This window comes from Streptomyces sp. NBC_01089 (assembly GCF_045162975.1).
In the GTDB taxonomy this organism is placed as follows: domain Bacteria; phylum Actinomycetota; class Actinomycetes; order Streptomycetales; family Streptomycetaceae; genus Streptomyces.
In genome coordinates this window covers 5,990,144-6,102,507 of record NZ_CP108660.1, presented here as the reverse complement: position 1 = coordinate 6,102,507, position 112,364 = coordinate 5,990,144, and the positions used below count along the sequence as shown (strand labels likewise).

The 112,364-nt window shown below is 71.4% G+C and carries 104 protein-coding genes, 1 tRNA gene, 2 pseudogenes and 1 riboswitch (2 of these 108 running past the window's edge); of the genes and pseudogenes, 58 read left to right on the top strand and 49 right to left on the bottom strand.

The features are described 5' to 3' along the window. Positions 1-582: the beginning of a lipid-transfer protein gene (locus tag OG510_RS27425; RefSeq protein WP_406140307.1), read on the bottom strand. It extends 609 nt beyond the left edge of the window; 582 of the gene's 1,191 nt are visible here — the first part of the coding sequence; the start codon lies at positions 580-582; its stop codon lies off the left edge, out of view. A 256-nt stretch (positions 583-838) separates the two neighbouring features. Then, positions 839-3,115 carry an acyl-CoA dehydrogenase gene (locus OG510_RS27420; protein WP_406140305.1) on the bottom strand — a complete coding sequence of 759 codons (2,277 nt, stop codon included), beginning with the start codon at positions 3,113-3,115 and terminating at the stop codon, positions 839-841. Positions 3,116-3,277: 162 nt separating this feature from the next. Here OG510_RS27420 and OG510_RS27415 point away from each other — a divergent pair. From OG510_RS27415 to OG510_RS27395, 5 genes and pseudogenes are all read left to right on the top strand, one after another. Beyond that, positions 3,278-5,088, top strand: a pseudogene (locus tag OG510_RS27415) (MFS transporter). A 221-nt stretch (positions 5,089-5,309) separates the two neighbouring features. Then, positions 5,310-5,954, top strand: coding sequence for a class I SAM-dependent methyltransferase (locus OG510_RS27410; RefSeq protein WP_406140303.1), 645 nt, complete (start codon positions 5,310-5,312; stop codon positions 5,952-5,954). A 61-nt stretch (positions 5,955-6,015) separates the two neighbouring features. Next, positions 6,016-6,960 carry an N-acetylmuramoyl-L-alanine amidase gene (locus OG510_RS27405; RefSeq protein ID WP_406140301.1) on the top strand — a complete coding sequence of 315 codons (945 nt, stop codon included), beginning with the start codon at positions 6,016-6,018 and terminating at the stop codon, positions 6,958-6,960. Between the two features lie 111 nt (positions 6,961-7,071). Next, positions 7,072-7,941, top strand: a complete 870-nt coding sequence (locus tag OG510_RS27400; protein ID WP_406140299.1) for a hypothetical protein — start codon at positions 7,072-7,074, stop codon at positions 7,939-7,941. A 155-nt stretch (positions 7,942-8,096) separates the two neighbouring features. Then, on the top strand, positions 8,097-9,107 hold the full coding sequence (locus OG510_RS27395; RefSeq protein WP_406140297.1) for an LLM class F420-dependent oxidoreductase: 1,011 nt from the start codon (positions 8,097-8,099) through the stop codon (positions 9,105-9,107). Between the two features lie 79 nt (positions 9,108-9,186). On the opposite strand, the gene OG510_RS27390 is transcribed toward OG510_RS27395, so the two are convergent. The 5 genes from OG510_RS27390 to OG510_RS27370 form a co-directional block, all read right to left on the bottom strand. Continuing rightward, the gene (locus OG510_RS27390; protein WP_406140295.1) at positions 9,187-9,963 is read right to left on the bottom strand and encodes a maleylpyruvate isomerase family mycothiol-dependent enzyme; all 777 of its coding nucleotides are present in this window, start codon (positions 9,961-9,963) and stop codon (positions 9,187-9,189) included. Between the two features lie 45 nt (positions 9,964-10,008). Beyond that, entirely contained in the window at positions 10,009-10,566 is a 558-nt protein-coding gene (locus tag OG510_RS27385) for a hypothetical protein (RefSeq protein ID WP_406140293.1), read from the bottom strand. 192 nt (positions 10,567-10,758) lie between these two features. Continuing rightward, a complete protein-coding gene (locus tag OG510_RS27380) occupies positions 10,759-11,838 on the bottom strand; it encodes a prenyltransferase (protein WP_406140291.1) in 1,080 nt (359 codons plus the stop codon). Further along, the gene (locus OG510_RS27375) at positions 11,835-12,566 is read right to left on the bottom strand and encodes a class I SAM-dependent methyltransferase (protein ID WP_164265932.1); all 732 of its coding nucleotides are present in this window, start codon (positions 12,564-12,566) and stop codon (positions 11,835-11,837) included. The genes OG510_RS27380 and OG510_RS27375 overlap by 4 nt, the downstream gene beginning before the upstream one ends. A 69-nt stretch (positions 12,567-12,635) precedes the next feature. After that, a complete protein-coding gene (locus OG510_RS27370; protein WP_164265931.1) occupies positions 12,636-13,958 on the bottom strand; it encodes a glycosyltransferase family 4 protein in 1,323 nt (440 codons plus the stop codon). 210 nt (positions 13,959-14,168) lie between these two features. On the opposite strand from OG510_RS27370, the gene OG510_RS27365 reads away from it, so the two are divergent. Beyond that, positions 14,169-14,777, top strand: coding sequence for a TetR family transcriptional regulator (locus tag OG510_RS27365; protein ID WP_406140290.1), 609 nt, complete (start codon positions 14,169-14,171; stop codon positions 14,775-14,777). A gap of 40 nt (positions 14,778-14,817) precedes the next feature. Here the strand turns inward: OG510_RS27365 and OG510_RS27360 are convergent, their stop codons facing one another. After that, entirely contained in the window at positions 14,818-15,051 is a 234-nt protein-coding gene (locus OG510_RS27360) for a ferredoxin (protein WP_406140289.1), read from the bottom strand. Continuing rightward, positions 15,051-16,526: an aldehyde dehydrogenase gene (locus tag OG510_RS27355; protein WP_406140288.1), complete on the bottom strand. Its 1,476-nt coding sequence runs from the start codon at positions 16,524-16,526 to the stop codon at positions 15,051-15,053. The genes OG510_RS27360 and OG510_RS27355 overlap by 1 nt, the downstream gene beginning before the upstream one ends. 199 nt (positions 16,527-16,725) lie before the next feature. Here OG510_RS27355 and OG510_RS27350 point away from each other — a divergent pair, with 199 nt between their 5' ends. The 8 genes from OG510_RS27350 to OG510_RS27315 all read left to right on the top strand — a co-directional run bounded on the left by OG510_RS27350 (position 16,726) and on the right by OG510_RS27315 (position 25,624). Next, on the top strand, positions 16,726-17,799 hold the full coding sequence (locus OG510_RS27350) for an MBL fold metallo-hydrolase (RefSeq protein ID WP_406140286.1): 1,074 nt from the start codon (positions 16,726-16,728) through the stop codon (positions 17,797-17,799). Positions 17,800-17,994: 195 nt separating this feature from the next. Next, on the top strand, positions 17,995-18,255 hold the full coding sequence (locus tag OG510_RS27345) for a hypothetical protein (RefSeq protein WP_164265926.1): 261 nt from the start codon (positions 17,995-17,997) through the stop codon (positions 18,253-18,255). An 11-nt stretch (positions 18,256-18,266) separates the two neighbouring features. Then, positions 18,267-19,451 (top strand): flotillin family protein, encoded by a 1,185-nt coding sequence (locus OG510_RS27340; RefSeq protein ID WP_164265925.1) that lies wholly within the window; start codon positions 18,267-18,269, stop codon positions 19,449-19,451. Positions 19,452-19,595: 144 nt separating this feature from the next. Then, a riboswitch (cobalamin riboswitch) is annotated at positions 19,596-19,770 on the top strand. A gap of 112 nt (positions 19,771-19,882) precedes the next feature. Beyond that, positions 19,883-21,088, top strand: a complete 1,206-nt coding sequence (locus tag OG510_RS27335; RefSeq protein WP_406140284.1) for a prenyltransferase/squalene oxidase repeat-containing protein — start codon at positions 19,883-19,885, stop codon at positions 21,086-21,088. Between the two features lie 11 nt (positions 21,089-21,099). Next, positions 21,100-21,879 (top strand): SCO2322 family protein, encoded by a 780-nt coding sequence (locus tag OG510_RS27330; RefSeq protein ID WP_406142586.1) that lies wholly within the window; start codon positions 21,100-21,102, stop codon positions 21,877-21,879. Continuing rightward, positions 21,876-23,063, top strand: coding sequence for an energy-coupling factor transporter transmembrane component T (locus OG510_RS27325; protein WP_406140283.1), 1,188 nt, complete (start codon positions 21,876-21,878; stop codon positions 23,061-23,063). The genes OG510_RS27330 and OG510_RS27325 overlap by 4 nt, the downstream gene beginning before the upstream one ends. Next, positions 23,064-24,665 (top strand): ABC transporter ATP-binding protein, encoded by a 1,602-nt coding sequence (locus OG510_RS27320; protein WP_406140282.1) that lies wholly within the window; start codon positions 23,064-23,066, stop codon positions 24,663-24,665. Further along, entirely contained in the window at positions 24,629-25,624 is a 996-nt protein-coding gene (locus OG510_RS27315; protein ID WP_406142585.1) for an ECF transporter S component, read from the top strand. The genes OG510_RS27320 and OG510_RS27315 overlap by 37 nt, the downstream gene beginning before the upstream one ends. Here the strand turns inward: OG510_RS27315 and OG510_RS27310 are convergent. Further along, positions 25,608-26,777, bottom strand: coding sequence for a steroid 3-ketoacyl-CoA thiolase (locus OG510_RS27310; RefSeq protein ID WP_164266419.1), 1,170 nt, complete (start codon positions 26,775-26,777; stop codon positions 25,608-25,610). The genes OG510_RS27315 and OG510_RS27310 overlap by 17 nt on opposite strands. A gap of 292 nt (positions 26,778-27,069) precedes the next feature. Between OG510_RS27310 and OG510_RS27305 the strand changes: the two genes are divergently transcribed. Beyond that, complete coding sequence (locus tag OG510_RS27305; RefSeq protein ID WP_406140280.1) at positions 27,070-28,314, top strand: cytochrome P450; 1,245 nt, start codon at positions 27,070-27,072, stop codon at positions 28,312-28,314. Between the two features lie 51 nt (positions 28,315-28,365). Here the strand turns inward: OG510_RS27305 and OG510_RS27300 are convergent, their stop codons facing one another. Next, a complete protein-coding gene (locus OG510_RS27300) occupies positions 28,366-30,423 on the bottom strand; it encodes a bifunctional glycosyltransferase 87/phosphatase PAP2 family protein (protein ID WP_406142583.1) in 2,058 nt (685 codons plus the stop codon). Between the two features lie 548 nt (positions 30,424-30,971). Here OG510_RS27300 and OG510_RS27295 point away from each other — a divergent pair. Next, positions 30,972-32,054 carry a DUF2330 domain-containing protein gene (locus OG510_RS27295; RefSeq protein ID WP_406140279.1) on the top strand — a complete coding sequence of 361 codons (1,083 nt, stop codon included), beginning with the start codon at positions 30,972-30,974 and terminating at the stop codon, positions 32,052-32,054. 145 nt (positions 32,055-32,199) lie between these two features. Next, a complete protein-coding gene (locus OG510_RS27290; RefSeq protein WP_406140278.1) occupies positions 32,200-32,526 on the top strand; it encodes an antibiotic biosynthesis monooxygenase family protein in 327 nt (108 codons plus the stop codon). 13 nt (positions 32,527-32,539) lie between these two features. Here the strand turns inward: OG510_RS27290 and OG510_RS27285 are convergent, their stop codons facing one another. Both OG510_RS27285 and OG510_RS27280 read right to left on the bottom strand, forming a co-directional pair. After that, positions 32,540-33,196, bottom strand: coding sequence for a hypothetical protein (locus OG510_RS27285; RefSeq protein ID WP_406140277.1), 657 nt, complete (start codon positions 33,194-33,196; stop codon positions 32,540-32,542). After that, positions 33,196-33,774, bottom strand: a complete 579-nt coding sequence (locus OG510_RS27280; RefSeq protein ID WP_406140276.1) for a hypothetical protein — start codon at positions 33,772-33,774, stop codon at positions 33,196-33,198. Before OG510_RS27280 ends, OG510_RS27285 begins: the two co-directional genes overlap by 1 nt. A gap of 96 nt (positions 33,775-33,870) precedes the next feature. Between OG510_RS27280 and OG510_RS27275 the strand changes: the two genes are divergently transcribed. Then, positions 33,871-34,356, top strand: a complete 486-nt coding sequence (locus OG510_RS27275) for a GNAT family N-acetyltransferase (RefSeq protein ID WP_406140275.1) — start codon at positions 33,871-33,873, stop codon at positions 34,354-34,356. 43 nt (positions 34,357-34,399) lie between these two features. Here the strand turns inward: OG510_RS27275 and OG510_RS27270 are convergent, their stop codons facing one another. Next, positions 34,400-36,439 carry a DHA2 family efflux MFS transporter permease subunit gene (locus OG510_RS27270; RefSeq protein ID WP_406140274.1) on the bottom strand — a complete coding sequence of 680 codons (2,040 nt, stop codon included), beginning with the start codon at positions 36,437-36,439 and terminating at the stop codon, positions 34,400-34,402. Between OG510_RS27270 and OG510_RS27265 the strand changes: the two genes are divergently transcribed. Together OG510_RS27265 and OG510_RS27260 are read left to right on the top strand one after the other, a co-directional pair. After that, positions 36,438-37,511, top strand: coding sequence for a peptidoglycan-binding protein (locus OG510_RS27265; protein WP_406140272.1), 1,074 nt, complete (start codon positions 36,438-36,440; stop codon positions 37,509-37,511). The genes OG510_RS27270 and OG510_RS27265 overlap by 2 nt on opposite strands. Before the next feature lie 155 nt (positions 37,512-37,666). Continuing rightward, a complete protein-coding gene (locus tag OG510_RS27260; RefSeq protein WP_406140271.1) occupies positions 37,667-38,320 on the top strand; it encodes an HAD-IA family hydrolase in 654 nt (217 codons plus the stop codon). Positions 38,321-38,380: 60 nt separating this feature from the next. Here the strand turns inward: OG510_RS27260 and OG510_RS27255 are convergent, their stop codons facing one another. Then, positions 38,381-38,962, bottom strand: a complete 582-nt coding sequence (locus OG510_RS27255; protein WP_164264873.1) for a TMEM165/GDT1 family protein — start codon at positions 38,960-38,962, stop codon at positions 38,381-38,383. Between the two features lie 634 nt (positions 38,963-39,596). Between OG510_RS27255 and OG510_RS27250 the strand changes: the two genes are divergently transcribed. From OG510_RS27250 to OG510_RS27240, 3 genes are all read left to right on the top strand, one after another. Then, entirely contained in the window at positions 39,597-40,247 is a 651-nt protein-coding gene (locus OG510_RS27250) for an HNH endonuclease family protein (RefSeq protein WP_406140269.1), read from the top strand. Between the two features lie 89 nt (positions 40,248-40,336). Continuing rightward, positions 40,337-42,115: an alkaline phosphatase D family protein gene (locus OG510_RS27245; RefSeq protein WP_406140267.1), complete on the top strand. Its 1,779-nt coding sequence runs from the start codon at positions 40,337-40,339 to the stop codon at positions 42,113-42,115. 186 nt (positions 42,116-42,301) lie between these two features. Further along, positions 42,302-42,769, top strand: a complete 468-nt coding sequence (locus tag OG510_RS27240) for a DoxX family protein (protein WP_406140265.1) — start codon at positions 42,302-42,304, stop codon at positions 42,767-42,769. Between the two features lie 81 nt (positions 42,770-42,850). On the opposite strand, the gene OG510_RS27235 is transcribed toward OG510_RS27240, so the two are convergent. Then, on the bottom strand, positions 42,851-43,573 hold the full coding sequence (locus tag OG510_RS27235) for a superoxide dismutase family protein (protein WP_406140264.1): 723 nt from the start codon (positions 43,571-43,573) through the stop codon (positions 42,851-42,853). 165 nt (positions 43,574-43,738) lie between these two features. Between OG510_RS27235 and OG510_RS27230 the strand changes: the two genes are divergently transcribed. Then, positions 43,739-44,368, top strand: coding sequence for a DedA family protein (locus OG510_RS27230; RefSeq protein WP_406140262.1), 630 nt, complete (start codon positions 43,739-43,741; stop codon positions 44,366-44,368). A 4-nt stretch (positions 44,369-44,372) separates the two neighbouring features. Here the strand turns inward: OG510_RS27230 and OG510_RS27225 are convergent, their stop codons facing one another. From OG510_RS27225 to OG510_RS27215, 3 genes are all read right to left on the bottom strand, one after another. After that, a complete protein-coding gene (locus OG510_RS27225; RefSeq protein ID WP_406140260.1) occupies positions 44,373-44,603 on the bottom strand; it encodes a DUF2277 domain-containing protein in 231 nt (76 codons plus the stop codon). 36 nt (positions 44,604-44,639) lie between these two features. Further along, positions 44,640-46,283 carry a DUF1254 domain-containing protein gene (locus tag OG510_RS27220; RefSeq protein ID WP_406140259.1) on the bottom strand — a complete coding sequence of 548 codons (1,644 nt, stop codon included), beginning with the start codon at positions 46,281-46,283 and terminating at the stop codon, positions 44,640-44,642. Between the two features lie 273 nt (positions 46,284-46,556). Beyond that, a complete protein-coding gene (locus OG510_RS27215) occupies positions 46,557-48,479 on the bottom strand; it encodes an NAD-binding protein (protein WP_406142581.1) in 1,923 nt (640 codons plus the stop codon). Between the two features lie 410 nt (positions 48,480-48,889). Here OG510_RS27215 and OG510_RS27210 point away from each other — a divergent pair, with 410 nt between their 5' ends. The 3 genes from OG510_RS27210 to OG510_RS27200 all read left to right on the top strand — a co-directional run bounded on the left by OG510_RS27210 (position 48,890) and on the right by OG510_RS27200 (position 52,253). After that, on the top strand, positions 48,890-49,981 hold the full coding sequence (locus OG510_RS27210; protein ID WP_406140257.1) for a PP2C family protein-serine/threonine phosphatase: 1,092 nt from the start codon (positions 48,890-48,892) through the stop codon (positions 49,979-49,981). A 118-nt stretch (positions 49,982-50,099) separates the two neighbouring features. Then, positions 50,100-51,239: a HoxN/HupN/NixA family nickel/cobalt transporter gene (locus OG510_RS27205; RefSeq protein ID WP_406140256.1), complete on the top strand. Its 1,140-nt coding sequence runs from the start codon at positions 50,100-50,102 to the stop codon at positions 51,237-51,239. Positions 51,240-51,476: 237 nt separating this feature from the next. Beyond that, the gene (locus tag OG510_RS27200) at positions 51,477-52,253 is read left to right on the top strand and encodes an alpha/beta hydrolase (RefSeq protein ID WP_406140254.1); all 777 of its coding nucleotides are present in this window, start codon (positions 51,477-51,479) and stop codon (positions 52,251-52,253) included. Positions 52,254-52,334: 81 nt separating this feature from the next. Here the strand turns inward: OG510_RS27200 and OG510_RS27195 are convergent, their stop codons facing one another. After that, positions 52,335-53,015 (bottom strand): histone deacetylase, encoded by a 681-nt coding sequence (locus OG510_RS27195; RefSeq protein ID WP_406140252.1) that lies wholly within the window; start codon positions 53,013-53,015, stop codon positions 52,335-52,337. Between the two features lie 138 nt (positions 53,016-53,153). Further along, positions 53,154-54,086, bottom strand: a complete 933-nt coding sequence (locus OG510_RS27190; protein ID WP_406142580.1) for an MBL fold metallo-hydrolase — start codon at positions 54,084-54,086, stop codon at positions 53,154-53,156. A 228-nt stretch (positions 54,087-54,314) separates the two neighbouring features. Here OG510_RS27190 and OG510_RS27185 point away from each other — a divergent pair, with 228 nt between their 5' ends. From OG510_RS27185 to OG510_RS27175, 3 genes are all read left to right on the top strand, one after another. Further along, positions 54,315-54,521, top strand: a complete 207-nt coding sequence (locus tag OG510_RS27185; protein WP_406140250.1) for a hypothetical protein — start codon at positions 54,315-54,317, stop codon at positions 54,519-54,521. Continuing rightward, positions 54,508-55,917 (top strand): amidase, encoded by a 1,410-nt coding sequence (locus tag OG510_RS27180; RefSeq protein WP_406140248.1) that lies wholly within the window; start codon positions 54,508-54,510, stop codon positions 55,915-55,917. The genes OG510_RS27185 and OG510_RS27180 overlap by 14 nt, the downstream gene beginning before the upstream one ends. Before the next feature lie 227 nt (positions 55,918-56,144). Beyond that, positions 56,145-56,720, top strand: coding sequence for a TetR/AcrR family transcriptional regulator (locus tag OG510_RS27175; RefSeq protein ID WP_406140246.1), 576 nt, complete (start codon positions 56,145-56,147; stop codon positions 56,718-56,720). 116 nt (positions 56,721-56,836) lie between these two features. Here the strand turns inward: OG510_RS27175 and OG510_RS27170 are convergent, their stop codons facing one another. Further along, the gene (locus tag OG510_RS27170; RefSeq protein WP_406140245.1) at positions 56,837-57,460 is read right to left on the bottom strand and encodes a TetR/AcrR family transcriptional regulator; all 624 of its coding nucleotides are present in this window, start codon (positions 57,458-57,460) and stop codon (positions 56,837-56,839) included. Positions 57,461-57,584: 124 nt separating this feature from the next. On the opposite strand from OG510_RS27170, the gene OG510_RS27165 reads away from it, so the two are divergent. Continuing rightward, positions 57,585-59,036: an amidase gene (locus OG510_RS27165; protein ID WP_406140243.1), complete on the top strand. Its 1,452-nt coding sequence runs from the start codon at positions 57,585-57,587 to the stop codon at positions 59,034-59,036. Positions 59,037-59,065: 29 nt separating this feature from the next. On the opposite strand, the gene OG510_RS27160 is transcribed toward OG510_RS27165, so the two are convergent. After that, a tRNA-Val gene (locus OG510_RS27160) sits at positions 59,066-59,137 on the bottom strand. A 216-nt stretch (positions 59,138-59,353) separates the two neighbouring features. Between OG510_RS27160 and OG510_RS27155 the strand changes: the two genes are divergently transcribed. The 5 genes from OG510_RS27155 to OG510_RS27135 all read left to right on the top strand — a co-directional run bounded on the left by OG510_RS27155 (position 59,354) and on the right by OG510_RS27135 (position 63,787). Then, a complete protein-coding gene (locus OG510_RS27155; RefSeq protein WP_406140241.1) occupies positions 59,354-60,127 on the top strand; it encodes a DUF4097 family beta strand repeat-containing protein in 774 nt (257 codons plus the stop codon). Positions 60,128-60,198: 71 nt separating this feature from the next. Further along, complete coding sequence (locus tag OG510_RS27150; RefSeq protein ID WP_406140239.1) at positions 60,199-61,554, top strand: hypothetical protein; 1,356 nt, start codon at positions 60,199-60,201, stop codon at positions 61,552-61,554. Positions 61,555-61,697: 143 nt separating this feature from the next. Further along, a complete protein-coding gene (locus OG510_RS27145; RefSeq protein WP_406142578.1) occupies positions 61,698-62,357 on the top strand; it encodes a bifunctional 4-hydroxy-2-oxoglutarate aldolase/2-dehydro-3-deoxy-phosphogluconate aldolase in 660 nt (219 codons plus the stop codon). After that, positions 62,354-63,403 carry a sugar kinase gene (locus OG510_RS27140; protein WP_406140237.1) on the top strand — a complete coding sequence of 350 codons (1,050 nt, stop codon included), beginning with the start codon at positions 62,354-62,356 and terminating at the stop codon, positions 63,401-63,403. The genes OG510_RS27145 and OG510_RS27140 overlap by 4 nt, the downstream gene beginning before the upstream one ends. A gap of 168 nt (positions 63,404-63,571) precedes the next feature. Then, entirely contained in the window at positions 63,572-63,787 is a 216-nt protein-coding gene (locus OG510_RS27135; protein ID WP_406140236.1) for a zinc ribbon domain-containing protein, read from the top strand. Positions 63,788-63,925: 138 nt separating this feature from the next. Here OG510_RS27135 and OG510_RS27130 read toward each other — a convergent pair whose 3' ends face one another. The 3 genes from OG510_RS27130 to OG510_RS27120 are packed head-to-tail and all read right to left on the bottom strand — an operon-like array spanning position 63,926 to position 68,528. Continuing rightward, positions 63,926-64,753: an HAD family hydrolase gene (locus OG510_RS27130; protein ID WP_406140235.1), complete on the bottom strand. Its 828-nt coding sequence runs from the start codon at positions 64,751-64,753 to the stop codon at positions 63,926-63,928. Next, a complete protein-coding gene (locus OG510_RS27125) occupies positions 64,750-67,344 on the bottom strand; it encodes a phosphoribosyltransferase (RefSeq protein WP_406140234.1) in 2,595 nt (864 codons plus the stop codon). Before OG510_RS27125 ends, OG510_RS27130 begins: the two co-directional genes overlap by 4 nt. Beyond that, complete coding sequence (locus OG510_RS27120) at positions 67,344-68,528, bottom strand: HpcH/HpaI aldolase/citrate lyase family protein (RefSeq protein ID WP_164267577.1); 1,185 nt, start codon at positions 68,526-68,528, stop codon at positions 67,344-67,346. Before OG510_RS27120 ends, OG510_RS27125 begins: the two co-directional genes overlap by 1 nt. Before the next feature lie 388 nt (positions 68,529-68,916). On the opposite strand from OG510_RS27120, the gene OG510_RS27115 reads away from it, so the two are divergent. Then, entirely contained in the window at positions 68,917-69,783 is an 867-nt protein-coding gene (locus OG510_RS27115; RefSeq protein WP_406142577.1) for a TerD family protein, read from the top strand. Between the two features lie 127 nt (positions 69,784-69,910). Here OG510_RS27115 and OG510_RS27110 read toward each other — a convergent pair whose 3' ends face one another. The 6 genes from OG510_RS27110 to OG510_RS27085 form a co-directional block, all read right to left on the bottom strand. Continuing rightward, positions 69,911-70,648 carry a Tellurium resistance gene (locus tag OG510_RS27110; protein ID WP_406140232.1) on the bottom strand — a complete coding sequence of 246 codons (738 nt, stop codon included), beginning with the start codon at positions 70,646-70,648 and terminating at the stop codon, positions 69,911-69,913. A 144-nt stretch (positions 70,649-70,792) separates the two neighbouring features. Then, positions 70,793-71,935, bottom strand: coding sequence for a DUF475 domain-containing protein (locus OG510_RS27105; RefSeq protein WP_406140231.1), 1,143 nt, complete (start codon positions 71,933-71,935; stop codon positions 70,793-70,795). Between the two features lie 151 nt (positions 71,936-72,086). Next, on the bottom strand, positions 72,087-72,662 hold the full coding sequence (locus OG510_RS27100; RefSeq protein ID WP_164260519.1) for a TerD family protein: 576 nt from the start codon (positions 72,660-72,662) through the stop codon (positions 72,087-72,089). A gap of 97 nt (positions 72,663-72,759) precedes the next feature. After that, complete coding sequence (locus OG510_RS27095) at positions 72,760-73,335, bottom strand: TerD family protein (RefSeq protein ID WP_164260517.1); 576 nt, start codon at positions 73,333-73,335, stop codon at positions 72,760-72,762. Positions 73,336-73,459: 124 nt separating this feature from the next. Continuing rightward, complete coding sequence (locus OG510_RS27090) at positions 73,460-73,918, bottom strand: peroxiredoxin (protein ID WP_406140228.1); 459 nt, start codon at positions 73,916-73,918, stop codon at positions 73,460-73,462. A gap of 237 nt (positions 73,919-74,155) precedes the next feature. Next, a complete protein-coding gene (locus OG510_RS27085) occupies positions 74,156-74,596 on the bottom strand; it encodes a DUF3052 domain-containing protein (protein ID WP_164260513.1) in 441 nt (146 codons plus the stop codon). Positions 74,597-75,030: 434 nt separating this feature from the next. On the opposite strand from OG510_RS27085, the gene aceE reads away from it, so the two are divergent. Continuing rightward, positions 75,031-77,778, top strand: coding sequence for a pyruvate dehydrogenase (acetyl-transferring), homodimeric type (aceE, locus tag OG510_RS27080; protein WP_406140227.1), 2,748 nt, complete (start codon positions 75,031-75,033; stop codon positions 77,776-77,778). A gap of 72 nt (positions 77,779-77,850) precedes the next feature. On the opposite strand, the gene OG510_RS27075 is transcribed toward aceE, so the two are convergent. Both OG510_RS27075 and OG510_RS27070 read right to left on the bottom strand, forming a co-directional pair. Beyond that, positions 77,851-78,294, bottom strand: a complete 444-nt coding sequence (locus OG510_RS27075) for a peptidase inhibitor family I36 protein (RefSeq protein ID WP_406140225.1) — start codon at positions 78,292-78,294, stop codon at positions 77,851-77,853. Between the two features lie 180 nt (positions 78,295-78,474). After that, on the bottom strand, positions 78,475-80,073 hold the full coding sequence (locus tag OG510_RS27070; RefSeq protein WP_406140223.1) for a DHA2 family efflux MFS transporter permease subunit: 1,599 nt from the start codon (positions 80,071-80,073) through the stop codon (positions 78,475-78,477). Positions 80,074-80,328: 255 nt separating this feature from the next. Here OG510_RS27070 and OG510_RS27065 point away from each other — a divergent pair, with 255 nt between their 5' ends. The 3 genes from OG510_RS27065 (at position 80,329) to OG510_RS27055 (ending at position 83,227) form a co-directional block, all read left to right on the top strand. Beyond that, complete coding sequence (locus OG510_RS27065) at positions 80,329-81,003, top strand: TetR/AcrR family transcriptional regulator (RefSeq protein ID WP_406142575.1); 675 nt, start codon at positions 80,329-80,331, stop codon at positions 81,001-81,003. 85 nt (positions 81,004-81,088) lie between these two features. Continuing rightward, a complete protein-coding gene (locus tag OG510_RS27060; protein ID WP_406140221.1) occupies positions 81,089-82,276 on the top strand; it encodes an alpha/beta hydrolase in 1,188 nt (395 codons plus the stop codon). 99 nt (positions 82,277-82,375) lie between these two features. Further along, positions 82,376-83,227, top strand: coding sequence for a DUF4429 domain-containing protein (locus OG510_RS27055; RefSeq protein ID WP_406140219.1), 852 nt, complete (start codon positions 82,376-82,378; stop codon positions 83,225-83,227). A gap of 74 nt (positions 83,228-83,301) precedes the next feature. On the opposite strand, the gene OG510_RS27050 is transcribed toward OG510_RS27055, so the two are convergent. Together OG510_RS27050 and OG510_RS27045 are read right to left on the bottom strand one after the other, a co-directional pair. Next, positions 83,302-84,321, bottom strand: a complete 1,020-nt coding sequence (locus OG510_RS27050) for an aldo/keto reductase (protein WP_406140217.1) — start codon at positions 84,319-84,321, stop codon at positions 83,302-83,304. A 5-nt stretch (positions 84,322-84,326) separates the two neighbouring features. Beyond that, positions 84,327-84,788, bottom strand: a complete 462-nt coding sequence (locus OG510_RS27045) for a MerR family transcriptional regulator (RefSeq protein ID WP_406140215.1) — start codon at positions 84,786-84,788, stop codon at positions 84,327-84,329. A gap of 114 nt (positions 84,789-84,902) precedes the next feature. Here OG510_RS27045 and OG510_RS27040 point away from each other — a divergent pair, with 114 nt between their 5' ends. Together OG510_RS27040 and OG510_RS27035 are read left to right on the top strand one after the other, a co-directional pair. After that, on the top strand, positions 84,903-85,370 hold the full coding sequence (locus OG510_RS27040; protein WP_406140213.1) for a GNAT family N-acetyltransferase: 468 nt from the start codon (positions 84,903-84,905) through the stop codon (positions 85,368-85,370). Positions 85,371-85,385: 15 nt separating this feature from the next. Next, positions 85,386-86,201, top strand: coding sequence for a serine hydrolase domain-containing protein (locus OG510_RS27035; protein ID WP_406140211.1), 816 nt, complete (start codon positions 85,386-85,388; stop codon positions 86,199-86,201). Here the strand turns inward: OG510_RS27035 and OG510_RS27030 are convergent. Continuing rightward, positions 86,167-87,117: a carboxylesterase family protein gene (locus OG510_RS27030; protein ID WP_406140209.1), complete on the bottom strand. Its 951-nt coding sequence runs from the start codon at positions 87,115-87,117 to the stop codon at positions 86,167-86,169. The genes OG510_RS27035 and OG510_RS27030 overlap by 35 nt on opposite strands. A gap of 28 nt (positions 87,118-87,145) precedes the next feature. Between OG510_RS27030 and OG510_RS27025 the strand changes: the two are divergent. Together OG510_RS27025 and OG510_RS27020 are read left to right on the top strand one after the other, a co-directional pair. Then, positions 87,146-87,397, top strand: a pseudogene (locus tag OG510_RS27025) (Scr1 family TA system antitoxin-like transcriptional regulator); the annotation flags it as partial. After that, positions 87,357-87,623 carry a DUF397 domain-containing protein gene (locus OG510_RS27020; protein ID WP_406140207.1) on the top strand — a complete coding sequence of 89 codons (267 nt, stop codon included), beginning with the start codon at positions 87,357-87,359 and terminating at the stop codon, positions 87,621-87,623. The pseudogene OG510_RS27025 and the gene OG510_RS27020, both read left to right, overlap by 41 nt. A gap of 7 nt (positions 87,624-87,630) precedes the next feature. On the opposite strand, the gene OG510_RS27015 is transcribed toward OG510_RS27020, so the two are convergent. The 3 genes from OG510_RS27015 to OG510_RS27005 form a co-directional block, all read right to left on the bottom strand. Next, positions 87,631-88,218 (bottom strand): TetR/AcrR family transcriptional regulator, encoded by a 588-nt coding sequence (locus OG510_RS27015; RefSeq protein WP_406140205.1) that lies wholly within the window; start codon positions 88,216-88,218, stop codon positions 87,631-87,633. A gap of 33 nt (positions 88,219-88,251) precedes the next feature. Next, positions 88,252-89,523: an MFS transporter gene (locus OG510_RS27010; protein ID WP_406140203.1), complete on the bottom strand. Its 1,272-nt coding sequence runs from the start codon at positions 89,521-89,523 to the stop codon at positions 88,252-88,254. Between the two features lie 116 nt (positions 89,524-89,639). After that, positions 89,640-90,284 (bottom strand): FMN-dependent NADH-azoreductase, encoded by a 645-nt coding sequence (locus tag OG510_RS27005; RefSeq protein WP_406140202.1) that lies wholly within the window; start codon positions 90,282-90,284, stop codon positions 89,640-89,642. A 191-nt stretch (positions 90,285-90,475) separates the two neighbouring features. Between OG510_RS27005 and OG510_RS27000 the strand changes: the two genes are divergently transcribed. Further along, a complete protein-coding gene (locus OG510_RS27000) occupies positions 90,476-90,907 on the top strand; it encodes a winged helix-turn-helix transcriptional regulator (RefSeq protein WP_406140201.1) in 432 nt (143 codons plus the stop codon). Between the two features lie 71 nt (positions 90,908-90,978). Here the strand turns inward: OG510_RS27000 and OG510_RS26995 are convergent, their stop codons facing one another. Next, complete coding sequence (locus tag OG510_RS26995; RefSeq protein ID WP_406142573.1) at positions 90,979-91,635, bottom strand: pirin family protein; 657 nt, start codon at positions 91,633-91,635, stop codon at positions 90,979-90,981. A gap of 62 nt (positions 91,636-91,697) precedes the next feature. Between OG510_RS26995 and OG510_RS26990 the strand changes: the two genes are divergently transcribed. The 5 genes from OG510_RS26990 to fabF all read left to right on the top strand — a co-directional run bounded on the left by OG510_RS26990 (position 91,698) and on the right by fabF (position 96,632). Next, on the top strand, positions 91,698-92,897 hold the full coding sequence (locus tag OG510_RS26990; RefSeq protein ID WP_164260477.1) for a helix-turn-helix domain-containing protein: 1,200 nt from the start codon (positions 91,698-91,700) through the stop codon (positions 92,895-92,897). An 89-nt stretch (positions 92,898-92,986) separates the two neighbouring features. Beyond that, a complete protein-coding gene (locus tag OG510_RS26985) occupies positions 92,987-93,925 on the top strand; it encodes an ACP S-malonyltransferase (RefSeq protein ID WP_406140199.1) in 939 nt (312 codons plus the stop codon). A gap of 15 nt (positions 93,926-93,940) precedes the next feature. Next, positions 93,941-94,945, top strand: a complete 1,005-nt coding sequence (locus tag OG510_RS26980; RefSeq protein ID WP_406140197.1) for a ketoacyl-ACP synthase III — start codon at positions 93,941-93,943, stop codon at positions 94,943-94,945. A gap of 100 nt (positions 94,946-95,045) precedes the next feature. After that, on the top strand, positions 95,046-95,294 hold the full coding sequence (locus OG510_RS26975) for an acyl carrier protein (RefSeq protein ID WP_406140196.1): 249 nt from the start codon (positions 95,046-95,048) through the stop codon (positions 95,292-95,294). Positions 95,295-95,369: 75 nt separating this feature from the next. Further along, on the top strand, positions 95,370-96,632 hold the full coding sequence (gene fabF / locus OG510_RS26970) for a beta-ketoacyl-ACP synthase II (protein ID WP_406140195.1): 1,263 nt from the start codon (positions 95,370-95,372) through the stop codon (positions 96,630-96,632). A 119-nt stretch (positions 96,633-96,751) separates the two neighbouring features. Here the strand turns inward: fabF and OG510_RS26965 are convergent, their stop codons facing one another. Together OG510_RS26965 and OG510_RS26960 are read right to left on the bottom strand one after the other, a co-directional pair. Then, a complete protein-coding gene (locus tag OG510_RS26965) occupies positions 96,752-97,627 on the bottom strand; it encodes an NAD(P)-dependent oxidoreductase (protein WP_406140193.1) in 876 nt (291 codons plus the stop codon). A gap of 19 nt (positions 97,628-97,646) precedes the next feature. Further along, positions 97,647-98,141 (bottom strand): DUF3145 domain-containing protein, encoded by a 495-nt coding sequence (locus tag OG510_RS26960; protein WP_164260465.1) that lies wholly within the window; start codon positions 98,139-98,141, stop codon positions 97,647-97,649. 288 nt (positions 98,142-98,429) lie between these two features. Between OG510_RS26960 and OG510_RS26955 the strand changes: the two genes are divergently transcribed. Continuing rightward, positions 98,430-99,335, top strand: coding sequence for an SGNH/GDSL hydrolase family protein (locus tag OG510_RS26955; protein ID WP_406140192.1), 906 nt, complete (start codon positions 98,430-98,432; stop codon positions 99,333-99,335). Between the two features lie 9 nt (positions 99,336-99,344). After that, positions 99,345-100,328 carry an aldose epimerase family protein gene (locus OG510_RS26950; RefSeq protein WP_406140190.1) on the top strand — a complete coding sequence of 328 codons (984 nt, stop codon included), beginning with the start codon at positions 99,345-99,347 and terminating at the stop codon, positions 100,326-100,328. A 125-nt stretch (positions 100,329-100,453) separates the two neighbouring features. Here the strand turns inward: OG510_RS26950 and OG510_RS26945 are convergent, their stop codons facing one another. Continuing rightward, positions 100,454-102,907, bottom strand: a complete 2,454-nt coding sequence (locus tag OG510_RS26945) for a glycoside hydrolase family 3 protein (protein WP_406140189.1) — start codon at positions 102,905-102,907, stop codon at positions 100,454-100,456. Between the two features lie 159 nt (positions 102,908-103,066). Here OG510_RS26945 and OG510_RS26940 point away from each other — a divergent pair, with 159 nt between their 5' ends. Beyond that, complete coding sequence (locus tag OG510_RS26940; protein WP_406140188.1) at positions 103,067-103,642, top strand: TetR/AcrR family transcriptional regulator; 576 nt, start codon at positions 103,067-103,069, stop codon at positions 103,640-103,642. Between the two features lie 24 nt (positions 103,643-103,666). Here the strand turns inward: OG510_RS26940 and OG510_RS26935 are convergent, their stop codons facing one another. The 3 genes from OG510_RS26935 to OG510_RS26925 all read right to left on the bottom strand — a co-directional run bounded on the left by OG510_RS26935 (position 103,667) and on the right by OG510_RS26925 (position 106,313). Then, positions 103,667-104,581: an EI24 domain-containing protein gene (locus OG510_RS26935; protein ID WP_406140187.1), complete on the bottom strand. Its 915-nt coding sequence runs from the start codon at positions 104,579-104,581 to the stop codon at positions 103,667-103,669. Positions 104,582-104,800: 219 nt separating this feature from the next. Then, positions 104,801-105,229 (bottom strand): organic hydroperoxide resistance protein, encoded by a 429-nt coding sequence (locus OG510_RS26930; protein WP_406140186.1) that lies wholly within the window; start codon positions 105,227-105,229, stop codon positions 104,801-104,803. Positions 105,230-105,293: 64 nt separating this feature from the next. Further along, a complete protein-coding gene (locus OG510_RS26925) occupies positions 105,294-106,313 on the bottom strand; it encodes an NADP-dependent oxidoreductase (RefSeq protein ID WP_406140185.1) in 1,020 nt (339 codons plus the stop codon). Between the two features lie 123 nt (positions 106,314-106,436). Here OG510_RS26925 and OG510_RS26920 point away from each other — a divergent pair, with 123 nt between their 5' ends. The 4 genes from OG510_RS26920 (at position 106,437) to OG510_RS26905 (ending at position 110,217) form a co-directional block, all read left to right on the top strand. Continuing rightward, on the top strand, positions 106,437-106,868 hold the full coding sequence (locus OG510_RS26920; RefSeq protein WP_406140184.1) for a MarR family winged helix-turn-helix transcriptional regulator: 432 nt from the start codon (positions 106,437-106,439) through the stop codon (positions 106,866-106,868). 55 nt (positions 106,869-106,923) lie between these two features. Continuing rightward, positions 106,924-107,502, top strand: coding sequence for a hypothetical protein (locus OG510_RS26915; RefSeq protein WP_406140183.1), 579 nt, complete (start codon positions 106,924-106,926; stop codon positions 107,500-107,502). Between the two features lie 200 nt (positions 107,503-107,702). Next, positions 107,703-108,740 carry a rod shape-determining protein gene (locus OG510_RS26910; RefSeq protein ID WP_406140181.1) on the top strand — a complete coding sequence of 346 codons (1,038 nt, stop codon included), beginning with the start codon at positions 107,703-107,705 and terminating at the stop codon, positions 108,738-108,740. A 70-nt stretch (positions 108,741-108,810) separates the two neighbouring features. Continuing rightward, on the top strand, positions 108,811-110,217 hold the full coding sequence (locus tag OG510_RS26905) for a GAF domain-containing protein (protein WP_406140180.1): 1,407 nt from the start codon (positions 108,811-108,813) through the stop codon (positions 110,215-110,217). Positions 110,218-110,252: 35 nt separating this feature from the next. Here the strand turns inward: OG510_RS26905 and OG510_RS26900 are convergent, their stop codons facing one another. Together OG510_RS26900 and OG510_RS26895 are read right to left on the bottom strand one after the other, a co-directional pair. Beyond that, positions 110,253-111,521, bottom strand: coding sequence for an MFS transporter (locus OG510_RS26900; RefSeq protein WP_406140178.1), 1,269 nt, complete (start codon positions 111,519-111,521; stop codon positions 110,253-110,255). Positions 111,522-111,589: 68 nt separating this feature from the next. Next, positions 111,590-112,364 carry the 3' portion of a hypothetical protein gene (locus tag OG510_RS26895; protein WP_406140177.1) on the bottom strand. Its footprint extends 554 nt past the window's final position, so 775 of the gene's 1,329 nt are visible here — the last part of the coding sequence; its start codon lies beyond the right edge, outside the window; it ends in the stop codon at positions 111,590-111,592.

Below are 112,364 nucleotides of genomic sequence, written 5' to 3'. Positions count from 1 at the left end.
GTAGACGTCCTGGAACTGGGCGCGCGGGTTGTCCGCCGAGTGCCGGTGGTTCTTGGCGCCGACAGCGGCCAGCTGGGCGGCGGTCGTCCCGTACCGCTCCATGTGTTCCCGGGCGGCGTTGCCGAAGATCTGGGCGGTGGGCGGCGACATCTCGAAGCCGTGTCCCGCGGCCATGATCCCGTAGTGCCTGGCCACCGGCGACGTCTTGAAGTCCCCGCTGTCGGCGCCGCCGCCGAGCGCGCCGCGCTGCATCTTCTCGAAGCCGAGCGCGAGCACACAGTCGGCGATACCGCCCTCCACGAACTGCCGCGCCATCATCAGCGCCGTGGACCCGGTGGCGCAGTTGTTGTTGACGTTGTAGACGGGTATCCCGGTGAGCCCCAGCTCGTAGGCCGCGCGCTGGCCGGCCGTGGACGCCTGGAAGCAGTAGCCGACGGGCAGCTGCTGCACCTGCTCATAGGCGACGCCGGCGTCGGCGAGCGCCTGGGTGCCTGCCTCCTTCGCCATGTCCCAGTACTGCCAGTCACGGCTCTCCGGCTTCTCGAACTTGGTCATCCCGACGCCGACGATGTACGCCTTCATGGTCCTGTCCCGCCTCCCGGGCCCGCTGCCCCGGTCACGCGCCCGGCTGCACCGCCGGGCGCCCTGTGTCCGGTCTCGCGCCCCACACTCTCGAATCTGACACTCCGTCAGTTAAATGCATAGTGGCAGCGGGAAGCGGTCAGCGGAAGGCCGCGGGTCCGGGGGTCGGGATCCGGGGTCCGGCCAAAACGCCCGCAAAAGGGGCCATGACGTGATCCTGGCGGAGTGAAGGCCCCTTCGGGGTGACCCAGTTGGCTCACGGGTCACGTGGCAGGCCGAGCAGCCGTTCGGCGACGACATTGAGCTGTACCTGTGTGGTCCCGCCCGCGATGGTCAGACAGCGTGACATCAGGAAGCCGTGCACGGCCCGCTCCCCCACGCCCTCGCGGACCGCACCCGCCGGGCCGAGCAGTTCGAGCGCAAGCTCGGCGACCTTCTGCTGGTGCGGGGTCTGCACCAGCTTCCGTACGGAGGCGCCCGCGCCCGGTTCGAGACCGGAGACCTGCTGGAGCGTGGTGCGCAGCCCGATGCAGGCCAGGGCGTGCGCCTCGGCGGCGAGCGCGCCGATCCGGGCCCGCTGGGCGCCGTCGAGGCCGTCCGACCGGGCGATGAGCGCTTCGAGTCCGGTGGGGAAGGTCAACTGGTCGGCCATGTGGACGCGTTCGTTGCCGAGGGTGTTGCGGGCCACCCGCCAGCCGTCGTCGACCGCGCCGAGCACCGCGTCGTCGGACAGCAGCACATCGTCGAAGTACACCTCGTTGAAGAGCGAGTCGCCGGTGATCTCCTTGAGCGGCCTGATGTCGATCCCTGAGGTCCGCTTCATGTCCACCAGGAAGTAGGTGAGCCCCTGGTGCCGGGGCGCCTCCTGGTTCGTACGGGCGAGCAGGATCCCGTAGTCGGCCCACTGCGCGGCCGACGTCCAGAGTTTCTGGCCGTTGACCAGCCAGCCCCCGTCGACCCGGTCCGCGCGGGTGCGCAGCGACGCGAGGTCGGATCCGGCCCCCGGCTCCGAGAAGAGCTGGCACCAGAGCACGTCGCCGCGGAGCGTCGGGGCCAGATACCGGGCGCGCTGCTCGTCCGTCCCGTACGTGAGCAGCGAGGGCACCACCCACGTGGCGATCCCGAGGTCACTGATCCGCACCCCGGCGGCGGCCATCTCCTGCTGTACGGCGAGCTGTTGGACCGGTCCGGCGCCCAGGCCGTACGGCTCCGCCAGGTGCGGCGCGGCGTATCCGGTGGGGGCGAGGACACGGCGGGCCTCGGCCGGTTCGAGGCCACGGGCGGCCGCGATCGCCTCGCGGGCCTTCTCCCGGTACGGGGCGGCCTCGGCGGGCAGCTCCAGGCGCAGTTCCCGGCGCGCACCGGAGGCGGCGAGCCGCACGGCCCGCGCGCGGTGGGTGTCGCCGGGGCCGAGCAGCTGCCGGGCGACGACGGCGCGGCGCAGATGGAGATGGGCGTCGTGCTCCCAGGTGAAGCCGGTGCCGCCGAGGATCTGGATGCAGTCCTTGGCGCAGCTGTGGGCGGCGTCCAGCGCGGTGGCCGCGGCGAGGGACGCGACCAGCCCGCGTGCGGCCGCCGGGCCGCCGGTCACACCTTCGCCTGCCTCTGCCCCTGCCCCTGCCGCGCCACCGCCCGTACCCGCCGGGCCCGCGTCCTCCCCGGCGGCCCGTGCCGCGTCCCAGGTCAGCGCCCTGGCCTGCTCGACCCGCAGCAGCATGTCGGCACAGAGGTGCTTGACGGCCTGGAACTGGCCGATGGGCCGCCCGAACTGCTCGCGCACCTTGGCGTGTTCGGTGGCGGTGTGCAGCGCCCAGGCCGCCGTCCCGCAGGCGTCGGCGGCGAACAGGACCGCCGCCAGATCGGTGACGAGTCCGGGATCGAGCGTCAGCAGCCGGTCCTCGGGGATGTCCGCCCGCAGCCGCACCTCGGCGGTCGGCCGGGTCGGGTCCACGCTCTGCTGGGCGCGCACATCGAGCCCCGCGGCGTCCACGGCGGCCCAGCGCCCCTCGTGCCGGAGCAGGATCAGACCGGCCTCAGCGCCGCCGAGTACCGGATCGCCCGCTTCACCCAGGGCCACCGCGCCGGTCCCGCGCCCGTCCGCGAGGGGCGCTGCGAGGTCGGGGCGCCCGGCCCGGTGCAGCACGGCGGAGGCCAGCACGGTCGGGAGATACGGGCCGGGGAGCGCCGCACGGGCCGCCTCCTCCAGGATGACGGCCTGCTCCAGGAGGCCGCCGCCACCCCCTCCGTACTCCTCGGGGAGGTGCGCGCCCAGCAGCCCCTGCGCGGCGAGCGCCGCCCAGTGTGCGGGCAGCGCACCCCTGCCACCAGCGCCGGCCCCGCCGCCTTCACCACGCCCGCCGCCCTGGCCGCCTCCGCCGCTCCCACCCGGCTCGCAGCCCCCACGCCACTCGCCGCCTCCGGCCGGTGGTGCGTCGAGCAGTTCGCGGGCCTTCCCCGGTGGCGCCTCGCGCGCCAGCAGCCCGCGGACGGCGTCGGCCAACTCCCTCTGCTCCTGCGTGATTCCGATGCCCATGCGCAGCGAGACTAGAACACGTTACATTCTGACGGAAGGTCAGATACGGAGGTGAGGCCGGGTGATACAGATCACGCGGCACTTATATGGCCTTTACCGGAATACCCCGCGCCCTCCGGAAGCTTTCACGATGCAACCACTTACGCCCCGGAGGCTTCCCGCATGACACAGGCCGCTCCCTTGCTGCCCGAGACAATCGCCGAGGAACCGCGCCCGCCACGCGGCAGGGGCGGCATCGTCCCCGTACTCGCCTTCGCAGGCATCGTCGTGGCCGTCATGCAGACGCTGCTCGTCCCGGTCATCAAGGACCTGCCGACGCTGCTGAGCACCGCCCCGTCGAACGCCACCTGGGTCATGACCGCCACGCTGCTCGCGGGCGCGATAGCCACCCGATCATGGGACGGCTCGGCGACCTCTACGGCAAGCGGCGGATGCTGCTCGCCAGCCTCTCCGTCATGGTGATCGGCTCGCTGATCTGCGGCTTCACCGACAACTTGCTGATCATGATCGTCGGCCGCGCGCTCCAGGGCTTCGCCATGGGCGCCATCCCGCTCGGCATCGGCATCATGCGCGACGAGCTGCCGCGCGAGAAGCTCGGCTCGGCCATGGCCCTGATGAGCTCCTCCATCGGCGTCGGCGGCGGACTCGCCCTGCCGGCCGCCGCCCTGGTGGCCCAGCACGCCGACTGGCACGCCCTGTTCTTCGGCGCCGCCGGGCTCGGCGTCGTCTCGATGGCCCTCACCCTCATCTTCGTACCGGAGTCGTCGACCCGCGCCCGCGGCAGCTTCGACACCATCGGCGCGCTCGGCCTCTCGGCCGGTCTGGTCTGTCTGCTGCTGCCGATCACCAAGGGCTCCGACTGGGGCTGGACTTCGGGCACCACGCTCGGGCTCTTCGCCGGGGCGGTCGCCATCCTGCTGCTGTGGGGCCTGATGGAGCTGCGGATCGCGGCCCCTCTGGTCGACCTGCGCACCACGGCCCGCCGTGAGGTGCTGCTCACCAACCTGGCGTCGATCATGGTCGGTGTCGCCTTCTACGCCATCTCGCTGGTCCTGCCGCAGCTGCTCCAGCTGCCGAAGGCGACCGGTTACGGCCTCGGGCAGTCGATGGTGGTCGCGGGCCTGTGCGTGGCGCCGCTCGGCCTCACGATGATGCTGACCGCGCCGGTCTACGCCAGGATCGCCGCGAAGTACGGCCCCAAGATCTCGCTGATGATCGGCATGCTGATCATCGCGGTCGGTTACGGGGCGGGGCTCGCCCTGATGAGCGCGCCCTGGCAGACCATCATCATCTCGGTCGTCGTCGGCGCCGGTATCGGTCTCGCCTACTCCTCGCTCCCCGCGCTGATCATCGGCGCGGTCGACCCCTCCGAGACCGGCGCGGCCAACGGCCTGAACACACTGATGCGCTCCATCGGCACCTCGGTGTCGAGTGCGGTGATCGGCATGGTGCTCGCGCACTCGTCGGTCGCGATGGGCCCGGTGTCCGTACCGAGCATGAACGGCTTCCGTACCTCGTTCATGATCGCCACGGGCGCGGTCGTCATCGGCCTGGTCTTCGCGGTGTTCCTGCCCTCGCGCAAGCGCATGGCAGCGCCCGCGCAGCCCGTCGCCACGAGCGAGGGCATCACGGCGCCGGTCGCCGAGGCCACGGAGGCCGCGGAGACCCTCACCGGCGGCGGGGACCGTGTCTTCCGCGGGTTCCGCGGCCAGGTGCTCGACGCCGAAGGCACCGCGGTGCCGCGCGCCACGGTCACACTGATCGACCACCGCGGCCGGCAGTCGGGGATCGTGGTCGCGGACGGTACGGGCGCCTTCGCGCTCGCCGCACGGTCGGCCGGTACGTACATCCTCGCCGCCACGGCGCCCGGCCTGCCGCCGCTCGCCACCCATGTCGCGTACACGAGCGTGGACGAACAGGTGACGGTGGACCTGAGGCTGGGGGCGGACGTACGGGAGAACGCGACCCGGTAGCCGGACCGGCCGGTCCGGGGGTCCCGCGCGGGGCCCCCGGACCGCCGCACTAGCATGACCCGGCCCGGTCAGACCGCTGCCCGGTTCCGACCAGGCCGCTGCCCCATCCGGTCCGACCGGTCTCGTCCCGCCCCGCCCGTAAAACAGACCGATCCCGTCTCGCCCCGCCCCGCAATACAGACCGATCCCGTCTTGTCCCGTCCCGTAGCAGGAGGATCCCCATGGCCGCCGCCCCCACGCCAGCGACCCTGGCCGCGTTCGAGGCCGCCAAGGGATTCATGCCCGCGGACGAAGGGCTCGCGCTGTACGAGGCGGCCGCGCAGGCCGCCGGTCTCGGCCTCCCGCTCCTGGAGGTCGGCACCTACTGCGGCCGCTCCACCCTCCTCATCGCCGACGCCGCGCGCGCGGCCGGGGTCACCGCGATCACCGTCGACCACCACCGCGGCAGCGAGGAGCAGCAGCCCGGCTGGGAGTACCACGACCCCTCCGTCGTGGACCCGGAGGTCGGCCTCATGGACACCCTCCCCACCTTCAGGCGCACCCTGCACAAGGCCGGTCTCGAAGACCATGTGATCGCGATGGTCGGCCGGTCCCCGCAGGTCGCCCGGGCCTGGGGCGGACCGCTCGGCCTGGTGTTCATCGACGGCGGCCACACCGACGAGCACGCGAGCGGCGACTACGAGGGCTGGGCCCCGCACCTCGCGGACGGCGGGCTGCTGCTCGTCCACGACGTCTTCCCCGACCCGGCCGACGGCGGCCAGGCCCCGTACCGCGTCTACCTCAGGGCTCTCGCGTCCGGCGCCTTCACCGAGATCTCCGTGACCGGCTCGCTCCGCGTCCTGCGGCGCACCGGCACAGGCATCTGAGCCCCGCCGGCACCTGACGGCGGCCCCACCCCCAGGTGCCGTGCCGGTCTAAGCTCGCTCCGTGCTGTACGACGACGATGACGACCACCGCCCCGCCCTCTCCCGCCGCCTCCGTACGCCCGGGGTGATCACGGTCGCCGCCCTGGTGCCCGCCTGTCTGGCGGGCTGGCTGATCTGGCACGCCGTGGGCGGTCCCGACGACAGCGTGTCGGCGAAGAACCCGGCCCCGGCGCCCACCGGGGGCAGCACCCCCGGCGCCGCTCCCACGCACACCCCGACCGGGACGACCGGCGACGACAAGCCCGGCCGCGGTGAAGCGGCCGGTCACGGACCGCTCGCGGGAAAAGTCGTGGTGATCGACCCCGGGCACAACCCGAACAATTACCGTCACCCGACCGAAATCAACCGCCGGGTGAATATCGGTAAGGGCACAACAGAGTGCGACACCACCGGCACTTCGACCAATAACGGTTATGCCGAGGCCCGCTTCACGCTCGATGTCTCGCACCGGCTGCGTTCGCTGCTCGAAAAGCAGGGGGCGAAGGTCGAGCTCACCCAGAACGACGACCACAGTTTCGGCCCCTGCGTCACCGAACGGGCCGCCGCCGGCAATAAAGCGAAAGCGGACGCGGCCGTATCGGTGCACGCCGACGGCTCGTCCGTCGGCCACCGCGGCTTCCATGTGATCCTTCCCGCCCTGGTCAAAGCGGGTGCGGCCAACACCGCGGACATCGTGGCCCCGTCGCGCGACCTCGGCACCAGGATCGCCGGAACGTTTGTCCGGGATACCGGAACCGCGCCTTCCAACTACATCGACGGCGGTACGGGGTTGGACACCAGGAGCGATCTCGGCGGCCTCAATCTCTCAACTGTGCCCAAAGTGTTCATCGAATGCGGCAATATGCGTGACCCCAAGGACGCCGCTCTGCTCACCAGCGCGAGCTGGCGCCAGAAGGCCGCACAGGGGATCGCGGACGGCATCAGCGGCTTTCTCCACGCGGAGTGACGAGACCCGACACACGACCCGCAGGGGCAGACGATAGATTCACCCCTACGATGGGGAGCCGCCCCCGAGCTCCACGCCGCCCCGACGAGCCGACCTACTAAGGATTCTTACGTGAACATCCGCTCCCTCACACGAGGCGACGGCGTGGTGATCGGAGCAGCGGTGGTGCTGTTCATCGCCTCGTTCCTCGATCTCACCTCTTACGGCAATCAGTGCAGCGGTTCGTACTGCGCCAACCTGGACAACCCCAGCGCCTGGGACTCACTGGGCACGCTGATGGGCATCTACCTGGCCGGCGTCATCGGGGCCGCCCTGATCACCGTGGCCCGCGCCCTGCCGCAGCCGCGCAAGGTCGTCGGCCTCGACATGGCCCAGTTCGGTGTCGCGTTCACCGTCTTCGCCGCGTGGACGGCCTTCTGGACCCTGATCGACGCGTCGAACCGGGGGGCCGGTCTGATCCTCGGGTTCATCGCGGCGCTGGTGCTCGCGGGCGGAGCTGTCGCGGGGCCGCTCGTGCCCGCGCTCAAGGGCCCGCTGCTGAGCGCCCCGAAGCCTGCGGCCATGACGCCGTCCCCGTACGGCGTGCAGGCGGCCGGTGCGCCCGGCCAGGGCTACGGGTACCCGGGTGCGCAGGCCCAGCACCCCTACGGCGCCCAGCCGCAGCCGGGGCAGGCGCAGCCCGCGGCGTTCGGAGGCCAGGCCGGGCACCCCGGTCAGCCGCAGGACACCCAGCAGCCCGCCCCCACCCAGCAGTCCCAGCCGGCGGCAGCCGCCCCCGCGGGGGAGTTCGCGCCGTTCTGGTTCGCGGTTCCGGTGGCCCGTCCGCTGTACGCGGAGGACGGTTCGCCGTCCCCCATCGCCGAACTGGCCCCGGGGACCTGGTACCTCGCGGTCGAGCAGCGCGGCCCCGGTCTGATCGCACAGACGCAGGACGGCCGGCGCGGTGTGCTCCAGGACACCACCGGTATCCAGCGCGGCTGAAGCCCCGCGCTCGCGGCCTGCCCTCGGGGCAGGCCGGGTCGAACCCCGGCCCTGACGTGCGACTCCTCACGGCCCCCGCCCCTTCCGGGCGGGGGCCGTTGCGCCTAAAGTCGCCTGGCGACTCGTCAGATACCGTGCGACCGGAAGGCTTCACGATGCGGCTAGGACTCGCCCTCGGCTACTGGGGCCGTGGCCCGACACCCGGCCATCTCGAACTGGCCCAGGAGGCCGAGCGCCTCGGCTACACGTCGGTGTGGACCTCCGAGGCGTGGGGCTCCGACGCCTTCACCCCGCTCACCTGGATCGCGGCGCACACCTCCCGTATCCGGCTGGGTACGGCGATCGCGCAGATGGCGGCCCGTACCCCCACCGCCACCGCGATGCACGCCCTCACCCTGGACCACCTCTCCGGCGGCCGGATGATGCTGGGCCTGGGACTTTCGGGCCCCCAGGTGGTGGAGGGCTGGTACGGAAGGCCCTTCCCCCGCAGCCCGCTCACCGCGACCCGGGAGTACGTCGACGTCATCCGCCAGGTCCTGAGGAGGGAGGCGCCGGTCGAGCTGGACGGCCGCTTCCACCAGCATCCGTACCGGGGCGCGGACGCCACCGGAATCGGCAAGCCGCTCAAGCCGATCACCCATCCGCTGCGGGCCCAACTGCCCATCCTGCTGGGGGCGGAGGGGCCGAAGAACATCGCCCAGACCACCCGGATCGCGGACGGCTGGCTCCCCCTGTACTGGTCACCGACCCGCTCCGACGTCTACGACGCGTCGCTCACCGGGCTCCCCGACGACTTCATGATCGCGCCGCTGGCCCGTGCGCAGGTCTGCGACGACGTGGCGGACGGCCTGCTCCCGGTGAAGGCCATGCTGGGCTTCTACATCGGCGGCATGGGGCACGCGGCCCGCAACTTCCACGCGGACCTGATGGCGCGGATGGGCTTCGAGGCCGAGTCGCACCGGATCCAGGAGCTGTTCCTCGCGGGCCGCAAGGAGGAGGCGGTGCTGGCCGTCCCGGACGCGTTCGCCGACGAGATCTCGCTGGTGGGACCGCGCCAACGGATCAAGGAGCGGCTGGAGTTGTGGCGCAAGGGCCCGGTGACCGACCTGCTGGTGGCAGCCCCGGACACCACCACCCTGCGGGTGCTGGCCGAGCTGAACACCTGAGCCCCACCGCCGTCCGACCACGCCCCACCGCGCCCTGCTGTCCCGCCCGCCCGGAGCGGGACAGCAGGGCGGACACGGCCTAGAACGAGGCCCGCTCCAGCCAGAAGTCCAGCAGCTCCCGGTCCCCCAGGACCTCCACCCGGTCGCTCGTCGCGGGCAGCCGCCGGTAGAAGACCTGGAGCACATCCACCAGCGGCCCCCGGAGCGCCACCGTCGCCTTCTCGTGCCCCCGGCGCCAGCTGAACCCGTCGTCGCCGAACTCGATCAGCCACTCCGCGTCGGCCGCGTCCGTGGCATGCAGATGGATCGACCGGCCCGCGCCCCGCAGATCGGCCACGTCCTTGTCGCCCGACGCCTGGGCGAAGGCCAGGATCTCCAGCCACTCGTCGATGGTGTCGGCGGCGACCTCCGGCTCCACCTCGAACGGCACACCCGCCGTCAGCGCCGCGTCCGCCCGGTGCACGGCCGTCTCATGGACCATCCTGCGCGCCCAGAACCCGGCGCGCCGGTCGGCCGCCCATGTCCAGACCGCGGCGTCAGGGCCGGCCTCCCGCAGGGTCGCCGCGAGGCGCGCGGCGCCCGCTTCCAGCCAGGTGTCCAGAGCCGCGGGAGCGTCGTCGGGCGCACCCTCGCTGTCCGGCACCTGGTCGGGCGGAACGGCCTCCGTCGCCTTCGTCCGTACGATCGCCTCGGCCCAGCGGTGCGCGCGGCCCACATGGCGGGCCAGCTCGCCCAGGCTCCAGTCGGGGCAGGTCAACACCGTCGCCGTCAGGTCGGCTCCGGTCAGCGCCGACCTCAACAGGCCGGTCTGCCGCAGCAGTTCGTCGCAGTAACGGTCATGTCCCAGTAGCGTCATAGCCCTACCCTAGGATCCCGACCTGATCAGCCCGGCTGATTCAGGTCAGCCACCGGACAGCTGGCCGCCGGACGGAACCTTGTTCTTGACCTCGGCGCCCGCGCTCTTCCCCGCGTCCTTCACCGAATTGATCACGGAGTCGAAGCTTCCCGCCGCGCCGCCGTCCCCCTTGCGCAGCTTGCCTGGCAGGCTCTTCAGTGACGCGACACCGGCGGTGAGCGGCGCCACCGCCTTGGCCAGCAGCGGGTCGCCCTTGGCGTTCTTCAGAGCGGCCTTCAGCCTGTTGTACGCGAAGGTGCCGGCCAGCCCCGCCTTGATCAGCGTGAAGGTCCGGTGGTCCGCGCCCTTCTTGAACTTGCCCTTCTTGTACGGCTTCACGATCCACTGGTAGGTCGCACCGGCCGCGAGCCCCGCGTTGGCCACGAAGCGCGTCTTGGCCAGCTTCTGCTTCTCGGCGGTGCTGGTCGGTGAAGCGGATGCGGCCGGAGCGGCCGATGTGGTGTGCCTGGCGGTGTCGCTGCCGCAGGCGGTGCCGCCTGCCAGCAGCGCGCCGGACAGGACCACGGCGACTGCGGAGCGGCGGAGCGGGGCCGATGTGACCACGGCGGACCTCCGGGGACCGGGAGCGGATGGGGCGCACGGGGACGCGGACTGTGTACGCCGTACAGCCGCAGCGTCACCCGGACGCGCGGGCACCGCGACCCGGGGCGGTCCGTACGGGTTCCCCGCCCGGCCGCCACGTACGGATCTCCCGTACGGATTCACGCGGCGGTGCGCCCGGCCCCGGGCGCACCGTCAGCGGCAGCAGTCGGGTTCGAGCCCGGACGGCAGCCGCTCCGCGCCGAAGACCGCGGTCGTCGCCTCGTCCCCGCCGAGCGCGGCCACCGCGAGCAGCAGCGACCCCGCGGTCCAGCTGGTGCGCTCCAGCGGCCACAGCGCCCGGTCGTCGAACACATAGCCCGTCCAGTACATGCCGTCGTCCGCCCGCAGGTGTCCGATCGACTGGAGGATCTCCAGGGCCCGGTCCGACTCCCCCATCACCCAGAGCGTCAGGGCGAGTTCACAGCTCTCGCCGCCGGTCACCCAGTTGTTGGGGAGCACACAGCGCACCCCGAGGCCGGGTACGACGAAACGGTCCCACTCCGCGTCGATCCGCTCCTTCGCCGCGGCTCCGCCGACCGCGCCGCCGAGCACCGGGTAGTACCAGTCCATCGAGTAGCGGCTCTTGTCCAGGAAGCGCTCGGGGTGGCTGCGGATCGCGTGCCCCAGCGCCCCGGTCGCCAACTCCCAGTCGGGCTGCGGCTCCTCGCGCTCCTCGGCGAGCGCGAGCGCACAGCGCAGTGCCTGGTAGACCGATGAGGAACCGGTCAGCAGCGCGTCCTCGACCGCCGCCCCGCCCTCGTCCGCCGGCTCCCTCTTCCAGCCGATCTCGCCGCCCGGCTGCTGGAGCTGGAGCACGAACTCGACCGCCGCGTACACGACGGGCCACATCCGGTCGGCGAACGTGTCGTCGCCGGTGGCCAGATAGTGGTGCCAGACGCCGACGGCGACATAGGCACAGAAGTTGGTCTCCCGGCCCCGGTCGGTGATCCGTGCCGGGTCGCCGTCCTGGTAGGCGGCGTACCAGGAGCCGTCCGCGTTCTGGTGCCTGGCGAGCCAGTCGTACGCCCGCTCGGCGGCCTCGTGCTCGCCCGCGGCGTCCAGTGCCATGGCGGCCTCGGTGTGGTCCCAGGGGTCCAGGTGGTGCCCGCGGAACCACGGGATCGCGCCGTCCTCGCGCTGGACGGCGAGGATCCCGGCGACCGTGCGGGCGGCCTGCTCGGCGGTGAGGACTCCGGGCAGGACGAGATGTTCCGTACGGCCCGGTGAGGTCACGCGCCCACCCGCGGGGTGTGCGGCTTGGTCGCGTACGCCACGAAGCTCTTGCCGACGACCGGGTTGAGCGCGCGCTCGGCGAGCCGGGTGGCCAGCGGCTTCTTCATGATGTCCCAGACCAGCAGCTGGTGGTAGGCGCGGACCGGCAGCGCCTTGTCGTTGTCGACGCCGAACGCGCACTTGAGCCACCAGTACGGGGCGTGCAGCGCGTGCGCGTGGTGGCTGCCGTACGGCCGCAGCCCCGCCTCACGGATCTTGCCGAGCAGTTCGTCCGCCTTGTAGATGCGGATGTGGCCGCCCTCGACCTCGTGGTAGGCGTCGGAGAGCGCCCAGCAGACCTTCTCGGGTCCGTACCTGGGCACGGTGATCGCGATCCGGCCGCCGGGCTTGAGTACCCGGACCATCTCGGCGAGCACGCCCTTGTCGTCCGGGATGTGCTCCATGACCTCGGAGATGATCACGACGTCGAACGAGGCGTCGGGGAACGGCAGGTTGAGCGCGTCGCCCTCCATGGCGGTGGCGGTGGCACCGGCCGGTGCCTCGCCCTCCTCCTTCATGGCGGCGAACCACTTGGCGACCTCGCGGATCTCCTCGCCGTTCTGGTCGAGCGCCACGACCTGCGCGCCGCGCCGGTAGCACTCGAAGGCATGCCGGCCCGCGCCGCAGCCGAGGTCGAGCACACGGTCGCCCGGGGCGAGCGGGAAGCGGGAGAAGTCCACGGTCAGCACGGGGGTCTGCCTTCTTCGCTAGGAGGATGGGAGGGGGTGGCCCGAGGGCCACTGGGGGCCCTCGGGGGCCTAGGCCGACACGGACGGGGTGCCGGGGCGGCGGGCCGCGATGGCTTCGCGGTAGCGCTCGGCGGTGCCGATGGCGGCCTGCTTCCAGGTGAAGCGGGCCAGGACACGCTCCCGCCCGGCCGTGCCGAGGCGGGTGCGGAGTACGGGGTCGGCGAGCAGCCGGGACAGGGCGCAGGACAGCGCGCCCGCGTCGCCAGGCGGCACCGCGAGGCAGGTCTCGCCGTCGGCGCCGGTCACTTCGGGGATGGCCCCGCCGGTCGTCGCGACCAGCGGGGTGCCGGTGGCCATCGCCTCGGCAGCCGGCAGTGAGAAACCTTCGTAGAGCGAGGGCACACAGGCGATCTGCGCGCCACGCACCAGGTCGACCAGTTCCTGGTCGCTGATGCCCTTGACGAACCGGACCGCGCCGTCGAGTCCGTACCGCTCGATGGCCTGCGCGACCGGCCCGTCCTCGGCACGCCTGCCGACGACGACGAGGTGGGCGGCCGGGTGCTCGGTACGGAGCTTGGCGAGCGCCTCGACCAGGTGGACGAGGCCCTTGAGCGGTACGTCGGCGCTCGATGTCGTCACGATCCGGCCGGGCACCTCGGCCACGGCCGGGTCGGGCGACCAGAGTTCGGTGTCGGCGCCGATGTGCACGACGTGGATACGGTCCCGGCGCACCCCGAGGTCCTCGATGATCTCCTGCTGCGAGGAGCCGGAGACGGTCAGGACGGACGGCAGCCTGCGGGCGACCCGCTTCTGCATCCGGGTGAAGCCGTACCAGCGGCGTACGGAGGCGCGGCGGCGCCAGCCGTCGGCGGCCGCCAGATCGAGCCGCCGGTCGACGGTGATGGGGTGGTGGACGGTGGTGACCAGAGGGGCGCCGAGGTCGCCGAGCAGCCCGTACCCGAGGGTCTGGTTGTCGTGGATGACGTCGAACTCGCCGCGCCTGGCGAGGAGATGGCGCCGGGCGCGCAGCGAGAAGGTCAGCGGCTCGGGGAAGCCGCCGGTCCACATCGTGCCCACCTCGACGGCGTCGATCCAGTCGCGGTACTCGTCGCGTCCCGGGGTACGGAAGGGGTCGGGGCTGCGGTACAGGTCGAGGCTGGGCAGCTCGGTGAGCGGTACGCCCTCGTCCAGCACCGGGAAGGGCTGGGCGCCGATCACCTCGACGCTGTGGCCGAGCCGGGCCAGCTCCCGTGAGAGGTGCCGGGCGTAGACGCCCTGGCCTCCGCAGAAAGGATTGCCCTTGTACGTGAGGAACGCGATGCGCAGTGGACCCTGGGCGCCGGCGGCGGATCCGCCGGCGAGGGGGCCCGCTTCTATGGCCTCAGCTGTCACACTCGGCCCCCTTCTCGCAGCAGTCCCGGCGGAGCGTAGTCGCTCACGCTAATCTAGAACAAGTTCTTGCAAGCCTGGGGCCCGAGGGGGCGCCCCCGGAAGAACTCGGCCAGACTTGATCGTTCAATGAGCTTCGAATCTACCGGCAGGTAGCTCCGTCGTAACAGCCGGATCGGGTGATTCGCGCCACGGCGGGATCGGATGGGACAGATGACTGTGGAAGCCAAGCCTGCGTCGCCGGCCCTGACGGAACGGCAGGAGGCGCGCCGCCGCCGGATTCTGCACGCGAGCGCCCAGCTGGCCAGCCGCGGCGGCTTCGACGCGGTGCAGATGCGTGAGGTCGCCGAGTCCTCGTCGGTGGCGCTCGGCACGCTCTACCGGTACTTCCCGTCGAAGGTCCATCTGCTGGTCGCCACCATGCAGGACCAGCTCCAGCATCTGCACACCGCCCTCCGCAAGCGGCCGCCCGCGGGCGACACCCCCGCCGAGCGGGTCGCCTCGACCCTGATGGGCGCCTTCCGCGCGCTCCAGCGCGAACCGCATCTGGCGGACGCGATGGTGCGCGCGCTGACCTTCGCCGACCGGAGCGTCAGCCCGGAGGTGGACACCGTCTCCCGGCTGACGACGGCGATCATCCTGGACGCGATGGGCCTGGAGCGCCCGACCCCCGAACAGCTCTCGGCGGTCCGGGTCATCGAGCACACCTGGCACTCCGCGCTGATCACCTGGCTGTCCGGGCGGGCCTCGATCGCCCAGGTGAAGATCGACATCGAGACGGTCTGCCGGCTGATCGACCTGACCCGCCCGGACGGCGACTGACCCCGCCCGGCGGGCGACGACGCGACTTTGCGGACACCCCCTAGTCGTCCGGCGGGAAGACCGTCTCGCCGCTCTCCAGGAGAGTGATCACGATGGCCTCGACCGGGCAGCCCTCCGCCGCGGCCAGCACCTTCTCGTTGGCGTCGGTCTCCGGTGTCTTCGGGTGCGACTGGCGCGCCGAGTCGAGCGCGAAGCCGTCCGGCGCGTGGTTCACACACATCCCGGAGCCGATGCAGACGGACCGGTCGACCTCCACGTGCCAGCGGTCCCCCATTACTCCGCCCCGCCCGCCGCCGGTTCGTACCCGGCGGGGAGGTGGATCATCTTGTGCTCGAAGTACTCGCCGTACCCCTCGGGCCCGAACTCCCTTCCCACACCGGAGTTCTTGTAGCCGCCGAACGGCCCGAGCATGTCCAGGCTGAACGTGTTCACGCTGTACGTGCCCGTCCTGACCCGGCGCGCGATCTCGATGCCGTGCTCGACGTCGGCCGTCCAGACACTGCCGCTGAGGCCGTAGTCGGAGTCGTTGGCGATCTTCACGGCCTCCTCCTCGTCGCCGTAGGGCAGCAGGCAGATCACCGGGCCGAAGATCTCCTCGCGGGCGATCCGCATCGAGTTGTCGACGTCCCCGAAGAGCGTCGGCTCGACGTACCAGCCGCTCCCGGGGGACGCCGGACGGCCGCCGCCGGTGAGGATCTTGGCGCCCTCCTCCTGGCCGGTGCGGATGTAGTCGAGGGAGCGCTGCTGCTGGCGGCGCGCCACCAGCGGGCCGACCTCGGTCTCCGGGTCCATCGGGTCGCCGACCTTGAGCGCGCCCGCGGCGGCGGCGAACGCCTCGGCGATCTCGTCGTACCTGCTGCGCGGGACCAGGATCCGGGTCTGGGCGACACACGCCTGCCCGTTGATCATCCAGGCGAACGGCACGATGCCCGCGACCGCCGCCTCCAGATCGGCGTCGGGCAGGATGATCGCCGCGGACTTGCCGCCCAGCTCCAGGGTGACGCGGGTGAGGTTGCGGGCGGCGACCTCCATCACGCGCTTGCCCGCCGCGACCGATCCGGTGAACGACACCTTGTCGACACCGGGGTGCCCGACCAGGTACTCGCTGACCTCGCGGTCGGCCGGGAGGATCGACAGCACGCCCTTCGGCAGTCCGGCCTCACTGACGATGTCGGCGAGCACATAGGCGTCCAGCGGGGTCTCCGGCGAGACCTTCAGGATCGCCGGGCAGCCCGCGAGCAGCGCGGGGGCGAGCTTGGCGGCGGCCGTGAACTGCGGGACGTTCCACGGCACGACCGCGGCCACCACCCCGACCGGCTCACGGCGTACGAGCAGCTTGCCGAGGGCGCCGTCGCGGTGCTCCTCGTACGGGAAGGCGCGGGCGGTCGTGATCGCCGCGTCCCACACCATCATCGCGGCGAGCGCCTGGACCATGGTGCTGGAGGTGTACGGGGTGCCGTTCTGCGCGCTGATGACCCGGGCGATCTCCTCGTACCGCACGGCGAAGGCGTCCTTGATCCGGGTGATCACCTCGATCCGCTCGTCCAGTGACATCCGGGGCCAGGGGCCCTCGTCGAACGCCTGCCGCGCCACGGCGACAGCGCGGTCCACATCGGCCTCGGAGGCGTGCGGCACGCGTCCGATGACCTGCTCGGTGTGGGGCGAGACGACTTCGATGACGTCGGTGCCGAGTGGTTCCGCCCACTCCCCGCCGATGAAGAGCTGCCGGTGTTCCACGAGCTCGGTCATGACTGACTGCCTCCCGGGGGAAACTTTCTGACGCTGTATCAGAAACTGATACCAGTTCCACTTCGCATCCGGAACCCCCGGAGGGCGCCCGGACCGACCGGATCCCACCCGGTGGGACCCGCCACCCCATTGGAACCCGTTCTAGTTATAGTGAGCCGGGCGGGCAACCGCAGGGACCCCGGAGAGAGTTGAGGACGCCATGGCGCAGGTGACCGAGCACGGCGGAGGCGTCTGGTCCATCGAGGTCCCGATCCCCGACAACCCGCTGGGCCACACCCTGGTCCATGTCGTCGAGACGGACAGCGGCCCCGTACTGATCGACACCGGCTGGGACGACCCCACGTCCTGGGACGCGCTGACCGCGGGCCTCGCGGAGCTCTCCCTCGGCATCACGGACATCCACGGCGTGCTCATCACCCACCACCACCCCGACCACCACGGCCTCTCCGGCCAGGTGCGCGAGGAGTCCGGGGCCTGGCTCGCGATGCACGCGGCCGACACCGAGGTCGTCAAGCGCACCCGCGGCGCCGAACCGGCCGTCTGGCTGGAGTACCTCACCCGCAAACTCGCCGCCGCCGGAGCACCCGACGAGCACATCGAACCGCTCCGCCGGGCCCGCGCATCCGGCGGCACACGGACGCTGCCGGGGCTGCGGGCCGCCGTTCCCGACCGCGAGATCGTCCCCGGTGACCTGCTGCCGCTGCCCGGCCGCAGGCTGCGCGCCATCTGGACGCCCGGCCACACCCCGGGCCATGTCTGCCTCCATCTGGACGAGGAGCACCCGGCGAACCGGCCGGGCAACGGCCGGCTGTTCTCCGGTGACCATCTGCTGCCGGGCATCACCCCGCACATCGGCCTCTACGAGGACCCCGACGACGCCACGGTCACCGATCCGCCCCCACTCTCGACTCCGCTCGAGCGGGGGGACCCCCTTGGCGACTACCTGGCCTCCCTGGAGCGGATCGGCCGGCTGGCGCCCGCCGAGGTGCTCCCCGCCCACCAGCACGCGTTCACCGACGCGGCCGGCCGGGTAAGGGAGTTGCTCGCCCACCACGAGGACCGCCTCCGGGATCTGCAGGCCCTGCTCGCCCAGCCGCTCACCGCCTGGCAGATCGCCGAGCGGATGGAGTGGAACCGCCCCTGGGAGCAGATCCCGCACGGCTCGCGCAACATCGCGGTCTCCGAGGCCGAGGCCCATGTGCGCAGGCTGGTCAAACTGGGGCACGCGGAAGCCCTCACCGACAACGACCCCGTCACCTATATAGCGGTATAGCCGGGAAAGTCACCCCGGTCCTGTCCCGTACCGGCGGGAGACGGCCGGTGGTCCCCCGGGATACGTCCGTCCGGCCGCCCCCGTACCGCTCCCCCGCCGGCGCCGAACTCAGGACCAGCGGAGGATAGTCCGCTGGTCGGAGTAGCGTTAGGGTCATGCATTCAGTACCGCACATCACGAGGGGGGCGGCCGCCGATGGCGCCGGACGAGGCTGTGATCGGCTGCACGGGGAAGCTGATCCTGGCCACGCGCGGATCTGCCGGCCCCGGTGAGGTCCTGGTCCAGGTCAGAGGTGGCTGGGAAGCCTTTCTCGCCTGGTCCCAGGAGCCTTTGTCGTACGGGGCGACAGTGCTCGTGATCGAATCCCGCGGTACTCGCCAGGTCGACGTCATCGAGTGGGCCGATCCCGTGGATCCGCTGGATGCGCTGACCCTCGACCCCGGCGACAGCGACTAAGGAGACCAAGGATGTTGGGTTATCGCGTTCCGGCGCCGGACGAGGCCATGCTCATCTCAGGAGGCAGGCGTGGTCTGGGCGGTGCGCCCTTCAGGGTCGTGACCGGGCACGGCAAGTTCGTGCTGCCGGTCTTCCGCAAGACCCGCTTCCTGACGCTGGCGATGTGCGAGGCGGAGGTCGCCGAGACCTGTGTGACCCGGCAGGGCATCGTGCTGACCGTGCGGGCCGTCATCGCCTTCAAGGTCGGCAACGACACCGAGAGCATCGTCAACGCCGGCCAGCGCTTCCTCTCCGACCAGGACCAGATGTCGGTGCTGACCGGCCGGATCTTCTCCGGCCATCTGCGGTCGATCATCGGGTCGATGACCGTCGAGGAGATCGTCACCGAGCGGCAGAAGCTCGCCACCGAGGTGCTGGAGACCTCCAAGACGGAGATGGCCAAGATCGGTCTGATCGTGGACTCGCTCCAGATCCAGTCGATCGACGACGGCGAGACGGGCTACATCGCCGCGATGTCCGCCCCGCACACGGCGGCCATCCAGCGACAGGCGCAGATCGCGCAGGCGCAGGCCACGCAGCAGTCGGTGGAGGCGCAGCAGGAGGCCAACCGTAACCAGGCCGAGTACCAGCGGCAGACCGCCGTCGTACAGGCGCAGTACTCGGCGGAGGTGGACCGGGCGCAGGCGGAGGCCGCCCAGGCCGGTCCGCTCGCCCAGGCGCACGCGCAGCAGGAGGTGCTCGCGGCCCAGACCGAACTGGCCGAGCGCGCCGCCCAGTTGCGCCAGCAGCAGCTGGTCGCCGAGATCGTGAAGCCCGCCGAGGCGGACGCCGAGCGCATCAGGGTGCTGGCCGTGGCCGAGGCCGAGCGGATGAAGATCCAGGCCGCGGCAGCCGCCTCGTACGACCGGGTGGCGCTCGACCGGATGCTGATCGACCAGCTCCCGCAGATCGTCAAGGAGGCCGCTTCCGGTCTCGCGGGTGCCAATGTCAACGTGCTCAACGGCGCGGACGGCCTGGGCGAGATCGCGGCCGGTCTGGTGGGCCAGGGTCTGACGATCCTCGACTCGGTACGGAAGAACCTCGGCGCGCAGGACGACGACGCCCACCAGGGCGGCCGGGGCGCGGAGATCCAGCGCTACCTCGGCGGGAAGTCCGGCAACGACAACGGCGACAACGGGCCGGTCGACATCAAGTAGGGCTGTGCAGGACCGATGAAAGCCGTTTCGGCCCCCGGGCCGTTACGGGGCGGCAACGGACGGCGGCGCACCGGATCCAGCGGTGCGCCGCCGTCCGTTGCCGTTCAGGCAGAGGCACCCGTGCCCCGCCCCCGGGGCCGTGACCGGCACGCCGGTACAGTAGGAAGGTCGTCATCACACCCGCACAGGGGGAAGCCGGTGCAAATCCGGCGCTGACCCCTTCCCCAAGCTCTCGGCTTCGCTCGACCAGGGGATGCCCCATCCGTAAACCGTCGATTTGCGGCGGTGAGCCGGACCGCCCTGTACGGAAGTGACCGGCTCGCGCCACCGGAGCCTCCGGTGGCCGGCACCGTCGAGGTATACGGAGCCGGAGCCCCGGTGCCTGAGTGGGCCCGAGTCCCGGCTTCCCCGCAGGAGAGGCCCCGCCCGCCATGACCCTTCGCCGCAGCGCCACCGCGCTGGCCGCATCCGCCGTACTCTGCGCGGCCGCTGCACCGACGGCCTTCGCCGGCTCCCCGTCGCCGTCGGCCCCGGCGTCCCCGGTGCTCCCCTCCGGTCTGTACGGCAAGACCGACCCCAAGTACGACGGCGTCTGGCGCCAGTCCCTCGCGCTGATCGCGCAGGACGCCACCGGGGTGCGCCCCGCCACGAAGGCCGTCGACTGGCTGACCGGCCAGCAGTGCGCCGACGGCGCCTTCACCTCCTTCCGCGCCGACGTGACGAAGCCGTGCGGCCCGAAGGAGCTCCTGGACACCAACGCCACCGCGGCAGCCGTCCAGGCCCTGGACGCGCTCGGCGGGCACGACGCCGCCGTGAAGAAGGGCGCCGCCTGGCTGAAGTCCGTGGCGGGCAAGGACGGCGGCTGGAGCTACAACCCGGGCGGCGTCAGCGACGCGAACTCCACATCGGTGGTGATCGGCGCGCTCGCCGCGGCCGGTGAGCCCACGGCCAAGGCCAAGAAGGTGCTGGTCTCGCTCGCGATCCCGTGCGACGCCAAGGAGGGCGGCGGCGGCTTCGCGTACCAGCCGGACAAGAAGACGGGGAAGCTGTACGCGAACGCCGACGCGACGGGCGCGGCCGTGCTGGGCACCCTGGGCGCCGGTCTGGCACCGCGCCCCGGCGGCAAGGACGTCAGCGGCACGGGCTGTCTGAACGCCTCGACGCCCGCCCAGACCGCGCACAACGGCGCCACCTATCTCGCCGGTGCGACCGCGGGGAAGGCGTATCTGAAGTCGGCGATGCCGGGCGCCGAGGACCAGCCCGACTACGGCAACACCGCCGACGCGGTGACCGCGCTCGGCGCCGACGGGCTGATCGCCCAGGCCAGGCAGCCGCTCGCCTGGCTGGAACAGCACGCTGCCGGATGGGCGCGGCAGAGCGGTCCCGCCGCGTACGCCCAGCTGATCTTCGCGGCCCGCGCGAACGGGATCGACCCGCACGACTTCGGCGGCGCCGACCTGGTCAAGCAGCTCAACGCGACCGGTCCGGCCCCCGCTTCGTCGGAGCGGGCCGCCGACGCGAAGAAGGACAGCGACCGCTCGGGCGTCAGCGTCTGGTGGATCGTCGGCGTCGGCCTGGTCGCCGGAATCGGCATCGGCTTCCTGCTCAGCATGCGCGGCAGGAAGCGACAGGTCTGATGCGCCGCCCGATGCCCCATGCGGTACGCCGCCCGATACGTCGTCCGACGCGCCGCCCGACACTCCGTAAGCACCACCGCGTGCGGACAGGTTCCGTCCGGCTGACCGCCCTGGCGGTCGCGGTGGGCGCGGCGCTCACCGCGCTCACGGCGTTCGGGGCGGCTCCCGCGCAGGCCGCCGGGTACCGGTACTGGTCGTTCTGGGACCGCTCGGGCAGCGGCTGGCAGTACGCGACCGAGGGGCCGTCGACGGCCAGGCCCGCCGACGGGGACGTCCAGGGTTTCCGGTTCGCGGTCAGCGCGGACTCCCAGGACGCGAGCAAGCCGCGCGTCCCGGCGCGGGGCGGACCCCTCACCTTCGACGGTATCTGCGGGAAGACCCCGGCCGAGGGCGGCTCCAAGCGGGTCGCGCTGGTCATCGACTTCGGCACGGCGGCCGACGCGCCGGGCGGCGAGAGGCCGCCGGCCGAGCGCACCGTGTGCGCGCGGGTCGGCGGGGACGCGACCAGCGCCGAGGCGCTCGCCGCCGTCGCCAAGCCGCTGCGTTACAACAGCGACGCGCTGCTCTGCTCGATCGCCGGCTACCCCAGGACCGGCTGCGGCGAGCAGGTGGCACAGAAACAGCCGGGCGGGAAGAACGACAAGCCGGCCGGCAGCGCCGCGCAGAGCACCAGCGGCGACAGCGGTGACAGCGGTGGCCCGTCCGCCGGGCTCGTCGGCGGGATCGCCGCGGTGGTCGTGCTCGGCGCGGCCGGTGTGTGGCAGGCGCGCCGCAGGCGCAACAGCGGATGACCGTGTCACTCCGCGCCCCCGCCGTGGGCCGCAGCAACGCCCTGCACGCGGGGGCCTGGTGGCTGTGGGCCCTCGGTCTGGCCACCGCGGCTTCCCGTACGACCAACCCGCTGCTGCTCGGCCTGCTGGTGGGGGTGGCGGGCTATGTGGTGGCGGCCCGGCGCACGGACGCGCCCTGGGCCCGCTCGTACGGCACGTTCGTACGGCTCGGGCTGTTCGTCATCGGTATCCGGCTGGTGTTCTCGGTGGTCCTCGGCTCACCGGTCCCCGGCTCGCACACGCTCTTCACCCTGCCCGGGCTCCCGCTGCCGCACTGGGCGCAGGGGGTACGGATCGGCGGCCGGGTGACGGCGGAGCAGCTGGTCTTCGCGCTGTACGACGGCGCGAAGCTGGCCACGCTGCTGATCTGTGTGGGCGCGGCGAACGCCCTCGCCAATCCGGCCCGGCTCCTCAAGTCCCTGCCGGGCGCCCTGTACGAGGTCGGGGTGGCGGTCGTCGTCGCGATGACCTTCGCGCCGAACATGGTCGCCGATGTGGTGCGGCTGCGGACCGCGCGGCGGCTGCGCGGCCGTCCCACGGGCGGGGTGAGGGCGGTCCTGCAGATCGGGCTGCCGGTCCTGGAGGGCGCGCTGGAGCGGTCGGTCGCCGTCGCGGCGTCGATGGACGCCCGCGGATACGGCAGGACGGCGCAGGTGCCGCGTGCGGTCCGGCACACCACGACCGCGCTGACGCTCGGCGGGCTGCTCGGGGTCTGTGCGGGGACGTACGGTCTGCTGGCCGCCGAGGGTGCCTCGTACGGTCTGCCGGTGCTCGGGGTGGGGCTGCTGGCCGCGCTGGCCGGGCTCAGGCTGGGCGGCCGCAGGTCCGTGCGGACGCGCTACCGGCCGGATGTGTGGGGCCCGCGCGCCTGGCTGGTCGCGGGCTCGGGGGTCGCGGTGGCCGCGCTGATGATCTGGGCGGGCGGCCGGGACACGGCGGCCCTGCACCCGGGTGTGGTCCCGCTGGTGGCGCCGGTGCTGCCGCTGTGGCCGGCGGGCGCGGTGCTGATCGGTCTCGTCCCCGCGTTCGTGGCCCCGGTACCGAAGGCTGCCGTACCGCGGGCCCCCGTTGCGGAAGCCCGCGTACCGCAAGGCTCAGTGGCGAAAGGCCCCGTACCGAAGAGAAAGAAAGAGGAGAGGGCGTAAGTGATCCGGTTCGAGCAGGTGTCGGTCACGTACGCCGATGCGCGGGAGCCCGCCGTGCGAGGGGTCGATCTGACCGTGCCCGAAGGGGAGCTGGTGCTGCTCGTCGGCCCCTCGGGCGTCGGCAAGTCGACGCTGCTCGGCGCGGTGTCCGGGCTGGTGCCGCACTTCACCGGCGGGGTGCTGCGCGGCCGGGTCACCGTCGACGGCCGGGACACCCGTACCCACAAACCACGCGAACTCGCCGATCTGGTCGGGACGGTCGGCCAGGATCCGCTCGCCCACTTCGTGACGGACACCGTCGAGGACGAGCTGGCGTACGGCATGGAGTCGCTGGGCGTCGCCCCTGACGTGATGCGCAGGCGGGTGGAGGAGACCCTCGACCTGCTGGGCCTCACCGAGCTGCGCGACCGCCCGATCGCGACGCTCTCCGGCGGTCAGCAGCAGCGGGTCGCGATCGGCTCCGTGCTGACCCCGCACCCCAAGGTGCTGGTCCTCGACGAGCCGACGTCCGCGCTCGACCCGGCGGCGGCCGAGGAGGTGCTGGCCGTCCTGCAGCGGCTGGTGCACGACCTGGGCACGACGGTGCTGATGGCCGAACACCGGCTGGAGCGGGTGGTGCAGTACGCGGACCAGGTGATCCTGCTGCCCGGCCCCGGCGAGGCTCCGGTGCTCGGCACACCCGCCGATGTGATGGCGGTGTCCCCCGTCTTCCCGCCGGTCGTCGCGCTGGGCAGGCTGGCGGGCTGGGATCCGCTGCCGCTGTCCGTACGGGACGCCAGGCGGCGGGCCGCCGCGCTCCGCGAGCGGCTGGCCGGCCTGGCCCGCACGGACCCGGCCGCTCCGCCGCCCGCCGAACCGGTCGCCGCGGCCGAGCGGCTGGGCCTGCGGCGCGGGCGGATCGAGGCGCTGCGGCAGGTCTCCCTCTCGGTGCGGCCCGGCGAGACGGTCGCGCTGATGGGCCGCAACGGCGCGGGCAAGTCCACCCTGCTCGGCACGTTCGTCGGCATGCACGAGCCGTCGTCGGGGTCGGTCCTGGTCGGCGGGAGGACCCCGCACCGGACGCCGCCGCGCGAGATGATCCGCCGGGTGGGGCTCGTACCGCAGGAGCCGCGCGATCTGCTGTACGCGGACACGGTGGCCGCCGAGTGCGCGGCGGCCGACGCGGACGCGGGCGCCGCCCCCGGCAGCTGCCGGGCCCTGGTCTCCGAACTGCTCCCGGGCGTCCCGGACTCCACCCATCCCCGTGATCTCTCCGAAGGCCAGCGGCTGGCGCTGGCCCTGGCGATCGTCCTGACCGGCCGTCCCCCGCTGCTGCTGCTCGACGAGCCGACGCGCGGCCTGGACTACGCGGCGAAGGCCCGGCTGGTCGGGGTGTTGCGGGCGCTGGCGAGTGAGGGGCACGCCATCGTGCTGGCCACCCATGACGTGGAGCTGGCCGCCGAACTCGCCCACCGGGTCGTCATCCTGGCCGACGGCGAGGTCGTCGCGGACGGGCCGACCCCGGAGGTCGTGGTCTCGTCGCCGTCCTTCGCACCGCAGGTCGCGAAGATCCTCGCGCCGCAGGACTGGCTGACGGTGACCCAGGTACGGGAGGCGCTGTGAGGGCCATCGGTCTCGGGCCGCGTTCGGTCGCCGCGCTCGTCCTGATCACGGTGATCGGGGTGTTCGCCTTCGGCTGGCCGCTGCTCGCCGACTCCGCGTCCGGGCTCGCGCACTCGCAGGACGCGCCGTGGCTGTTCGCCGCGCTGCTTCCGCTGCTTGTGGCCGTCGTGGTGGCGACCATCGCCGACGCCGGTCTCGACGCGAAGGCGGTGGCGATGCTCGGTGTGCTGGCGGCGGTCGGCGCCGCGCTGCGACCGCTCGGCGCGGGCACGGCGGGACTTGAGCCGATGTTCTTCCTGATGGTGCTGAGCGGGCGGGTGCTCGGCCCCGGATTCGGCTTCGTGCTCGGCTCGGTCACGATGTTCGCCTCCGCGCTGCTGACCGGCGGGGTCGGGCCGTGGATGCCCTTCCAGATGCTGGCGATGGGCTGGTTCACGATGGGCGCCGGGCTGCTGCCGGGTGCCCGGCGGCTGCGCGGGCGGGCCGAGTTGCTGATGCTCGCGGGATACGGGTGCCTGGCGGCGTTCGCGTACGGCACGGTCATGAATCTGCAGGGCTGGACGTATATCGGCGGGCTCTCGTCCGGGATCTCCTTCCACCCCGGTGCCGCGGTCGGGGCGAATCTGGCGCGCTTCTTCGCGTACTGCGCGGCCACGTCGCTCGGCTGGGACCTGGGGCGGGCGGCCGTCACCGTCGTACTGACCCTGGTGGTCGGCTCGACCGTCCTGAAGGCACTGCGCAGGGCGACCCGGCGCGCGGCCTTCGACGCGGAGGCGGCGTTCGCCCCGGAGACGGGCGTCGCTCTGAAGACAGGCTCCGCCCCGGAGACGGGCTCCGGCCCGAAGGCAGGCGTCGCCCCGGAGACAGGCTCCGCCCCGGAGACGGGCTCCGACGCCGGGCAGGACCGGTCCGGTCCCGCCCGCCCCGGATCCATCGCAGGTTCTACAGCCGCTGAATGATGGTGCCGGTGGCCAGCGCGCCGCCCGCGCACATGGTGATCAGCGCGAACTCCTTGTCCCTGCGCTCCAGCTCGTGCAGCGCGGTGGTGATCAGCCGGGCGCCGGTCGCCCCCACCGGGTGCCCGAGCGCGATCGCTCCGCCGTTCACATTGACCTTCTCCAGGTCCTGCTCGAAGACCTTGGCCCAGCTGAGCACCACCGAGGCGAACGCCTCGTTGATCTCGACGATGTCGATGTCCTTGAGCGACATCCCCGCCTTGCCGAGCACCGCACGCGTCGCGTCCACCGGCCCGTCCAGATGGAAGTGCGGGTCCGAACCCACCAGCGCCTGGGCGACGATCCGCGCCCGCGGCCTGAGTTTGAGGGCCCGTGCCATCCGCTTGGACGCCCACATGATCGCGCAGGCCCCGTCGGATATCTGCGAGGAGTTCCCGGCGGTGTGCACGGCGACCGGCATCACCGGCTTGAGCCCGGCGAGCCCCTCCATGGTGGTGTCACGCAGCCCCTCGTCCCGGTCGACCAGGCGCCACATGCCCTGCCCCGCGGCCTGTTCGTCCTCGGTGGTGGGGACCTGGACGGCGAACGTCTCCCGTTTGAAGCGCTCCTCGGCCCAGGCGGCGGCGGCACGCTCCTGCGAGATCAGGCCGAGCGAGTCGACGTTCTCGCGGGTCAGCCCGCGGTGCCGGGCGATCCGCTCGGCGGCCTCGAACTGGTTCGGCAGGTCGACGTTCCACTCGTCGGGGAACGGCTTGCCAGGGCCGTGCTTGGAGCCGCTGCCCAGCGGCACCCGTGACATCGCCTCGACACCGCAGCTGATGCCGACGTCCACGACCCCGCCCGCGATCATGTTGGCCACCATGTGGCTGGCCTGCTGCGATGACCCGCACTGACAGTCCACGGTGGTCGCAGCGGTCTCGTACGGCAGCCCCATCGCCAGCCACGCGCTGCGCGCCGGGTTCATGGACTGCTCGCCCGCGTGGGTGACCGTACCGCCGACGATCTGCTCGACGCAGTCGGCGTGGATGGCGGTGCGGCCCAGGAGTTCACGGTAGGTCTCGCCCAGCAGATAGGCGGGATGGAGATTGGCGAGGGCGCCTCCGCGCCTGCCGATGGGGGTACGTACGGCTTCGACGATGACGGGTTCCGCGGCCATGAGCTCGTCCTCTCCTCCACGTCCGCTGAGGCGTCCCGGCGCCCGCGCGGAAGAACTGATACGCGTTCTAGTTCTCTGTGCAGTCTTATGAGTGCTACCCCCGGTACGCAAGGCCCTTGCACGGGTATTGCGCCGCCGCACGCCCCCTTGGCGCGCAACAACTCCGTCCGGAACCCTTGCTCCTTGTAGAACTCGTTACTATCTTCGGACCACTTCTGATGGGTCGTCAGACGGTCAGCGGCCGGACACAGCCAGAGCGCACAGTCAGCCAGACCTGGAGTTGGAGGAGCCGATGCACTGCCCCCATCTGCCCGAAGGATTCGACTTCACGGATCCGGATCTGCTCCAAGACCGGGTCCCACACCCCGAGTTCGCCCAGCTCCGGCAGACCGCACCGGTCTGGTGGTGCACCCAGCCGGCCGGAATCGCGGGCTTCGGCGACGAGGGGTACTGGGCCGTCACCCGGCACGCGGACGTCAAGTACGTCTCCACGCACCCGGAGCTGTTCTCGTCGAACACCAACACCGCGGTCATCAGGTTCAACGAGTCGATCAGCCGCGACCAGATCGACGTACAGCGGCTGATCATGCTGAACATGGACCCGCCCGAGCACACCCGGGTCCGCCAGATCGTCCAGCGCGGCTTCACCCCGCGGGCCATCCGCTCCCTGGAGGACGCGCTGCGCCACCGCGCCCGCTCGATCGTCGAGACCGCCCTGGCGGGCGCGGCGGACGACGGCTCCTTCGACTTCGTGACCAACATCGCGGTGGAGCTGCCGCTCCAGGCCATCGCCGAGCTGATCGGCGTACCGCAGCAGGACCGCTCGAAGATCTTCGACTGGTCCAACAAGATGGCGGCGTACGACGACCCCGAGTACGCGATCACGGAGGAGGTCGGCACCGAGGCGGCCATGGAGATCGTCTCGTACGCGATGAATCTCGCGGCGGAGCGCAAGGAGTGCCCGGCCAAGGACATCGTGTCCACGCTGGTCGCGGCGGAGGGCGAGGGGAACCTGTCGTCCGACGAGTTCGGCTTCTTCGTCATCCTGCTCGCCGTGGCGGGCAACGAGACCACCCGCAACGCGATCAGCCACGGCATGCACGCCTTCCTCACGCACCCCGAACAGTGGGAGCGCTACAAGACGGACCGGCCCGAGACGACGGCCGAGGAGATCGTGCGCTGGGCCACCCCGGTGGTCTCCTTCCAGCGCACGGCGACCCAGGACCTGGAGCTGGGCGGACAGCAGATCAAGGCCGGCGAACGGGTCGGCATCTTCTACTCGTCGGCCAACAACGACCCCGAGGTCTTCGAGAACCCGGAACAGTTCGACATCACCCGCGACCCCAACCCCCACCTCGGCTTCGGCGGCGGCGGCCCGCACTTCTGCCTGGGCAAGTCCCTGGCCGTACTGGAGATCAACCTGATCTTCAACGCGATAGCGGACGTACTGCCCGACCTGAAACTGACGGGCGACCCACGACGGCTCCGCTCGGCCTGGCTGAACGGCATCAAGGAACTCCAGGTGAACCGGGGGTGACCGGGGCGGTCCCGGCCCCGCACATGGGCCGGGACCCGCGCGGCGGGCCCGTCAGCCGGCCCCGGCCGCCTCGGGTGCCTGCTGTTCCGGCTCCTGCTCCTGTTTCTGCTGTTCCTGCTGTTCCTGCTGTTCCTGGTCCGGTGACAGCGGTTTCTGTCGCTGCGCCGGATCGGGCTGCCTTGCCGCGTCGGGGGCCAGCAGGGTGCGCGGGCCCGCCAGCAGGTAGGTGAGGCCGAAGCCGAGTGCCACCACCGTCGCGCCGCCGATCGCGTCCAGCACCCAGTGGTTGGCGGTGGCGATGATCGCGCTGACCGTGAAGATCGGGTGCAGCAGCGCGACCGCCTTCATCCAGCGCTTCGGGACCAGGACCGCGACCGTGACCCCGCACCACAGTGCCCAGCCGAAGTGCAGCGAGGGCATCGCCGCGTACTGGTTGGTCATCGCGGTCATCGCGCCGTAGTCCGGGTGCGCCAGGTCCTGAGCCCCGTGGACCGAGTCGATGAAGCCCAGGCCGGGCATCAGCCGGGGCGGGGCCAGCGGGAAGAAGTAGAAGCCGACCAGGCCGAGGAGGGTCGCGAAGGAGAGCGACGTACGCGCCCAGCGGTAGTCGCTGGGGCGGCGCACGTACAGCACGGCGAGGATCGCCAGCGGCACCACGAAGTGGAACGACTCGTAGTAGAAGTTGAAGAACGATTCGAGCCAGTGGACCTTCACCACCGCGTGGTTGACCCAGTGCTCGATGTTGATGTGCAGGGCCTTCTCGATCGAGACGACCGTACGGCCGTGCGCCTCGGCGGTGGAGCGGCCGCCGGTCGCGGCGGCCCGGATGTGCGAGTACACCGAGTAGCCGACGCGGATCGCGAGGAGTTCGAGCAGCAGGTTGGGGCGGGTCAGCACCCGCCGCCAGAACGGCAGCAGCGGCACCCGGCTCCAGCGGGCCGGGACCGGCGTGGCGTACACGGTGGGCTCCGCCGCGTCCCAGCCGGGCGCGGTGCGGCCCATGAAGGGCACCGCGCAGGCGGCGGCGATGGCGGTCAGCAGCACCACGTTGTCCCGCACCGGGTACAGCGCCGCCATGTTGGGCAGCAGCATGGTGCCGGGCAGCGTGCTCACCAGGACGACCACGGCGGGCCAGACCATCCGGTCGGCGACGCGCCGGCCGACCCGGCCGACGACCGCGAGCAGCACCCACAGCAGCTGGTGCTGCCAGGCGGTCGGCGAGACCGCGACCGCGGCGCAGCCCGTCACCGCGACGGCGAGCAGCAGCTGTCCGTCCTTCGCGTACCGCGCGGCGCGGCGCAGCGCGAGGACCGAGACCGCCACGGCGAGGACCAGGAAGACCACGATCTCCAGCGGCCCGTGCAGCCCGAAGCGCAGCAGCGCGCCGTGCATGGACTGGTTGGCGAGCCCGTCCGGGTGCGAGCCGAGACCGGCGCCCGCCACGTGGTGGATCCAGTACGTCCAGGAGTCACGCGCCATCAGGGCCCAGGCGAGCGCGGTGCAGACGGCGAAGGCAGCGGTGGCGGAGAGCGCGGCGCGTCTGCGGCCGGTCAGCCAGAGCAGCGGCACGAAGAGCAGCACGGTGGGCTGGAGCGCGGCCCCGAGCCCGATGAGCACTCCTGACCCGCGCTGGTCCCGTACGGCGAAGCACCCCAGCAGGACGAGGAGCACCGGGATGATGCTGGTCTGGCCGAGGTGGAAGGCGTTGCGCACCGGCAGCGACAGCATCAGCAGGCTGATGGCGACGGGGGCGGCGATCAGCCTCGTACGCCGGGAGACCTCGCCCGGCAGCGCGCGTGCGGCGACCAGGCCGAGGACGGCGACGAGCAGCAGCGAACCGAAGGTCCAGGCGACGCCGAGGCTCTGCTCGGCGGAGCGGGTGAGCGGTTTCAGCACGAGACCGGAGAACGGGGTTCCGGTGAACTTCCCGGTCGCGTAGAGCGGGCCGCCGATGTGCAGCACACCGTCGGCGCCCGTCCAGGTCTCCAGGTCGGTGAGGCGTCTGCTGGGCGGCAACCGCAGTATGGCGGCCACCTGCCGGACCGCCAGTGCGGCGACGACCAGCCAGAGCAGCGCTCGTGCCCGCTCGATTCCCGCTCCTGCGCCCACCGCAGTCCGCGCCCCGCTGTGCCCCTCGTTCGCCACGCCGCGCCGGCCCTCCGCCCGTCCTCGTAACCGGAGATACCCGGTCCCTGTGTCCGATAGGTGTCTGATAGCTCTGCCAGAGACTCGCACTGCCCCGTAGGAGGGACGCAGGCAACCCCTGGTTCACCTGACCATCCGCCGACAGCCCTGGCCGTGCCGTCCTGGCCGGGCCATTCAAGCACTGCCCGCAGCGAGCCGCAGGCCGCTCCGGTCCGTGGGACCCCTGCGTGGCCGATACCGCACGGCGGATCCGGGGCGCCGGACCGCCTGCGGAGTTGTCCGGAACCGGCCCCCTTCGTACGCCGTCTGTGCTCGTGTCGGACAGTGAAACGGAACTGAACAGCACGGCACATGTCGGTGACGGGGAGAGGCCACGGGGGATGCGGGTTCACGGGAGACGGATACCGGTACGGGCAGGGCGGCCGCCGATTCGGGGAACACGACTGCGAGGGCCGCGGCTGCGGGGGACGCGGCTGCGGGGGACGCGGCTGCGGAGCAGAACACTTCTTGTGGTGTTCGCACTGCTGGCGGTGCAGTTGGGTTCCCTGGTGGCACCGGCGTACGCCTGCGGATGCGGTGCGCTGGTGCACGACCCGTCATCCCGGCTGAATGTGGACCGGGAGACGTCGGCGGTGCGCTGGGACGGGCACAGTGAGCAGATCATGATGAGCCTGACGGTCGCGGGGAACGCGAAGCAGGCAGCCTGGATCATGCCGGTGCCCCACCGGGCCACGGTCACGCTCGGCGACAACGCGCTCTTCGACGCGCTGGATTCGGTCACGGCCCCGGTGCACCGCACCCGCCACCATTTCTGGCCGCACAGTGACGACTGGCCGTTCCGTTCCGGGTCGGGGAACGACGGCGCCTCCGCCGTCCCGCCCCGCGCGAGCGCTCCCGCCGTCGGTGTCGTCGGCCGGCAGCGGCTGGGGCCCTTCGACGTGGCCCGGCTGACGGCCACCGACCCCGGGGCCCTGGACAGCTGGCTCCGGCAGAACGGCTTCCGGCTGCCCGACGGGATGACGAACGACCTCAAGCCGTACGTCGACCGGAAATGGGAGTACGTGGCGGTGCGGCTGGCCCCCGACCGCAAGGGCGGCACGCTCGCGGGCATCCTCGACCCGCTGAAGCTGACCTTCGCCAGCGACCGGCTGGTCTATCCGATGCGGCTGTCCCGGCGTGCGCAGAACCCGCAGACCCTGGGCCTGTACGTGCTGGCCGCGCACCGGATGGAGCCGCGGAACAGCATCGGAGGGCTGCCGCCCGACGTGACGTACGCCGGGAAAATCCCGGCGGGGGGTGCGCTGGGCCGCTTCGCGGACGGGGAACCGTATCTGACCGCGCTGGAGCAGAGCTTCCCCGTGCCGTCCCGGATCAACGGGGACCACGAGCTGCGGCCTGCCGCGTCCGACCGGCCCTACCAGCGGGTGATCTACGAGGAGAAGTTGCTGACCGCGGGCGGGATCCCGGTCTGGCTGCTGACCGTGGGCGGGGTGCTGGTGGTGCTCGTGGTGGCCGCCCTGCTGCTGGTGCTGGCCCGGCGCCGCCGCCCGGTCGTGCCTCCGCCGCCGGTGCACGCGCCGCCGCCGCTCTCCTGATCCACGCTGCTGACCCCCTCTCCCGATTCGGGCTGGTGCTGATCCGCCGCCGCTGCTACGGATTCAGCGTGGCCAGGGGGTTACCCGGCCCGACGGCCCGACCCGCCCCGCACGGGCGGGTATCGGGTACGGCAGGATGGGCGATATGAGCATCGTGAAGATCAATGTCCTGACTGTGCCCGACGAGCAGCGCGAGGTACTGGAGAAGCGGTTCGCCTCCCGCGCGGGATCCGTGGAGAACTCCGACGGCTTCGAGTGGTTCGAGCTGCTGCGCCCGGTCGAGGGGACCGACCAGTACCTCGTCTACACCCGCTGGGCCACCGAGGCCGACTTCGAGAAGTGGATGGCGACGTCCATGCGCGGCGCCCACGCGGGCGGCGGCGAGGGCGGCGAGCGTCCCAGGCCCGCCGCCTCCGGCTCGACCCTGTGGTCCTTCGAGGTCGTCCAGCAGGCCGCCCCGAAGAACGGCTGACCGGAGCTGCCGCTCAGAGCTTCAGCAGGCGCTCCGTCACCTCGCGGTAGGTGCGGAGCGCGAGCCGCAGTTCCTCGGTGGCGGGCGTCCCGTCCTTGCCGTGCCAGGACGTCCGCAGGCTGTCGGACTGCTCGGTGAGGAGGGCGGTCACCCTCGTCACCGTCTCGTCGAGGACCCGGTCGGCCTGCTCGACCGCTTTCCTCGGCGCGTCGACGAAGCCGCTGACGGCTCCGTGCAGCCGCCGCTCCAGCTTCTCGCGCTCGTCGGCGGAGATGAGTTGGCCGGCGGGCCCGGACAGGGGGCCGGTGCCGGACGGTCCGGCGTCCGACGGGCCGGTGGCGTGGCCCGAGGCGTGCGCGGCCGTCACATGCCGGCCCGCCTCCTCGGTCTCGAAACCGCTCCCCCGCACATCCGCCGCGGGCTCCACGCCCGCCTCGGCGACGGAGTCCGGCACCGGCGCGGCCTCGTGCCCGCCGGCCGTACCCGCTTCGAAGCCGTCGCCCCTTACGTCCGGGACCCGTACATCCGGGACCTGTACATCCGGGACCTGTACATCCGGGACCCGCGCACCGGATCCGTGCGCAGCCGAGCCACGCTCTTCCGACCGCTCCTGCTGCTCCGACCGCTCGGGCCGTTCCTGACGCTCCGGTCGTTCCTGTTCGTACGCCATTACGCGCTCCCTCCCCGGACCCGCTCGGCCCCGCGGTCCGGATCGTGTTCCCGGGTGGCCACCAGCTCACCGAAGAGGCCGCGCGCTTCGAGCAGTGCGGCCCTGAGGTCCTCGGTGCCCGCGCCGTCCGCCACCGAACTGTGCAGCGTGCGGTAGCCGTTCACCTGGTGCGGGTGGTGCACCGACAGCGCGTCGACGTGGTTCTCCCGGTCCTCGGGAGCCGGGAATCCGCGCTCCTGCGCGAGTGCGCCGACGAGCCGTTCGGCCTCGGCGGCCGCCTGCCGCGGTGAGTCGACGAACTGCTCCTGGAGCCCGGTCCACCGGGACACGAACCGCTCCCGTGTCTCGGGGGTCAGCGGACGCTTCTCCATCGGGCCGTGCCGCTTCACCCGCTCACCGAGCTCCGCCTCCGCGGCTCCGGCATTGCCGTCATGGCGTGCCAGCACCCGGTCGTACTCGGGGCCGAAGCGGCGTCTCAGGCTGCCGCGGCGTGTCCCCCTGCCGGGCCCGAAGTACAGAAAAGCGGCGACAACAGCGACGAACACCACGATCACCGCGACGATCAGGACGATGGGCATGACGATGACTGCCTTCCTTCTCGCGAACGGACCGTTATTCGTACGCCGTTCGAGTGTCCCGGAATTCGGGTGCCAAACGACGGTGCCGCGGCCACAATGCCTCCGGTGACCTGGATCGTGGCCCCCGAGCCCTTCGACACCCCTGACGCGTACGCGCTGCGCCGCTCCTACTACGGCGAGGTGGCGGGCCGTTACTGGCGGCGGCCGGCCACCGAGCAGGAGATCGACGAGGGGCTGGCCGACGACGGCGTCGAGCAACTGGCCTTCCCCACCGGGGAGTTCCTGGTCGGGCGGCACGAGGGCAAGCCCGCGTCCTGTGGCGGGGTGCTGCTGCTCGACCCGGCGACCGCCGAGCTCACCCGGGTGTACACCCGCCCCGGACTGCGCGGCACCGGCGGCGGCTCGGTCCTGCTCGCCGCGCTGGAGGACGCGGCCCGGCGGCTGGGGGCGACCAGGATGGTGCTGAACACCCGGCTGGATCTCGTCGAGGCGCGCGGGCTGTACGTACGCCGGGGCTACCGGGAGATACCGGCGTACACGACCGGCCCGTACATGGAAATCTGGTACGGGAAGGACCTGTAGGCGCACGGGCACGGGCACGGGAAGAGCCTGTAAAGGCCGGGGCTCACACCGGCCGCTGCTCGTGTTCGCGCGGCCATTCGGCGTCCGAGCCGCACAGCTCACCGTTCAGCTCCTCCACCAGGACGACCAGATCGGTGGGCCGTTCGGGGCCCCACCAGTCGCCGAGCAGTTCGGCGAGGGAGTCCTCGCGGGCCTTGGCGAGCCGCGCCGCGACGTTCACACCCGGGTCGGTCAGCGCGAGCTGCACCCCTTCGCGTACGGCGAGGCCACGCTCCTCCGCCTGCCGGGCCGCTTCCGTGATGGCCCGCAGCGGAACCGGCGCGGTCTCGGCCAGCTGGGCCGGTTCGACCAGGCCGTGGCGTTTGATGCGCAGCAGCAGCCAGCTCGTGGCGGGGAGCAGGTCGTAGCCCGCCTTCGCGGTGATCGTCTCGTAGATCTCGCGCCGCCCCTCCCTGCTGCCGAGCACCGAGAGGGCCCGCATCACCTCGTCGTACGACGACCGCTGGACCGGGTTGGAGGCGAGCGTCTCGGTGACCTCCGGGGTGGTGACCGAGCCGCGCAGCTTGTCCTCCTTGAGGAACCAGGCGACGACGAAGGCGAGCAGCACCACGGGCACCGCGTACAGGAACACGTCGGTGATGGACGAGGCGTACGCGTGCAGCACGCGCGGGCGCAGCTGCGGCGGGAGGGCCGCGATGGCACGCGGGTCGGCCTGCAGGCTGCCCGCGCTCACCCCGGGCGGGAGCGGCCGGCCGGCCAGGGCGTCGCTGAGTTTGCCGTGCAGCCGGGTGGTGAAGATGGTGCCGAAGATAGCCACGCCGAAGGACGCCCCGATGGAGCGGAAGAAGGTCGCGCCCGAGGTGGCGACGCCGAGGTCCTGGTAGCTCACGGCGTTCTGCACGACGAGGACCAGGACCTGCATGACCAGGCCGAGCCCCAGGCCGAACACGAAGAAGCTGATACTCATCGACCAGGTCGAACTGTGCTCGGTCAGCCGGTGCAGCAGCGCGAGCCCGATCGCGGTGATGCCCGTCCCTGCGATCGGGAAGACCTTCCAGCGGCCGGTGCGGCTGACGATCTGGCCGGACGCGGTCGAGGAGAGCAGCAGGCCGAACACCATCGGGAGCATGTGCACGCCGGACATGGTCGGTGAGACGCCCTGGACGACCTGGAGGAAGGTCGGCAGATAGGTCATCGCGCCGAACATCGAGAAGCCGACGATGAAGCTGATGAGCGAGCAGAGCACGAAGGTCCTGATGCGGAAGAGCTTCAGGGGCAGTACGGGCTCGGCGGCGCCCCGTTCGACGTACACGAACAGGGCGAGCAGTACGACGGCCAGCACCGCGAGGCCGATGACCGGTGCCGATGCCCAGGCCCAGGTGGAGCCGCCGAGCGAGGCGACGAGCACCAGACAGGTGGCGACGGACGCGATGAGGAACGTACCGAGGTAGTCGATGGTGTGCTTCGTCGAGCGGACCGGGATGTGCAGCACGGCGGCGATGACACCGAGCGCGATCACGCCGATGGGGAGGTTGATGTAGAACACCCAGCGCCAGGTGAGGTGTTCGGTGAAGAGCCCGCCGAGCAGCGGGCCCAGCACACTCGTCGCGCCGAAGACGGCACCGAACAGTCCCTGGTACTTGCCGCGTTCGCGGGGCGGGACGATGTCGCCGACGATCGCCATCGACAGCACCATCAGACCGCCGCCGCCGAGGCCCTGGAGTGCGCGGAAGCCGATGAGCTGCGGCATGTTCTGCGCGACACCGCACAGCGCGGAGCCGATCAGGAAGATGACGATGGCCGTCTGGAAGAGCTTCTTGCGGCCGTACTGGTCACCGAGCTTGCCCCAGAGCGGTGTGGCGGCGGTCGAGGCCAGCATGTACGCCGTGACCACCCAGGACAGATGCTCCATGCCGCCGAGGTCGCTGACGATCGTGGGGAGCGCGGTCGAGACGATCGTCTGGTCGAGGGCGGCGAGGAGCATTCCGAGCAGCAGGGCGCCGATCGCCACGAGGACGGACCGCTGGGGTTGCCCGTCGGCCGCCACCGGCGCTGCCGGGGGTGCCGGGGTTTCCTGAGCCATGTCTCCCATCCTGGTGCTGCGGCATAATCGCCGCGAGTTCAAGGGGCGCGAGTTCAAGGGCGCGAGTCAAAGGCGCGAGTTCAAGGGGGTGGCCACAGTGAGCCATGAGGATTTCGATCCGCTGCGTGTACGGCCCTATGTACGGCTGCCTGATCCGCCACCGGATCCGCTGGACGACGTGGTGGGGGCCGCGTACCCGACAGCGCCGGCCGCCGCCGTGCGGGTGACGGGCGCGGGCGCGGGTGCGGGCGCGGTGGAGCCGGGGGCGGTTGGGGAGCAGCCGGGGCGGGGGCCGGCCGGGCAGCAGCCGGAGCCGGAGCCGGAGCCGGTGAGAACGGGGCCGGTGGAAACAGCGCCGGTGGAAACAGGGCCGGTGGAAACAGCGCCGTCACCGTTGGACCCAGTTGGGGAGCCCGAGCCGTCCGCGCGGCGGCGAAGACCCTTCACCGTGATCGCCGGTGGGGTGGCCGCGGTGGCGGTGCTGGGCGGCGCGGCGTTCGCGGCCGGGCTGTTCTCGCCCGACGGCCCCGCGGAGGACCAGGCCCTGCCCGACGTGATGACGAGCGCCCCCGACACCCCGGTCCAGCCGCCCCCGCCCTCCACGTCCGCCTCCGTATCCGCGTCCCCCTCAGGGACGGCGGACTCCCGCCCCACCGCGCCGTCCAGCGCGGCGGGACAGCCGAAGCCGTCCACCCCCACCGGCACACGGTCCGGACAGCCGTCCGCCGGTACCGGGGCGGCCACCGCTTCGGCGCCGGACGCCCCGGCCGCGCAGCCTTCGCAGGCCCCTCCCCCGGCGCCCAGCGGCACCCCCGACGCGGGTCAGCACCACCCCGCCGCACCGTCGGCCGCCGTACTGCGCCAGGGCGACAGCGGCCCCGGGGTCGTGGAGCTCCAGCAGCGGCTGGCGCAGCTCACCCTCTACCGCGGTCGGGCCGACGGCCGGTACGACGGCGACGTCGCGGACGCGGTGCGTACCTTCCAGTCCTGGATGGGCGTCGAAGGCGATCCGCCGGGCGTCTACGGGGCGCCCACCCGGCGCGCCCTGGAGTCGATGACCAGGCAGCCGTAGGCCATTGCGCGGAACCCGCGGGAAGGTGTGACCAGGACGGCTGGCGCGGAGCCCCCTTTGTTTTGTACCCTGACGAAACAAAGTGGTTCCGCCCGTACTCCCTGACCGGCGGGCGGGGCCGCCTTGTCTCTGCTCCCGCACCTCTGGAGTCCCTGATGACCGTCCTGCCCGCACGCGCCCTGCTCCTCGACATGGACGGGACACTGGTGAACTCGGACGCCGTGGTCGAGCGCATCTGGCACCGCTGGGCCGTCGAGCACGGCCTGGACCCGCACGAGTCGCTCAAGGTGGTGCACGGCCGTCAGGGGTACGCGACGATGGCCATCCTGCTGCCGGACCGCCCCGTCGAGGAGAACTACGCGGACAACCGCGCGATGCTCGCCCTGGAGACCGCCGACACCGAGGGCGTCGTCCCGGTCCCCGGCGCACCGGCTTTCATGGCCTCGCTGGCCACCCTGCCGCACGCACTGGTGACCTCGGCCGACGCGGGGCTCGCACGGGCCCGGATGACGGCCGCCGGTCTGCCGATGCCCGGGGTCCGGATCACCGCGGAGAGCGTCGGCGCCAGCAAGCCGGACCCGCAGGGCTTCCTCAAGGGCGCGGCCGAGCTGGGCTTCAGCCCGGACGAGTGCATCGTCTTCGAGGACTCGGAGGCGGGGATCGCCGCGGGCCTGGCGGCGGGCATGCGCGTGGTGGGCGTGGGCCCGCGCGCGGCGGCCCACCGGCCGACCGTGCAGGTGGCCGACCTGACGCGGATCCGCGTCGAGGGTACGGATGACGGCGCCCTGCTGGTCCACGTCACGGCCTGACCCCCACGGAAGACCTGGGGGCTGTTCGGCGGACCAGGAACAGCCCGCCAGCCGCGGGCCTCAGCCCGCGATCGCCTCGTACAGGCTGAATCCCGCGAGCACCAGCATCAGCGCGGCGGCGATCTTCGTGATCAGCCTCAGCGGCACATGCTTCATCAGCTTGCGGCCACCGAGGATCCCCAGGCCGCCCACCGCCCAGAGCGCCAGCACCGCGCCGATCCCGACCGAGACCGGGCTGTCGTAACGGGCCGCGAGGTTGGCCGTCATGATCTGGGTCAGGTCACCGAACTCGGCGACGAGAATCAGCATGAACCCGGCCCCTGCCACCTTCCAGAAGGACTGGTCGGCGGGGGCCTTCACCTCTTCCTCCTCCTCGTCCTTCTTGAAGAGGAGCATCGCCGCACCCGCGAGGAAGAGCGCACCGACGATCGCCTGCAGCAGCCGGTGCGGGATCAGGGTCAGCACGCTGCCCGCGGCGATGGCGAGCGCGACATGGACGGCGAAGGCCGCCGCGACCCCCACGAAGACGTACGAGGCCCGGTAGCGGGTACCCAGCATCAGGCCGGCGAGAGCGGTCTTGTCGGGGAGCTCGGCGAGAAAGACCACGCCGAAGGTGATCGCCAGGATCGTAAAGCTGATCACGGGTTGTTTCCTCAATCGGTTCGGGCTGACCGCACCGGGAGGACCTGACTCGAAGAGAAAAGGGGTCGCTTCGGCACGGCAGCGTCAACTGGACACTGCTGCCGAAGGTCTCGCTGGCGGGTCTCCAAGAAGATCCGCCTCCGGGCGCCGGCCGAACCGAGGTTCAGCAGTATGTCGACGTTCCGGCGAAGAGCTACTCCCCTTCTGCTCCGTACACGATACAGAATCCCCGGACTCCCCCGCCCCACCCGCACCAGCAGCCACACATTTCCGACAAAAGCCTGACCGAGTGACGACACGACCAAAAGTGCGACAACCGGCACAGAGGTCGCCCCACATACCCCGGCAGCACGGAAGGCCCCGGCGCCGCCGGATCCGGCGAGAGCACCCACCGGGGGCCGCGACCAGCGGAAGCACCCCGGGCACGGCCCCCGAGGACGGCGCGGACAGCGGCGACAGGCGGCAACCGCACAGCTGTGCGGGGAATCTGTCGAAGCGTCAAACATCGGCAGCCCTCTTGATGTGACGTGCCCATGTCGCCAGGCTGTTACCCGGCGCCCACCTCACGGCAATCCGGCGCCGCCACGATGGCCGAGCCGCATCGGCAAAGCCCCTCCACCCCACGGGAGTTCGCATGTCAGGTGTCTCAGGTGTCTACGCGCGTCGAATAGCGGTACTCACCGCGACCGCGGGAATCACCCTCGCCGGTCTCGTCACCGCCCCCTCCGCCCAGGCCGCCCTGCCCACCCCGGTGAGCGCGGCCACCGCCCGGACGTACCTCAGCTCCCTCACCGTCGCCGCCGAAGGCTCGTCCAGCGGCTACAGCCGGGACAAGTTCCCCCACTGGATCACCCAGTCCGGCACCTGCGACACCCGCGAAGTGGTGCTCAAGCGCGACGGCACGAATGTCGTCCAGAGCTCCACCTGCGCCGCCACCAGCGGCAGTTGGTACTCCGAGTACGACGGCGCGACCTGGACCGCGTCGTCCGACGTGGACATCGACCACATGGTCCCGCTCGCCGAGGCGTGGCGCTCGGGCGCCAGCAGCTGGACCACCGCGCAGCGGCAGGCGTACGCCAACGACCTGACCAGGCCGCAGCTCATCGCGGTGACGGACAACGTCAACCAGTCCAAGGGCGACAAGGACCCGGCCGAGTGGCTGCCGCCGCGCGCCGCCTACAAGTGCACCTATGTCCGTGCCTGGGTGGAGGTGAAGCACTACTACAAGCTCACGGTCGACTCGGCGGAGAAGACGGCACTCCAGGGAGTACTGAACGGCTGCTGAGCGGTTACTGAGCAGCTCCCCCCGGGAACCCGGCCCTGACCCTCCGTCGTTCCGTTCCGTACGGTACGGGGCGACGGAGGAGGACATTCATGGCCGGGCTGCGCCTGGGACCACTGCTGAGGTATGTCGACTGGGACCGTGGGGAGTCGGCGACCATCTGGGTCGAGGCCGACCGGCCCTGCACGGTCGAGGTCCGGTGCCCGGACGGCGCGGGCGGTGAGGCCCGCACGTTCCGCATAGCCGGGCATCACTACGCGCTCGTCCCGGTGACCGGACTCGTACCGGGAACGGAGACGCCGTACGGGATACGGGTGGACGGCGAAGAGGTGTGGCCGCCGCCCGACTCACCCTTCCCGCCGAGCACCATCCGCACCCCGGACCCCGGTACGGAGTCCGACGACGACCCCCGTACGGGATCCGGCGGCGGCCCCGGCGCCGGATCCGGGCATCCGGCGGGCGCCCCCGGGCTGCGGGTCTCCTTCGGGTCCTGCCGCTGGGCCGCCCCCGCCCAGGGCGAGGCCGACCCGGTGGGCCCCGACGCGCTGGACACGCTCGCGGCCTCGCTGGCCGCCGGCCCTCCTGCCGAACGGCCCGACATCCTGCTGCTGTTGGGCGACCAGGTGTACGCGGACGAGGTCTCGGCCGACACCAGGGACTGGCTGGCCGCCCGCCGCGATCTGCGCGAGCCACCGGGTGCCGAGGTCGCGGACTACGAGGAGTACACCCGCCTCTACTACGAGTCCTGGCTCGACCCCGAGGTGCGCTGGCTGCTCTCCACCGTGCCCAGCTGCATGATTTTCGACGATCACGACGTCATCGACGACTGGAACACCAGCGCGGCCTGGCAGCAGGAGATCCGCGCCACGGACTGGTGGCAGGAACGGATCCTCAGCGGACTGATGTCGTACTGGGTCCACCAGCACCTCGGCAACCTCTCCCCCGCCGAGCTGGCGGCCGACCAGCTGTACGCGGCGGTGTGCACGGCACCGGACGGCACCGAGGCGCTCCGGAAGTTCGCCGCGGAGGCCGACGCCGACCCCGCCTTCACCCGCTGGAGCTACCGGCGCGACTTCGGCCGCACCCGGCTGCTGATGGTCGACTCACGCGCCGCCCGGGTCCTGGACGAACAACATCGCGCCATGGTCGGCCCCGAGGAAACCCAGTGGCTGCGCGCCCAGTTGGCCGAAGGTCCGGGGTCCTTCGACCACCTCCTCATCGGGACGTCGCTGCCCTGGCTGCTGCCGCCGCTGATACACGACGCGGAGAGCTGGGACGCGGCGCTCTGCGCGGGGGTACGCGGTGCGCGGTGGGCACGGTTCGGCGAGAAGCTGCGCAGGACGGCGGACCTGGAGCACTGGGCCGCGTTCCCGGACTCCTTCGACGAGCTGACCCGACTGATCGCCGAAACGGGGACGGGCGAGGGGGCACCCGCGACGATCTGTGTGCTCTCGGGCGACGTCCACCACGCGTACGTCGCCGAGCCGCACTGGCCGTCCCGGTCGGCGGGGAAACCGGCGCCTGACTCCCTGGTCGTGCAGCTGACCTGCTCACCGGTGCACAACAGCATTCCCGCGTACGTCCGTTTCGGCTTCAGGTTCGGCTGGAGCCGCACGGGCCGGCTGCTCGGCCGGGCCCTGCGGAGGCACGGGCGGCTGGCGGATCCGCCGGTCGGCTGGCGCAGGGGCCGCGACGGCAGCGGCGGTCCGTGGTTCGGGAACCAGTTGATGACCCTCGATCTGCTGGGCCGCTCCTCCCGGCTGCGGCTGACACAGGCGCGCGGCGACGGGAAGGGGAGCGGGAACCGGAACGAGAGCGGGAAGGGCAGCCGGCTGGAGACCGTACTGGACCGCGAACTGACCCGGGACTGAGCCGAACCGGCCACGGCCAGGACACAAGGAGACAAGGAGACAAGGAGGGGATGAGTGGAGGGGGGAAGGGCCGAGGAGCCGGGCGGGGCACGGGAAACCTGACCGAATGTTGAACTTGCAAGTTCTAGTCAGGCATACCTAATCTAAGGCTGCTCCGGTCTCCCCCACCGAAGGAGTTCCCCCGTCATGCCTTCAGCGATATCCACGGCAGTGTCCTCGGCCGGCCGGCAGGCCGACCTGGCCCGCCCGTACGCCCTGGCTCTTTTCCGCGCCGTCGTCGGCCTGCTCTTCGCCTGCCACGGCGCCGCTTCTCTCTTCGGTGTGCTCGGCGGAGCGCCGGGCGGCGGCACGGTGTCGGCGGGCAGCTGGCCCGACGGATACGCGTCCGTCATCGAACTCGTCGGCGGCGTACTGGTGCTGACGGGGCTGCTGACGCGCCCGGCCGCGTTCGTCGCGTCGGGTTCGATGGCCTTCGCGTACTTCCATGTGCACCAGTCGCACGCCCTGTGGCCGATCCAGAACGGCGGCGAGCCCTCGGTGATGTTCTGCTGGGCCTTCCTGCTGCTCGTGTTCACCGGCCCGGGCGCACTCGCGCTCGGCCCGGTGCTCGTCCCACGGCGGCGCGCCGCCGAACCGGCCCCGGTGGTGGCCTGACCCGTACGGCCGAGCCCCGCCGGGCCCGATCCCGACGATCCGGTCTGATCGGGCCCGGTCCGGCCCGACCCGGACGATGGCCTACGCGGCGGGGCCGGTCGGCGCGAACAGCACCGTGTAGCACGCGACGGGGTCCGCCGTGCCGCCCCGCGCCCCGTCGATCACCACCGAACGGGCGCCGCCGGGCCGGAAGTTCCAGCCGCGCCGCGCGGTCACGGTGGCCGCACCCCCCGTATCAGTGGTGAAATCCAGCCGCATCTCGTCGTCGGGGCCCGCCTTCCGGCCGTCCGTGCTCCGCAGATAACGGGGGCCGGCCTCGCCGGGGGTACTGCCACAGGGCCCCGTGTGCACCCGCATCCCGAAGGCGTGCCCGGGCTTGAGCCCCGCGAGCCGGGCCGTCACACGGGTGCCCGAGGGGGCCGTGGTCTGCTCGACCTCGATCCTGGAGGCCGCGGGCACCAGCTTCATGTCGTACGTCACGGCGGACGACGGGAGGAAGGCGGTGGGCGGCGAGAACTGGGCGTGGACGCGCTGCCAGTACCCGCCCGCAGGCGCGTTGCCGGCATCCTTGTTTCCCACGACCGCGCTCCCCGCAGGCGCGCTCCCCGCGACCGCGCTCCCCGCCGCAGGCGCGTTCCCGGCGTCCGCGTTCCCCGCGGGGGCCGCCCCGCCGCCCGTCAGCATCGCCAGTGCCGCCGCTCCGGCCAGTACCCCTGCCACGACCATCGTCCGCTCCTCGCTCGTCCGCCCGGCTGCTCGTCCGCCGCCGCTCCACGCCGTACGGCCCCAGCCTGAGCGCACCATGGCCAAACCCCTGCACTGGAGCAGTCATCCGGGTGAACGGGACCTTTCGAACATCACCGGCCCCGGCGGATGGGCGCCGGATCTCCACGCGTACGCTGTATGGCTGTACAGCCGCACCTGCCGCTCCCCTGCGACGCCGCGGCGCCATCACGAACGGGGAGTCCGGTGTTCGAGAGTGTGCGGTCGCTGACCGACAGTCCATGGATCTATGCCGTGGTCGCGCTCTCCGTCGTCCTCGATGTCTTCGTGCCGCTGCTCCCCAGCGGAGTCCTGGTGATCACGGCGGCCACCGGCGCCGCCGCCGGTTCGACCACCGTCGCCGGAGAAGTCCCGCACAACGTCCCGGACCTGCTGATCCTCACCGCCTGCGCCGCCGTCGCCTCGGTGGTGGGTGACCTGGTCGCCTACCGGCTGGCCTGGCGCGGCGGCGAACGGCTCGACCGGGCCATCGCCCGCTCCCGTCGGCTCACCAGCGCGCAGGAACGCCTCGGCACGGCGCTGGCGCGGGGCGGCGGTCTGCTCGTCGTGATAGCGCGCTTCGCACCGGCCGGCCGCTCGGTCGTCTCGCTGGGCGCGGGCGCCGCGCACCGCAGGGCGAAGGAGTTCCTGCCCTGGTCGGCGCTTGCGGGCGTGGCCTGGGCCGGTTACAGCGTGGGGCTCGGCTACTTCGGCGGCCAGTGGCTGGGCACGAGCTGGCTGGGCACGGCGGTCTCGCTCTTCGCGCTGTTCGGCGCGGGCACGGTGGCCGCGCTGCTGATACGGCGCCCGGCACCTGCCACGGCCACGGCCTCCTGACCGCTCACCCGGCCCCGCGCGCCCCGGCCCCTCGGACCTCCAGGTCGGCGAGGAGTTCCCGCGTTGCCCGGGCGACCTCGTCGACGGCCCGGTCGAACACCACGCGGTTGTGCGCGGCGGGGGCCCGGAAGCCGGAGACCTTCCGTACGTACTGAAGCGCTGCGGCCCTGATGTCCTCGTCGGTCGCTTCCCCGGCGAGTACGGGCGGACGGAGAGTCTTGATACTGCGGCACATACATCCAGTCTGCCGCGGTCAGGACAGCCCCGGACCTCAGCCGGTCTCCGGCTCCCGTTTCGGGGTGATGGGCGGGATCCGGTAGCTCCCGTCCAGGACGGACTGCTCCGGCGTGTAGAGACGGAGCATCGGCCGGAAGTCGCCCTGCGGCGCGGGCAGCCAGTTGGCCGCCTCCGCCGGGTCGGCCGGCCGGTCCTTCTGGATGTGCAGCGTCAGCGACCCGTCGTCGCCGTACACCAGGCCCGGCGTGCGGTCGCCGATGGAGTAGCGGTCGGCGGGGTTGGCGACGAGGAAGTAGTCCGGGGAGTCGTACATGGTCACGGACCAGAACGACCGCACGGGCAGCGGGCTGTCGAAGCGCAGGGTGTACTTCCTCGATCCGTTCAGCCAGTGGCCGTCCGCGTCCTCGAAGGTGTGTGCGTACACCGCTTCGTAGCCGTGGTTGCCCCACAGACCGACCCGCGCGGCCACCGCCCTGGTCAGATACGAGGACGTCCGGTCGGCGATGCGCCACTCCGGGGAGTCACGGGTGCCCACCCCGAACCAGTCGAGGTTGTAGTCGAAGAGGTGCGGGTTCATCTCCCAGGCCCCGGGGGCGCGTACGCCGTCCACCCCGGAGTGGCCGGCCTTCTCGACCCGCGCCGCTCCGCGCTTCAGCCCTTCGGTCAGCGCGTGGACGAGTTCCGGGGCCGCGTGGCGGTACGGCGACGGCCCCTCCTCCAGGAGTTGCAGCGGCTGGAACCTGTCCTGGTAGGCGCGGTCGTCGGCCGCCGGCGGAAAGGCCGCCATCCAGACCCGCAGCTTCTCGAAGAAGTGCAGCGGTTCGGGCACATCCGGGTCGGCCGTGGGCAGCCAGTTGTGGTGCATGACGGCTTCGAGGACCTTGAGCGTGAGCCGCCGCTGGAGCCCGTGCACCCGCGGCAGGTCGGCGGGGCCGTCGCAGGCGAAACGGCCGGCGATGGAGGCGACCGTCGTCGGCGCGTCGATCACCCCGGTCATCCCCTCGGGGGTCTCACCGGCCCAACCGGGCGGCACGATCAGCCACTTGGTCTCACCGGTGCCGGTCGCCCGGCGGCCGACGTACGCGAAGTTGTTGCTCCACGCGTCGATGAACTGCAGTACGTAGTACGCGCCGAGCGTGTCCGGTACGTGCAGCAGCAGCGGGCCGCCGGAGAGATCGAGCTGCGCGATCGAGTACACGGTGTCGTTGTTCACCGACACGAAGTGCGCGTCGGGGGTGGCGAGCCGTGCGGCGTGCGCGAACTCGTTGAAGGAGGCGGACGGCAGCGAACCGAACCCCTCGTGGAGGGCGGCCTGGACCATCGACAGGTCGAAGACCAGCGGATAGCCGTAGATGTACGCCTCGGCTGCCAGCTCCGTGAGATCGGAGGGGGCGGGGGGTACGGGAGGGCCCGGCGGTACGGAAGGGCCGGGAGGCGCCGGATCCGCCGGGGTGGAACCGGTGCCGCGGGCTTCCGCCGAGGTGGATCCGGTGCCCGGGGACTGCGCGGGCGTGGGTCCGGTGCCGGGGGGCTGCGCGGGCGTGGGTCCGGTGCCCGGGGACTGCGCGGGCGTGGGTCCGGTGCCGGGGGGCTGCGCGGGCGTGGGTCCGGTGCCCGGGGACTGCGCGGGCGTGGGTCCGGTCGGGGGCGCGTCGGGGCCGTCGTCCTGGTCGGTCACTTCGGACTCCTCTCGGCCGCGCGCACGCGCGGGGGCGCGGAGGCGGCTGCGGGAACACTCGGATCCCCGCGCCCGCCACAGTCCGGTGAGGTGTTCCGGCCCTGGTGGCGCCGGTGCCGCTGCCCTCCCGGTGACAGCTCCGAGCCTCTGCGAGCGACCCCGGGGCAACCACCGGAGCGCCGCCATCCGGGTGACCCGCTCCCGCTCTCCCCTTCCCTCCTCTCCCCTCTCTCCTCTCCTCTCCTCTCCTCTCGGCTACGGCTACGGCTACGGCTACGGCTCCGCCGGGACCCGGGGCTGCTGCCGCCCCAGCAGGTCGGCCAGGCCCTGCCGGGTCCCCGCGATGACGACCCGGTCTTCGGGGCGCAGGACGTAGCTCTGCGGCAGGTTCCAGACCAGCTCGGCCTTGCGTGCCTCGCCGTCGCCGTCGCCGTACGAGGAGCGTGGCGCGGACAGATCGGGGCGGCGCTCGTCCGGGTCCGCGAGGTCGAGCGCGAGGATGCGCCAGGCGCCCTCCCGGAACACCTGGCCGAGGGTGCGGCCCTCCAGCAGGGGGTGGCCCGCGACGTCCACCGCCGCGAACAGCAGCACCCGGCGCTCGACCGGCATGGCGCCGAGGATCTGGCGGCCCATCATCGCCGCGGCGAAGGCGGGCGCGGCCAGCGTGGACACGCTCCGGCTCCGGGTGACCGCCTGTGGGTGGGCGGCTCGCAGCGTACGGAAGACGGCGGAGGCGAACGCGTCGTCGAAGAGCCTCATGCTCACCCGGAGGTGGGGCTTCACTGTGCGGGCGTAGAGCGCCGCCTCCAGGTTGGTGATGTCGGCGCTGGTGAGCGCGAGGAGAGCGCGGGCGCGCTGGATCTTGGCGGCCTCCAGCACGCCTTCCGTGGTCACGTCGCCGATCACGATCGGCACCCGCAGCCGCCGCGCCAGGGCGATCCCGCGCGCCTCCGGGTCGGCCTCCACGCAGACCACCGGGATGTCCAGCTCCCGCAGCCGGGCCAGCACCCGTGAGCCGACCTTGCCGAGCCCGAGCAGCACGACGTGCCCGGAGAGCCCGCGCGGCGGACGGCGCAGCGCGGCGGCGGTGCGGAACGTACCGAGCCCTTCGAGTACGGCGGCGACCAGCACCGGAAGCAGCAGCAGTCCGGTGAGTCCGGACAGCATCTGGATCACCTGGCGGCTGGTGGGCTCGCCGATCGCGGGGTCGCCGATCGCGAAGATGTCGAGGATGGTCAGATACGCGGCGTGCACCGGAGGATCGCCGGTGGTCAGCCAGGAGGCGACGGCCAGGCCGAGCACCGAGGCGAAGATCCCGAAGAGGGACCAGCGCAGCCGCCGTGAGAAGACCTGGGCGAGGGGTGCGCCGCGGCCGGCCAGCCTGCTCGGGGAGAGGTCGGGGCCCCGGTAGGAGACCGCTTCCAGGACGACCGTGCCCCGCCCGGACGCCGCCCGGACGGACGCCTCGTCCGGGAGCAGCTGGGGGCCCGCCTCGCCGCTGCTGTCCGAACCGTCGGCTCCTCCCGGGTCGCCCGTGGTCGACGAGAGCAGCGCCAGGGTGCACAGTCCGGGATCGCCGGCCGCGCCGGGCCGGAGGGCGGGCGGCCGCTCCACGGCGCGCAGCAGCAGCCCGTCGGCCTGGACGACCTTGCTCGTACCGGCGACGACGGTCGCGGCGAGCGCGGGGGCCGCGGTGTCGGCGTCCGAGAGCACGGTCGTGGAGGCGTCGACCTCGTTCCGGTCCATGTCCGGCGCGCTGACCGCGGCGGCCTGGTCGAGCAGCTCCTCCAGGTGCTGGCCGAGTTTGCGGTTGTAGAGCCGGATGACCAGCCGCAGCCTGGGGTTGAGCCGCCGGGCGGCGAGCGCGGCCCGGATGTTCACCTCGTCGTCCTGGTGGACGAGCGCCAGCGCGGACGCCTCCTCGACCCCGGCCCGCAGCAGTACGTCGTCGTCCGGGGCCGGCGCTTCGATGAGCCTGTCGGCCACCGGGTCGCGGTCGCCGGACGAGGGTCCCGTGACGACGCGCGACATCCGCCCGAAGAGCGCGGATGCCCGCCCGACCGGGGTGAGCTGGGTGTTGTCGGGGACGCCCGCCGCACCGGCGGGCGGTACGACGAGGGTCACGGTCTCCCGGTACACACCGCGCAGTTCGACGGCGAGACGGTGGGCCAGGCCGTCGTCACCGCAGACGATCATGTGCCCTTCGGCGGAACCCTGCTGGCTCTGGTGCGGGAGTGAGTACACGTCAACAGAGACTGCCTCATGGGGGTGTTCGGTTTCACAGTCGGGTCGGCCGCCGGTGTTCGGACGGCCCTTCGTACAGCCGGCCTCGATTCCATAACAGCACAGCCGACCCCGATGCTTCGCCAGGGAAACATTTGCATAGTCTAAACATCTAAGGTGGGCACAGCCCGAGGCCACAAGCTGCCGGGGCGCTCCCCCGGGCACCCGGCCGGGCACGCGGCCGGAGATGCACCCGGGGCGCGTACACCGGCTCTCACGTGCAACGGAACCGAGCAGTTGAACATCTGACAGATCTGACAGCTCGGGAGGGCTGAGGAGACACCACCGCCCGCGAATCGCCCGCCACACCACCGGAGTGCCCTGTGCCAGAGGAGAAGAGTCCCGCGTTCGCCTCGCTGTCGGTCCTGCCGTTCGCGGTGATGGCCGTGGTCGCCGGGGTGGACATCTCGGCCGGTTCGGGGGTCGGGTTCCTGCCGCTGATCTCGCTCGGGCCGGCGTTCGCCGGGCTGATCGGCGGCTGGCGGCGCACGGCCGCCATCGGACTGCTCGCCCTGGTGCTCTGCTATTCGCTCGCCTGGCACGACGGCGCGTTCCACGCCAGACGCGGCTACACCGCGATGTCGTCGGTGCTCGGCGTGACCGTCGCCGGTGTCGCGGCCGCGGTCATGCGCCAGCGCCGCGAGGCAGAGCTGGCCAGCGTGCGTTCCATCGCGGAGGTCGCCCAGCGGGTGCTGCTCCGCCCGGTGCCGCACACCGCGGGCCATCTGCGGGCCGCCGTCTCGTACACATCGGCCGTGGCCGAGGCGCATATCGGCGGGGACCTGTACGAGGTCGTCGCCGCCCCGGACGGCGTGCGGGTGATCGTCGGCGACGTACAGGGCAAGGGGCTCGATGCGGTCGAGACCGCCGCCGTGGTCCTCGGCGCCTTCCGGGAGGCCGCGCACGACGAGCCGGACCTGGCCGGGGTCGGCGCCCGCGTCGAGCGGTCCGTCGACCGGGCACTCCAGGGCGAGAAGTTCGTCACGGCGCTGATCGCGGAGATCAGCCCGGACGGTGGCGCGCTGTTCCTCAACTACGGCCATCCGCCGCCCCTCCTCGTACGGGCGGACGGCTCCGCGCACTTCCCCGAGCCGGCGGACTACGCGCTTCCGCTGGGCCTGGGCGTCCATGGGACGGAAGGGCCGCAGCCGTTCCGGGTCGCCTTCGGCCCGGGCGACCAGCTGCTGCTCTACACCGACGGCGTGACCGAGGCCAGGGACCAGGACGGGACGTTCTACCCGCTGGGCGAGCGGCACCACCTCCTGAGGGACGATGATCCGGAGCGCGCGCTGGAGTGCCTGCGCAAGGACCTGGTGCAGCACACGGCGGGCCCGCTCCAGGACGACGCGGCCATGCTGCTGCTCCGGTACCGGGCCGACGGCGCCGGGGCCAGGGGCCGCCGAGGCACCCCCTGACCTGCCTCTGCCGTCTGACCCGCCTCTACCGCCTGACCTGCCTTTACTGCTTCATGGTTGCAATTGCGAGACCATTGCAATTGGCTGTTTACGGCTTATCGACCGGAAGGCAGCACCCATGAGCACCACGTACACGTCACCACCCGAGACCCCCACGCGACGCCGGCGTCTGCAGAAGTCGATGACGCGGCAGGAGTGGACCCGGCTGGGCGGCATGGGTGCGTTCATCCTGGCGCTGCATGTCGTCGGGTGGCTCACGCTGGTGACGATCGTGGCTCCCCAGCACTACAGCCTCGGTACGAAGTCGTTCGGCATCGGGATCGGTGTCACCGCGTACACCCTGGGCATGCGGCACGCGTTCGACGCGGACCACATCGCGGCCATCGACAATACGACCCGCAAGCTGATGAGTGAGAAGCAGCGCCCGCTGTCGGTGGGCTTCTGGTTCTCGCTCGGGCACTCCAGCATCGTCTTCGCCCTCGCGTTCCTGCTGTCGCTCGGCGTGAAGGCCGTGGCGGGCCCGGTGCGCGACGACAACTCGCAGCTGCACAATGTCACCGGTCTGATCGGCACGACGGTCTCCGGGTTCTTCCTCTACCTGATCGCGGGCATCAACGTCGCGATCCTGGTGGGGATCTGGAAGGTCTTCCGGAAGATGCGCTCGGGCGACTTCGACGAAGCCGCTCTGGAGGAGCACCTGAACAACCGGGGCCTGATGAACCGGCTCCTGGGCCGCCTGATGAAGTCGATCACCAAGCCCTGGCAGATGTACCCGCTCGGACTGCTCTTCGGCCTCGGCTTCGACACCGCGACGGAGATCGCCCTGCTCGTCCTGGCGGGCTCCGGCGCCGCGTCGGGGCTGCCCTGGTACGCGATTCTCTGCCTGCCGGTGCTGTTCGCGGCGGGTATGTGCCTGCTGGACACCATCGACGGCTCGTTCATGAACTTCGCGTACGGCTGGGCGTTCTCGAAGCCCGTCCGGAAGGTCTACTACAACCTCACGATCACGGGCCTGTCCGTGGCGGTGGCGTTCATCATCGGGACGGTCGAACTGCTCGGCCTGCTCACCGACAAGCTGGGCCTGCACGGCGCGTTCTGGGACTGGGTCGGCGGCCTGGACCTGAACATCGTCGGGTTCGTGATCGTCGGGCTGTTCTTCGTGACGTGGCTGGTGGCCATGGCGATATGGAAGTTCGGCCGCATCGAGGAGAAATGGACGGCGGGCCTCAGCCCGGCGGGCCCGACCGAGGACAAGTAGCCCCGGCGCCTGCCGGTCCCCTGCCCTGGTAGCTCGGTGCTGGACCGGGAGAAAAGCGGTTGGGGGGGACGAGGGCCCGGCTGGTAGTTTGCAGGCGACCGTGACACCGCCCAAGGAGGTGAGACCCATGAACGCTGTATCGACGTGGGTGCTCCCCCTTTCCCGTCACGGCCGGCGACTGACGTAGGTGTCGCCGGGAGCGCCTCGACCACAAGGCACTCCCGAAAGGCAACACCCATGCATTCTCTGCGGTTCACCGCCGAATCCTCGTCGAACGGCGTGGTCGAGCGCGACTTCACCATCGGGGACGTCCCCGGAGTTCTCTGGTCCCCGGCCTCCCGAACCGGCGCCGGTCGCGCACCCCTCGTCCTGATGGGCCACGGCGGCGGCGCCCACAAGAAGCACCCGGCGATGTCCGGCCGCGCCCAGCGGCTCGTGACCGGCTGCGGCTTCCATGCCGCCGTCATCGACGCACCCGGTCACGGCGACCGGCCGCGCACCGCGCGCGACGAGCAGGACATCGCCGCGCTGCGCGGGGCGCAGGCGGCGGGCGAGCCGGAACGCCCGGTCGTCGTCCCCTACAACGCCCGCCTGGCGGAGCTCGCCGTACCCGAGTACCGGGAGCTGCTGGACGCTCTCCAGGAGCTCCCGGAGATCGGCGCCGACGGCCCGGTGGGGTACGTCGGCATCGCCCTGGGCACCGCGATCGGGGTGCCACTGGTGGCGGCCGAGCCCAGGATCACGGCCGCGGTCTTCGGCATGATGTGGCCCGACGCCCTGTTCGAGGCGGCGCGGCAGATCACCGTCCCGGTCGAGTTCGCCCTGCAGTGGGACGACGAGCGCGTCCCGCGCGAGGCCGGTCTGGCGCTGTTCGACGCCTTCGCGTCGGAGGAGAAGACGCTGCACGCCAACGCGGGCAAGCACGCCGCCTTCCCCAGGTTCGAGGCCGACAGCGCGGCCCGGTTCTTCGCCCGGCACCTCGGCGGGGCGGTCATGGCCACCTCACCGGCCTGACGGTGAGCGGCAGCGGCGCCCGGTGTGCGATCGGGCGCCGCTGTCGCGGCCGTGGCCGGGGTCGCGGCCCCCTGGCCGGGGTCACGCCGGATGATCACTCCGCTCCGTGATCAGTGCCAGGACCGCCTCGTGCGACCAATGGCCTGCGGCGCCCCGCGATGACGCCACATAGGCCGCCACCGTGTCCGCGTCCCAGGCTCCGGCCTCGACCAGACCGGAGGCGATGACACGCACGTACGCACGGGAGGGAGGGACCGGCGTCACCTCGTCCATGCCCCAGGGCGCGGTGAAGGTGAGGACAGGCACTCCGTCCATCTGTCCGGCGTACACCAGGGTTTCGTACCGTCCGCTCCCCAGCGTGGCGGTGCCCGCCGTGAGAACCGGGCCGAGGTCGAGGTCCTCACCCGGCGGCCTGTGCATCTCCTGCGCCGCGATGTCCGCGAACTGGGCCGCCGAAACAAGGTGGGCACGGGCGTAGACGCGCCCTTCCGCGTCCGGGTCGTAGAACGCCCGCCCGCCGCCCCAGACCGGCGAATCGGTGGCGAAGTAGAGGGCGCCGCTCAGCTCCACGGGTACGGACCGGCTGGGCATCCGGCGGTCCCGGCAGCCGGGGTACACGGCGCCGGTGCCGGGCAGCCGGCCGCCCTTGACGTACCGGGCGAGTCGGCCGAGGTGTGTGTTGGAGCCGTACGAGGTGTACCAGACCCACTCAGGCGCGGGATCCGCCACCGCCCCGGGCTCGACCGGATACGTACCGGCCATGTGACGCCTCCCTGATGGTCCGTCCGCCGTGGCGTGTGAGGTCCGCCCGGTGCGGTACCCGTGGATGATTCCCCCGATGATGATGCGGCAGTGGCCGGCGGACGGGTGCCCCGCCGTCCCGGTGTCGCAGGGAAACGGTCAGCGATGCCCGTCGGCGGACCGGCCGCCATCGAGCTGCCCGGTCAGGGCAGCGCCCGGCGGAACGTCGCGCCCCCCGGGTGCGGACGGCGTCAGCCGGTACGTACCGCCCTCGCGCCGCACGTACCCGGCGCTCGGTGGCGGGAAGTGGCTGCCGAGCAGCAGGGTCGAGGTGCCGGCCAGCGAGTCGAGCATCCGGCGCCGGGTCCTGGCGGCGAGTCCGGGTGCGATGTCCACGCAGCTGCACAGCTCCGGATGCCCGATCTGGACGGGGTGGTGGATGCTGTCGCCGCTGATGAGCGCGGTCTCCCCCTGGCTGCTCAGCTCCACCGTCACCTGGCCCGGAGTATGGCCGGGGCTGGGCAGCAGGCGGACGCCCGGGGCGATGTCCGTGCCCGCGTCCGCGACATCGACGAGGTCGAAGAGGCCCGCGTCCCGGACGGGGTGCACCGAGTCACGGAACATCTGCTGCCGCGCCTCCTCCATCTCGGCACCGGCCCAGTAGTTCCATTCGGTGAGCGAGGTGAGATAGCGCGCGTTGGGGAAAGTGGGCACCCAACTGCCGCCGTCCAAGCGTGTGTTCCAGCCCACGTGGTCGGTGTGGAGGTGGGTCAGGATGACGACGTCCACGGTCTCCGGTGCGAAGCCTGCCGCGGTCAGCCGCGCCTCGTAGTCGCTGTTCAGGTCGTGCCAGGCGGGGTTGGCGCGCTGCTTTCCGTTTCCGATGCCGGTGTCGACCAGGATCCGCAGCCCGTCCACCTCGACCGCGAAGCTGTGGCTCGCCAGCCGGAGGGCGCCTTCTTCGTCGGCGAAGTCGGGGCGCAGCCAAGGAGTCCGGGTCACGACATCCGCGGTCGCCCCGGGCAGCAGCCACGGGCCGGTCGCGGCGGGAAGGGCCATTTCGTCGATACGTCGCACGGTGTGGTCGCCCACGGGCCATGCGGCTGTGCGCGCGGGGGCGGGGGTGGACTCGGCAACAGACACGGACTCGGTCACGGACACGGTGATCTCCCCTCGGATTGAATAAAAGCAACTGGTTTGCTTTAAGAAACCGTAGGCCCTACCGTCACCTAAAGCAAACGATTCGCTTTTAGACGGGCCTGTGTACGGCTGTGTACGGCCGTACACAGCCGTGTGAGGCGCAGCGCCGGAAGGACACCCATGACCAGCGAACTCACCCCCCAGCAGGCCGCCCACGGCGCGCTGCGGGCGGGACTCACCCTCGGGGACGACCGGCACGAAGGGGTGGCCGCGACCGCCAACCACATCCACTCCGTCATCACGACGCTGCGCGAACTCGACTTCGCCGACACGCCCCCCGCGATCTCGTACCGAGCCGGACAGGAGCACGTCGATGCAGCCCTTTGAGCTGTCCCTCGCCGACGCGGCCCGCGCGATACGCGCACGGGAACTGTCCCCGGTCGAGCTCACCGCATCCGTACTGGCCCGCATCGGCGCGGTCGACGGACGGCTCGGCGCCTACGTCACCGTCACGGCGGAAGCCGCTCTCGCCGCAGCGGTTCGCGCCGAACGGGAGATCTCCGGAACCGGACCGCGCGGCCCGCTGCACGGGATCCCCCTGGGCCTCAAGGACCTGATCGACGCCGCCGGCCTGCCCACCACGGCGAGTTCGGAGGTACGGGCCGGGCACATCGCGGACCACGACAGCACGGTGGCCGCACGTCTGAAGGCCGCCGGGGCCGTTCTCCTGGGCAAGACACACACCCATGAGTTCGCCTACGGCCTGACCACCCCACAGACCAGCAACGCCTGGGACCTGAGCCGTGTCGCCGGAGGGTCGAGCGGCGGCTCTGCGGTGGCGGTCGCCGCGGGCGGGGCGACATTCGCCCTGGGGACCGACACGGGAGGTTCCATCCGGGTTCCCGCCGCGCTCAACGGAGTTGTGGGTCTCAAGCCGACCTACGGTCTCGTCCCCCGTTCCGGCGTGACCTCGCTGTCCTGGTCCCTGGACCATGTCGGCCCCATCGCCCGCAGCGCACGGGACGCGGCTCTGGTGCTGGCCGCGACGGCCGGGTACGACCCGCGCGACCCGGCGAGTGCGCGTGACACGGCGAGTGAGTCCGGACACCCGGTGGACTTCACCGGTATCGGTGATCTGAAGGGGCTCAGGGTCGGCGTTCCCCGCAATCATTACTTCGACAGGGTCTCGCCCGAGGTTGAGGAGGCCGTACGGCGGGCGATCGAGCGGCTGGCGGAGCTCGGCGCGAAGCTCGTCGACGTGGAGATCCCGATGGCGCGCTACATCCAGGCGACCCAGTGGGGGCTGATGGTCCCGGAGGCCACCGCCTACCACGAGCGGTCGTTGCGGGCCGCTCCCGACCTGTACACCCCGGACGTACGCATCCTGCTCGAAGCCGGCGAACTCACCTCGGCCGGCGACTATCTCCGCGCCCAGCGGGCCCGCACGATGATGCGCGACGGCTGGGCGCGGATGTTCGACGAGGTCGATGTCGTCGCCGCCCCGACAGTGCCGATGACAGCCGCGAAGTCCGGCCAGGACACGGTCGAATGGGCCGACGGCACGGTGGAAGCGGTGTCCGACAGCTACGTCCGCCTCTCCGCCCCGGCCAACATCACCGGCGCCCCGGCCCTCACGCTGCCCGTCGGGCACGATCGCGCGGGACTGCCGATCGGTATGCAGCTGATGGCGCGCCCCTTCCGGGACGCGACGGTGCTGCGCGTTGCGCGGGTGTACGAGGAGACAACCGCCGACGTGGGACGGATCGCCCCAGTGGCGGCGTGAGGACCGAGGGGTGAGGACCGACGGAAGCGGGACGGGCGGAAGCGGGACGGGCGGGCGGAAGGTCCCGCCCGACGGAAGCCCGGGCAAGCAGAAGGCCCGGGCGGACGGAGATCCCGGACGGGCGGAAGCCCCAGGCTGACGAAAGCCCGGGCCGACGCGAGCCCGGGCCGACGCGAGCCCGGACGGCTAGAAGCAACGTATTCGCGTTAAGCCTTAAGGTGGACCGCATGAGCCCCAAGCCCATGACGCGCCCCGGCGGGCGCAGCGCTCGCGTGCAGGAGTCCGTGCATGCCGCGGTGCGCGAACTCGTCGGCGAGACCGGCCGCGAAGCGCTGACTGTTCCCCTGGTGGCGGCCAGGGCCGGTGTGACGCCTTCGACGATCTACCGCCGCTGGGGCGATCTGCAGGAACTCCTGTCCGACGTCGCAGTCGAACGGCTTCGCCCGGAGACCGACCCCGCCGATCTGGGCAGCCTGCGGGCCGACCTCGACGCGTGGGCGGAGCAGTTCCTCGACGAGATGGCCTCTCCGCCCGGGCGTGCGTACATCAGGGATGCGCTCATCGGCGATCCGGACGGCACCAACGCCGGCCAGTGCTCCGCCTACGCGGCTGAGCAGATCGACGCCGTCCTGAACCGCGCGGCACAGCGCGGAGAGGAAGTGCCCGACACGGAACGGGTGATCGACCGGGTCGTGGCGCCGATGATGTACCGCATCCTCTTCCGCCCCTCCCGACTGGACGCCGCGTACGCACGCGAACTCGTGACGAACGCCCTGCCCCCGAACACCCCCGACCACCGCTGACGGCGAACCCTTTGCCCTTGAGCGCATCCGACGCACTCCAGATCTGCGGCTCGTAGCCGCAGCCGGATACGCGCATGCCCACGTCGAGCAGTGGCCGGGCGAGCGGCGTGGAGCGGTCAGTTGGCCGCCCCGTGTGCGCCGAGGTGGGCGCGGTGCCGGTCCACGATTCCCTCGACGATCCTCATCAGCCGGTCTCCCGTCTGATCGATGCTTCCGTTCTGTGTGCTGACCTGCGCCCCTTCGAGTACGAAGGTGATCTCGGCCGCGGCCTGGCCGGGGTCGGACATCTGGGCGTCGGTGCACATGCCGATCAGCCTGCGGGTCTGGTGGGCCTTGTGGTCCTCGATCACTTGCCGTGCCGGATGAAGGCGATCGGGAAGCTCGGCGAGGGAGTTGATGAACGGGCAGCCCCGGTACGAGATCGCGGGCAGCCCCTCGGCGATGAAGCGGGCCAGGCCCAGAATCTGCTCCTCGGGCCGGCCGGGGTGCTCGGTTTCCACCCGGTCGAAGGCCGCCTGATAGTCCGCGGCGACGATCCGCAGCCACTCCGCGACCAGCGCGTCCTTGGTCTCGAAGTGCCGGTAGATCGCCATCTTGGTGGTCTCGGCCTTGTCGGCGATCGCCTGGACCCCCACCTGCCGGATCCCTTCCCTCTGGAAGAGCTCTTCGGCCGCGTCGAGAATGCGCTCGCGAGGCGGCAGCTTCGCCACTCTGCTCGGCCTTCTGAGGGTCGATGCCATGAGTACTCCGTCGCTCCGGTCGATCGTGCGGTTCGCAACCTCTCTCACGGTACCAGTCCGACCCCTTCGATACCGTAGAGTATCGTTCGGTACTCGACGGTATCGTTCTTGTCCGGGAGTGACAGTGAGAGTTTCCGAGTACGTACGCTTTGACGCGGTCGGGCTGGCGGAGCTGGTGGCCAGGGGCGAGGTACTCCCCGCCGAACTGGAGACAGCCGCACGCAAGGCTGTACAGGCGGTCGATCCGCGGATCAACGCCGTCGTGGAGACATGGCCGGCCGACGATGAGCCCAGCCCCGGCAGCACACCACTGGCCGGCGTCCCTTTTCTGATCAAGGACATCGCGGTGGCCATGGCCGGGAGGCGGATGGAGCTGGGAAGCCGTCTGGCGGCAGGTAATGTCGCCGGCGCCGACTCCTCGCTGATGCGGCGCTTCCGGCGCGCGGGCCTCGTGACGTTCGGGCGCACCGCGACACCGGAGCTGGCCTATGGCATATCGACGGAATCAGCGTTGTACGGCGCGACCCGCAACCCGTGGGACCTGGAACGCAGCGCGGGCGGATCCAGTGGAGGCGCGGCCGCCGCTGTCGCCGCCGGGGTGGTCCCGGTCGCCCATGGCACCGACGCCGCCGGATCGCTCCGTATCCCCGCCGCCTACAACGGCCTCTTCGGGATCAAGCCCACCCGTGGCCGGGTCTCCATGGGGCCCGACGTCGACGAGGTCTTCAACGGCCTGGCCGTGCACGGCAGCGTCAGCCGCACCGTACGCGACAGTGCGCTACTGCTCGACCAGATACGCGGCCCGGAACCGGGCGACCCCTACTTCGCCCAGCAGCCGTCACGGCCGTACGCGGAGGAAGTCACCCGCCATCCGGGCTCGTTGCGGGTCGGTGTCCTCACCCAGCCATGGGGCGGACGCCGTACCGCCGCACCGGTGGCCGACGCCCTCTCCCGCACCGTGCGGTTGCTCGAATCCCTCGGTCACCAGGTGGAGGAGACCGAGGTCGGCCTCGGCGCCGACTGGGAGGAATTCGTCCTGGCCAACGCCCGGCTCATGACGGTGAACCTCACCACCCTGGTCGACGGGCTGGCCGCCGCCTTCGACCATCCCGTCGACTCCTCGACCCTTGAGCCGACGACTCTCGCGGGCTACCACTACGGGCAGCGGGTCGGCGGCGCGCAGTTCCTCACCGCTCTCGCGATGCGAAACCGGGTGGCCCGAAGCCTGGCGCGGTACTTCGACGAGTACGACGTCCTCCTCACGCCGACCCTGCCGGAGCCTCCCGTGCTCCTGGGCACCCATACCGAGGGTGCGGAGACACTGGACGGTCTCGGCTGGATCGAGCGCATCAACGACCTGTCGCCGTTCACCATGCCGTTCAACGTGGCAGGCACGCCCGCCATGTCCGTACCTGTGACGGCCGACGCCGTGACGGGGCTCCCGGTCGGTATGCAGTTCGCCGCCGGGTACGGCCTCGAAAGCCGGCTCTTCCGTCTCGCCGGACAACTCGAAACGGCAAGTCCGTGGTCAGGCCAGACCCCCGCGGTATGGGCGGGGAACCACCCAGACCGCTGAAGAACAGTCCTGGGAGTCTGACTGATGTGTGGGCGCGGACGGTTTCGAACCGCCGACATCTGCTTTGTAAGAGCAGCGCTCTACCCCTGAGCTACGCACCCGTGGATGAAGCAACAGGGTACATGGACCTGGGCCCCCGCTCGCAAACCTGTTGTACCGGCCAAGCAGGAGCCCGTCCCGAACCGAGCGGGACATCCCAGGACCGCCCCCGCCGGGGGGATAACCCCACCCCGGTCCGGTGGGTCGCAGGATCGTACGGAGGTGGGGGCCGTCCGTACCGTGGGGGGTCTTCGGCAGGTTCGGTTCGATCTGGGGGAATGATCTACGTGGCGCTCCGTACTCGTACGCTTGTCGCGGCCGGAGGGGCCGTTCTCGTCTCTGTCGCCCTCACCGGATGCGGCTCGGATGCGTCGGACGCGCCCGCCGAGCACAAGTCGTTCGCGCTGAGCGGCCGGACGCTGACCGTCCACACCGACAACTCCGCCGTCGAGCTGGTGCCGGCCGATGTGAAGTCCGTGCAGGTCACCCGGCATGTCGACGGCTGGGTCTTCGTGGGGAACGGACCCGACCCCAGCTGGTCCATGAAGGACGACACGCTCACCCTGAAACTGAAGTGCAGCGCCCTCGTCAGCAGCTGTTCCGCCAGGCACCGGATCGAGGTGCCGCGCGGGGTCTCCGTGGTCCTGCGGGACGACAACGGGTCCGTGACCGCCAACGGCTTCGCCGCCGCGCTGAAACTCCGCTCGGCCAACGGCAAGGTCACCGTCCGGGACTCCAGCGGCGCCCTGGACCTGAGCAGCAACAACGGCGCCATCAACGCCGACGGCATCTCGTCCAGGCAGGTCACGGCCGACTCCGACAACGGCGGAGTACGGCTGTCGCTCGCCGCCGTGCCCGACCGGGTGAAGAGCGTCAGCAACAACGGGGCGATCGAGATCGCGCTGCCGAAGAAGCCGGGCCTCGCGTACAAGGTCGAGACCCGGAGCGGCAACGGGAGCACCGAGGTCGGCGTGCCCACGGACGACGCGAGCCGCCACGCGGTGACGGCACGCAGCGACAACGGAAGGATCACTGTTCGAAGCACGAACTGACCGGCCCGTGTGTTCGTCCCTGCCTGGTGGGAGAATGGCCGGGGCAGGGCGGACCAGCACGGGAGAGGGATGTGACGGCAAGACACGGGCAGCCGTATGCGCGATCGAGTGCCGTCCGGGATGTCCTGACGCTCATGGCCCTTCCGGTGCCGTTGCTGGCCGGTCTGGCCGGGGCCTTCGCGGGTGGCGGCACCCGGCGCTGGTTCGGCGGACGCGGCGAGAGCCAGCGGGCCGAGGCGCAGGCCGCGAAGGACGCAGCGGCCGCGGCCTTCTACGACCTGGACACCGCTCAGCGCGATCTGCGGATCTCGATCGAGACGATCTCCGCGGTGGACAACTCGCCGGAGGCCCGCAGGGCCCTCGCCGATTTCGCCTCGCTGGGGCAGCGTATCGACGAGGTCAGCACCTCGTACATCACCGCGGTCGACGCCCATGACCTGGACCGGGACGGTCTGGAGGGCTCCGCACTCTCCCAGGCGCGTACGGAGCTGACGAAGGCCAAGGACGATCTCGTACGGGTCAGGGGCGAGCTCGACCGTTTCGGGCAGGGGCTGGGGCCGCTGCTCGGCAAGGCCGAGACGCAGCTCGCCCGGCTGGCGCCCGCCGTGGAGCGGGCGCGACAGGCGCTCCTCTCCGCGAGCAATGCTCTCGACGCGGTACGGGAGTCCGGACTCAAGGCCGACGATCTCGCCACCCGCCTCGCGCAGCTCGGCCCCGAGCTGACCAAGCTCAACCAGGGCGCGGGCCAGCACGGCGTGCAGGGCACGCTGGACCGCGCCGACCAGGTGATGCGGGACGCCGAAGCCGTACGGGCCGAGGCCGCCAGGCTGCCGGAGCGGGCCTCCGAGATCGACCGGCGGCTCGTCTCGCTGCGCACCCGCGCCCAGGCGCTCACCACCAGGGCAGGGACCGTCGGCCCGGTCCTCAGCGAGCTGCGGCGCCGCTTCACCGCACCGTGCTGGCAGGACCTCCAGCAGGTGCCCGAGCAGGCGGCGGTGTCCGTACGGCAGGCGGAGGAGAAGCTCAAGGAGGCGACCAGGGCGCGCGAGGAGCAGCGCTGGCCCGACGCCACGTCCCTGCTCACCACGGTCCGCTCGCTGCTCAACAGCACCGACGAGGCGGTATCGGCCGCCGGTGCGCGGCTCGACCGGCTCAACGCCGTGGCGAAGGATCCGCAGCAGGAGATCGAACGGACCAGATTCGCGGTCCGGGACGCCCAGCGGCTGGCCATGGCGGGCCGGAACACCCCGGACCCCCGGCACGCCCGCCCGCTCGACCAGGCGGTGGAACGGCTGGACCGGGCGGTCGCGGGTCTTGAGGGGCGCCACCCCGACTACTGGCACTTCCTCACCGAGACCGAGGAAGTACGCAAGACAGCCACGCACGTGGTCGAGCAGATCCGCGAGCAGCGCGGGGCAGGGCACTAGAGCCACGTCTCCGGTGCCGCGGCACCGGAGCAGCGCCGGGGCCGCTCGGCTGCGCGGGGCCGGGGCCGGTGAGGCCGCCCGCGCAGCGCCGTGCGCCCGGCTCAGGAACCACCGAGAGCACAGGAAGAGAACAGATGGACCGCATGGACCTCACCGCCAGTCTCCACAGCGAGCGGCTGGTCGCCATCGTCCGCGGCTCGGACCCCGAGGCGTCCTTCAGGTCGGTGATGACGCTCGTCGAGAGCGGGATACCCCTGGTCGAGGTGTCCCTCAGCGGTACGGACGCACTCGGCGTCATACGCAGAGCGCGGGCCGCGCTCGGGGACGGCGCGTGGCTGGGCGCGGGCACCGTGCTCACCGCCGACGACGCACGGCGGGCCGCGGACGCGGGCGCCAGTCTCATCGTGACACCGGGGCTCGGGGCCGGGGTGGACGAGTCCGTACGCCTGGGGCTCCCCGTACTGTCCGGGGTCGTCACCCCCACCGAGGTCATCGCCGGTCTCGCGGCCGGCGCCACCGCGCTGAAGCTCTTCCCGGCGTCGGTGGGCGGCCCCTCCTATCTGAAGGCGCTGCGGGCCCCGTTCCCCGATGTCCCGTTCGTACCGGTGGGCGGCGTGGACGCGGCTGCGGCCGCCGAGTATCTGGCGCTGGGCGCTGTCGCCGTGGGTGTCGGGTCGCCGCTGATCGGGGACGCGGCGGACGGCGGGGACCAGGACGCGCTGCGGAAGCGGGCCGCCGCCTTCCTGAACGTCGTGGAGACGGCGCGGGCCGCCGGAACGCCGGTCGCGGCGGTCCGGTCATGAGCGTCTTCACCCTCGGCGAGACGATGGTCGCGCTGCGCGGCGACGGGCAGTTGAAGCTGGGCGGCACCATGGCCGTTTCGGTTGCCGGTGCCGAGTCGAATGTGGCGATCGGGCTGGCCCGGCTGGGGCACCCGGTGCACTGGGCGGGCGCGGTCGGCGCCGACGAGGCCGGTGAGCTGGTGCTGCGGACGCTGCGCGCGGAAGGGGTCGGCGTCAGCGGCTCCACACGGGACGGGGCCGCGCCCACCGGGCTGCTCCTCTTCGAGCCGCGGCTGCCCGGTGTGACCCGGGTGCACTACTACCGTGCGGGGTCGGCCGGTTCGAGGATCGCGGCCGACGACGTCGAGCGGGCCTTCACCGCGTTCCTGGAAGACGGAACCGGAGCTGGAGCTGGAGCTGGAGCCGAGGCGGGTGCGGTTCCGGGTGCTGCCGGTGCCGGTGCCGGTGCGGCGGCCTCGGGGGGCGCTCCCCGCGTGCTGCATCTGACCGGTATCACCCCCGCCCTCTCCCCCACGGCCCGGTCCGCCGCCGCGCGCGCCATGGAACTGGCCGCCGAGAACGACGTGTTGATCAGCCTCGACGTCAACTTCCGCTCCCGGCTGTGGAGTACGGACGAGGCATCGGCGGTGATGCGGGACTGGGCGCCGCGCGCCGACGTCCTGATCGCCTCCGACGACGAGCTGCCGCTCTGTCTGCCCGCCGGCTCCCCCGAGGACCCCGCCCTGCAGGCGGAGGCGCTCCTTGAGGCCGGGGCCGGTGAGGTCGTGGTCAAGCTGGGTGCGGCGGGCGCCACGGCGTACACGCTGCAGGGCGAACTGCACGCCCCGGCCCGTACGGTGCCGGCCGTGGACCCGGTCGGTGCGGGTGACGCGTTCGTCGCCGGGTATCTGTCGGCGCTGCTCGACGGCGCGGACACGGCGGGACGACTGGAACGGGCGGTGACCACCGGAGCGTTCGCGGTGGCCGCCTCCGGCGACTGGGAGGGCGCGCCGACCCGCGCCGAACTGGGCCTTTTGGGAGCGGCGCCGGGCACCGTGGTGCGCTGAGGCGGTACGCGGCGGGGGCTCCGCGCCTCCGGCCGGGGACTCAGCGCCTCCGGCGGGGGCGCGCCGTGCCTCCGGGCGGGGCGTCTGCACTTCCGGCGGGGACTCAGTGCCTCCGGCGGGGGCTCGTTGTCTCTGACGTCCCCGCCCTCGATTGCGTATCTTGGCCCCATGCCCCGTTACGAGTACCGCTGCCGCTCCTGCGGCGACACCTTCGAGATCAGCCGCCCGATGGCCGAGTCCTCGGCGCCCGCCACCTGCCCCGAGGGCCATGAGGACACGGTCAAGCTGCTGTCCGCGGTCGCCGTCGGAGGGTCGGCTGCCGGCGCTCCCTCCGGCGGCGCGGGCGGCGGAGGCGGGTGCTGCGGCGGAGGCTGCTGCGGCTAGCGCCGTGCCGCGGTGCGGTGCGGTGCCAGTCCCGCGCCACACCGCCGGTCCCCACCGCGCCGACAGTCCGCGCCACACCGCCGGTCCCGCACCGCGCCCAGTCGCCCCAGCCGTCCGGCGCCCCAGCCGGTCGCCCCGTCAGCGGCCGTGGTCCCGCGCGGCGCGGGTGAACTCCCGCAGGATCTCCTCGCCCGCCGCCACCCCGCGCCCGGCCGTCACCGCGATGTGCGGCGCGCTCCAGCCCGCGTCCGCCAGTTCGCCGTGCGCGGGGCGCCAGCCCCGGTCGGCGGCCAGCAGCAGGTCCGCGTCCAGCAGTGAGTCGCCCGCGGCCAGCGTGAGTCCGGCGCCGGTGCGGCGCGCCACCTCGCGTACTGCCGCGCCCTTGGTGAGCGGCTTCGGCACCGCGTAGAGCTTGCGCCCCTGGAGCGACACCGTCCAGCCGCGCGAACCGGCCCAGGCGGACAGCTCCTTCACCCAGCCGTCCGGCAACAGGGCCCGCTCGACGACCAGATAGGCGAAGAGGTCCTCGGCGACCCGTTCCTTGAGCAGCCAGGCCGGGTCGGCGGCGGCGACCAGATGGGCGCGCACCTCGGCGAGCGGCGCGCACTCGGCGGCCAGCCGCCGGGCCACACCCGACCGCCAGTCCGGGTCGGAGACCCCGTCGACCAGCAGGTGGCCGCCGTTGGCGCAGATCGCGAACCGCGGCGGCGGTCCCGGCAGCCGGATCCGGTGGTACTGCTCCCTCGTCCTGGTCGTCGTCGGTACGAAGTGGGTGTCCGCCGCGAGCGCCCCGAGCAGCCCGGCCGCGGTCTCGGTGACGTACGAGAGGGGCCTGCTCCCGTACACCTCGACGCAGAGCAGCCTCGGCGCATCGGCGTCCGGCATGGTCAGGTCGAGCGCGGCCGCCGAGTAGATGAGGGTGCGGTCGAGATCGCTGGCGACGACCACGGGCGCGGTCCGGCTCATCCGGTCACCGCCGCGGTGCCGTCGGCGCCGGTCGCGCCGCGGGTGAAGCGCGGATGGATCAGGCCGACGCAGCTGTACGGCAGCGCGTCGACCTCCTCGACCGGGACGCCGCGCTGCTCCGCGAGGAGCCGTACGTGGTCGAGATCGGCGCCCGCACCGCTCCTGGCGAGGATCTTCCAGGGGACGCGGCGCAGCAGGACGCGGGTGGTCTCGCCGACCCCGGGCTTGACGAGGTTGACGTCATGGATGCCGTACTCCTCGCTGATCCGCTCCACCGCGGCCCACCCCTCCCAGGTCGGTGCGCGGTCCGCCGCCGGCTGCTCCTTGACCGCCGTGTCCACCGCGCCCGACACCTCGTCGAAGCGGGCGGCGACGGCGTCGATGAAGTCGGTCGACACATCGGATCCCGCCAGCTCGCGGTAGAACTTCCCGCCGTGGAAGTCCCCGGGCCCGACCAGGTCGGCACGGAGGACCGTACGGGAAATCAGCCCGGACACCGTGGAGTTGAGGCAGGCGGACGGGATGAGGAAGTCCTCCCGGGTGCCGTACGTACGGACACAGCCGCCCGGGTCGGCGAGGACCGCGATCTCCGGGTCGAAGCCGGGGAACTCCGCGAGCGCGTCGGCCAGTTCACGGGTGATGGCGCCCTTGCCCGTCCAGCCGTCGACGAAGACGACATCGGCCGGGTCGTGGTGGGCTGCCAGCCAGCGCAGCGCGTTGGCGTCGATGCCCCGGCCGCGCACGATGGACACCGCGTAGTGCGGCAGGTCCAGGCCGTGGCGGTGCTGGGCCCAGCGGCGCATCAGTACGCCGACGGGCGTACCGGCGCGCGCGAGGGAGACCAGGACCGGCCGGGCCGACCGCTCGGCCAGCACGGTCTCGGTGACCGTACCGACGGCCTGCGCGATCCGCGGCGCCGAGGTCTCCAGGGCCGACCTGAACAGCTCCTGGTACTGCGCGCTCGGCTGGTACTCGACGGGCAGCGACTCGGCGTAGTGGGCTCCGCCCGTCTGTATCGCCTCCTCGCGCTCCTCGGTGGGCGCCTCCAGCTCGACGCCGGAGAGATCCTGGAGCAGCCAGCCGACGTCATCGGCGGCGTAGGAGGAGAACGCGGGGCCGCGCAACGGCTCGGGCATGGGGGCTGCTTCCTGCTGTTCGGGAATGTGGGGCTGCTCGGGCAGCGGCGGGGCCTGCTGGGGGACGTACGACGGGACGACCGCGAGCAGCACCCTCGGTACGTGCGCGGCCAGTTGGGCCAGCAGGCCGTCGGGGGCGTGCAGTCCAGGGGTGTCGGCGGCCGAGTCGACCACCAGGACGACCGCGTCGAACCCGGCGCCCGCCACGTTGTACGCGTAACGGTTGCCGGGCCCGTCGCCGGGGCTGTCGTGCGCGGGGAAGACCAGCCCGGTGCGTATCGCGTAGCCGGGGTCGTCCAGCGCCAGTACGGGTGAGCGGGTGGTGGTCGAGGAGCGCACGTCGTGCCCGGCCTGCTCCAGTGCGAGGCCGAGGCGGAGCGGGGCGTACATCAGCTCCTCGAAGCCGAGCACCAGGACCCGCGGGGTGCGCACCGCGCCCTCGCCCTCACCGCCGCCGGGAGCGGGCGTGCCCGAACCGGACACACCGGCAGCGGGCGCACCGGAACCGGGCGCCTCCGCCGCGCCGCGTGCCAGCTCGTCGGCCAGCCGCGCCGCCATCCCGGGCAGCGCGGCCTCCAGGGTGGCGCGGTGGCCGGGGGTGAAGCCGTGCCGACCACCGTCCGGAAGCCCGGCCGGCCAGCGGAGATCCACCCGGACGGGCGGAACGGTGGGACCGGAGCCGACAGCGCGCGCGGGCTGCCCCACCTCACGCCCCCCGCGCTCCGCACGCTCCCCGTACTCCTCGACCAGCCGGCGCCCCTTCTCCAGTACGCCGTCGGGCAGTTGCACCTCACCGCGCACCGACGTCAGCAGATCGACCCGGGCGCCGATGCCCCGGGCGAAGTCCGCGAGACGCTCCCGGTCGGCGGCCGAGCGCATGTCGACCAGCGCGACGACCACGTACCACTGGCGCGGATACCGCTCGTGCAGATCGCGGATGGTGTTGAGCACGGTGTTGCCGGTGGAGAACTCGTCGTCCACGAGGACGAGCGGGCCGTCGCCCGCCAGCAGTTCCGGGTCCTCGGGCAGCAGCAGATGCGAGGTGGCGTGCGAGTGCGACTCCTCGAAGCCGCCCGCCCGCGCCACGCCGCCGACCTCGCGCCGGGTCGAGTGCAGATACGGCGCGAGGGCCAGCCCGTCCGCGACCGAGTGGCCCAGGCCCGTCGCGGTCTCCGCGTAGCCGAGGACGACCGCGCGGCGCGCCGCCTCGTCGCCGAGCAGCCGGCGTACCGCGATGCCGAGCCGGTGGCCGTGGCCGTACACCGTCGACGGGCGCTGCGGCACATGCTTGCCCAGTACGTTCGACACCAGCAGATGGGCGCGTTTCGGATTGCGCCGCAGTGCGAGGCCCAGCATGTCCTGGAGGCCGCCGTCCCCCGTGAGCCGCACACCGAGCCGGTCCGCGACCCAGGTTCCCGTCCAGACCACTTCGCCCGTCTCTCCTCCGGTCCGCATCAGCCGGAGAGCCCGGCCGTGAGCAGTTCGACAAAGCCGATGTCTTCCCTGGCCACACCGAAGACCTCGGCCCGCAGGAGGGTCCGCTCGGCCCAGGCCCGGTGCGGCTTCACCTCGTTCATCTTGTTCGTGTACGCGGAGCGCAGCACCCCGCCGCCGTCGCGTTCGGGCCTGACGATGTCGCGGGCGTCGCTGAACTCCTCGTGGCTGACCACCGAGAGGGCGTGCACCGGCATCACGTGCGAGGGGTGGATACAGGTCTTGCCGAGCAGTCCGTTGGCGCGGTCGAGGCCGATCTCGCGCAGCAGTCCGTCCAGGTCGTGCTCGATCAGGGCCGTACGGAGCTGGTCGGCGCGGCCCTCCATGAAGGGGCTGCGACGCAGCTGCGGCTTGAACATCCGTTCCTGGACGCGAAAGTACTCCCAGACCGGGCCGGTGATCGTGAAGCCGGTACCGTCCGAGCGGCCCAGGACGTTCACCACGTCGGCGATGACGGCGGCGACGATCTGGACGTCGTACGCGGTCATGTCGGGCGTCCTGCGCAGCCCGTACGCCGAGCAGAAGTCGGTGACACCCAGCCGGAGCGCGAGGATCCGGTCGCGGTACTTGCCGACCGTGCGGGCGATCCCGGCCAGGGTGTCCGCCCGGGTCTCCAGGTGCAGCAGCTCCGGCGATTCGAGGACCGGCATGGCGAACAGCCGCCGGCCGCCCAGGGCCTCCGCCCGGGTGAGGGCCTCCAGAAAGGCCGTACCGCGGTCCTCGGTGAACTTCGGCAGTACGAATCCGGACAGCAGCCGCGCCGACGCGCCCAGCCTGTGGACCAGGTCGGGTATCTGCTCCGGCTCACGGACCCGGACGAAGAGCAGCGGCACACCGTCCGGGTCGCCGGAGGGGCCGGCGCACCGGTCGTCAAGCTCGGCGAACTGGCGGACCAGATTGGCCTCGCCGGCGGCGACATCGGCGTCGTCGATGGAGTCCTCCAGGCACAGCACCATGGAGACCACGCCGCGTGCGGCCTGTTTCAGCACGTCGTCGGCGAGCTGCGGCCGGGTGGCCGGGCTGTAGAGCGTGGCTCCGAGCGCGGCGGCGAGGACGGGCGCCGGGGAGCCGGAGGTGAAGTCGGCCGGCTGCTGATGGAAGAGCTGCGACCGGACAAGGGGCGAGATATGCCCGAAATGATGCATAAGGTTCCCCCCGTAGTGCCATACCGTCCCGATGACGCGTGGCCGGTAATAGTACGTATGGACGCATGTCGCTAGTTCCAACGGGGAGGGAATTCGAACCGACCCGCAACACTGACCCGGCCGTTTCACCGGGATGTACGGGACTCGGGGCTGTCCGGCGGATCAGGCCGCAGAACGTGGCGGTGCCCGTTTGGTCCGGGTGAGCGGGGTCTGGTGCGTCCAGCTGCAAGGCGGAGGAGGGCGGCGACGCGGAGCGTCGTCAACCGACGACAACGCCGCAGATGGGCGCACCAGACCCCGCGTCTGCGGCCTGATCCGGCGGACAGCTCCTAGCCCCAAAACGCCCCCACATTGTCCGAGGCCGCACCAGGGAGGCAGGATGACGGGCATGACGCACGCGATGATGAAGGGTTCGAACGTCCCGCTGGACGCCTTGGCGGTACGGGCCGTCCTGCGCTGGACCCCGGGCCCCGACGTCCCCGACATCGACGCTTCGGCCCTGCTGCTCGGGCCCGGCGGCCGGGTGCGCTCGGACGAGGACTTCGTCTTCTACAACCAGCCGCGCCACCCTTCGGGCCTGGTCCGGAGGCTGCCGAAGAAACGTGACGCCGAGGGCCTCACCGACACCGTCGAGGCCGATCTGTCCGCCCTTGACCCCTCGGTGGAGCAGGTGGTGCTGGCCGCGTCGTCCGACGACGCGTCGTTCCGCGCGGTACGGGATCTGCGGATCCTGCTGTACGACGCGGCGGCGCCGGCCGGGGACGGCACACAGGCTCTGGCCGTCTTCGACGTACAGCCGGAGACCGGCGAGGAGACGGCGATGATCTGCGGCGAGCTGTACCGCCGCGGGGACCGCTGGAAGTTCCGGGCGGTGGGGCAGGGCTATCCGACCGGACTGGTCGGGCTGGCCACGGCGTACGGCATCTCGGTCGACGAGAGCGCCGAACCCGACGGCGGGGCCGGAGCGGCCGAGCCCTCGGCAGCCGGCGCCTCGGCGGACGCGGCGGCAGAGCCAGGAGTGCCCGCGCAGCCCGGTCCTCCGGGCGCGACGGGTCCCACGGTCCCGGCGGCGCCCGCCGGTTTTCCGCCGCCCCCGCAGTCACCGCCCCCCGGCTACGGCTACCCGCAGGCGGTCCCGGCCCGGCCCGCGGCAGAGCCCGCGTACGGCTATCCGCAGCCGGCCGCGGCTGCGGCTCCCGCGCCCGACCCGTACTTCCGGCTGCCGCCGATGGGACCGCAGTTCCTGCCGAGGTGACCGGAGTTGCCGCACAGGCGACCGGGGCTGCCGCACGGGCGACCGGGGTTGCCGCACAGGGGACCGCGATTCCTGTCCGGAGGAACGCAGTTGCCGCACACGTCCCCGCCGCGTCCGGTCGGTGCCGTCAGATCTTGGTCTTGTAGCCCCTGCCCCACTGGAGCCCCCAACCGTACAGCCGGTCCAGCTCCGCCTGGAAGCCGTACACGAACTTCACCTCGCGGCGCACCACCATGTCGCCCTTGACCTTGTCGATGGCGAAGACCGCGCACGAGCGGGCCTGCGGATGGCGTTCGTCCAGCTGGATCTCGATACGCGGGCCGTTGCTCGGGTAGAGCGTCACCACGGCGTGCGTACGGTCGAAGGCGGGTGTCTGGTCGTAGATGTAGACGAAGACCAGCAGCCGTTTGATCTCGTCCCGGTGGTCCAGATTGACGTAGAGCGTCTCGCCGGACGGTGAGCCGAACCGGTCGTCGCCGCTGAGCTGTACGTACGGCGATTCGTTGAGCCCGCCCAGAAAGTTGCCCAGCGGCTGCACCACGCCCTTGGTGCCGTCCTCCAGCTCGTAGAGGCAGCCCAGGTCGAGGTCGACGTTGACGACGCCCTGGGTGTGCGCCTGGACGACGTCCGGCTGGAACATCTTGGACGGATGGCGCAGCAGACTTCCGCGCTGCCGCGAGCTGCCGCCGAAGTCCGACGACCGCATCCGCCAGGACAGGTTCACCCGCAGATTTCCGGTGGTCGCGCCCTGTTTGGTCAGGGAGACCATCGGGTGCCGCTTGGTCAGCTCGATCGCGTTGGACGCCGAGCTTCCCGAATCGAAGTGCGGCGACTTGTCCCGTCGGAGACTGTCCCAGAAGGCCATGTCCCACCCCCAGCTTGCTCGGTGACTGCTAACCGGTTCTTCCCCGGACTTCTTCCCCCACGCACACAGACACGCACACGGGGCGGTCAGGAGGCTCTCGCATCCTGACCGCCCCGTTCAGAGCGTTCCGCAATCCGGTACGGGTCACACCCCGGACGGCACTTCCGTCCGGTCGCCCGAGCTGTCCCCGCCCTCCGCGGCGATCCGCTTGTTCCTGCGGACCGACGACAGGAACGACCAGGCGATCAGCACGACTCCGACGAGCCCGGTGATGACCTCGTTGATCTCGTACTGGATGGTGACGAGCAGGATCACCGAGAGCGCGCCGATCGCGTAGTGCGCGCCGTGCTCCAGGTAGATGTAGTCGTCCAGGGTGCCCTGGCGGACCAGGTAGACGGTGAGCGACCTGACGTACATGGCGCCGATACCGAGGCCGAGCGCCATCAGCACGATGTCGTTGGTGATGGCGAAGGCGCCGATGACCCCGTCGAAGGAGAAGGAGGCGTCGAGGACTTCCAGGTAGAGGAACATGAAGAACGCGGCCTTGCCGGCCATCATGACCGCCGGGACGTTCGAGCCGGACTTCTTGGCCTCTTCCTCGGCCTCCTGCTCGCGCTCCTCGTCCTCCTCCAGCCGGTTCTCGAAGTAGCCGGAGAGCCCGCCCACCACCAGATAGGTGATGAGCCCGGCGATACCGGAGATGAGGACCGTCTGTGCCTTGTCCGCGTGCGCGCCGCCGTGCTGGTGGGCGTGGGTGGCGAAGGTGAAGGACGAGATCAGCAGCACGGCGAGCGCGATGCAGACCGAGAGCATGTCGACCTTGCCGAGCTTCGCCAGCGGGCGCTCGATCCAGCGCAGCCACTGGACGTCACGGTCCTCGAAGATGAAGTCGAGGAAGATCATCATCAGGAACATGCCACCGAAGGCGGCGATCGACGGATGGGCGTCGGTGACCAGCTGCTGGTAGTGGTCCTTCTCGTTGAAGGCCAGCTTCACCGCTTCGATCGGATTGATCTTGGCGCTGATGGCGACGATCACGACGGGGAAGACCAGCCGCATACCGAAGACGGCGATGAGCACACCGACGGTGAGGAAGATCTTCTGCCAGAAGGCATTCATCTTCTTCAGGATTCCGGCGTTGATCACCGCGTTGTCGAAGGACAGCGAGATCTCCAGGACGCCCAGGATCGCCACGATGCCCAGGGCCGTCCAGCCGTCGTAGATCACCGCCACGGCAAGACCGATCACGGTGATCACGAATGACCAACCGAAGGTTTTCAGAAGCACTGGCTACCCCATCGTGTGTGTTACGGGTTCCCCCGCGCCGCGCGCGGTCCTGGTGTCGTCCCAGTCCCGCATTCTCCCGGGGCGCGAACCCTGGACTCCCCACACGAAATCCGGGAGATCTCCCGGATTTGAACCGTGCCGGAAGAATGCTTTAGGAAACATTGACCCCGAAGTCTAGAGCGATGCCCCGCAGCCCCGACGCGTACCCCTGTCCCACGGCACGGAACTTCCATTCCCCGCCGTACCGGTAGAGCTCGCCGAAGATCATCGCGGTCTCCGTCGACGCGTCCTCGCTGAGGTCGTACCGCGCCAGCTCCTGGCCGTCCGCCTGGTTCACCACGCGGATGAAGGCGTTGGCCACCTGGCCGAAGGTCTGACCGCGGCTGTCCGCCTCATGGATCGAGACGGGGAAGACGATCTTGTCGCAGTGGGCGGGCACCTTGGTGAGGTCGACGATGATCGACTCGTCGTCGCCCTCGCCCTCACCCGTGAGGTTGTCACCGGTGTGCTCAACGGAGCCGTCCGGGCTGGTCAGCTGGTTGTAGAAAATGAAGTACTCGTCGCCGAGCACCCTTCCCGACTGGCACAGCAGCGCGCTGGCGTCGAGGTCGAAGTCCGCTCCGGTGGTGGAGCGTGCGTCCCAGCCGAGCCCGACCAGGACTTGCGTGAGGTTGGGTGCGGCCTTCGAGAGGGAGACATTGCCTCCCTTGGCGAGCGTAACGCCCATGATCGCTGATCCTCCCCGAGGTGCGAACGGTTGATCTGCGGGATCTGGCACGTCCGGCGCCGCACAGGGGTGCGGCGCCGGACGGAGTGAATCCTGCTCAGACGTTGACGCCGAAGTCCTGCGCGATACCGCGCAGGCCGGACGCGTACCCCTGGCCGATGGCGCGGAACTTCCACTCCGCGCCGTTGCGGTACAGCTCGCCGAAGACCATGGCGGTCTCCGTCGACGCGTCCTCACTGAGGTCGTACCGCGCCAGCTCGGAGTTGTCCGCCTCGTTCACCACGCGGATGTACGCGTTGCGGACCTGGCCGAAGCTCTGCTGGCGGCTCTCGGCCTCGTAGATCGAGACCGGGAACACGATCTTCGCGACATCGGCGGGCACGCCGGAGAGGTTCACCTTGATGACCTCGTCGTCGCCCTCGCCCTCACCGGTGAGGTTGTCACCGGTGTGCTCGACCGAGCCGTCGGGGCTCTTGAGGTTGTTGAAGAACACGAAGTTCGAGTCGTTGGCGACCTTGCCCTCTTCGTTCGTCAGCAGGGCGCTGGCGTCGAGGTCGAAGTCACCACCTGTGGTGGTGCGCGCATCCCATCCGAGACCGACGACGACCGCGGTCAGATTGGGTGCGGCCTTGGTCAGCGAGACGTTGCCGCCCTTGCTGAGGCTGACTCCCACGAGTCCTCCCAATTGGTTTCGAGGGGCCGAGGAGGGCCCTTGCCCCCGTATTTACGTGGCATCGGATCAACGAACCGATCCTAGTGACCGGTTCCCGGACACGGCAGGCACTTCACCGGCCGGGTCAGAGGGTGTCGAGCGCCTTGGCGTACTCGTTCAGGTCACGAGCGTCGGGCAGACCGTTGACGACGGTCCAGCGGACGACGCCCTCCTTGTCGATGATGAAGGTCCCGCGCACCGCGCACCCCTTGTCCTCGTCGAGGACGCCGTACGCCCGCGAGGCGGCGCCGTGCGGCCAGAAGTCCGAGAGCAGCGGGTATTCGAGGCCCTCCTGCTCGGCGAAGACACGCAGCGTGTGGATGGAGTCGTTGGAGACGGCGAGCAGCTGTACGTCGTCGTTGACGAACTTCGGCAGTTCGTCGCGGAGGGCGCAGAGCTCGCCGGTGCACACGCCGGTGAAGGCGAAGGGGTAGAAGAGGAGCACCACGTTCTTCTCGCCGCGGAAGTCCGAGAGGCGGACGGTCCGGCCGTGGTTGTCCTTCAGCTCGAAATCCGGGGCCTCGGTGCCGACCTCGATCGCCATGAAAACGCTTCCCTTCGGTGGGGCCATTCGGATGATGCCCACCCTATGCCTGGCCCTCCGGGCCGAGGGGGGCGCCCGGTACGGGGCGGACCTGGAGGCAGGCTCACCGGGTCACGCCCCGCAACCTCGCCCGGTCTCATCCCCGTAACAAGCAACCTCGCCCGGTCTCACCCCGTAACAAGGGGAAGCCCCCGCCGGCAGGACGGCCGGCGGGGGCTTCTCGGGGCTTGCGGCGACTCAGCGCTTGCCGGACCTTGCCACCTTCGGTGTGACCAGACGGCTCCCCGTCCAGTCCTTGCCGGCGTTGATGCTCTTGGTCTGGGCCAGACCGGCTGTCTGGGATGCCTCGTTGATGTCGCTCGGCTCGACGTAACCGTCACGGCCGGTCTTGGGGGTCAGCAGCCAGACCGCGCCGCCGTCGTCGACCAGACCGATGGCGTCCACCAGCGCGTCCGTAAGGTCGCCGTCCTCGTCGCGGAACCACAACACGACAGCGTCAGCCACGTCGTCGTAGTCCTCGTCGACGAGTTCCTGGCCGATGACACTCTCAATACCCTCACGGAGTTCCTGCTCGACGTCGTCGTCGTAGCCGATCTCCTGGACCACTTGTCCGGGCTCGAACCCCAGGCGTGCTGCCTGATTGGTCCGCTCCTCCGCGTGGTCCGCGGTCGCGCTCACGGTTTGCCTCCTGATCGTTTTTGGGAATGCACCAGCCACGCGCGTGCGCGGGGCGTTGGCCGTAGTCCACACGGGCGGGACCGATCGCGCAAGTACCCAGCGGTCGAGACAGCCGAAACGGTGACGTTTCCTGGCACCTCATCCCAACCTCAGGCAGGTTCTGACGACCTCTGGTGATTCATCCCACACTGTTCATCCGTATTTGCGTGGTTCCACGGCTTCGGATACGTCAATTGTGCCCCGGATCCCTTTGGGAATGTCTGAGCGGGTCGGGCGTAAGGTTGCGATTTCGCCGGACCCAGCAGCGGCCTCCGGACGGGATGTCCCGCCGAGCGGCGGTTACCCCTCGGTAGAGATGACGTCAGCGTCCCGGCGGTACACGATGGTGGCGGCGTACGTCCCGATACCGCATGACCGAACAGCGAAGGAACAGCGTGGTTTCCGGATCCGATCGCAACCCGATCATCATTGGCGGCCTTCCGAGCCAGGTCCCGGACTTCGATCCCGAAGAGACCCAGGAATGGCTCGACTCCCTCGACGCCGCCGTCGACGAGCGCGGCCGAGAGCGTGCGCGCTATCTGATGCTCCGCCTCATCGAGCGCGCGCGCGAGAAGCGGGTGGCCGTGCCCGAGATGCGCAGCACGGACTACGTGAACACCATCGCCACCAAGGACGAGCCGTTCTTCCCCGGCAACGAGGAGATCGAGCGCAAGGTCCTGAACGCCACCCGCTGGAACGCGGCCGTGATGGTCTCGCGCGCCCAGCGCCCCGGCATCGGGGTCGGCGGCCACATCGCCACCTTCGCCTCATCGGCCTCGCTGTACGACGTGGGCTTCAACCACTTCTTCCGCGGCAAGGACGACGGCCTCGGCGGCGACCAGGTCTTCTTCCAGGGGCACGCGTCCCCCGGCATCTACGCCCGCGCCTTCCTGCTCGACCGGCTCAGCGAGCAGCAGCTCGACGGGTTCCGCCAGGAGAAGTCGAAGGCTCCGTACGGACTGTCCAGCTACCCGCACCCGCGGCTGATGCCGGACTTCTGGGAGTTCCCGACCGTCTCGATGGGCCTCGGCCCGCTCGGCGCGATCTACCAGGCCCGGATGAACCGCTACATGGAGGCGCGCGGCATCGCGGACACCTCCAAGTCGCATGTCTGGGCCTACCTCGGCGACGGCGAGATGGACGAGCCCGAGTCGCTGGGCCAGCTCTCCATCGCCGCCCGTGAGGGCCTGGACAATCTGACCTTCGTCGTCAACTGCAACCTGCAGCGGCTCGACGGCCCGGTGCGCGGCAACGGCAAGATCATCCAGGAGCTGGAGTCGCAGTTCCGCGGCGCCGGCTGGAACGTCATCAAGCTGGTCTGGGACCGGAGCTGGGACCCGCTGCTGGCCCAGGACCGCGACGGCACCCTGGTCAACAAGATGAACACCACGCCTGACGGCCAGTTCCAGACGTACGCCACCGAGAGCGGCGCTTACATCCGTGAGCACTTCTTCGGCACCGACCAGCGCCTGCGCAAGATGGTCGAGGACATGTCGGACGAGCAGATCCTGCACCTCGGGCGCGGCGGGCACGACCACCGGAAGGTGTTCGCGGCCTACACGGCGGCCAAGGAGCACAAGGGCCAGCCGACGGTGATCCTCGCGCAGACCATCAAGGGCTGGACGCTGGGGCCGAACTTCGAGGGCCGCAACGCGACCCACCAGATGAAGAAGCTGACCGCGGACGACCTCAAGCGCTTCCGTGACCGGCTGCACCTGCCGATCGCGGACAAGGACCTGGAGGACGGCAACCCGCCGTACTACCACCCGGGCCGGGACTCCGAAGAGATCCAGTACATGCACGACCACCGCAAGTCGTGCGGTGGTTACGTACCGACCAGGGTGGTGCGCGCCAAGCCGCTGCCGCTGCCGTCCGACAAGACGTACGCCATCGCGAAGAAGGGCTCGGGGCACCAGTCGATCGCCACCACCATGGCGTTCGTCCGGGTCCTGAAGGAGCTCATGCGGGACAAGGAGATCGGCAAGCGCTTCGTGCTGATCGCCCCCGACGAGTACCGCACCTTCGGTATGGACGCGTTCTTCCCGAGCGCGAAGATCTACAACCCGCTCGGCCAGCAGTACGAGTCGGTGGACCGTGAGCTGCTGCTCGCGTACAAGGAGTCGCCGACCGGGCAGATGCTGCACGACGGCATCTCGGAGGCCGGCTGCACGGCGTCGCTGATCGCGGCCGGTTCGGCGTACGCCACGCATGGCGAGCCGATGATCCCGGTCTACGTCTTCTACTCGATGTTCGGGTTCCAGCGCACCGGCGACCAGTTCTGGCAGATGGGCGACCAGCTGGCCCGCGGTTTCGTGCTCGGCGCGACCGCAGGGCGGACCACGCTGACCGGTGAGGGCCTCCAGCACGCGGACGGCCACTCGCAGCTGCTGGCGTCGACCAACCCGGCCTGTGTCGCCTACGACCCGGCGTACGGCTACGAGATCGCGTACATCGTCCAGGACGGTCTGCGCCGGATGTACGGCGAGACGGCCGACGGCAGGCCGGGTGAGGACGTCTTCTACTACCTCACCGTCTACAACGAGCCGATCCAGCACCCGGCGGAGCCCGGCGATGTCGACGTCGAGGGCATCCTCCAGGGCATCCACCGCGTCAAGCCCGCCGAGCGGGGGCAGATCCCGGCGCAGATCATGGCGTCGGGTGTGGCCGTCCCGTGGGCCGTGGAGGCCCAGCAGATCCTCGCCGACGAGTGGGACGTGAAGGCCGACGTCTGGTCCGCGACCTCCTGGAACGAGCTGCGCCGCGAGGCCGTGGAGGTGGAGCGGCACAATCTGCTCCACCCCGAGGAGGAGCAGCGCGTCCCGTACGTCACACGGAAGCTCTCCGGCTCCGAAGGCCCGTTCGTGGCCGTGTCGGACTGGATGCGTTCGGTGCCCGACCAGATCGCCCGCTGGGTCCCTGGCCCGTACCAGTCGCTGGGCGCCGACGGCTTCGGCTTCGCGGACACGCGGGGTGCGGCGCGCCGCTTCTTCCACATCGACGCGCAGTCGATCGTCGTCTCGGTCCTCACCGAGCTGGCGAAGCAGGGCAAGGTGGACCGCTCGGCCCTGAAGCAGGCCATCGACCGCTACCAGCTCCTGGATGTGTCGTCGGCCGATCCCGGTGTGGCGGGCGGCGACGCGTAGCCACGGCAGTTACGGCGGAAGGGCGGCGGGACCACGGTGGTCCCGCCGCCCTTCCGTGTGCTCGGCGGGTGCTCAGTTCTCCCAGATCTTGAACGCCCTGACCTGGTACGGGGAGTGCGGCAGCCAGGTGCCGCCTCCCGGGTACGTCTCGAACTCGCCGGTCTCCGCGCACTCGGCGGACTGGTACGTGGTGACCGGGCGCCCGGTGCGGTTGGCGACGGACTGGGCGGTCGTCCCCGCCGGGAGCGGCGTACAGCTGTCGATGCCGGTGCCGGACAGGTCGTAGGTGCTGCGGGCGCCCTTGAAGCCGCCCTTCTCCCAGAGGCAGAGCTCGCCGGTCGCGCACTCCCCGAGCCGGGGCTGCGACGCGGCCAGCGCGGTGCGCGGGCCGAGCGCCTGGGGCGCGGCGAGCACGGTGGCCGTGACGATCCCGGCCGTGACGGTGGTGCGGAGCAGCGCCTTGCGGATACCGGCGGCGGGCGCACCGCTCTTCGTGGTGGTCGTCCTGGTGTTCATGGTGGTCCCCCGTGTGGTGCGTCGTGGTGGTGCGTCGTACGTATGGATCTTCCGGACCGCAGCTTGGCCCGTGATCCCGTACCGCCGGAAGAGCGCACCGCCCGTACCACCCTGATAGGCGACAGCCCCGCCGGAAGGGTCCGGCGGGGCTGTGATGGGCGCGAAGTTGACGCCGGGGCGTCAGATGTGGGCGGCGCCCGAAGCCGCCTCCGGGTTGTCACCGCGCTTGGTGAGCAGGGCCACGAAGATGGCCACGACCGCGACACCGGTGGCGACCAGGCAGGCCAGCCCCATACCGGACATGAACGTGTCGTGCGCGACGCTCGTGATCTTCGCGGCGAGTCCAGCCGGCGCCTGCGGCGGCACCGGGGCCATACCGACCTGGACGGCCTGCGACGCCTGGTCCAGCTGACCGGGCCCGAACGGGGGAAGCTTGGCCGCCGCCCAGTTGTCCGGCAGGGCGCTGTCGACCTTGGAGGCCATGACCGCGCCGAGCACCGCCGTACCGAGGCTGCCGCCGATCTGCATGGCGGCCTGCTGGAGACCGCCGGCGACGCCGGAGAGCTCCATCGGGGCGTTGCCGACGATGACTTCGGTGGCGCCGACCATGACCGGGGCGAGCCCCAGGCCGAGCAGCGCGAACCAGATCGACATCGGGACGCTGCCGGTGTCCGTCTCCAGCGTGGACATGCCGTACATCGCGACGGCCGTGCAGAGCATGCCGCCGGCCAGCGGGATACGCGGGCCGAGCTTGGTGATCACCGCGCCCGCGAGCGGGGAGGCGACGATCATCATGCCGGTGAGCGGCAGCAGATGGAGTCCGGCGTCGACCGGGCTCATGCCGTGCACGTTCTGGAGGTAGAAGGTGACGAAGAAGAGGCCGCCCATGAAGGCGATGGCCATGAGCACCATCAGCACCACGCCCGCGGAGAGCGGCACGGAGCGGAAGAGCGCCATCGGGATGAGCGGCTCCCTGACCTTCGTCTCCCAGAACGCGAAGGCCGCGAAACAGACGACCGACACGGCCAGGAACATCCAGACCTTGCCGTCGCCCCAGCCCCACGCCGGGGCCTTGATGAGTGCCCAGACCAGACAGAACATGGCCGCCGAGAGCAGCAGGATGCCCAGGATGTCGAAGGACTTCGGGGCGTTCGCGGCGCGGTGGTCCTTGAGGATGAACGCGCCCACGACGAGCGCGATCACACCGACCGGCACATTGATGAAGAAGACCGACTGCCAGCTGACGTGCTGGACGAGCAGGCCGCCGATGATCGGGCCGCCGGCGGTGGAGGCGCCGATGACCATGCCCCAGAGGCCGATGGCCATGTTGAGCTTCTCGGCGGGGAAGGTGGCGCGCAGCAGGCCGAGCGCCGCGGGCATCAGCAGCGCGCCGAACAGGCCCTGGAGGACCCGGAAGGTCACGACCAGGCTGACGCTGTTGGAGAAGCCGATGGCGCCGGACGCGGCGGCGAAGCCGACCACGCCGATGAGGAAGGTCTGGCGGTGGCCGAAGCGGTCACCGAGCTTGCCCGCGGTGATCAGCGCCACCGCGAGGGCGAGGAAGTAGCCATTGGTGATCCACTGGATCTGGGCGAAGGTGGCCCCGAGATCCTTCTGGATGGCCGGGTTGGCGATCGCGACGATCGTGCCGTCGAGCGCGACCATCATCACGCCGATGGCCACGGAGAAGAGCGTCAGCCAAGGGTGGCCGCGGAGCCCCTTGGCCGGCGGTGCCGCGGCTTCCTGCGGCGCCGGGTCGACAGTGGTCTGACTAGTCATAAGAGTCAGATTAGTGTCAGCCTCTGACAGTTGACAAACCATTTCACAAGTCGGTAGCTGTCACGTAGCTCACAGGTAACCTGGAGAGACAAAGCGCCCGAAACGGGAAGCAGTTCAGGACCGGAACGGCCGAAGCCACGCCACGCCGCACGACCCCCAGCAATCCCCCGCACCCCCACAGCCCCACAGCCCCACAGCCCCACAGCCCCACAGCCCCACAAGCCCCCCACACCGAAAGAGGACCAGAACGTGACGATGGAGCAGACGGAGCCGTCGACGCCGGACGCGCCGACCGGACTGCGGGAGCGCAAGAAACAGCGCACCCGGGAGGCCCTGCTGCGCGTCGCGCTCGAACTCTTCACGACCAAGGGGTACGAGCAGACGACCATCGACGAGATCGCCGACGCCGTCGAGGTCTCCCAGCGCACCTTCTTCCGGTACTTCGCCAGCAAGGAGGAGGCCGCCTTCGCGGTGCACGACCTGGTGGAGTCGCACTTCTTCACGGCGCTTGAGGCGCGGCCCCCGCAGGAGAGGCCGTTCGACGCGATGCGCAACGCGGTGCTCGCCTCCTGGGACAGCATCAGCCTGACCATCGAGGACCTGGTCCCCGTCGATCTGTACATGCGGATCTGCCAGGTCATCGAGTCCTCCCCGGCCCTGCTCGCCATCCATCTGCGCCGCTCGGCCGAGCTGGAGGACCGGATCGCGCAGCTGATCGCCGACCGCGAGGGGCTGGACGTGGACACCGATCCGCGCCCGCGGGTGGCCGTCGCCGCGTTCGACGGCGTGATGCGGGCCACCGGCCGGATCTGGGGCAAGGGCGAGGATCTGAGCATCACGGCCATGCGGACGGTCGCCCTGACCCATCTCGACCAGATCGGGCCCGCACTGGCGGGGAACTGGCGTACGACCGGCGCACACAGAATGTAGTCATTCGGTTACATTCCCGCCGTGAAACGTGATGTGTCTCACTGACTTCGCAAGCGCCCTTCCCCGTCTCCTAGGGTGGCGGGCAGTGACTTCCTTCGACTCCTCCCCCACTCTCACCGTCTGGCGCACTCTTCTCGCGCTCGCGGTGGTGTTCGTCATGCTGGCCACGACCGGCTGGACCGCCGTACACCACCAGAGAACCGCCGGACCCCGCCAAGCCGCGCTGACCGCCTGGGGCCGGGGCTCCATCGCGGGTCACCATCTGCCGTCGGCCCACGCGTCGCCGCACCGGCTGGCGCACTTCTTCGCCTCGCTCACCGCGAGTGACCGGGCCCGGCTCGCCGACCGCTATCCGCTGGTGGTCGGCAATCTCAACGGTGCCCCGGTCGGCCTGCGGTACGACGCCAACAGGCAGGCGCTGAAGCAGGCCGCCGCGCAGGAACACGAACGGCTGACCGACCCCACGCTGAACAAGCTCGGCCAGCAGGACGCGCTGCAGACCTATGACCGTTACAACGCGCTGGCGCAGCGCGGCCGGCAGATCCTCGCCTTCGACCCGACCGGTACCGGCCGGGTCGCCGAGGTCATGGGTGATCTGCAGCAGGCCCGGCACATCTCCATCGTGGTGCCAGGCGTCGACACCAACCTGCTGACCTTCCAGAAGTCACAGAGCGCGTACTACACCGCGCCGGTCGGCATGGCGACGTCCCTGTACAGCGCCGAGCACACCGCTGCCCCCGGGTCGCGCACCGCCGTCATCGCCTGGGCCGACTACACCTCGCCCGTCGGTATCGGTGTGGACGCCGCGATCGGCAGGCTCGCCGCCGAGGGGGCGCTGCGGCTGCACGCGCTGGTGGACGCGCTGCCGGGCCGCGCGCCCGTCGCGCTGTTCTGCCACAGCTACGGCTCGGTGCTCTGCGGCGTGGCCGCCCGCAACCTCCCCTCCCGGGTCAGTGACATCGCGGTCGCCGGAAGCCCGGGGATGCGGGTCGAGAACGCCGCGCAGCTGGGCACGGACGCCCGGGTGTGGGCGATGCGGGACAGCAGCGACTGGATCCAGGACGTCCCGCATCTGGATGTCGCCGGACTCGGCCACGGCGCGGACCCCGTCTCGCCGTCGTTCGGCGCGCGCGTCGTATCGGCGGGCGCGGCGCAGGGTCACACCGGCTATTTCACGCCTGGCACCGAGAGTCTGCACAACTTCGCCGCGGTGGGCACCGGCGAGTTCGATTCGGTGACATGTGCGGCCGGCGGAGACGCCTGTCGCGGCTGATTCTGCGGTGACCTGTGAGGTTCACGCGCGTAGATGCCTGTTCATCGGGTCTCCCGCAGAGGGGCGACGTGCGGGCGCACGCCGCCTACGATGTGCCACATGGGTGATGTGCTGGCCGGAATTCAAGCCACCTGGGAGTTCGCGACCGACTCCGTGCTCATCCGCTTCGAACGGGGGATTCGCACGCCGAAGCTCTTCCAGGCGCTGCGTCAGCGGCGTATCCCCCACGAGGCGCTGGGGTCGGTGTCGGTGACCGAGGGCAGACGGGGGACGGTGGTGCTGCGTGCGGCGCCGCGCGCGGGGGCCGACCCGCTGATGGAGGCCGCGTCGGGGCAGCTGAAGGAGGGGTGCGATCCGTACCGGCTGGTGCTCCCGGCCGCGCAGCGGACGCTCGCGGAGTATTACGCGGACGAGCTGACGGCGCGTCTGGTGCCGGACGCGTCGGAGCCGGCCGAGCGGTTTCTGGTGGCGGCGCCCGAGGCGCCGCTCCACTTCAAGGCGTACGACGGCAAGGCGTCCTTCGACGGATCGCGGGTCTCGTTCAGATGGTCCTGGACGGGCGCTTCGTCGGCCAAGTGGAAGTCCGGTGACCAGAACTTCCCGGTGGCCGAGCTGACCGGTGTGGACTGGCGCTCCCCCGACACGTTCGACGGATATCTGCGGATGCTGCGGCAGGGCGGACCGGACGCGGCGCAGGCCGACCAGGATCCCGCGGCGGTCGTCTTCGGGCTCGGTTACGGGCCGGTCCACGAGTCGCTGCCGTTCGCCGCAGCGGTGCTGGGGGCGGCCCGCCACTCCAGGCCGGTGCCGGTGCCCGCCGTCGCGACCGGCCGGCGCGACCCGGCGGACATCGCGGAGCGGATACGGCACCTGGGCGAGCTGCACTCGTCGGGCCTGGTGACGGACGACGAGTTCACCGCGAAGAAGGCCGAACTGCTGGCGGAGCTTTAGTGGTTGTCCGGAAGGAACGGCGGAGGGGGCCCGCACCGCGCGGGCCCCCTCCGGTGTTCACGTCCCCCGTACGGCTACTCGCGGGCCGTCGACGTGGACGACATGTCCGGGTAGCGGTCGCCCTTGACCTCGCCCGCGATCGGTTCGAGAAGCGCCAGCTCGTCGCCGGTCAGTCGCAGCCGCGTGGCGCCGGTGTTCTCGATGAGGCGGGCGCGCTTACGGGTGCCGGGGATCGGCACGACCGCCCGCAGCCCGTGCACCTCGGCCCGCTGCTGCACCCAGGCGAGAGCCACCTGCGCGGCCGTCACACCGTGCGCCGCCGCGATCTTGTGGACCGGCTCAAGGAGCGCCGCGTTCGCCTTGGCGTTGTCGCCGGTGAAGCGGGGCTGGAACTTCCGGAAGTCGCTGCCGGCCAGGTCCTTGGACGCGTCCGCGAAGGACCCGGTGAGGAAACCGCGGCCGAGCGGCGAGTACGGCACGATGCCCACGCCGAGGTCGGCGGCAGCACCGACCAGACTGCGCTCCACGTCCCGGCTGAACAGCGACCACTCGGACTGCACGGCGGTGATCGGGTGCACGGCGTGTGCCTCGCGCAGCTCGGCACCGGTCACCTCGCTCAGCCCCAGGTACCTGACCTTGCCCGCGGTCACCAGCTCGCCCATCGCGCCGACGGACTCGGAGAACGGCACACCCGGGTCGCGCCGGTGCATGTAGTAGAGGTCGATGACGTCGACGTTCAGCCGGCGCAGGCTCGCCTCGACGGCCTGCCGGATGTACGGGGCGTCGTTGCGCACCCCCCGGTAGTGCTCGTCGTCGGCGCGCCGCTCGACGGAGAACTTGGTGGCCAGCATGATCTCGTCGCGGTGCGCTGCGACGAACGGCGCCAGGAAGGTCTCGTTGGCGCCCTGTCCGTAGATGTCCGCGGTGTCGATCAGTGTGACCCCGGCCTCGACGGTGGCCTCCAGGGTGTCCCTGGCCGCCGCCTCGTCGGTGTCCCCGTAGAACTCGCTGATGCCCATGGCACCGAAGCCCTGCACGCCGACCTCGGGGCCGTCCTGGCCGAGCCGCACCCTGTCGATCTTTTCGATGCTCATCAGGTTCAGTACCTCTCCGACGCCCGCCGGGCGTCCGCGTAAGAATCGATCTTGAAGTCGAGCACGGAGAGCGTGTCCTGGAGTTCCGCGATGCGCAGCCGCACTTCTCTGCGGGTCTCCTCCAGGAGTTCCTGGCGCTCTTCGAAGGTGGTCACGCCCTCGCGTACGAGTTCGGCGTAGCGGACCATTTTCGCCACCGGCATTCCCGTCAGCCGCAGCTTGCCGACGAGGGCGAGCCAGTCCAGGTCGCGGTTGGAGAAGCGGCGCTGCCCGGTGTGCGACCGGTCGACGTGCGGCATCAGCCCGATCCTCTCGTACCAGCGCAGAGTGTGCGCGCTGAGACCGGTGAATGCCACGACCTGGCTGATCGTGTACTGGTCCTGCCCGTCGGGGAGCCGCTCCGGGGCGGGCGGTGCCGCGCGGAGACCCCGGTGGTCCGCCACGGGCACGGTCTCGGTCACAGCCATGTGCTCCCAGCTCCTTCATCCTCGCGACAGACCCAACGCTAGATCCTTGGAGTGCACTCCAGGCAAGCGGAAACGGGGGGAACTTCACGGCGGGTTCCCGTAGCCTCGCCGACCATGAGCACAGCCCGCCGCGCGAACCCCGACGACGCCGCCGAACTCGTACGCCTGCGCAAGCTGATGCAGGACTCCCTGTCCGGCACACCGCACCCGGACAGCAGCTGGCAGCCGGCCGCCACCGACACGCTCCGCAGGAAACTGAAGGACCCCGACGCCGACCTGACCGCGTTCGTCGTCGACCGGCCGGACGGCGGTCTCGCCGCGTGCGTGGTCGGCACGGTCGAGTACCGGCTCGGCGGCCCCGGCAACCCGTACGGCACGAGCGGTTACGTCTTCAGCGTCGCGACCGACCCGGACATGCGCCGCCGAGGGTACTCGCGGGCCTGTATGGAGGCGCTGCTCGGCTGGTTCAGGGAGCGCGGGGTGAGCAGGGTCGACCTGCGCGCATCGGCCGACGGCGAGCCTCTTTACGCCTCCCTCGGGTTCGTGAGGACCCCCGATCCGGCGATGCGGCTGACGCTGTAGTTAGGCTCCTGTCCCATGAAGAGCCTGGCGATGACCGAGAACTGGCCGGTACCCGCGGTGGCCGCCGCCGTCGTACGAGCGGACGGCAGCGTCGCCGGTACGGTCGGCCCGGCCTCGCGGCGCTTCCCGCTCGCCTCGGTCACCAAGCCGCTCGCCGCGTACGCCGCGCTCCTGGCGTACGAGGAGGGCGCCGTCGAGCTGGACGAGCCCGCGGGTCCCCCCGGGGCCACGGTCCGCCATCTGCTCGCCCACACCAGCGGTCTCGCCTTCGACGAGAACCGGGTGATGGCGGCCCCCGGTGAGCGCCGGATCTACTCCAACGCGGGGTTCGAGGCGCTCGGCGACCACATCGCCGCGGCCACCGGCATCCCGTTCGCCGATTACCTCCGCGAGGGGGTGCTCGAACCGCTCGGTATGGCGGACACCTCGCTGGAGGGCTCCCCCGCGAAGGACGGCGTGTCCAGCGCCGACGACCTGGCGCGGTTCGCCGCCGAGCTGCAGGCGCCCCGGCTGCTCGACCCGCGTACCGTCGCCGAAGCCACCTCGGTGGTCCACCCCGGGCTCAAGGGCGTACTGCCCGGATACGGCCTCCAGAACCCGAACGACTGGGGTCTCGGCTTCGAGATCCGTTCCGCCAAGTCCCCGCACTGGACGGGCGCTTCGTCGTCACCGCGGACCTTCGGCCACTTCGGCCAGTCGGGGACGTTCCTCTGGGTCGACCCGGAGGCGGGGGCCGCCTGTGTGGCGCTGACCGACCGGGCCTTCGGGCCGTGGGCGGTCGACGCCTGGCCGCCGTTCACGGACGCGGTGCTGGCCGAACTCCGGTCCTGACGGTGATGGTCTGCCAGAAGCCACACTGGTGTTCCTGGGCGAGATCGACCGGTTCCGTCCTCCCCGGTTGCAGCGACTGCACATGCCGGCCGGTTCCGAATCGGGGCCAGGGCGCCGTGCCTGGGCCGTTCGGGTCGCCCGTGTAGGCGAACCGGGCCCAGTAGCGCACCATCGTGTCCGCGAGCCGGTGCTGAGCGGGGGTCGCGGGACCGGGAAGCTGCTCGTCGTCGAAGAGGTACTCCAGCTCGCTGCCGTGGAACGCCCCCGTGGGGAAGTTGGGTTTCTTGAGAGTGCTGAACCAGGGGGCTTTCTCGTCGTCGAACTCGTAGGCGTACGTGGGCACGTGACGGTCCAGGGCCTGGTCACGGCCGAGGGCCGTGCATCCCCAGGCCCAGTCGCCGACGACGGTGGACAGCGCCTCGCCGGGCGAGTGGAAGCGGCCGGCGGGGTAGCGGGCCAGGACGCGGGCCGCGTCGGCCGGGGTGAAGAGGGTCCGGATCTGCTGCCGGTAGTCGGCGTCGGTCGTCGTCCGGCCGGTCACGGCTTCGATGGCCGCCGTGAACAGGCGGTGTTCGTCCCGCGTGGTGCCCTGGATGACCGGGACCCGGCTGAAGTGGCCGGTGGCGAAAGCCCGTTCCGGGCTGACAGGCAGGACGCCGCCGCCGACCGACGGTCCTGACCCGAGTCCGTAGTCGGACCACTTGAGGAGTTCGCCCACGGGTACGGCGCGCAGGCAGGCCGCCGCCGTCCGCGGGTCGGAGCAGCCGGCCTTGGCCGCCAGGTCGAGCCCGTGCTGCTCGCGCTCCGCGCGCGGCAGCGGGAACCAGGTCGGCGGGCCCGGTGACCATTTACGTCCTGTGCACTGGGCGCTTTGCAGGATCGCCTTCTGGAAGAGGCCCGCCGACCCCGGGGCCACGAGGTGCGCGCAGACGCTGGTGCCGCCGGGTGAACACGCTAGCCTGGCTGGGTCGTTCACCGCCATGCGCTTCGATGACGACCCGGAAATCGTCTACACCGAGGACCTCATCTCCGGCCACATGACGGCCAGCCCCGAGACCATCCGGGAAGGCGCACTCCGTTACGCTCACCTGCAGGCTGCCGCTCTCTCCGTCGAGGACTCGGCGGCGCTGATCACCCGCGTGATGGAGGAGCGTTATGGAGACCGGTCGCGACCTGGAGAACGCGCGGTGGCGTAAGTCCAGCTACAGCGGAAACACCGGCGGCGAGTGCGTCGAGTGCACGGTGACCGACGGCGCGGTGTGGCGTACGTCGTCGTACAGCGGAACCAACGGCGGCGAGTGCGTCGAGGTGGCCGACGGCCTCCCCGGTACCGTGCCGGTCCGGGACAGCAAGAACCCCGCCGGACCCACGCTGTTCGTCCACGCCGCAGCCTGGCAGACATTCGTGGACGGGCTCCACTAGAGGACCGTCACCCCGGGGTGCCCGTCGCCGCCGTGATCAGGGCGGCGGCCGCCGCACGGGAGGTCGCGGCCACCGTGGAGTCGTCGTCCATCAGGGCGGAGACACCCGCGCCGTCGTAGAGGAACTGGAGCTGGTGGGCCAGGGCTTCGGGGTCGGCGGCGCCGGCCTCGGCGGCGAGCCGGGTGAAGAGTTCGCGCATCCAGCGGCGGAAGGTGTCCGCCGCCTCATGGACCAGCCCGCCGGGGCTGGCCTCGGAGCCGGCGCGGATGAAGGCGCAGCCGTGGAAGTCGGGCCGGTCGAACTGCCGCCCCTGGGACTCGAAGACCGCCAGCATCTGCTCGCGGGGCGTGTCGCGCTCCGCGACGGCCCGGGTGATCCGGTCGGCGGTGCCCGCGTGCCGGGTGTCGAGGTACGCCCGGACGAGCTGCTCCTTGCCGCCGAAGGTGTTGTAGAGCGACGCCTTGGCCACGCCCGCGTGCTCGATGACCCGGTCGATCCCGACGCTCTGCACGCCCTCGGCGTAGAACAGCTCGTTCGCGGCGGCGAGCAGGCGCTCACGCGCCGAAGGTTTCACGGTGCTCCGTACGCTCGCCATGACGGTCACTCCTTCAGACAGATCTGTCTACCATTATGCCCCGGGCAGGACCGCCGCCCCGTCCCGGCCGCCGCGCACCAGCCCGAGCAGCGCGAAGGCCGCGAGGACGATCACGGCGAGTCCGTACTCCTGCGCGGTGGCGGTCAGCCCGCCCGCGTGGACGACGAGGAACCCGGCGACCACGGCGGGTACCCCCATGCCCAGGTACGAGACGACGAAGAGCAGCGACAGCACCCCGGAACTCTCGTGCGGCCGGGCCAGCGGCATCACCGTACGGATACCGCCCTGGAACCCGCTGCCGAAGCCGACGCCCGCGATGGCGGAGCCGACGAAGAAGCCGGTGGCGGACGAGGCGCGGATCGAGACGAGGGTGAGGGCCACCCCGGCGATCAGCGCGAGTATGCCGGTGAGCATCACCGTCCGGGTCGTCGCCTTCCGCAGGAGCACCACCGAGACGGCGGCCACCCCGGCGAGCACGAACAGGCTCATCCCGCCGAGCACTTCGGAGCTGGAGCCGGTCAACTGCCGTGCGAGGGAAGGGCCGAGCGAACCGTAGAGCCCGGCCAGCGCCCAGACGGCGAACAGCACAGGCGCGGCCACCAGCATCGGGCGGCGTACGGCGCGCGGCAGCTTGATCTCGGGCGCCAGGCTGGCCAGCGCCCCCGGCTTGCGGGTCACCGTCTCCGCCATCAGCGCGACGGCGACGGCCTGGAGGGCGAAGACCGCCAGCAGTACGAGGTAGACCAGATGCGTGGGGGCGGGCAGGAACTGGACGACGAGGCCGGAGACCAGCGCGCCGGTCGCGGTGCCGATGCCCGGGACGACCGCGTTGGTGATCGTGCCGCGCGGCCGGTCGATGTCCATCATCCCCGCCCCGATCGCGCCGAGCGCGGCGCCGGTCGACAGCCCCTGGACGATCCGGGCGACCAGCAGCCCCGGCACGCCTTCGGCGGTGGCGAACACGACCATCGAGACGGCCTGCGCCGCGAGCGCGGCCAGCAGTACCGGCCGTCTGCCGACGTGGTCGGAGAGCTTGCCCATGGTGAGCAGTCCGAGCAGCACGGCGACCGCGTAGACGCCGAAGACCACGGTGGTGGTGATCGGGTCGAAGCCCCATTCGGCCTGGTAGACGGCGTAGAGCGGGGTGGGCGCGCTGGAGGCCGCCAGGAACGAGACGGTGATGGACGCGAGGACATACAGCGCCACGCCCGGCGGCAGCCGCCGGCCCCGCGCGGATTCGGATGCCGGGTGGGGCACCGGGTGGGACACCGGGCCGGACGCCGGGTCGACCGAAAGATTCGTCATGACCATTCCCGTCCGAAGTATGAGTAGACCTGTCTGTCTAGTCCCAGTCATATTAGACAGACAGGTCTACTCGGTCAAACGGCGGTCGAACGACGGTCGAACGACGGAGCGCGGCCTCAGGCGGCCCGCGCCGCGCCGAAGGCCGTGGCGAGCGCGCGGGCCTTGTCGTGGGCGGCCGTGATGGACGCCTCGTGCAGGGGAAGGAGCGGAGCCATGGCAGGAGCCACCGGGGCCATGGTCAGCTCGGGTATCACGGTGGTGACGTCCAGGCCGAGGAGATTGTCGTGACCCAGGACGGCCTCCAGGGTGGGCACCACATGGTCGAGGCCCTCGTTGGGGGTGCCGGGGCCGTAGCCACCGCCCCGGGCGGAGATCAGTACGGCCGGACGGCCCGCGACCGGGGAGGGACCGCCGAAGATCAGGGTGCGGTCCGTGACGATGATCTGGTCCAGCCACGCCTTGAACACCGACGGCATCGAGAGGTTGTACATCGGCACCGTGAACAGATACGCGCCGGCGCCCAGCAACTCCTCGATCAGCTCGTCCTGGAGCGCGGCCGCCTTCGCCTGCTCGGGACTGTGCCGGTCCGGGTCGGTGATGCGGGCCGTGACGCCCGCGGCGGTCAGGTGCGGCACCGGCGAGGCGGCGAGGTCGCGGTGGACGACCGGGCCCTGCCACCGGTCACGGAAGGACTGAGCGACCTGACGGGAGACGGACGCCTCGCCGAGCGAGGACGAGTCGATGTGCAGCAGGTACGACATGGCTGTGCCTTTCACGGAGACGGGGGCGAGAGAGCGACCGGGCGGGTTTCGTCCCAGGCGGTGCGCAGCAGGTCGAGCAGGGTGCCGCTGTCCTGCCCTGACCTCCAATTCCTCTCATTTGTTCGTAGCGCCATGATGCGTCAGTATGGAAGCCGGTACAAAAGGCACACGGGTGTGCGCGACGGAGAGGAATGGGCGCCATGCAGGACAGCGCTGGTACGGAGACGGCGACCGCGACGGCGGCCGCGATCGGGCCGTGCGCGGGCATCCCCGCCGACCGCATGGACTTCATCCGGCAGGTACTCGACCGGGTCGGCGACAAGTGGAGCATGCTGGTCATCGGCGTCCTGCAGTCCGGCCCGTTGCGTTACACCGACCTCCAGCGCCAGATCCCGGGCATCTCGCAGCGCATGCTCACCCGCACACTGCGCCAGCTCCAGGAGGACGGCCTGATCACGCGCACCGCCTACGCCGAGGTGCCGCCGCGTGTGGAGTACGCCCTCGCCCCGCTCAGCCACGGCCTGAACGAACTCGTCGTGCGGCTGATCGGCTGGGCCGCCGAGCACCACGACGAGATCCGCGCCAACCGCGCCCAGGCCGGCAGCGCCTCACCCCGGTCCTGAACCGCGGCGCCCGCGCCCGGGGCGTGTCGTCAAAGCGTCGCCCGCCGCCCCCTCCGCCGGGGCCGCCCGCCTCAGGCCGTCTCCAGCTCCCAGAGCAGCACCTCGGCCGCCGTGTCCGCCACCAGGTCGAGCCCCTGCACCCCGCTGATCCTGACCGAGTCGCCCGGGGCCAACTCCGTATCGCCCAGCCGGACTTCACCCCGTACGACATGCAGGTACACCCCCGGCACGTCCGGCACCGCCACCCGCTCGCCGGGGGACGGCCTGCGGACCGAGAGCAGGGCGCCCGCCGCGGGGACCGCGTAGGGCGTGGCGTCCGCGATGCCGCGCACGGTCTCGTACGCGGGCTCGCCGCCCGGCTCCAGAGGGGCCAGCCACATCTGGACGAAGACCAGTGGCTCCGGGCCCTCGTTGCGCTCCTCGTGGCGCACCCCGCCGGCCGACGAGAGGTGCTGGACGTCACCGGCCCTTACGACCGTGGCACCGCCCGTCGAGTCGCGGTGGGTGAGTTCGCCCTCGACCACCCAGGTGATGATCTCGGTGTGGCTGTGCGGGTGTTCGTCGAAACCCGCACCCGGCGCGAGCCGCTCTTCGTTGCAGGCCAGGACCGGCCCGAAACGCAGGTTGTCCGGGTCGTAGAACGAGCCGAACGAGAAGGCGTGGCGGGAATCGATACCGGCCGCGAGGTCGCCTCCGCGGTAGCGCTCGCCGGAGCGCCGTACATCCATCACGCCGCCCACCGTAGCCCCGCCACGCCATGCCCGGGTCCCGATAAGGCAGTCTTGTCCACGTGCCCCGACCCGATTCCGCGCAGCCCGGACCCCCTCCCGCACATCCGCACGCCGCGACGCTGAAGCGGCTGGAGCAGTCATCCGGCCGGCTCTCGGCGAACGCCATTGCCCGGATGGACGAGACCCTGCCGTGGTACCGGGCCATGCCACCGGAGAACCGTTCCTGGATCGGCCTGGTCGCGCAGGCCGGTATCGCCGCCTTCACCGAGTGGTTCCGGCACCCGGAGGCGCCCCAGGCGATCTCCACCGATGTCTTCGGCACCGCCCCGCGCGAGCTGACCCGGGCCATCACCCTGCGGCAGACCGTCGAGATGGTGCGCACCACGATCGAGGTCATGGAGACCGCGATCGAGGAAGTCGCCGCCCCGGGCGACGAGTCGATCCTCCGTGAGGCGCTGCTGGTCTACGCACGGGAGATCGCCTTCGCGACCGCCCAGGTGTACGCGCAGGCCGCCGAGGCCCGCGGGGCCTGGGACGCCCGGCTGGAGTCGCTGGTCGTCAACGCCGTGCTGTCCGGCGAGGCCGACGAGGGCGCGGTGTCCCGCGCGGCCGCCCTCGGCTGGAACTCGCCCGACCATGTCTGTGTGATCCTCGGCACCGCGCCCGAGGGCGACAGTGAACTGACCGTCGAGGCGATCCGCCGCGCCGCGCGGCACGCCAAGGTCCAGGTGCTGACCGGGGTGCTCGGCAACCGTCTCGTCGTCATCGCGGGCGGCAACGACAATCCGCTCCAGGTCGCCAAGGCCCTCATCGGCCCGTACGCGGCGGGCCCCGTGGTCGCCGGGCCGATCGTGCCCGACCTGCTCGCGGCCACCCGCTCCGCGCAGGCGGCGGCCGCCGGGCTCAAGGCCGGGTACGCCTGGCAGGACGCGCCGCGCCCGGTGCTCGCCGACGATCTGCTGCCGGAGCGCGCCATCGCTTCGGACCCCGCGGCGCGTGAGCAGTTGGTGGAGGAGATCTACAGACCTCTGGAGCAGGCGGGGTCGGCCCTCCTGGAAACGCTGAGTGTCTATCTGGAGCAGGCGAGCAGTCTGGAGGGCGCGGCCCGGATGCTCTTCGTACATCCCAACACCGTTCGCTACCGGCTCCGACGTGTGACCGACGTCACCGGCTGGTCACCCTCCGATGTGCGCTCCGCATTCACTCTGCGCATCGCCCTGATCCTGGGGCGCCTGGCCGACGGGGATACGCAGCTCTAGACTTTTGTCGGACACCAACAATTACCCCACCGGTTCTTCGTCCCTGTCCCCACGGGCCTTCGGAACCGTCCACAAGAGAGAGTGTGAGGGTGCTCGTACTCGTCGCTCCCGGCCAAGGCGCTCAGACGCCCGGCTTCCTGACTCCCTGGCTCGAACTCCCCGGTGCCGCCGACCGTATTGCCGCGTGGTCGGACGCCATCGGGCTCGACCTCGCCCACTACGGCACCAAGGCCGACGCGGACGCCATCCGTGACACAGCGGTGGCCCAGCCGCTGCTGGTCGCGGCCGGTCTGCTGTCCGCTTCCGCGCTGGGCGACTTCGTGCCCGGCGCCGTCGCGGGACACAGCGTCGGCGAGATCACGGCCGCGGCTTTCGCGGGCGTCATCGACGAAGCGGCGGCGCTCGGTTTCGTACGGACCCGCGGACTGGCCATGGCCGAGGCCGCGGCCGTCACGGAGACCGGGATGGCCGCGCTCCTCGGCGGTGACCCCGAGACCGTGCTCCCGCATCTGGAGAAGCTCGGGCTGACCCCGGCGAACGTGAACGGCGCAGGCCAGATCGTCGCCGCGGGCACCGCCGAACAGATCGCGGCGCTCGTCGACGACAAGCCCGAGGGGGTGCGCAGGGTCATGCCGCTCAAGGTGGCGGGCGCCTTCCACACGCACCACATGGCTCCGGCGGTCGCCGGACTCGGCAGGGCCGCCCAGGACCTGACCGTCGCCGACCCGGCCGTCCCGTACCTCTCGAACGCCGACGGCGAACTCGTCACGACCGGCGCCGATGTCATCGCCCGGCTGGTCAACCAGGTCTCGAACCCGGTCCGCTGGGATCTGTGCATGGAGACCGCCCAGAAGCTGGGCGCGACCGCGCTCATCGAGGTCTGCCCCGGCGGCACCCTGGTGGGCATCGCCAAGCGCGCCATGCCCGGCGTACGGACGCTGGCGCTCAAGACACCCGACGACCTCGACGCGGCCCGCGCCCTCATCGCCGAGAACCGATCACCTGCCGCTGACGCGGCGGGGGCCTAAGGAGCCCGAGAGAGCATGGCGAAGATCAAGCCCAGCCAGGGCGCCCCGTACGCACGGATCATGGGGGTCGGCGGCTACCGCCCGACCCGGGTCGTGCCCAACGAGGTCATCCTGGAGACGATCGACTCGTCCGACGAGTGGATCCGCTCCCGGTCCGGCATCGCGACCCGCCACTGGGCCTCCGACGAGGAGACCGTGTCCGCGATGTCCGTCGAGGCGGCCGGCAAGGCCATCGCGGACGCCGGGATCCCCGCCGACCGGATCGGCGGAGTGATCGTGTCGACGGTCTCGCACTTCGCGCAGACCCCGGCCATCGCGACCGACATCGCCTACAAGCTCGGCACCGACAAGGCGCCCGCCTTCGACATCTCCGCGGGCTGCGCCGGCTTCGGGTACGGTCTGACGCTCGCCAAGGGCATGATCGTCGAGGGTTCCGCCGAGTACGTGGTCGTCATCGGCGTCGAGCGGCTCAGCGACCTCACCGACCTGGAGGACCGCGCGACGGCCTTCCTCTTCGGGGACGGCGCGGGCGCGGTCGTGGTCGGTCCTTCCCAGGAGCCGCACATAGGCCCCACGGTGTGGGGCTCGGAGGGCGACAAGTCCGAGACGATCAAGCAGACCGTGCCGTGGTCGGACTACCGCGACGGCAAGGGCCGCGAGAAGTTCCCCGCGATCACGCAGGAGGGCCAGGCGGTCTTCCGCTGGGCCGTGTTCGAGATGGCGAAGGTCGCTCAGCAGGCCCTGGACGCGGCCGGTATCGCCGCGGCCGACCTGGACGTCTTCATCCCGCACCAGGCCAACATGCGGATCATCGACTCGATGGTGAAGACCCTCAAACTGCCGGACCACGTCACGGTCGCCCGTGACGTCGAGACCACCGGCAACACCTCGGCTGCCTCGATTCCGCTTGCGATGGAGCGGCTCCTGGCGACCGGTCAGGCGAAAAGCGGCGACACCGCACTGGTCATCGGCTTCGGGGCGGGTCTCGTCTACGCCGCGACTGTCGTTACCCTCCCCTAGGGCATTCCGGAGGAATCCGGTTCGCCGTTCGGACACCCCGAGGTTCGAACACCCCGAGCAGTCCCCGACACACACCGCTACACATCGAAGGAGCGCCGTCATGGCCGCCACTCAGGAACAGATCATCGAGGGTCTCGCCGAGATCGTCAACGAGATCGCCGGCATCCCGGTCGAGGACGTCCAGCTGGACAAGTCCTTCACCGACGACCTGGACGTCGACTCGCTGTCCATGGTCGAGGTCGTCGTCGCCGCCGAAGAGCGCTTCGACGTCAAGATCCCCGACGACGACGTCAAGAACCTCAAGACCGTCGGCGACGCTGCCGACTACATCGTGAAGCACCAGGCCTGACCCAGGCCCGCGGCTGACGCCACCCGGCGGTGGCGCCGTGATTCAGATCCCTCTACACGTGGAGAAGAAATTCCAGTGAGCTCGACCAATCGCACCGTGGTCGTCACCGGTATCGGCGCAACCACACCGCTGGGTGGCGACAGCGCATCGACCTGGGACGGACTGCTCGCAGGCCGTTCCGGTGTCAAGCCGCTCACCGACGAGCGCTTCGCCGAGCTGCCGGTCCGCATCGCCGCCCCGGTGGCTGTCGACCCGAGCGAGGTCCTGGCGCGCCCCCTCGCCCGCAAACTGGACCGTTCGGCCCAGTTCGCGGTGATCGCCGCCCGTGAGGCTTGGGCCGACGCGGGCTTCACCGCGAAGGCGGGTGAGGACGACGCCGTCCGCCCCGAGCGCCTCGGCGCGGTCGTCGCCTCCGGCATCGGTGGCATCACCACCCTGCTCGACCAGTACGACGTGCTCAAGGAGAAGGGCGTACGCCGCGTCTCCCCGCACACCGTCCCCATGCTCATGCCGAACGGCCCGTCCGCCAACGTCGGGCTCGAACTCGGCGCGCAGGCAGGCGTTCACGCGCTGGTCAGCGCGTGCGCGTCCGGCGCCGAAGCGGTCGGCTACGCGGCCGAGATGATCCGCTCCGGCCGTGCCGACGTCGTCGTCGCCGGTGGCACCGAGGCGACCATCCACCCGCTGCCCATCGCGGCCTTCGCCAACATGATGGCGATGTCGAAGAACAACGAGGACCCCGAGGGGGCCTCCCGCCCGTACGACAAGGGCCGCGACGGCTTCGTACTCGGCGAGGGCGCCGGCATCGTGGTCCTGGAGTCCGCCGAGCACGCCGCCGCACGCGGCGCCAAGGTCTACTGCGAACTGGTGGGCCAGGGCCTGTCGTCGGACGCCCACCACATCGCGCAGCCGGAGCCGACCGGCCGCGGTATCGCCGCGGCGTTGCGGCACATGCTGGAGACCACGGACCTGAAGCCGTCCGAGGTCGTGCACGTCAACGCGCACGCCACGTCGACCCCGCAGGGTGACGTCGCCGAGATCAAGGCGCTCCGTCAGGTCCTGGGCGACGACCTCGACCATGTCGCCATCTCCGCGACGAAGTCGATGACCGGGCATCTGCTCGGCGGCGCGGGCGGTATCGAGACCGTCGCCACGGTGCTGGCGCTGCACCACCGCACGGCTCCCCCGACCATCAACATCGTCGACCTCGACGAGGAGGTCGACGCGGACATCGTGCGGGACAAGCCGCGCACGCTGCCGCAGGGGCCGATCTCCGCGGTCAACAACTCGTTCGGATTCGGCGGTCACAACGTGATGCTGGCGTTCCGTACGGTCTGACCGCACACGCCGGTCGCGCAGCTCAGCACAACAGAGCGCAGCACAGCACGACACGCGCGGGCCCGCTCCTCCCTCTCCGGGAGGGGCGGGCCCGCGCGTTCACGTCCGGGCTCCCGGCCTCAGTGCTCGAAGCTCGCGAAGTAGGACGCGGCCATGTCGTCGCCGCCGTGGCCCAGCGCCTCCGCCCGGCGGAACCGCTCGCCGCCCGCGGCCGCCACATCGAGCCGTACGCCCGCCTCGCGCCCCGCCTCGACGATCAGCCGCGCGTCCTTGGCCGCCGTGGTGACGGAGAAGCTCGGCGTGTAGTCCTCGGTGAGGATGGCCTGTGCCTTCAGGTGCAGATAGCCGCAGTCCAGCGAGCCGCCGGAGACCGCGTCCAGGAAGCTCGCCGGGTCGACGCCGAGACCGTCAGCCAGCGCGAGCGCCTCGGCCGTGCCGTGGGTGAGGGCCAGCACCCAGCTGTTGCAGACGAGCTTCAGCCGGGTGGCCGCTCCCGTCGCGCCGTCGGCGCCGACCCAGACCGTACGGGCGCCGACCGCGTCCAGGACGGGAGCGACATCGCCGCGTACGGAGCTGGGCCCCGCCGCGAGAACCGTGAGCTGACCGCTCTCCGCCGGGGCCTTGGTGCCGAGGACCGGAGCGTCCACGAAGACGAGTCCGTGCTGCCTGGACAGCGCGGCGAGCGGGAGGAGCGCCTCGGTGCCCGCTGTCGTGGACTGGAGCCAGACGGTCCCGGCGCCCAGCGAGGACCCGGCGGCGGTCATCGCTTCGAGGGCCGCCGCGCCGTCGTACAGCATGGTGATGATCACGTCCGCGCCCTCGACGGCCTCACCCGGAGTGCCGGCGACGCGAGCGCCTGCGGCGGCGAGGGGCTCGGCCTTGGCACGGGTCCGGTTCCAGACCCGGACGTCGAGCCCGGCACGGCAGAGGTTACGGGCCATCGCGGCGCCCATGATGCCCGTACCCAGGACAGCTACTGAGGTGTTGTCAGCCATGGACCCACCGTAAAGCGGATCAGACGACCTGGTGCAGCCAGCGCACCGGGGCTCCCTCGCCCGCGTACCTGAACGGCTCCAGCTCGTCGTCCCACGGCTTGCCGAGCAGCCGTGCGATCTCGGCCTCCAGATCGCTCTCGCCGCCCAGCGAGCGGGCCAGCGCGGCCCGCAGGCGGTCCTCGGGGATCAGGATGTCGCCGTGGATTCCGGTGACGGCGTGGAAGATGCCCAGCTCCGGCGTGGCGCTGTAGCGCTCGCCCTCGGCCGACGGGCACGGCTCCGACGTCACCTCGAACCGCAGCAGGTTCCAGCCACGCAGCGCGGAGGCGAGCTGGGACGCGGTGCCCGTGCCGCCCTTCCAGGAGAACTCGGATCTCCAGGTGCCGGGAGAGGCCGGCTGCCTGATCCAGTCGAGATTCACCCGCGCACCGAGAACACCCGCCACGGCCCACTCAACGTGCGGGCACAGCGCGCGCGGTGCGGAGTGCAGGTACAGAACTCCACGTGTCGTCACCGGGACCTCCAGTGCGGTTCGAGGTTCGCCTTCCCCAGCGGCCTCTCGCCCGTTCTGCCCCGGGGTACAACAGTAAACAGCATCGGGAGTTAATCTCCTGAAATGGGACAGTATGTGACGTGATGTAATTTACCGGAACCGTGGAAGGCGAAGTTGCCACTGGTTCGACGGGGAAAAACTACCGCGCGACGGCCTCACTCGTGTGACGTACTGTCGGTCTCAGCCCTGTTGGACACAGAGCTTTCACTCGGCAGGACGCGCGGGTCGGCCACTTGGAGGGTGCAGAGGGTGCAGAGGAAGCCGGAATCCGCCCGGAGCCGCCGCACACGCACGGCGCTCGCGGCACTGACGGCGGTGGTCGTCCTCCCGCTCGGCGCGCTGGCCGGCTGTGACTCTTCCGACAGTGGCGCGAAACGTGCGCAGGCGCACCGCAACGGACCGTCCGCACCCGCCCCGACCTGGGACAGGTCCCCCCGTTCGGTGGCCGCGGTGGGCGATTCCATCACCCGCGGCTTCGACGCCTGTTCGGTGCTCGCGGACTGTCCGAAGGTGTCCTGGGCGACCGGTTCGGACGCCCAGGTGCACAGTCTGGTCTCGCGGCTCGGTGTGAAGAAGAGCTGGAACGACGCCAGGACCGGGGCCCGGATGGCCGATGTGCCGGCCCAGATCGGCGCAGCGGCGGCGCACCGGCCCCAGCTGGTGACGATCATGGCAGGTGCCAATGACGCTTGTCGTGACTCGGTTTCGCACATGACACCGGTGGATGAATTCCGAACATCGTTTGAGACGGCGCTGAAACGTTTGGCCACCGCGCTGCCCAAGAGCGAGGTCTATGTGTCGAGCGTGCCGGACCTGAAGCGGCTGTGGTCGCAGGGGCGCGGCAATCCGCTGGGCAAGCAGATCTGGAAGCTGGGGATCTGCGCGTCGATGCTGCGGGACGCCGACGCGATGAACCCGGCGGCCGTGAAGCGGCGCGACGCCGTGCGGGAGCGGGTCGTCGCGTACAACGGGGTCCTCAAGGACGTGTGCGCGACGGACGAGCACTGCCGTTACGACGGCGGTGAGGTCTTCGGGTTCCGGTTCACCGGGGCGCAGCTGAGCCCCTGGGACTGGTTCCACCCCGGGAAGGACGGCCAGGAGCGGCTGGCGGAGATCGCCTACCGCAACGTCACGGCCGCGCGGCCCCCGGCGTAGGGTCCGGGGATGAGCAGCGCGCAGCCGGAGATCTTCGGCCGTCTCGGCGACGGCACCTCAGTCCACCGCTGGACCCTGGAGCGCGGCGGTACCCGGGTGCGGGTGCTCACGTACGGCGGGATCGTGCAGTCCGTCGAGGTGCCCGACCGGGCGGGAGCGGTGGCCGGGGTGGCGCTGGGCTTCCCCGACCTGGCCGGGTATCTGGCCTTCCCCGGGCCGTACTTCGGGGCGCTGATCGGGCGGTACGCGAACCGCATCGCGGGCGGTGAGTTCGGGCTCGACGGGCGCACCTACCGGCTGCCCCGCAACAACCCGCCGCACAGCCTGCACGGCGGTGACCGCGGCTTCGACAAGCGGGTGTGGGAGGCGGCGCCCGCCGGGGACCACGGGGTGCGGCTCTCCCGGGTCAGCCCGGACGGCGAGGAGGGCTTCCCCGGGCGGCTGACCGTGTCCGTGACGTACGGCCTGACGGAGAGCGGTGCGCTGCGGATCGCGTACGAGGCGACGACGGACGCGCCGACCGTGGTGAGCCTGACCAACCACTCGTACTGGAACCTGGCCGGTGCGGGCTCCGGCAGCGCGGCCGGGCACGAGCTGCGGATCGCGGCCTCGCGGGTGACGCCCGTGGACGCCGGGCTGATCCCGACCGGCGATCTGGCGCCGGTCGACGGCACCCGTTTCGACTTCCGGCAGGCCAGGAAGGTGGGACTGGGCTACGACCACAACTACGTACTCGACGGGGGCGGCGGTGCGGCCGCCGAGCTGTCCGACCCGGGCTCCGGCCGGGTGCTGACAGTCTCCACCAGCGAGCCGGGGCTGCAGCTCTACACCGGTGACCACATCGACGACGGGCCGTTCGGGGCCGGCGCCGGGATCGCGCTGGAGACCCAGCGCTTTCCCGATACGCCGAACCGGCCGGAGTTCCCCGGTGCGGTGCTCCGGCCGGGCGGCGCGTTCGTTTCCGAGACGGTGTACGGGTTCTCCGCGCGGTAGGTGTACGCGGGGCAGGTGTACGCGCGGTAGGTGTACGCGGGGACCCGTGGGCCGTCGGACGCGGGTTCCCGTGACCGTCGGCCGCGGGAGCACGTAGACCGTCGGACGCGGGAACCCGTGGAGCGTCAGAGCGTGACCGTGACCGTCAGCCTGGTGTCGGCCAGGGAGCGGCCGGCCCTGATCTCGTAGCCGCCGGGGCGCTTCGCCCAGCCGCCCGCCTCCTCGTCCCAGGTCTCGAAGGCCCGGGGGGAGAGCGCGACGGCCACCTCGGCCGTCTCGCCCGGTCCCGCTTCCACGGTGGCGAATCCGGCCAGCGCGCGGGCGGCCCGGTCCGTTCCGGGGTCGGCCGGGGCCGCGTAGACCTGGACCGTCTCGCGTCCGGCGCGGGCGCCGGTGTTGCGGATGCGGACGGTCGCGGTCTCCGCGGTCGCCTCCACCGACTCGTAGCTCCACTCGGTGTAGCCCAGGCCGTGCCCGAAGGGGTAGGCGGGGGTGGCGCCGGCCCGGTCCCAGGCCCGGTAGCCGATGAACACACCCTCCTCGTAGGGGAGTTCGCCGCCCTCCGGCTCGACCCTGCGGACCGGGGCGTCGTCCAGGACCGCCGGCCAGGTGGTGGGGAGCCGCCCGCCCGGCTCCGCCGCGCCGAGGAGTACGTCGGCGAGTGCCGCGCCGCCCTCCTGGCCAGGGAACCAGCTGAGCAGCACCGCCGCCACGTCGTCGCGCCAGGGCAGCTCCACCGGGGAGCCGGCGTTGACGACCACGACCGTGTTCGGGTTGGCGGCGGCCACCGCGCGCACCAGGTCGTCCTGGCGGCCGGGCAGCCTGAGGTCCTTGCGGTCGAAGCCCTCGGACTCGACCTCCTCGGTGGTGGCCACGACCACCACGGCGGTGTCGGCCGCGCGGGCGGCGGCCACGGCTTCGGCGATGAGCTCGTCGGCGTCGCGCTGCGGGTCGCGGTGCATGAGCGAGAAGCCGATGGCCTGGAGCCGGGCGCCGGCGCTCTTGAAGACGGTGTACTCGAAGCCGATCGCGACCGGCTCACCGGCGGTGAGGGTGGCGGTGCCGCGCTCGACGGGGCCGCCGAAGACCGCGGCGAACGGGTCCGCCTCGTCGCCCGGCAGCTCGTCCGCCGCGAAGAGGACCTGGTCGCCGACGGTGAGCCGGAAGCCGCCGAGGCCACGGGTGCCGAAGGTGTGCTCGCCGCTCTCCCTGGGGGTGAACGTGCCCTTGACCTCGATGGTGTGCAGCGCCTCGTGGGTCACTCCGTCGGGCAGATCGCTGCCCACCCACTGGATGCGCCCGCCGGGCACCGAAGCGGTGCCGATGATCCGGCCCGCCTTGTCGCGGCAGATGGCGTGCAGGGCGAATCCCTTGCCCGCTGCGGCCAGTTGGCCACTCGGGTCGGCGCCGAGCGCGTAGCTGACGGCGCCTTCGGGGAGCGCGGCCGCCAGCCCGTCGAGGGGCGCCACCACCCGGGTCGGGAAGACGGTGGCCGAGCCGCCGCCGAGGATACGGGCGTCGCGGGCGGCGGCGCCGATGAGCGCGACCTTGCGGGTCCGCGAGGCGTCGAGGGGCAGCGCGCCGCCCTCGTTCCGTACGAGGACGAAGGCGCGGCGGGCGATCTCGCGGGCCAGCTCGCGCCCGTCGGTCTCCGCCGGGAGATCGGTGACGACCGGCGGGGCGCCGTCGAGGACGCCGGTCCGTGCGGCGAGCCGCAGGACGTTCCGTACCGCGTCGTCGACCGCGCTCTCGGGGACATCGCCCGTCCTGACGGCGGCGGCCAGCGGCTCACCGTACGGGGTGACCGGGCCCGGCATCGCCACGTCGAGGCCGCCGAGGATGTCACCGGCGGTGGAGCGCGCGGCCGTCCAGTCGGAGACGTTGAAGCCGTCGAAGTGCCACTCGCCGCGCAGGACTTCGTTGACGAGGTAGCGGTGCTCGGTCATCGTCGTGCCGTTGACCGTGTTGTACGCGGTCATGATGCCCCAGGGGTGGGCGTTCTCGACGATGGCCTCGAAAGGCGCCAGATACAGCTCGCGCAGCGGGCGCGGGGCGATCAGGTTGTTGACGGTGAAGCGGTCGGTCTCCGCGTCGTTGCCGACGAAGTGCTTGACCGTGGTGCCGACGCCGCCGCTCTGCACGCCGCGTACGTAGCCGGTGCCGATCTCGCCGGTGAGGTACGGGTCCTCCGAGTAGCACTCGAAGTGGCGTCCGCCCAGCGGTGAGCGGTGCAGATTGACGGTCGGCGCGAGCAGGACGTGCACGCCCTTGCGCCGGGCCTCCTGGGCGAGCAGGACACCGGCCCGGTGGGCCAGCTCCGGGTCCCAGGTGGCGGCGAGCGCGGTTGGTGACGGCAGGGCGATGGAGGGGTCGTCGGCGGTCCAGCGCACGCCGCGGACGCCGATCGGGCCGTCCGACATGACGAGGGACCGCAGCCCGATCTCCGGGAGCGCCGGAAGGGACCAGAAGTCCTGCCCGGAGAGCAGCCGGGCCTTGGTGTCGAGATCGAGAGCGCCGAGAGCGGCCTCGACCGCGGCCTCGCGGACCCGGTCCGCTTCGTTGATGGGGGTGGCTGCCACCGTCGTACCTCCGTCTTGGCGTGCTGAAGTCCCGCAGTCCCGTGCGTGATGTCTCCATCCTGACCCGTCGACCGGTAGATCGGTAGGTTTCGTTACCTCTTCGTGATGCTCGATGTCGTACGGTCCTCGGAGAACACGTACGGGGAAAGGAGCCGGTGGATGGGGAGCGCCAGAGGCGAGGGGCGGCGGGCGGAGATCCTCCGTGCGGCCCTTGAGGTCATCGCGGAGCGCGGCTACCGGGGGACGACGCTCGGGGCGGTCGCCGAGCGGGTGGGCCTCACCCAGCAGGGGCTGCTGCACTACTTCCCGAGCAAGGACGCGCTGCTCGTCGCCGTGCTGGAAGCGCGCGACCGCTGGGATCCGGGTGCGTCGGCGCGTTCCGGCGAGGCGTGGCCGCTCGAACTGCTCGGCTCGCTCGTGGAGTACAACGCGATGCGGCCGGGGATCGTGCAGACCTTCGCGGCGCTGCTCGGCGAGAGCGTCACGGACGGGCATCCGGCGCGGGAGTTCTTCACCCGCCGCTATGTGCAGGTGCGGGGGTCCATGGCGGCCACCCTGCGCGGCAAGTTCGGGGACCGGCTGCCGAGCGGGCTGACGCCGGATGAGGTGGCGCCGCTCCTGGTGGCGGTGATGGACGGTCTGCAGTACCAGTGGCTGCTCGACCCCGAATCGGTGGACATGCCCACCGCTTTCCGCGCCTTCACGACGCTGCTCGGCGGTGGCGCGGCGGAGTGAGGCGCGGGGCGGGCGGGGCTGTCGTTACGTGGTACGGGAGGGCGCGGGCCCGGCGGCCGGGGGTGCAGGTGCCGGGGGTGCGGCGGCTGTCGGTGCGGATGCGGCGTCCGGCGCGGTGTCAGGGCCCGGCGCCGTGTCCGGCTCAGGCGCCGCGTCAGGGCCTGGCGCCGCGTCAGGGCCTGGCGCCGTGTCAGGGTCCGCCGTCTCGCCCCTCAGGTCACGCGCCATCAGCGTCGCCCCCGCCACCGCGCCCGGCATGAGGAAGACCGCGACCAGCGGCACCAGGAAGCAGAGCGTCAGCGGGACCCCGAAGCCCAGGGTCAGCAGGCGGCGGCTCTTCAGCAGGGCCAGCCGCTCCCGGAACTCCATACCGCGCCGCTGCAGCGCCACCGCCGTCAGCTCCTCGGCGAGGAAGAAGCCGGAGACGCAGAAGCCGATCGCGGGGACGACGGTCTGGCCGACGACCGGCAGGAATCCGGCGGCGAAGAGCAGAAGCCCGTAGAGCGCCACCCGCACCAGGACGCGGAGGCTGTCCCGCGCGGAGATCCACAGCTCCCGCCAGAACGAGAGCCCGCTTTCCGGGACTTGACCGCCCTCCGACGCGTCGACCCGCTCCGAGAGCGCCTCGTAGAAGGGCTGGCCGATCAGCAGGGTCATCGCGGTGAACGAGACGACGGCGAGCAGCAGGGCCAGCGCCCAGAGCAGTACGGTCAGAAAGCCCCGCAGCAGGCCCGGCCAGGGGGTACTCCAGGTGTCGGCGAACGGTGTCGCCCACGCGACGGCGTCATCCGCCCAGAACACGAGCGCCACCAGCGCCGCCACGTACAGGACGAGCGTGATCAGCCCCGGCAGCAGCCCGAATCCGTACTGCCTGCCCCGCCGGCCGACCCAGCGCTGGCCCTTCACCAGATAACCGAAACCCGCCCCGAGATCACCCATGCGCCGCAGCCTATCGGGGAGCCCGCCGGGGGCTGTCGCCGAGCACGGGCCGCCCCCGGTGGCCGAGCCGGGTGGAGAGTTCGGCCGCGCCGTCCCGGATCGGCCGTGCCGGCTCGCTGACGAACGCGATACGACCGCCCGCGTACGGACAAGGGCCGCCCCCGCCGGAGCGGGTGCGGCCCTCCCGTCCCGGCCCGAGCCGGGATCAGCGCGTCATGATCAGGCGACGGCGAGGTCGACCTTGATGTTGCCGCGGGTGGCGTTCGAGTACGGGCACACCTGGTGGGCCTTCTCGATCAGCGCCTGCGCGGTGGCCGCGTCGACGTTCGGGATGGAGGCCGTGATGGTGACCTCCAGGCCGAAGCCGCCCTGCTCGGTCTTGCCGATGGAGACGGCCGCGGTCACGGTCGAGCCCGAGATGTCGGCCTTCTCCTGGCGGGCGACGACACCCAGCGCACCCTGGAAGCACGCGCTGTAACCGGCGGCGAAAAGCTGCTCCGGGTTGGTGCCCGCGCCGCTCCCGCCCATCTCCTTCGGCGGGTTGACGACGACGTCGAGCTTGCCGTCGTTCGAGGCGACCCGGCCGTCACGGCCGTTCTCCGCGGTGGCGACAGCGGTGTACGCGACATCGATCTTCTGGATTGCCATGCGAGTTCCTTCTGTTGTGTACGCCGCGTCTCGCGCCCACGACCGCGGCGGCCTGGGGACGAGACTACTGGTTGACGGCGACGATCATCTTCCCGGTGTTCTCACCGCGCAGCAGACCGAGAAACGCCTCGACGCCCTGCTCGACACCTTCGACGACCGTTTCCTGGTACGTGAGCTCACCCGAAGCGATCCAGCCGGCGACGTCCTCGACGAACTGCGGCTGGAGCGCGGCGTGATCGCCGACCAGCATGCCCTGCAGCCGCAGCCGCTTGCCGATGACCAGTGCGAGGTTGCGCGGGGCCGGGGTGGCCTCGGTGCTGTTGTACTGCGAGATCATCCCGCAGATCGTGGCGCGGCCGTGCACGTTGAACGAGGTGATGGCCGCTTCGAGATGCTCGCCGCCGACATTGTCGAAGTACACGTCGATGCCGTCGGGGGCGGCCTCGCGCAGCTGCTTCGTCACCGGGCCGTTCTTGTAGTTGAACGCGGCGTCGAAGCCGAGGTCGTCGACGAGGTGCCTGACCTTCTCGTCGGAGCCCGCCGAGCCGATGACGCGCGCGGCGCCCTTGATCCTGGCCATCTGGCCGACCTGGCTGCCGACGGCACCCGCTGCACCGGAGACGAAGACCGTGTCGCCCTCCTTGAAGGAGGCGACATCGAAGAGACCGGCGTAGGCGGTGAGACCCGTCATCCCGAGCACGCCGAGGTAGGCGGAGAGGGGCGCGGCCGAGGGGTCGACCTTGGTGGCGTGCTTGGCCGGCACGTGCGCGTACTCACGCCAGCCGAGCCCGTGCAGGACGTGGTCGCCCACCGCGAAGCCCTCGGCGTTCGACGCGATGACCTCGCCGACCGCGCCGCCGTCCATCGGCTTGTCGAGCTGGAAGGGCGGCGTGTAGGACTTCACGTCATTCATCCGGCCGCGCATGTACGGGTCGACCGAGAAGAAGAGGTTGCGGACCAGGATCCGGCCGTCGGCGGGCCCGGACACCGGAACCTCACGCAGGGCGAAGTCCGCCGGGGTGGGCCAGCCGTCCGGACGGGCGGTGAGATGCCATTCGCGGCCGGTCGTGGGGAGTGCGGACATCGGGTACAACCTCCTGAGCAAAGCTCCATGAGTGAAAGCTTCATGGCGTGAAATATCTACTGCCTTAAACAACCATGCGCCTGAATATTTTAGATTGTCAAGCATGTGCGTACCATGGTGGGCATGGCCACTCGTACAGACCCGCTCACCCTGGAAGTCGTCGAGCTGATCGGTGAGGTCGTCGCCCGGTACCACGAGGAGTACGACGAGGCGGCGGCCGCGCACTCCCTCACCGGCGCCCAGGCGCGTGTCCTGGGTCTGCTGTCCATCGAGCCCATGCCCATGCGCCGGCTGGCCGGTCATCTGAAGTGCGAGCCGTCGAACGTCACCGGGATCGTCGACCGGCTCGAAGCGCGCGGCCTCGCCGAGCGCCGCCCCGACCCCGCCGACCGCCGGGTCAAGATCGCCGCCGCCACCGACGCGGGCCGGCTGACCTCCCGTGAGCTGCGCGCCACGATGGATTTCGCCCGGGAGCCGCTGGGCGAGCTGTCGGCCGGTGAGCGGACGGTGCTGCGGGACCTGCTGAAGCGGATGCTGGGGCGTACGGAGGGGTAGGGCTCGCCCGCACCCGCCGGGCCGGGGTCGTGCGGCGTACCGGCAGGATGAGTGTATGCCGCCTTCCACGCCCCCGTTCGGGCCGCTCGACTTCCAGCTGGTGCTGCTGCGCCGGATGGCCGACCATCAGCCGGTGCTCGTCGATGACGCCCGCCGGGAGCTGGGCGTCGGCCTCGCGGAGATACGCGAGGCGAACCGGCGCTGGCAGGCGATGGTCCGCTCGCCCCGGTCCCGCGGCGCCGTGCGGCGCTACCGCTCGGTGCTCGGCGAGCCGTCGGCCACCGCCCGCAGGAAGATCGGCGATCTGGAGTGCGACGCCCTGCAGTGGCCCGTACCGCTCTGGCCCGGCCTGCGGTTCGAGGTGCTGACCGCGCCCGGCGGCGCGGTGTGGAACGAGTGGCTGGTCCGCGCCCCCGGCGTCGCCGCGCCGCCCCTGCACACGGCGGACGACCTGCGGCCCTGGTCCTGCACGGTGGACGAGGTGGCCCGCGCCTTCGCCCCCGTACGGCCGATGGAGGGCACCGCGCCGACCCGGTGGCGGCTGGCCCTCACCCTGCCCGGCGGGCGCCCGGCCGTCGCCGAGTTCACCTGGGGTTTGCTCCAGGAGGTACGGCCCGCCGACACACCTCGCTAGGGGCTCGCTGTCCGGTCGCTCTTTCCGGTCGCTCTTTCCGGTCGCTGGGGGCTCGCTTTCCGGCGTCGGCCTCCCGTTCGGATCAGGGCACCACCCGGGCGGCTCAGCCCAGCGCGCGCTCCGGTTGCGGCCGTCGCACGATGCGATGAGGACCGGCCACCGCCGGTGCTCCACCTCAGCGTTTCTCGGGAGATCGTGCCGTGACCGTCAGTCTTGAGCAGTTGCGCCGTTGCCAGGTAGCCGTCGACCTGGGGGCCGCGCGGACCCGGGTGTTCGTCAAGGGCATGGGGCTCGTCGTGGACGAACCCAGCGTCGTCGCGGTGAACAGCCGGACGGGCGCGCTCATCGCCGTCGGCTCCTTCGCCGAGCAGATGACCGGCCGTACCCCCGGCTACATCCGGGTGGCACGCCCCGTCACGGGCGGCACCGTCGTCGACATCGACCTGGCCCGGCGCATGCTGGGGCAGCTCCTCGGTGACAAGCTGCGGCGCAGACTGCGGCGCACCCCGATGCTGCGCGCCGCCGCGTGCACCCCGCACGAGTCGGACCCGCTGGCGCAGCGCGCCACGGTCGAGACCCTGGTGGGGCTCGGCGCCCGGAAGGTCGAGCTGGTCGACACCCTCATCGCCGCCGCCGTCGGCTGCGGGCTGCCCGTCGAGCAGCCGACCGCCACCATGATCATGGTCTGCGGCGCGGCGACCACGCAGATCGCCGTTCTCTCGCTCGGCTCGATCGTCACCGCCGAGCGGATCCCGGTCGGCGGTGAGGCCATCGACCGGGCCATCGTCCAGCATCTGCGCCAGCACCACGAGCTGCTGCTGCCGAGCCAGTCCGTACGGCCGCTGCAGGTGGCGCTCAGCGGGAACGGGCTGACCCTGGACGGGCCGGAGTTCACCGAGATCCACGGCCGGGACGTGGCCACCGGGCTCGCCCGTTCGGTCCGGGTCGACACCGCAGCCGTACGCGAGGCCGTCCACACCCCGCTGACCGCCGTACTCGACGGCATCGGCCGGGTGCTGCGCGGCTGCCCGCCGGATCTGGTCGCCGACCTCTCGGACCGCGGCATCATGATGGTCGGCGGGAGCGCCCTGCTCCCCGGCCTCGAACAGATGGTGCGCAACGCGACGCGGATGCCGGTGCACATCGCCGAGCGGCCCGACGTCTGCTCGGTCCTCGGGCTCGGCGCGATGCTGGAGGGCAGGATCGAGCCCATGACGCTGGCGCCGCTGAGCAGCTGACGGACCGCTCACGGGCTCCGGCTGTGCCGCCGGGGCCCGCGGACGACCGGACCGGACCCGGGGGACCACGATGACCGGTGACACACGGCTGCCGGTGCTGCTCGAAGCGGTGCTGAGCGTCGGTACGGACCTCGAACTGCGCGGCACGCTCCAGCACATCGTGGACTCGGCGGCCCGGCTGACGGGCGCCGGGAGCGGGGCGCTCGGCGTGGTCGACCCGGAGCGGGACCGCCTCAGCGACCTGTTCACGACCGGCACCGACGGCGACGCGCTGATCGGCCTCGCCGACGACACCCCCGGCCTGCTGCGGCTCCCCGTCCGGGTCCACCAGCAGGTCTTCGGGACCCTGCATCTGGCCGACAAATGCCAGGGGGACTTCGACCGGGACGACGAGGCGATGCTGCGGGTGCTCGCCGCCCAGGCGGGCATCGCGATCGGCAACGCCCGGCTGTACGAGACGGCCAGGCTCCGCGAGCGGTGGATCAAGGGGGCCGCGGCCGTCACCAACGCGCTGCTCACCGGCGAGAGCGCCACCGACGCGCTGACCACGGTCGCCGAACAGGCCAGGAGCCTCGCCGACGCGGTCGCCGGTGTGGTGCTCCTGCCGACCGCGAGCGGCGGGATGGAGATCGTCGCCGCCTCCACCTTCGAGGACCCGGGCGACCTGATCGGCGCCACGATCGCGCCGGGCTCCCCCGTCCTCGTCCAGCTGCTCAACGGGGACCCGGTGTACATCGAGGACTCGTCGACCGATCCCCGGATGACCACACATGTACGGGCCCGCTTCGGGCCGAGCATGATGCTGCCGCTGCAGAGCGGCGGCAAGCTGATCGGCACGCTCGCGCTGCCCAGGCGGCGCAGCGGCCGCCCCTACAACGCGGCGGACCGGACGCTCGCCCTGCAGTTCGCCTCGCAGGCCGCGCTCGCGCTCGTGCTGGCCGATACCCGGCAGAACCGCGAGCGGCTCGCGGTGTTCGAGGACCGCGACCGGATCGCCCGCGATCTGCACGACCTCGTCGTCCAGCGGCTGTTCGCGACCGAGATGATGCTGGAGTCGACCCGGCGGCGGGCGGCCGGCACGGAGCTGGGTGAGCTGATCGGCCGGGCGGTCGATGAGCTGGACTCGACCATCCAGGACGTCAGGACGGCGATCTTCGCGCTCCAGCAGCCGCCCGCCGACGCGCCGTCGACGCTGCGCGGCCAGGTGCTGCGGGAGACGGACGGCGCACGGGTGCTGCTGGGGTTCGCGCCGTCGGTGCACTTCCTCGGCCCGGTGGACTCGCGGGTCACGGACCGGGCCCGTGCGGAGCTGCTGGCCGCCCTGCGCCGGGCGCTGGCCCGCGCGCACCGGCTGCCCGATGTCTCACAGGTGGCGGTGGTGGTCGACGCGCGGGAGGATCCCGTACGCCTGACCGTCACGCACGACGGGACACCGGAGGGCGCGGAGGGGAACACCCTGGTGTGGGAGGCGTCGTAGGTGTGGGAGGCGTCGTAACGGCACCTCTGTGCGGCTTACGGCACCGGTGACCTGGCGTCGTAGCGGAGGAAGCCGCGCCGGGTCAGGCCGAGGGTGGTGACCGCGAGGACGCAGGCGAGGCCGCCGCCGACCACGGCCGCGGTCGGGGTGGCCAGATCGCCGGCCGAGCCCGCGAGGAAGTCGCCCAGGCGCGGGCCGCCCGCCACGACCACGATGAAGACGCCCTGGAGCCTCCCCCGCATCTCGTCCGGCGCCGCGACCTGCATCATCGTGTTGCGGAAGACCATGGACACGGTGTCGGCCGCACCGGCGAGCGCGAGGAAGAGCAGCCCGAGCCAGAGATTCCTGGTCAGGCCGAACACCGCGATGGCGAGCCCCCACCCGGCGACCGCGAGCACGATCGCGAGGCCGTGCCGGTGGATGCCGCCCAGCCAGCCGGAGAAGACCCCGCCGAGCAGCGCGCCCACCGCGGGGGCCGCGACCAGCAGCCCGGTGGTGCGGGCGTCGCCCCCGTACCAGAGGACGGCGACCGCGGGGAACAGTGCCCGCGGCTGGGCCAGGATCATGGCGCAGAAGTCCGAGAAGAACGTCATCCGGAGGTTGGGGCGGGTGGCCAGGAAGCGCAGCCCGTCCAGCACCGAGGCGCGGCTCTTCGATCCTGCGGCCCGGTCGGGGAGCATCGACGGCAGCCGCCACATCGCGTACAGGGCGGCCAGGAAGGAGATGGCGTCGATCAGATACGCGGCCTGGTAGCCCCAGAAGCCGACGATGAGACCGCCGAGCATCGGTCCGATCAGCGTGCCGAAGGTGCTGGTCATCGAGGACAGGGCGTTGGCCGCCGGCAGCTGTTCGCCCGGCAGCAGCCGGGGGATCATCGCGGATCTGGCCGGGGCGTTGAGCGCGGCGCAGACGGACTGGAGGGCCACGATGCCGTACAGGAACCAGACATGGTGGAAGCCTGCGAACGCGGCCGACGAGAGTGCGACCGAGAGGACCGCCGACCCGAGGGCGCTGTAGAGGCCGAGTTTGCGGCGGTCGAGCGTGTCGGCGATGGCCCCTCCGTAGAGGCCGAAGGCGACGAGCGGCACCAGCGAGAACAGCCCGACGAGGCCGACGGAGAAGCTGGACCGGGTGAGGTCGTAGACCTGGAGCGAGATCGCCAGGGCGGTCATGCCCTGCCCGACCCAGGAGACGGTGTTGCCGAACCAGAGCCGCCGGAAGTCGGGGGATGTGCGCAGCGGGGTGAGGTCGGCGAGTATGCGCCGACGTATCGGCGCCTCCTTGGGCGGGCGTATCTCAGTCACAGGGGATGCTAACCGGCGGTGCACTCCGGACCGGGCTCCCGGCCTGGTGAGCCCGGTCACCGCCCCGCTCAGGGCGCCCTGGTCACCCAGCGGGCGAGTTCCGCCTCGGTCGCCTTCCGTACGCTGGTGCCGCCGGGGATGTCCACCTTCAGCGGCATGACGTACGGGCGCCGGTGGCTCGCGTCGTAGTGTCCGCCGGACAGGTGCGGGGCGTCCGTCGGGAGGTATCCGGCGAAGTACAGGTACCACTTGCCCTTGTTGTCGACGACGGACGGCACCCCGGGCGCGAGGACCTGGTCGGCCACATCGTGCGGCCACGTCTTCTCCTGGGTCTGCAGGAGGTAGTCCACCTCGGTGCCTCCCGGCTTCCCCCACACCCCGGCGGTGTCCTTGGCGGTGATCCTGCGGTACGAGGAGCCGTGCGGGGGTATGAGGGTGTCGGACCAGGCCAGCCCCGCCTTGTAGTCGGGCTCGTTGTACGCGCCGGTCGAGTAGGCCATCACGTACTTTCCGTCGACCTCGGTGATGTTGCCCGTCTCGATGAGCTTGAACTTCTTGGGCTGGTCCAGGCCGAAGAAGTACTCCGAGTTGTAGCCGCCCTGCGCCTCCTCGGGCCCGAGCAGCAGCACGGGGCCGGTTTTCGCCGGGCGGGAGGGAGAGGTCATCTCCTGTGCCACGATCCCGTCGTGCTGCGGCGATGCGGTGAGCAGCTTGCTGTAGACGAGGTAGAGCTTGCTGCCGTCCTCGATGTACTTCCCGTCGTAGTTGGCCTTCTGCGGATGTGCGAAGGACCCGGCCAGCAGGGAGTCGGCGACCCAGGTCGTCGGGACGGCGGAGGGCGAC

Bases quoted from the DNA above. Each gene is read 5' to 3' on its own strand.
- OG510_RS26950 (WP_406140190.1), top strand. From the start codon at position 99,345: ATGAGCAGCGCGCAGCCGGAGATCTTCGGCCGTCTCGGCGACGGCACC.
- OG510_RS27325 (WP_406140283.1), top strand. From the start codon at position 21,876: ATGACCGTGTCACTCCGCGCCCCCGCCGTGGGCCGCAGCAACGCCCTG.
- OG510_RS27355 (WP_406140288.1), bottom strand. From the start codon at position 16,526: ATGACCGAGCTCGTGGAACACCGGCAGCTCTTCATCGGCGGGGAGTGG.
- OG510_RS27070 (WP_406140223.1), bottom strand. From the start codon at position 80,073: ATGACTAGTCAGACCACTGTCGACCCGGCGCCGCAGGAAGCCGCGGCA.
- OG510_RS27055 (WP_406140219.1), top strand. From the start codon at position 82,376: ATGGGTGATGTGCTGGCCGGAATTCAAGCCACCTGGGAGTTCGCGACC.
- OG510_RS27265 (WP_406140272.1), top strand. From the start codon at position 36,438: ATGTCTCCCATCCTGGTGCTGCGGCATAATCGCCGCGAGTTCAAGGGG.
- OG510_RS27305 (WP_406140280.1), top strand. From the start codon at position 27,070: ATGCACTGCCCCCATCTGCCCGAAGGATTCGACTTCACGGATCCGGAT.
- OG510_RS27120 (WP_164267577.1), bottom strand. From the start codon at position 68,528: ATGCATCATTTCGGGCATATCTCGCCCCTTGTCCGGTCGCAGCTCTTC.
- OG510_RS26995 (WP_406142573.1), bottom strand. From the start codon at position 91,635: ATGGATGTACGGCGCTCCGGCGAGCGCTACCGCGGAGGCGACCTCGCG.
- OG510_RS27200 (WP_406140254.1), top strand. From the start codon at position 51,477: ATGCATTCTCTGCGGTTCACCGCCGAATCCTCGTCGAACGGCGTGGTC.
- OG510_RS27245 (WP_406140267.1), top strand. From the start codon at position 40,337: ATGGCCGGGCTGCGCCTGGGACCACTGCTGAGGTATGTCGACTGGGAC.
- OG510_RS26925 (WP_406140185.1), bottom strand. From the start codon at position 106,313: ATGTCCGCACTCCCCACGACCGGCCGCGAATGGCATCTCACCGCCCGT.
- OG510_RS26935 (WP_406140187.1), bottom strand. From the start codon at position 104,581: ATGGGTGATCTCGGGGCGGGTTTCGGTTATCTGGTGAAGGGCCAGCGC.
- OG510_RS27235 (WP_406140264.1), bottom strand. From the start codon at position 43,573: ATGGTGCGCTCAGGCTGGGGCCGTACGGCGTGGAGCGGCGGCGGACGA.
- OG510_RS27010 (WP_406140203.1), bottom strand. From the start codon at position 89,523: ATGACGAATCTTTCGGTCGACCCGGCGTCCGGCCCGGTGTCCCACCCG.
- OG510_RS27100 (WP_164260519.1), bottom strand. From the start codon at position 72,662: ATGGGCGTTACGCTCGCCAAGGGAGGCAATGTCTCCCTCTCGAAGGCC.
- OG510_RS27280 (WP_406140276.1), bottom strand. From the start codon at position 33,774: ATGCCCATCGTCCTGATCGTCGCGGTGATCGTGGTGTTCGTCGCTGTT.
- OG510_RS27285 (WP_406140277.1), bottom strand. From the start codon at position 33,196: ATGGCGTACGAACAGGAACGACCGGAGCGTCAGGAACGGCCCGAGCGG.
- OG510_RS27170 (WP_406140245.1), bottom strand. From the start codon at position 57,460: ATGGCATCGACCCTCAGAAGGCCGAGCAGAGTGGCGAAGCTGCCGCCT.
- OG510_RS26905 (WP_406140180.1), top strand. From the start codon at position 108,811: ATGACCGGTGACACACGGCTGCCGGTGCTGCTCGAAGCGGTGCTGAGC.
- OG510_RS27365 (WP_406140290.1), top strand. From the start codon at position 14,169: ATGACTGTGGAAGCCAAGCCTGCGTCGCCGGCCCTGACGGAACGGCAG.
- OG510_RS27215 (WP_406142581.1), bottom strand. From the start codon at position 48,479: ATGATCGTCTGCGGTGACGACGGCCTGGCCCACCGTCTCGCCGTCGAA.
- OG510_RS26920 (WP_406140184.1), top strand. From the start codon at position 106,437: ATGGCCACTCGTACAGACCCGCTCACCCTGGAAGTCGTCGAGCTGATC.
- OG510_RS27040 (WP_406140213.1), top strand. From the start codon at position 84,903: ATGAGCACAGCCCGCCGCGCGAACCCCGACGACGCCGCCGAACTCGTA.
- OG510_RS26980 (WP_406140197.1), top strand. From the start codon at position 93,941: ATGGCGAAGATCAAGCCCAGCCAGGGCGCCCCGTACGCACGGATCATG.
- OG510_RS27395 (WP_406140297.1), top strand. From the start codon at position 8,097: ATGCGGCTAGGACTCGCCCTCGGCTACTGGGGCCGTGGCCCGACACCC.
- OG510_RS27390 (WP_406140295.1), bottom strand. From the start codon at position 9,963: ATGACGCTACTGGGACATGACCGTTACTGCGACGAACTGCTGCGGCAG.
- OG510_RS27045 (WP_406140215.1), bottom strand. From the start codon at position 84,788: ATGGCTGTGACCGAGACCGTGCCCGTGGCGGACCACCGGGGTCTCCGC.
- OG510_RS27225 (WP_406140260.1), bottom strand. From the start codon at position 44,603: ATGTGCCGCAGTATCAAGACTCTCCGTCCGCCCGTACTCGCCGGGGAA.
- OG510_RS27420 (WP_406140305.1), bottom strand. From the start codon at position 3,115: ATGGGCATCGGAATCACGCAGGAGCAGAGGGAGTTGGCCGACGCCGTC.
- OG510_RS27240 (WP_406140265.1), top strand. From the start codon at position 42,302: ATGCCTTCAGCGATATCCACGGCAGTGTCCTCGGCCGGCCGGCAGGCC.
- OG510_RS27035 (WP_406140211.1), top strand. From the start codon at position 85,386: ATGAAGAGCCTGGCGATGACCGAGAACTGGCCGGTACCCGCGGTGGCC.
- OG510_RS27015 (WP_406140205.1), bottom strand. From the start codon at position 88,218: ATGGCGAGCGTACGGAGCACCGTGAAACCTTCGGCGCGTGAGCGCCTG.
- OG510_RS27345 (WP_164265926.1), top strand. From the start codon at position 17,995: ATGGCGCCGGACGAGGCTGTGATCGGCTGCACGGGGAAGCTGATCCTG.
- OG510_RS27350 (WP_406140286.1), top strand. From the start codon at position 16,726: ATGGCGCAGGTGACCGAGCACGGCGGAGGCGTCTGGTCCATCGAGGTC.
- OG510_RS27310 (WP_164266419.1), bottom strand. From the start codon at position 26,777: ATGGCCGCGGAACCCGTCATCGTCGAAGCCGTACGTACCCCCATCGGC.
- OG510_RS27005 (WP_406140202.1), bottom strand. From the start codon at position 90,284: ATGTCGTACCTGCTGCACATCGACTCGTCCTCGCTCGGCGAGGCGTCC.
- OG510_RS27335 (WP_406140284.1), top strand. From the start codon at position 19,883: ATGACCCTTCGCCGCAGCGCCACCGCGCTGGCCGCATCCGCCGTACTC.
- OG510_RS26940 (WP_406140188.1), top strand. From the start codon at position 103,067: ATGGGGAGCGCCAGAGGCGAGGGGCGGCGGGCGGAGATCCTCCGTGCG.
- OG510_RS27340 (WP_164265925.1), top strand. From the start codon at position 18,267: ATGTTGGGTTATCGCGTTCCGGCGCCGGACGAGGCCATGCTCATCTCA.
- OG510_RS27250 (WP_406140269.1), top strand. From the start codon at position 39,597: ATGTCAGGTGTCTCAGGTGTCTACGCGCGTCGAATAGCGGTACTCACC.
- OG510_RS27020 (WP_406140207.1), top strand. From the start codon at position 87,357: ATGGAGACCGGTCGCGACCTGGAGAACGCGCGGTGGCGTAAGTCCAGC.
- OG510_RS27115 (WP_406142577.1), top strand. From the start codon at position 68,917: ATGACGCACGCGATGATGAAGGGTTCGAACGTCCCGCTGGACGCCTTG.
- OG510_RS26915 (WP_406140183.1), top strand. From the start codon at position 106,924: ATGCCGCCTTCCACGCCCCCGTTCGGGCCGCTCGACTTCCAGCTGGTG.
- OG510_RS27145 (WP_406142578.1), top strand. From the start codon at position 61,698: ATGGACCTCACCGCCAGTCTCCACAGCGAGCGGCTGGTCGCCATCGTC.
- OG510_RS27130 (WP_406140235.1), bottom strand. From the start codon at position 64,753: ATGAGCCGGACCGCGCCCGTGGTCGTCGCCAGCGATCTCGACCGCACC.
- OG510_RS27140 (WP_406140237.1), top strand. From the start codon at position 62,354: ATGAGCGTCTTCACCCTCGGCGAGACGATGGTCGCGCTGCGCGGCGAC.
- OG510_RS26930 (WP_406140186.1), bottom strand. From the start codon at position 105,229: ATGGCAATCCAGAAGATCGATGTCGCGTACACCGCTGTCGCCACCGCG.
- OG510_RS27260 (WP_406140271.1), top strand. From the start codon at position 37,667: ATGACCGTCCTGCCCGCACGCGCCCTGCTCCTCGACATGGACGGGACA.
- OG510_RS27185 (WP_406140250.1), top strand. From the start codon at position 54,315: ATGACCAGCGAACTCACCCCCCAGCAGGCCGCCCACGGCGCGCTGCGG.
- OG510_RS27180 (WP_406140248.1), top strand. From the start codon at position 54,508: ATGCAGCCCTTTGAGCTGTCCCTCGCCGACGCGGCCCGCGCGATACGC.
- OG510_RS27000 (WP_406140201.1), top strand. From the start codon at position 90,476: ATGGGCGCCATGCAGGACAGCGCTGGTACGGAGACGGCGACCGCGACG.
- OG510_RS27205 (WP_406140256.1), top strand. From the start codon at position 50,100: ATGAGCACCACGTACACGTCACCACCCGAGACCCCCACGCGACGCCGG.
- OG510_RS27075 (WP_406140225.1), bottom strand. From the start codon at position 78,294: ATGAACACCAGGACGACCACCACGAAGAGCGGTGCGCCCGCCGCCGGT.
- OG510_RS26975 (WP_406140196.1), top strand. From the start codon at position 95,046: ATGGCCGCCACTCAGGAACAGATCATCGAGGGTCTCGCCGAGATCGTC.
- OG510_RS27090 (WP_406140228.1), bottom strand. From the start codon at position 73,918: ATGGCGATCGAGGTCGGCACCGAGGCCCCGGATTTCGAGCTGAAGGAC.
- OG510_RS27270 (WP_406140274.1), bottom strand. From the start codon at position 36,439: ATGGCTCAGGAAACCCCGGCACCCCCGGCAGCGCCGGTGGCGGCCGAC.
- OG510_RS27195 (WP_406140252.1), bottom strand. From the start codon at position 53,015: ATGGCCGGTACGTATCCGGTCGAGCCCGGGGCGGTGGCGGATCCCGCG.
- OG510_RS27360 (WP_406140289.1), bottom strand. From the start codon at position 15,051: ATGGGGGACCGCTGGCACGTGGAGGTCGACCGGTCCGTCTGCATCGGC.
- OG510_RS27290 (WP_406140278.1), top strand. From the start codon at position 32,200: ATGAGCATCGTGAAGATCAATGTCCTGACTGTGCCCGACGAGCAGCGC.
- OG510_RS27050 (WP_406140217.1), bottom strand. From the start codon at position 84,321: ATGAGCATCGAAAAGATCGACAGGGTGCGGCTCGGCCAGGACGGCCCC.
- OG510_RS27330 (WP_406142586.1), top strand. From the start codon at position 21,100: ATGCCCCATGCGGTACGCCGCCCGATACGTCGTCCGACGCGCCGCCCG.
- OG510_RS27065 (WP_406142575.1), top strand. From the start codon at position 80,329: ATGGAGCAGACGGAGCCGTCGACGCCGGACGCGCCGACCGGACTGCGG.
- OG510_RS27125 (WP_406140234.1), bottom strand. From the start codon at position 67,344: ATGCGGACCGGAGGAGAGACGGGCGAAGTGGTCTGGACGGGAACCTGG.
- OG510_RS27110 (WP_406140232.1), bottom strand. From the start codon at position 70,648: ATGGCCTTCTGGGACAGTCTCCGACGGGACAAGTCGCCGCACTTCGAT.
- OG510_RS27275 (WP_406140275.1), top strand. From the start codon at position 33,871: ATGCCTCCGGTGACCTGGATCGTGGCCCCCGAGCCCTTCGACACCCCT.
- OG510_RS27135 (WP_406140236.1), top strand. From the start codon at position 63,572: ATGCCCCGTTACGAGTACCGCTGCCGCTCCTGCGGCGACACCTTCGAG.
- OG510_RS27175 (WP_406140246.1), top strand. From the start codon at position 56,145: ATGAGCCCCAAGCCCATGACGCGCCCCGGCGGGCGCAGCGCTCGCGTG.
- OG510_RS26965 (WP_406140193.1), bottom strand. From the start codon at position 97,627: ATGGCTGACAACACCTCAGTAGCTGTCCTGGGTACGGGCATCATGGGC.
- OG510_RS27155 (WP_406140241.1), top strand. From the start codon at position 59,354: ATGATCTACGTGGCGCTCCGTACTCGTACGCTTGTCGCGGCCGGAGGG.
- OG510_RS27410 (WP_406140303.1), top strand. From the start codon at position 5,310: ATGGCCGCCGCCCCCACGCCAGCGACCCTGGCCGCGTTCGAGGCCGCC.